The sequence below is a fragment of the Streptomyces sp. NPDC001156 genome, assembly GCF_053598275.1.
This window is the reverse complement of the sequence record NZ_JBSFJX010000001.1, coordinates 57,672-173,014: the sequence shown is the minus strand read 5'-3', so window position 1 is coordinate 173,014 and position 115,343 is coordinate 57,672. Positions and strand designations below refer to the sequence as shown.

Below are 115,343 nucleotides of genomic sequence, written 5' to 3'. Positions count from 1 at the left end.
CCCAAGCGCTCGGCACGCCCGGTACCATGGTCGATACGGCAGACGAGCCGGGCGGACGGCCGCGTGGAGTCCCCCTAGGGGGTTCCCCGAGGAACGTCCGGGCTCCACAGGGCAAGGTGGTGGCTAACGGCCACCCGGGGTGACCCGCGGGACAGTGCCACAGAAAGCAAACCGCCGGGGACCGTATGCGTACGGCCCCGGTAAGGGTGAAACGGTGGTGTAAGAGACCACCAGTGCCCAGGGTGACCTGGGCAGCTCGGTAAACCCCACCCGGAGCAAGGTCAAAAGGGGGCACCCCTCCGAAAGAAGGGGTGTTCCTGCGCGGACGTTCGAGGGCTGCCCGCCCGAGTCCGCGGGTAGACCGCACGAGGCCGGCGGCAACGCCGGTCCTAGATGGATGGCCGTCACCCTGAGGGCCGCGAGGACCTCGGGGGACAGAACCCGGCGTACAGCCCGACTCGTCTGCCATCTGGGCTTCGACCTGGGCTTACGGTCTGGTCGGGCCCTTCACCGTGTCCAGGCGGTGCCCGCTTCGACCTGCGAGTTCCCGGGCGTTCCCGCGCGAGTGTGCACGCGTTGTGCACTCGCCTACCTCTCCGGGGAGGCGTTCAGCGGTGAGCGCCGCGGCCGAAGGCCGTCGGCCTGAGCGTCGAGCGTGAGATCACGCTGTGCGTGGTGACTGAGCTCGTGGGCGCGGTGGTAAGGCTGACATTCCTGCCTCGCGCTGGCGGGAGAGGGTTATTCCGACCGCGCACAATGCCCCTCCCACCAGTAGTCCTCTCGTCAGGACTCGGCGACTTGTCAGGAGACCGCCACCGGGGTGTCCCGCAGGGTGACGTTGGCGTGGCTCTCCTGGAAGCTCTGGTCTGAAACGAGGGTCAGCCGGGCCGTGGACTGGAACTCCTGCAGGGCTTTGGAGCCGCAGGAGACCATCGTGGTCTTGAGCTTGGCAATGGTCAGGGCGAGCCCTTCGTTGAGGTCGCCTGCGTAGGGGACGTAGCCGTCCACGCCTTCCTCGAAGACCAGCTCCTGGCCTCCCTGGCCGTAGCGCTGCCAGTTGCGGGCCCGGTTCGAGCCCTCTCCCCAGTACTCCTTCACGAAGCCGTCGCGGGTGGGCAGCTTTGCGCCGGCCGCCTGGTCGAAGCGTGCGAAGTAACGCCCCATCATGACGAAGTCGGCTCCCATCGCCAGTGCCAGGGCCACGTGGTAGTCGTGCACCAGCCCACCATCGGAGCAGATCGGCACGTACTCGCCGGTGCGTTCGCGGAAGGCATCCCGGGCTGCCGCGACGTCCAGCACAGCGCTGGCCTGGCCGCGGCCGATGCCTTTCTGGTCCCGAGTGATGCAGATGGAGCCGCCTCCCACCCCGACCTTGACGAAGTCCGCCCCCGCCTCGGCGAGAAAGGTGAACGCCTCGCCGTCGACCACGTTGCCTGCACCGATCGGGATCTCTGGATAGTGCTTCTTCACCCAGGTCAGAGCTTGCGCCTGCCAGTCGCTGTAGCCGTCGGACGAATCGAAGCACAGCGCGTCCACGCCCGCCTCCAGCAGGGCCGGGACGCGTTCTTGATAGTCGTGGGTGTTGACACCCGCGCCCACGCGCAGACGCTTGGCAGCGTCCACAAGCTGGTTCGGGAAGCGCTTGTTGTCCGTGTAGTCGGAACGGAACACCAGATGCTGAAGGTGACCCTCGGTATCCAGTACCGGGAGGCAGTCCAGCCGTTCGTCCCACAGCCGCGCGTTGGCCTCGGAAAGCGTGATGTCGGGCCCGGCATGGGCCAGGTCGGCAATAGCGGTCATCCGGCCACTGACCGGTCCGTCCAGGTCGTGGCGCTGGGGGTGGAAGTCCCGGGAGGTCACCATGCCGAGCAGGCGGCCGGTGGCGGCCCCGTCGTGGGTGACCGCGGCGGTGCTGTGACCGGTGTGGCGCATGACGTCGACTAGGAGGCTCAGGCTGTCGTCGGGGCGGACGTTGGTGTCGCTGGTGACGAACCCGGCCTTGAAGTTCTTCACCTGGCGGACCGCTGCAGCCTGGTCCTGGATCGGCTGGTTGTGGTGCAGGAAGCTGAGACCGCCGTTGCGCGCGAGCGCGATCGCGAGATCGGGTGTGCTGACGGCCTGCATGATCGCGGACGTGAACGGGGACTGCAGCTCGATCGCTGACGCCTCGCCCGCGATGTGCCGCACCAGGGGCGTGCGCAGGTCAACGGTCGCAGCCGAGCAGTCGGTCCGAGTCCGGTTCGGCAAGAGCAGAAACTCGTTGAACGTCCGTGAGACCTCGGCGATGATCTGTACCACTCGTTCCTCCTGGCCCGTCGGCCGGGGCCCGACTGCCCCGCTGTGAGGATCGCCCCCGTATCCCAGGGCCTGGGCAGGCAGAGACCCGCGCAGCAGCCGTGGAGGTGCCACCAACTGCGGCAGAGCTCTGACCGGCCCGTGGATCGAACGGGGTGCGGTCGTGACCTGGCACCTTATCGATTAACCCAGCTACTGCACGAATCGTGACCCTCACCGCAGCCGCCACCCCTCTAGAAGGCGGCGCAATCTGAGAAGTTCAGATCGAGGCCCTTGAACCCCTAACCTCTGACGGTGCGGAAGGGATGCCCAGCCGGATCGGTGAGGATCCGCCACCTGTCCTCATGCGCCTGGTGATCCGGCTTGCTTTCCTGATACAGACCGGTCCCCCAGCCGACCCGACTTCGTCCCGAAGCAACTTGGGCGTGCGTTTGACCTTTGGCTTCTGTGCCTGCCACCTGCTGTGATGATCCGCAGACGTGCGCGGTTGTCCGTCGCTGTCCGTCGGCGTTGTCACGCAGTTAGACACTCGCGTCCCCCCTCGATGCGAACTGCGGGCGGGGCGGTTGTTGAGTACATCTGGCCCGTCTACACCGGCACGACGACCCCGATCGACGCCTGGCGGTCGCGGATGTGGCTCGATACCTGGGGCGGGCTGAGGCAACGCACCATTGGGGCACTGCGATCTGCTGCGCCCCCGTGGTCGTTGCTGGTCGTTCCTGGGCGTCGCGGGCCGCCCTCGGACGGCTCAGACGCAGCCCTTATTCGTGGCTGACGTCTTCGGCTCGGTGCCGCGCGAGGACCAGCGGGCCAAGAGCGGCTGCTACCTGCGGGGACTGATGCTGGACGGCCGCCGAAAGTCCATCCAGGCCATGGCCTTCCGTCGCCGGACGGCAACGAGCAGAACCTGCAGCAGTTCGTGAACCAGTCCACCTGGACACCGTTTTATGCACATGATCCGGTGCCGATCTGGCCGCACGCCGCCGCTGACTGATCTTGCTCATCAATCGGTCGATACATCAACGACCTTCCCCTCGACTTGCCTGCGCCGCCGATCGAGATGACGCTGGCTTTCCCGGGTGTTGGGGTGTTTCAGGACCCAATGCCCGCTCTTGGTGCGGTAGGGGCGCACGTGCACGACCTGCCCTGACCAGCACGCCGCGGCGGGTGCCGGGGACCGTATGGCCCTGGCACCCGCCGCGGTTCGGTCGGGATGGCCCCTTGTCAGCGTTGCCGGCGGCTCACTCGGTGCCGCGGTGCAGGTACGCGTGGTTCACGGTCTGCTGGACGCTGTTGCCGGCGGAGTCCGTCGCGGTCACCCGGAGCGTCACATACGCGTCGCCGTGCACATTCGACGGCCGCTCCACGATGGCGGTGAACCGTCCCTCGCCATCCTGCCGTTCGGTGCGCGTCGTGGTCCAGGTCTTCCCGTCGTCGTAGGACGCCTCGACCTTCAGCTTCACGCCGCGCGGGGCGGCCATGCCGTCCTGCATGCGGACGGTCATGCCGAGGGCGTGCGTGCGCGCTCGTCCCACCGCGTTCTGTGCGTCGACCGGCACGTCGTAGTCGAGCTGGAGCAACGGCAGCAGGGCCGTGTCGGCCGTGGTGCCCGAACGGAACGTCCAGGACGTGTGGGTGTCGGTGCCGAAGCGCCAGTCGTCCGAGGTGCGGCCGGTGGTCAGGTCCAGCCGGTACTCGGCGTCGCCCGCGGGCACCTCGAAGTTGCCCCACGCACCGTTGTCGGACGTGGCGATCTGCTCACCGTTGCGGTACAGCTCCGCCTTGGACGTGTCGTTTGCGGACGACACACCGGGGCCGCCGCCGGGGCCACCGAAGGGGTCGGCCTCTGCCAACGACCAGTGACCGGCGCCGGAGTCGTTGAACTCGGGAATGAACACCGACAGGGTGTTGCCGTTGCGCACCGCAGTCTGGTCCTTGCCTCGCGGGATCGATGGGCGGACCACTGCGCCGAACCACCGCTCCGCGGCCTGCTGGCCGGGCTGGTAGGTGTGCGCAGGGTCGTGCATGCCGACCGCCAGCGGGAAGTCGGGAACGGGAACGATGTTGTGGTGCACGATGTGCTGCCACAGTGTGTCGCCGGTGCTCACGTACTCGACGCGTTCGGCTCCCAGCGGGACGTAGCGGCTGTACTGGTTCCACGCGGTGTCTTGGAACGGCCGCCATCCGAACCGCTGCTCGCTCGCCCACTCCGAGGCCCCGGTGCGGGTGTACGTGCTGCGAACCTGCGCGGTGTTGCGGTCGGTAACGGTGTAGACCAGGTTCTTGGGGATGGAGCCCTTCGAGACCTCCATCAGGTCGTACAGGTACGGGCTGCGCACCGTGCCGGAGAACTCCACCGTCGTGGTGCCCTTCTTGATGCGCTCCAGCAGAGCCGACCCGTTCTCCCAGGAGGTCTGCATGGTGGGCAGCGCCATCCGGTCACCGTCCGGCTGCCACCGGGTCCAGTCGGAGAAACCCTCGGGCTGCGCCACCAACAGCGCCTTGGCCCCCGCGTTCGCGGCTGCCTGCGGGAGAGCCCGTCGGTCCCACGGTGCGGAGTTGTCGTCCTGCACGACGGCCAGCTTGCCGCGTACCGCGCTGAAGTCGGGCGCCGCCGCTGTGCCTGCGTCCACGGCGGTCAGCCGCGCACCCTGATCCCCGAAGACCGGGGAGGTCGGCTGGTAGTACGGGGCGAACCGCTGTGAGCTGCCCGAGACCTCCGCCCGCAGTTGCGGGGCCACCATCTGCTTGCGCAGGGAGAATTCAAAGGCGCCGTCGGTGACCGGAGCGGTGGCGTTGGTGTACAGCTTCCAGTCGTCGAAGTACAGGGCCCCCTGGGTCAGGCTGTGACCGTCGATCTGACGGTAGTAGTAGGTGCTGAAGACACCGCGCTGCTCGGCGGGGCGAGGGGTCCGGACCTTCACCTCCGTGAGCCTCGAGGCGTCCAGGGTCACCGTCATGTCCTTGGTTACCTTCACCTCGGGGTTGACGATCAGGCCCACGTTGGTGCCGCCGCTCTTGGTCCGCTCGTAAAAGTTCAAGCTGACGTAGTACGTGCCCTCTTCCACGACGGCGACTCCCGCGTCAGGGTCCGTGTAGTTCACGAACCCGTCGGAGCCCCAGATGTCCGGCAATATCCAACCGTGCACAATCTGGCCGTTGCGGTCGCGCTGGACCACGGTCAGCCGGTGCAGGGGGGTGTGCACCACGAGGGAGAGGGTGGTGTGGGCGAGCACGGTGCCGTCGGCGGACTTCGCGGTGACGTATCCGTAGAACTTGCCGCGGACGGCGTGGGTCGCGTCGGTGTGCAGCGGCACGTCGACGGTGGCACCGGGGGCCAGTTGCACGGTGCTGGAGTCGAGGCTGACCACCCCGTCGGGGAGCGCCTTGCCGTCCTCGGTGGCCAGGTCGGCGGCCAGGGAGAGGGTGAGCGCGTGATCGCCGGTGTTGGTGTAGTGCAAAGTGGCCGCCGACTGCTGCCCCGACGTACCGCCGATCGTCAGCGGGGCGAGGGTGACGGAGCCGGTGGCCATGACCGGGCCCATGGCCGCGGCCACGTCGATGCGGCCACCGCCCTGCTCGGTCACCTTGGTGCCGGACACCGTGTGGGCGGTGCTGATCAGGGCGTCCTTGAGCTGCTGTGCGTCCCAGTCCGGGTGCTGCTGGGCCAGCAGCGCGGCGGCACCCGCGACGTGCGGGGTGGCCATGGAGGTCCCGGACAGCGCCACGTAGTTGGCGTCGATCGGGTCGCCCAGGGTGGTGCCGGCCGCGCGGGCGGCCACGATGCCCACGCCGGGGGCGGTCACGTCGGGCTTGACCGCGTCGTCGCCGAAGCGCGGACCGCGGCTGGAGAAGGACGCCAGGGAGTCGTCACGGTCGACAGCACCCACGGTCAGCGCGGCATCGGCCGCTCCCGGCGCACCGACGGTGTACTGGCCCGGACCCGAGTTGCCCGCCGCGACGACGAAGAGCGTGCCGGTGGAAGCGGTCAGGTTGTCGACGGCCTGGCTGAGCGGGTCGGTGCCGTCGGTCGGCACATCCGCCCCGAGGCTCATGTTGACGACCTTGGCGTGCTCAGCGGTCGCCCACTCCATGCCTTCGATGATGCCCGACTCAGAACCGGAGCCGTTGTCGTCCAGCACCTTGCCGATCAGCAGATCGGCCTTGGGCGCGACACCGCGCCGGGTGCCGCCGGAGGCGGCGCCGGTCCCGCCGACGATGGAGGCGACATGCGTGCCGTGGCCGAAGTGGTCGACGGTGTTCCCGCTGCCGGAGAAGTCCTTGGCTTCCGCGATGCGGCCGGCCAGGTCGGGGTGGCTGGCGTCGACACCGGTGTCGAGCACGGCCACCTTGACGCCCTGGCCTTCGTAGCCGGCCTTCCAGGCGGTGGGGGCGTTGATCTGCGCCGTGCTGCGGTCCAGCAGGGCCTTGACCTTGCCGTCCAGCGAGATCCGCGGGGTGACCGCGGCCCGGGCGGCGGCCGATTTCTCACCGGGGTTCAGCGTCTTCCAGAACGTCCCCAGGTCCTTGTCAGAGACTCGCAGGGAGTGCGCGTCGATGCTCGCCAGGGTGTGGGAGTGCGTCGGCTCGAGTGCCACCAGACGGTCGGCGAGGGACCCGGCGGCCTTCGACGCCTGTGCGCTGACACGGGCCCCGACCCTCGACGGGGTCGGCTGCGAGGAGACGATCAGCGGCAGCGCTGAGGTGTGGGCCTCGTCGTAGCCCTGGGATATCAGCCCGGTCACGTTGAAGAGCCGACGGTCCAGCGTCCCGGCGGAGACCAGTCCCTGGGCGTCGAACGGCATCACGGTCAGCGATTTGTCGTCGCCCTCGAACGTGTTGAAGGGCATGTGCTCGCGTCCGGGGCCGGGCTGCACCGACGCGGTACGCCGTCCGCCGGCCAGCGTCGTCACGGTCACCCGGTCACCCGTCACCAGCTGTACGGTCGCGGAGTGGACCCCCGGTTCGCCGACGGGATGAGTGACGGGGCCGGTGGCCGGCGCCCCTGCTACGGCGACGGCCGGTGTGACACCAGCCACCACCAGCAATCCTGTCGTAATCGCCGCCATTCGGCGGATTCTTGCCATCAGGGGAACACCTTTCGTACAGCTGAACACCACAACTTGGCCGAAAGCATTCGTTGGTGCAGTCGGACATGTCACTGGGCGCAGGCGTCACAAGTGCGACATGGCCAAAAGCGACACACGCCGCCTGCATGCTGCCGCCCCGCGTGTCAGCGCAGTGACATACGGACCCGGTCCGCAGTCGGATGCCGAAGTGCGCCTGGCAAAAGGGGCGTTGGATGAGGCATCGGACAGACTCGCTCTGCGTCACGCCGACACACCTGGCGCCGGTTCGTGAATCAGCGCAGACCATCACAAAACGTGTCTTTGCGTTCTGACTTAACGTGATATTTCGACTGCAAATATTGATGTGTCCGACCAGGCGGGCGCATCAGGCACCTGCCGAGAAAGGAGCACGGAATGCGGGTTTCCCGTCTTGCCGCCGCGCTGGGCGTCGCGGCCGCCGTCCTGTGGGCTTCGCCCTGGGTCTTGCCGGGGATCTTGAGTAGCTGGGTATTTGCTGGTCAGGGGTGGTGGGCTCGTGCGCCTGGTGGTCGGCGACCGCTCCTGCTGTAGGGACAGCGTTACGCGATACTCGCCCTATGGAGTGGTTCGAGCAGGTCCGGGCGGCGGAGCAACTCCGGGATTGGGATACGGCCGTTGAGTTGGTAAGCGCCCATGCCCAGTGCTACTCCGCCGACGCTTCCATGCACGACAACCATCTGTGGCACATGGACTTGCTCGCTCGTGCGGGACGGCTCGCGGAACTCATGGAACGCGCTCTCGGGGATGTCCACGCACGGCGGAGACTCAACACGGCGCTTCGCGAGCGGGGGATGGAGGCGGAACTGCGCAACCGCGCCGAAGATGGCGACCGTGGGGCCCTGTACGCCCTTGTTCGGCTGCTGTGCGAGACGAGTCGGGCCCACGAGGCCCATCGAGCGATCCAAGACCTCAGTCCGGAGGATCAGCACGCATACCGGATCGTGGCCCGTTTCCGATCGCCATCGAGTGGTGCGCGGTAACGCACCTTCCTATCGGACCTGGCGACGGTTGCTCGGGCCAGGGGCGAACCGGCGACCTTTCGCTTTTCAGGCAATCTCTGGCCCCAGCAGAGTGGGGCGTTGAGCGAGGATGACGGCTGCGCACGTACGCGCTTGGATGCTGTCGTCTGCGGACGTTGATGTCAGCGTTGATGTCAGATCGCTACAGGCCGTAGACAGCGAGCGGCGTCCTGGCCAGAGGATGGCCAGGACGCCACTCACTGCAGACGTCAGCCCCGGGAGGCCCTACGACGCCGCAGCACCAGATAACCGCCTGCGGCCATCAGTGCTGCCGCGACGCCCGACAGCAGGCCCACCGGGGCGCTGCTGCCGGTCTCGGCCAGATCGCCGCTGCCGCCCTGCGCGGACGAGGACGCGGCGGCCGACGGGGTCGCCCCGCCCTCGCCGGACGACGCACTCGGCGAGGCCGTCGCACCGGCCGAGCCCGAAGGCGAGGGAGACGCCGACGACGAGGGAGACGCGGAGGCGGACGGCGTCGTACCACCACCACCGCCCTGCGAGTCCTCGCAATCGGTCCAGAACACCTTGTGCTTGGCGGCGCCCTTCTCGTCGTCGCAGAACAGCTTGTAGTGCCCGTCGGGCAGCGACAGGTCCTCTGTACGGCCATGGCCCACGGAATCCAGGGTGATGGCCCCGGACTTCACGGTCTCGCCCTTGGTGGCAGTCGGGGCCCAGGCCTCGATGTGCCAGTCGACCTGCTGGACCGCGTCGAAGCCGAAGGCGTCGAACTACCGGGGGACAGTCACCAAGGCCTGCTCCGCTCTGTGGCACTGGTGGCTGCCCACTCGGGATCCGCGTCGGCGGCTGCCGGTCGGCGTCAGTCACCGAAGATGAGCACGAGCCGGCCCCGCGTGCCGCCGAGCGCCAGCCGCCGGTGTGCCTCGGCAGCCTGGGCCGCCGGGTACGTCCCGGCCACGCGCAGCGTCAACTTGCCCTCCTCGACGAGCTCGCGCAGCTGGTCCAGCTTCGCGCGTTCGCGCACGTAGTGGCTCACCCGCACGGAGTGGTAGGTCACGCCTTTCACCGGCTCGCCCTCGTAGTGCCGCACGGACACCATTCGCCCGCCCGGGCGGATCGCGGCGATCACCTTCTCGTTCAGTACGGCCCCGTCGGCCAGGCCGTCCACTCCCCCGGGCACCGCCTCGAGGAAGCGGTCGGCGACGTCGTCACCGCGCGGCACCACCGTGTCCGCACCGAGTTCCTCGACCAACGCCCGGTCTTTCTCCGCGGCGTCGGCGATCACCTGCAGCCCCTCCGCCTTGGCCAGCTGGACGACATAACCGCCGTAGGTGCCGGCCGCTCCGGTGACACCGATCGTCTGCCCCGGTTTCAGCTCCAGCTTGTCTAGGGTCATGCGCGCGGTGAGGCCGTTCATCGGCAGGGTCGACGCGGCGACGTCGTCCACCCCGGCGGGCACCCGGACCACCGATTCGGCGGGCAGCGCGACCTGCTCGGAGTAGGCGCCGAGCGAGCCCCGCGGCGTCAGGATCCCCATGACGTGGTCACCCACCGACAGGTCGGTGGCGGTATCCGGACCGATCTCCTCCAGCACGCCTGCCAACTCCATGCCGGGGACGTAAGGCCGGTCCTCCGCACGCATCTGCTCGGCGAGGATACCGGCACGCCGCACCGTGTCGGTGGGGCTGACGGCGGCGGCACGTACGCGGATCCGCACCTCCCCCGGACCAGCCACCGGGTCGGGCAGCTCGACCTCGTGCAGCACTTCCGGGCCGCCGAACTCGGTGTGGCCGATCGCCTTCATGCTCTCTTCCGATCAGTGGCTCCTACGACACGCCTTCGCTGACTGATGCGGGTTCATCGGCGGACGAGCGAGCCGTTGAGCGCCCCGTGTGCGCACGGACGCCCAGCCCGCCGGCGCCGGCCCCTTGCGGATCGGCATGCCTCGGCAGGCAGCCGACACCGCACTGGACGCATTCCGCGATCCCTTGGCGATCTCGGAGTCCGAGGCGGGGTCCCGGAAGAAGGAGACTGCCAGCCGGCTCCGGATCTCCTCGGTGACCGCCAGGTACATCCGGCTGAAGACCACGGCACCGTCACCAGGCGGCCAGCCGACGCCCAACGCCCGCATCCGGTCGACCACCCCGTCCATCGTGGGCACCCCGACCGTCCCGCCGGCCTCCTCCACCACCATTGCGTGCCTCCCATGACCGGCTCTGCTCACCCCGCCGACCTGGGCTTCCACGATGCCGATCCCATGGCTCGGCCGCATCCCCCGAACGAGCGAATCTGGTGTTCGGGGGATGCGGCCGGCCGGTGGTCCGCCGATGTCAGCGCCCGGCTGACTGCGGCACTCGCTCCGCTGCGGTGGGCTGCCCTGCCACGCGGCGGGCCGGGACGAGCAGCGCGACGAGCGTGGCCGCCAGGCAGGCACCGGTCAGGAGGGCGAAACCGTGGGTGTAGCCGGAGCCGTACGGCAGGCCGGAGGGCTGCAGCCGACCGGTCACCAGGCTGCTCATCACCGCGGCTCCGATGGCACCGCCGATGGTGCGGATGTTGGCGTTCATGCCGGTGGCCGCACCGGTCTGCGCCGGGGGGACGCTTTGCACCACAAGGGTGGGCATCGCGGCCCAGGCCAGGCCGGTCCCGAGGCCGAAGATCCCCGCGGCCACCGAGGCCTGCCACGACTGGTCGTGCCACGCCGTGAGCACGGCGAGGCCCAGCGCGCCCAGCCCGGCGGCGATGACCAGCAGCACCTTGGCTCCCAGCAGCGGCTCCAGACGCGCGCTGATCAGACCGGAGAAGAACATGGCCACCAGCATGGGCAGCATCAGCAGTCCGGCGCCGGTCACGCTCGCCCCGAAGCCGTACCCGGCAGTGGACGGAGTCGTGGCGAACGCGGGAAGGAAGGACCACAACCCGTACATCCCCGCGCCGAAGAGCAGCGCCGCGGTGTTGGTCCTCCAGACCGCGGGCAGTCGCATGACGCGCAGATCGATCACGGGGCTGGCGGAGCGGCTCTCGACCAGGGTCCACAGGGCGAGCAGGACCACCGCCAGGGCCAGCAGACCCAGCACCCGGGCGGAGCCCCAGCCCCAGGAGGACGCCTGGCTCACCGGCAGCAGCAGCGCGACCAGCCAGCCCGCCAGCAGCAGCGCGGACGCCCAGTCGACGCGGCCGGAGGCGCGGTTGGGGGACTCGGGTATGTAGCGGTGGGCCAGCAGTGCGGTGAGCGCCACCACGCCCGCGGGCAGCCAGAACAGCCACTGGTACTGCAGCGCCCCCACGATCGGCCCGGCGAGCACGATGCCCAGGCCGCCGCTGGCCGCGATGACGGCGGAGAGGTTGCTGATGCTGGAACTGACCCGGTCGTCCGGGAACACATCGCGGATGATCCCGAACGACAGCGGGAGGATCCCGCCGCCGACGCCCTGGACGACCCGGGCCACGATCATCGTGTGGATGTCCGGGGCCACGGCCGCCAGCAGCAATCCCGCGGTCAGAACGAGCAGCACGGCGACCAGGGTGCGCTTCTTGCCGAACAGGTCGCCGATGCGCCCGAGGATGGGAGTGAAGATCGAGGCGGAGAGCAGATTGGCCGTCATCACCCAGACGGCGGTGGATTGGGAGGTGTGCAGGGAGTGCTGGATGGTGGGCAGCGCCGGAGCGACCAGCGACTGCATCATCAAGACCACGCCGGCGCCGGTTGCCAGCACTCCGAAGGTGAGGCGGTTCGAGTTCTGGTTCATGGGGTCTTTCTGCGAGACAAAACGAGGCAAGACGGGATAGGCGGGACAGGGGTGCGGGAGGGTCCGACAGCACGGCGGAGCCTGATGCTCGGGCGGACTGCGGGACCTGAAGGATGGGGAGAGGCTGGCACTGTGTGGCCGGTCACAAACGACAGCCCGACTGTTAAAGTGGAGGCATTCCTCCAGATAAAGTGGAGGCATTCCTCCGGAACAGTAACGGAGGCTTACCTCCAGTTCAACCCAGCGCCCCAGAAGGAGGCAGTGGTGACCGACCGAGCCACTCTGAGCGAGATCGTTGCAGTGCAGCGTCCCCGCCGTGCCGACGCGCGGCGCAACTTCGACGCCCTGCTCGCCGCCGCCCGCGACACCTTCGCGGGCAAGGGCGCCGACGCCTCCCTCGAGGACATCGCCCGGCAGGCGGGTGTGGGCATCGGCACGCTGTACCGCAACTTCCCCACCCGCCGGCACCTCTTCGAGACGGTCTACGCCGAGGAGGTCGACAGCCTGTGCCGACTGACCGAGGAGCTCTCCGACGTACCGGCCTGGGAGGCGCTCACCTTGTGGCTGCGCCGCGTCGTCGACTCCACGGTCACCATACGAGCCGTCCGGGAAGCCCTGAGCGACGAGTCGGAGGTCTTCGTCAACTGCCGCCGCTCCATGGTCGACGCGGGTGAACCGCTGCTCTGCTGCGCCCAGATCGCCGGTCAGGCCCGCCCCGACATCACCTTCGACGACCTGCTGCGCATGGTCTCCGGTATCGCCGGCGCCGCCTTCACCGACACCGCCCAGCGCGACCGGGTCCTGACCGTCGCCCTCGACGGTGTACGCACCGGTGGCGGGCAGTGACCGACGTGGAACAGCACTCGCACCAGTTCGAGCGGGGAACGGACGGGCCCAAGGTCATCGTCGTCGGGGTCGACGGCTCCGACTCCTCGCTCCGGGCGGGGTACTACGCCGGCGGTCTCGCCCGACGGCAGCGCGCGCTGCTCGCGATCGTGTACGTGCAGCCCGTGATGGCGACGAGGGTGGCGCTCGGGGTGCCGGTGGCCGAGACGACCAACGAGATCGCGGAGGACTTGGTCAAGTTCATCCGCGAGGCCGCTGAGCACGTCAAGGGGACATTCAAGATTCGCTGGGAGTTCCACACCTTCCGCGGCGACCCCTACAACGGTCTGGTCCAGGCGGCCGACGAGTTGAAGGCGGACGCGGTCGTGGTGGGCGCCTCGGCGCAGGCCGGCCACCGCATCATCGGGTCGGTCGCGATCCGGCTGGTGAAGGCAGGGCGCTGGCCGGTGACGGTCGTACCATAGGCGGTCGACCGCTCGCCGCACCGTTCGCCGACGAACAGCGACCGCCCACCGCGCGCCCTGCTCTTCCGCCTCCTGATCGACGTCTCCGATCCAGGGAGTGACTAATCCGCGCTCGTTTCCTTGGCGCTCAGGGGTGTCGCGAGGGCGGTGGAACGACTTTGGGCTGGAGTTTCAATGATCGAGTTAAGAGCGCATGGGCCACTCGATCAGTTCTTCTGGAAGTGAGGGGGCAAGTCTCTGGCGTGCGGCGGCTCATCGCGGCTGATCCTTTGACCTGCGCAGACGCCGGGACTAGTGGTCATCATCTGTCAACGCCGGTTCGCCTCGGACGGCCCAGAGACGGCCCGGGCGGCAGAAGCGATGCGCCCAGTGGACTCCTCAGCGTCCGTTGTCGCCAGCGGCGATCAGCTCTTGTGCCTCACGACGGATCTCTCGCTCATACTCCGCATGGTGCTCCGGGTCGTCCTCGCACGTGCTGGCAAGCCCCATGGATTCCGGCGACGACCCAACCTGCGGATCCGCCATCGCTGTAGGTCTTGATGGCGAGCGCCGGCAGCACTGTTCCGACCACTCCACCTGCCAGATCAAGGAGGATCTCAACTTGCGTTGGCTTTCGGGAGGTTGCTCACGGCGTCATCGTGAGAGGGGAAGGGCTGGCAGCCAAGGCCGCGTGCACTGCCGCGACTCGTACCTTGGGCCCGCGGTCGGCGTAGCGACTTTGGCCGGGAGCTTTGGACGAGTGATGTCAAAGGCCCCCGGACCGAGTGATCCCGGGGTCTTTGCGGTGGTGGGGCGAACAGGATTTGAACCTATGGGCTCATCCTTGTCAGGTCGATCACAGAGAGCTGCCGATGTCGGTCAACGGGTGCTGTACCGCGTGCTGGTCGGTCGCTGAGGTTCGGCCTCGGCCGCTGTCGTTCGCGACTGTTGGTGTCAGCTGCTGGTGTCAGGATTCGGAGCGGTCTTGACGCGGGCCCACCTTGCCGACTCACGCCCGTAGCGGACAGCTGCCATCGTGAGCCCTGAAGCCAGGAAGCATCGCGTGGTTGTGTCGTCTGCGGTGATCAGGAAGATCAGAAGTGGTATCACGACCGCCAGGTGCCAGAGCGGGTGATTCCACCGACTGTTCTTCCACATCATCGGTCCTGCCGCCGGCGTCTACGACGCAACCCCCGGGCGTTGGCGACGGCGACGAGGAGAGTGCCGCCGACTGTCATAGGGAGGTTAGAAGCGAAGGGCCTCAGAGGGGGGTGTTCAAGGAAGGCTCGAGCGAACGCAATTCCGATCAGGGCGGCTGTCAGTCCGATCGCCCACAAGAGCAATACCAGCAACCATGTGCTCCGGGTGCTCAGCCAAGAAGTCATTGGATCATCATGCACCCGACGTACCGCCGACCACAGCCCCCTCGCATCGGTGCAGTGGCCTGGGCGGGAGCTGCTCGGGCGTCAGCGATCCAGCAGCCCCCACGGCTGTCAGCGCTCAGGCGGGCGACGGGCGAGCAAGCCGGGCCCTTGGCACTCACCCCTCGTCCTCCATCTTGATCGACGTGCTGCTTTCTTCTGCGACGCGGACCGACAACGACCCCATAGCTGGTGGCATCGGATTTCTGATCACCGGTGCACTCGTGTTGATCTTCGCGGCCCTTGCCCGCTGGAGGGGATGGAAGGTGCTCCATGCGGAAGGTCCGTACTCCTTTCGTTCGGCCGTCGGCCAGGGTGCCGCTACTCTCGCTGTCGGTCTCGCCATGCTTCTCTACGGCCTGGCACGACAGAGATAGGGATCTGCCCCTCGGCTGCCTTGATCGGCTCCCAATCGGACGGAAACGTACCGACGAGGTCGGCGGAACGACTTTGACCGGCAGCTGCTTTGGCGCGAGTGATCATGGCCCCTTACGCTGGCTCGCGGATCGGGCAGTAGTTTCCGGACCACGAGCCCGGGCTCGGATCCCGACGGCAGTTGGACCGTCAGTTTCCACAACAGCTCGACCACCCAGGAATACCGCGTACAGGCCGTTGTCTATTGCGTGCCGTCGTGACGGGCGTGACGGGCGTGACGGTTTGCAACGCCTTTTCCGCGACAGCGAATTCAGTGCCGTTCAAGGCCCCCGGGACCACCGTCCCGGGGGCCTCGGTCCGACTCACAGCGAGCGGCGCGTCACCCGTTCCAGATGGGCCGTGAAAACCTCGCGGGCGTTCGGGGCCAGGGTGCGCAGGGCCACCAGGGCCGTGATCACCACGTCGCAGAGTTCCGCCTGGACGTCGTCCCAGTCGTGTGTGGTGCCCTTGCGCGGGTTCTGGCCCGTCGCCCCGATGACCGCCTGGGCGACCTCGCCGACCTCCTCCGACAGTTTCAGAATGCGCAGCAGCAGTCCCTCCGCGTCGTCGTGCGTCCGGTTCGCGTCCAGCCATGCGTGCAGCCGGTCGATCGACTTCCACAGGTCCGCGGAGGCGTGGTGCTCGCTCATGCACGCAGCCTGCCACGCGGCGGCTATTCCTCGAACAGCGCCTCCTGCTCGCCCTGCGCCTGCCGCAGCCGCTTGCTCCGCGCACACACCACCATCGCCGTGACCGCGGCCGTCACCGCGAACGCCGCCGGGACCATCCAGTCGCGGTTGACGGCGTTGCCGAGCAGTTCGTCCAAAGAGAACCGGCCGGGGCCGGCGACCGCCAGGCCGGCCGCCGTCAGTCCGATGGACAGGGGATATTCGTAGCCGCCGCTCTGGTTGAAGAACCCGTTCGGTGCGTGCACGGCCATCGCCCCCGCCATTCCGCCTGCTGCCGCGGCACCCGCCGCCGGGGTCGCGAGGCCCAGCGCCATCAGCGTGCCGCCGCCCGCCTCCGCGAGCCCCGAGGCCACCGCGCACACCTTGCCCGGCCGGTATCCCACGGATTCCATGAACTGGCCGGTGCCCTCGATCCCGCCGCCGCCGAACCAGCCGAGCAGCTTCTGTGAGCCGTGTGCCGCGAGCACCCCGCCGATGCCCAGCCTGAGCAGGAGAAGTCCCACATCGCGTCGGTCGGAACAGGCCACGATCACTCCCGGGGCAGGCAACAGGAAAGGGTTTCCTCCGCAGCCCCACCGTCCCACCGCCGCCACCGCCCGGCCCGTCCACGGTGCCGTTCGGGTGGTGTGCCCCGGGCGGCGAGGACGGGGCTCCGGTGGCGGGCGTCCGGAACCGGTGTGACCCTGGCAGCCATGACGATTCAGACAGCCAGACTCACCGACCCCGCGGTCCGGGCCTTCGTCTCCGCCGTCAACTCCCATGATCGCGACGGGTTCATGGCACTGCTCTCACCGGACGCCACCATGGCCGACGACGGCTCGGAGCGGGACCTCGCCGACTGGATCGACCGGGAGATCTTCTCCACCCACGGTCATATGGACATCGACAGCGAGTCCAACGGCGGTCGCTCCCTCCTCGCCCGCTACAGCAACGACACCTGGGGCGAGATGCGCACCCGGTGGACCTTCGACGTGGACGACGACGGCAGGATCTCCCACTTCGAGACCGGGCAGGCCTGATCGCGGCCGCAGGGCTCTTGCCTTGAAGTGCGCTCCAACTCCTAGCCTCACCGGACATGGAGACCATCGAGCACACCAGGACGCTGGGCCGCAGCGGTATCGAGGTCAGCGCACTCGGGTTCGGGTGCTGGGCCATCGGCGGCGAGTGGAGCACTCCGGACGGACAGCCCCTCGGCTGGGGCAAGGTCGACGACGAGGAGTCCGTACGGGCGGTACGGCGGGCCCTCGACCTCGGCGTCACCTTCTTCGACACGGCCGACGCCTACGGCGCCGGCCACAGCGAGCGCGTCCTCGCGCGTGCCCTCGGCAAGCGGCGCGACGACGTGGTCCTCGCCACCAAGTGGGGCAACGTCATCGACGAGGAGCGCCGGCTACTCATCGGCAGCGACGACTCCCCGGCATACGCCCGGCGCGCGCTGACCGCCTCCCTGCGCCGGCTCGGCACGGACCACGTCGACCTCTACCAACTGCACCTGTCCGACGCCGACCCGGCACGGGCCGCCGAACTCCGCGACACCTGCGAGGAGTTCGTCCGCGAGGGGCTTGTGCGTGCGTACGCCTGGAGCACCGACGACCCGGCGCGGGCCGCGGTCTTCGCCGAAGGCCCGCACTGCGCTGCCGTACAGCATCGTCTCAACATCCTTCAGGACGCACCCGAACTCCTGGCGCTGTGCGAGGAGTCCGGCCTCGCGAGCATCAACCGCAGCCCCCTCGCCATGGGGCTGCTCACCGGCAAGCACACCCCCGGACGCTCCCTCGCCCCCGGCGACATCCGCAACGCGCCGCCTGCCTGGCTGCCGGGCTTCTCCGAGGGCAAGGGTGCGGACGCCGAGTGGCTGCGCCGGGTGGAGGCCCTGCGAGACGTCCTCACCAGCGACGGCCGTACGCTCACCCAGGGCGCCCTCGCCTGGATCTGGGCCCGCAGCCCGCGTACCGTCCCCATCCCGGGCTTCCGTTCGGTCGCCCAAGCCGAGGAGAACGCGGGCGCGATCGCGAAAGGGCCGCTCACTGCCGGGCAACTGGCCGAGGTCGACCGGGTACTCGGGCGGTGAGCGGCCCTCGGGAGACCGCCGGGGATGCGGTTCAGTAGCCCTGGCCGTGGCCCGGGTGGTCGTACGGCTGCCCGTACTGCTGTCCGTATTGCGGCGCGCCCTGCTGCGCGTACTGCGGGGCGCTCCGCGCGGCACCCTGCTCGGTCAGCGTGAGCCGGCCGGCGTCGATGGTGGCCAGGCGCGGGGCGCGGCGGGCGATCGAGGAGTCGTGGGTGACCATGACGAAGGTCAGCCCGTACTCGTGCCACAGCCCCTCGAGCAGCGCCATGATGTCGTCGCGGGTGCCCTCGTCGAGGTTGCCGGTGGGCTCGTCGGCGAGCAGCACCTTGGGCCGCTTGACCAGGGCGCGGGCGATGGCGACACGCTGCTGCTGGCCGCCGGACATCTCCGAGGGGACATGGCCGAGGCGTTCGCCGAGGCCGACCGAGTGCAGCGCCTCGGCCGCCCGCTCCCGTCTGGCGGCGGGTTTCACGCCGAGCGGGACGAGCGCGGTCTCGACGTTCTCCTGAGCGGTCAGGGTCGGGATGAGGTTGAACGCCTGGAAGATGATGCCGATCTTCTCGGCGCGCAGCTGGGTGAGCCTGGCCTCGCTGATCGTGGCGAGGTCGACTCCGTCCAGCTCGACACCGCCTGTGGTGGGGCGGTCCAGGCCGCCGATCATCTGCAGCAGGGTCGACTTGCCGCCGCCGGTGGGGCCCTGGATGACGAGTTGGTCGCCGTCATCGATGGTGAGGTCGACGCCGCACAGCGCCTCCACCGTCTCCTTGCCCCGCGTGTAGCGCTTGGTGACGCCGGTGAGCTTGTACATGGGTTCTCCGTGACAGATGGGGGTGGGGCGCCGTGACCCGGGGGGAACGGACACGGCGCCCCGGTTCGGGGAGGGTTACTGGACGCTGCGCAGGGCGTCCGCCGGGCGCATCCGGGAGGCGCGCCAGCCGCCCATGGCGCCGGCGATCAGCCCACCGGTGACGGCCAGGGCGACCGCGAGCACGATGGTCGTCACCGAGACCGGCGCGGACAGCGCGATCTCGAGGGTGTTCGTGGCCGCCTGGCGGCCGGGGCCGCCCGGACCACCGCCGGGGCCGCCCGTGCCGCCGCCGGAGGAGCCGAGCTGGGCGGTCAGCTTCGGACTGATCGCGGTCACCGTGTACGCGGCCGCGAGACCCAGGGCGATGCCGAGCGCGCCGCCGAGCAGACCGTTCACGACGGACTCGCCGACGACCTGGCGGGTGACGTTGCGGCTCGGCCAGCCGAGCGCCTTCAGGGTGCCGAACTCGCGCACCCGGCGGGAGACCGCGGACGAGGTCAGCAGCGCGGCCACCAGGAAGGCGGCGGCCAGAACCGCGATCGACAACCACTTGCCGACGCTGGTCGCCAGGTCGGAGGCGGTGGACAGCGAACCGGAGACGGTGGAGGCGAGGTCGGAGGAGGTGGTGACCGTCGTGCCGGAGATGTTCTTCTGGATCGTCTTCTTGACCGCCGCGATCTGCTGGGAGCCGGTCGCCTTGACGTAGATCGTGGTGACCTTGCTCTTGGCGTCGCCGAGTGTCTGCGCCTGCTTCAGCGGCAGATAGACGTCGGTGGTGGACGGGCTGCTGTCGGGCGTCGCGATGCCGATCACCGTGTACGTGGTGCCGGAGATCTTGAAGGTCGAGCCGACCTTGTAGCTCTTCTCCTTGGCGTAGGACGTGCCGACCACGGCGACCTTCGCGTCGGTCTGCGAGGCCGTGAACGTCCTGCCCGAGGTGATCTTCATCGCGGCGAGCGGTCCGAGGCCCTGGTCGGTCACGTCGACGCCGGCCACGGAGTAGTTGTTCACGTCGAAGGAGGCGCCGCCGCCCTGGACCTGGGGCTGCCCGCCGGTACCGCCGCCGGGACCGTCCTGCGCACCGCCGGACGTGGACGACTTCGCCTTGCCCTGGGTGAAGGAGCCGTCGACCTTGACGACGTTCAGGCTCAGCGCGCCGACCGCGTTCGCCACGCCCTGCTGTGCCGCGACCTTCTCCACGAGTGAGGAGCTCAGGGCCTGACCGCCCTGCGTCATCACCCGGTCGGAACTCTGCTTGGTGCCGCTGTCCGACTTGGCGTCGAACCGGAAATTGGGTTTCTGCCCACTGCTCGCGGAGGGCGCCGACTGGGCCTTGGTGACCGTCATGTCGGTGCCCAGTCCGTACAGCGAGGTGAGGACCTTGTCCTGAGCCTGCTGCATACCGGCCGACACCGAGTTGACGGTGATGACCAGAGCGATACCGAGCGCCAGACCCATCGCGATGACCAGAGCGGCCTTCTTGCGGCGGCCCAGTTCGCGCCTGAGATAGATGCCAAACATCCCATTCCTCGAAAGGTTCTCGGCGCCCGCCGTGGGCGCGGCCACACGCTAGGGAGAAACCTTTGCGTGGCCCTGAGCAAGGGATGTGCGAGGGCTGAGAATGTGCCGTCCGGGATCAGTTTTCCATCAGACAGTCCATTCCTTGGCTACACAGGGTGCATTGCCAGGGAACCCCTGTTGAGTGACCCCGCGGTGAAGAGAGGCGGGCCCGCCCGGTGTGCTTCTCCCGGTGGGACGGTGGAGGGGCGCACGAGGGCGGCTCCGCGTAATGCGCGCGCCGCCCGCCGTTATCCTCACCCCTGTGCTGACCCCTTGATGACCGGGCCTTTGCCCCCCTTTTGTCACCCCGCAGTGTGCCGCCCCGGACTCTCTTTGTACGGTCCCCGAATGCGTGATTCCTCTTCGCCCGCCCCGCGTGCCGCACGGATGTCCCGTCGTGCCGTTCTCGGGCTCGCCGCCGCGGCGCCGCTGACCCTTGCCGGACCCGCGTCCGCGTCGTCCGTGCTCCCGGACCGGATCGAGGAGGCGAGCGCCTCGTTGGTCATCGGCGGTGGACGCCTGGCCCGCTCCGGTGTTCAGGTGCTCGGGGCGGCCGGCCTGCCGAAGAAGCTCACCGCACGCTCCTGGCTCGTCGCTGATCACCACAGTGGCGAGGTGCTCGCCGCGTACAACGCGCACCAGCGGCTCGCGCCGGCCTCCACGCTGAAGATGCTGTTCGCGGACACCGTGCTGGCGAAGTTCGAGCGCGACCGCAAGTACAAGGTGACCGACGCCGATCTCGCGGACGTCCCGGCGGGCTCCAGCATGGTCGGCGTCAAGCCTGGAATCACCTACACCGTGGAGCAGCTGTGGCTCGGGGTCTTCCTCCGCTCCGGCAACGACGCGGTCCATGTGCTCAGCCATATGAACGGCGGGGTCGCGAAGACCGTCGCCGAGATGCAGGCCAAGGCGCGCGATCTGCAGGCCCTCGACACCCATGTGATCAGTCCCGACGGGTTCGACCACAAGGGCCAGCTCTCCTCCGCGTACGACCTCACGCTGTTCGCCCGGCACGGTCTGAAGGACGCCGCATTCCGCGGCTACTGCTCGACCAGGACCGCCGACTTCCCGGCGGGCGGCAGGAAGTCGTTCCAGATCCAGAACACCGACCGCCTGCTGACCGGCGCGTGGGGCCTTGGCACCTACAAGGGGCTCATCGGCGTCAAGAACGGCTACACCAGTGACGCGGGCAACACCTTCACCGGTGCGGCCACCCGCGGCGGCCGCACCCTGCTCGTGACCGTCATGCATCCGGAGCCCGGCGGCAACGGTGTCTACGAGGAGACCGCCGCCCTGCTCGACTGGGGCTTCGCACACGCCGGTAGCGCCCGTGCCGTGGGCTCGCTGGTCGATCCGCTGAGCGAGGGCGGGGCGCCGGCGACGCCCTCCCCGGCGGGTACGGCGCAGGGGGAGTCGGGAGCGGAGGCCGCCGCCGCGCGCGGCGGCTCGTCATGGAGACTGCTCGGCGAAGCCGGGGGAGCGGTGGCACTGCTGGCCGGCGGGGCCTATGCGCTGCGGGGGCGCCGGCGGCGGGAGACGGCGGAGGCGGGCCGGCACCGGCGCTGAGTCGTCGGCAGCCGTCCCGTGATCCGGCGCGTACCTCGCGGTCCCACGCGAGGTCCACCCCCTGCCGGATCCGGGACGGCTGCCGTCCCCCCTCGGTGTGGTCCACGGAACCAGAGTGCTCCAAGTGTGAAGCTCTGGTGGAGGAGTCTTGAGCATAAGCCCGCCACGTGCCGAGACACTGCGGAGGATCCCACTCCGTTTGTATAGGTTGAACACGGAACAGCAGCGGGCCCGCTCAGCCGCGGCCCACGTACGGCATCGCCGTCGCCAACACCGTCGCGAACTGCATGTTCGCCTCCAGGGGCAGCTCGGCCATGTGCCGTACGGTGCGCGCCACATCGGCCACATCCATCACGGGTTCGACGGCGAGTTCCCCGTTCGCCTGCGGGACTCCGTGCTGCATGCGCTCGGTCATGGCGGTGGCCGCATTGCCGATGTCGATCTGTCCGACCGCGATGCGGTAGGGGCGTCCGTCCAGGGACAGCGACTTGGTCAGTCCGGTCAGCGCGTGCTTGGTGGCGGTGTACGCCGCCGAATGCGGACGGGGCGTGTGTGCCGAGATCGAGCCGTTGTTGATGATCCGGCCGCCCTGGGGATCCTGCTCCTTCATCTGCCGGTACGCCGCCTGCGCGCACAGGAACGCGCCGTTCAGATTGGTGTCCACGACGTGCCGCCAGGCCTCGTACGACAGGTCCTCGACCGGCACCCCGCCCGGGCCGAACGTGCCCGCGTTGTTGAAGAGCAGGTCCAGCCGTCCGAAGCGGTCGCGCGCGGCCTCGAACAGGGCTGTCACATCAGCGGGTTGCGAGACGTCGGTGCGTACGGCGAGACAGGCGCCCTCGGGCACGAGCGCCGCCGTCTCCTCCAGTGTCCCGGCGCGCCGTCCCGCGAGCGCCACCGACCAGCCCGCGCGCAGCAGTTCCACCGCGACCGCGCGGCCGATCCCCGAGCCCGCGCCGGTCACCACCGCGATCCTCGGCCGCTTGGCAGATTCCATGGCATCCATGGGGCCGCAGCGTACGAGGAGGATCCGTCATGCGGAATCCGTTGTCCGCCATACGGTTGTCGCCCCTGCCCGGCCGCTGGAGCCGGGCATCATGCCGGAGTCAGCTGCGGTGCGGCCTCCTCGCCGGGGTAGCGGACGCCGATCCGGTCCCGGATGGCGTCCAGCGTGCGCATGACCGCGAGGCTGCCCTCCAGTGGGACGAGCGGCGACTCGGTCTCGCCAGACCGCAGCGCGCGCATCACCTCGGCGGCCTCGTGCTTGAGGCTGGTGCGCGGGCCGTCGGCGGGGTCGGCGTGGACCTCCTCGGGATCGCGGCCGTCGCGGTGAAGCACGAAGCGGTCGGGGAAGAAGAAGCCGTGGGGGATGTCGATACGGCCCTGGGAGCCGGTCACCGAGGCGGCGACGGGGGTGCCGCCATGAATGGAGCAGTGCACCGAGGCGAGAGCGCCGCTCTCCCACGAAAGCAGTGCTCCGGTCTGGAGATCGACGCCCTCGTCCGAGAGCACCGCTCTCGCGATGATGTCCGACGGCTCCCCGAGCAGCAGGTGCGCGAACGACACGGGATACACGCCCAGGTCCAGCAGCGCCCCGCCGCCCAGCGCCGGGTCCCGCAGCCGGTGCGAAGGCGGAAAGGGGCCAGCCAGCCCGAAGTCGGCCTGGATACTGCGCACTTCGCCGATGGCCCCGTCGTCGACCAGGGCTTTCAGCCGCCTCACCAGCGGATGGCAGTACATCCACATGGCTTCCATCAGGAAGGCGTCACGCTCCTTCGCCAGCGCGACCAGCTCCTGCGCCTCACGCACGTTCAGCGTGAACGCCTTCTCGCACAGCACGTTCCGCCCGGCCTCGAGGCACAGCCCGGCCGCGGCCCGGTGCGCCGAGTGCGGGGTGGCGACGTACACCACGTCGACGTCCTCGTCCTCGGCGAGGGCGCTCCACTCCCCGTAGGCCCGGGGTATCCCGAAGCGTTCCGCGAAGCCCTTCGCCGACTCCTCGCTGCGCGAGGCCACCGCCACGATCTCCGCGTCCGGCAGGTCGACCAGATCCGCCGCGAACGCCGCGGCGATCCCGCCGGTCGCCAGGATCCCCCACCGCACTCGTCCGTCCGCCGTCCCCACCATGTCCGCCCCTCGGTACACCGCCCGGTCACCTCGTACGAGCTGAGAGCATAAGTGGCAGACAGAACGCAGAGGGAGGGGCACATGCCGGAGCGCGGGGGCAGCGCACACGACCGCACGGAACCGGGGGGCCAGATACCGGGCCCTACGGATCCGGAAGGCCGCATCGAGGACGCCCGCACGACCGGGACGCGGACCGCGGCGCCCGAGCCGCAGGACACCGTCCCGGCTTCCCCCGGCGTACCCCTCGCCGGGCGCACCGCCGCCCGCCGTACCGGTCTCCTCGTCACCTTCATCCTCGGCGGCCTCACCGCTACGCCCCCGCTGGCCATGGACATGTACCTCCCGTCCCTGCCGGAGGTCACCTCGTCCCTGCACGCGCCCGCCGCGACCGTGCAGCTCACCCTCACCGGCTGCCTCGCGGGCATGGCGCTCGGCCAGCTGCTGGTCGGCCCGATGAGCGACAAGTGGGGGCGCCGGCGTCCGCTGCTCGTCGGCCTCGTCGTCTACGTCGTCGCCACCGTGTTGTGCGCGCTCGCGCCCTCGGTGGAGTCGCTGGTCGTCTTCCGTCTGGTGCAGGGGCTCGCGGGCGCGGCCGGGATCGTGATCGCGCGTGCCGTCGTCCGCGATCTGTACGACGGCGTGGCCATGGCCCGGTTCTTCTCCACCCTCATGCTGATCTCCGGGGTCGCACCGATCGTCGCGCCGCTCATCGGAGGCCAGATCCTGCGCGTCACCGACTGGCGGGGCGTGTTCGTCGTCCTCACGGTCGTCGGCATCGCGCTCACCGCGCTCGTGGCCCTGAGACTGCCCGAGACGCTCCCGCTCGACGAGAGGCACGGCGGGGGAGTCCCCGCGGCCCTGCGCTCCATGCGGGCCCTGCTGGCCGACCGCGTGTTCACCGGCTACACGCTCACGGGCGGCTTCGCCTTCGCGGCCCTGTTCGCGTACATCAGTGCCTCCCCGTACGTGATCCAGGACATCTACGGTGCCTCCCCGCAGACGTTCAGCCTGCTGTTCGGCCTCAACTCGGTCGGCCTGGTGGTCGTCGGTCAGATCAACGGGAAGCTGCTCGTCGGCCGGGTCGGCCTGGACAAGGTGCTCGCGACCGGCCTCGCGGTCATCACGCTCGCCGCGACCGCGCTGCTGCTGATGTCGGCCGGTGTCCTCGGCGAGGTGGGCCTCGCACCGGTCGCCGCGGCCCTCTTCGTCCTCATGTCGGCGATGGGCCTCGCGATGCCCAACACCCAGGCGCTGGCCCTGATGCGGACCCGGCACAACGCCGGTGCCGCCTCCGCGCTCCTCGGGACCACCTCTTTCCTGATCGGGGCTGTCGCCTCGCCGCTCGTCGGGATCGCCGGTGAGCACACCGCCGTCCCGATGGCCGTCGTCCAACTGGGCGCGGCTCTGGTCGCCGTGGCCTGCTTCGTGGCACTGTGCCGTCCCTGGAGCGGGCGCCCGGGCGCCGAGAGCCTGCGGGAGGACAGCTGAGCACGCCGAGACTGCGCATCGACACCCCGGTCAGGGCCGGGCTCGACCCGGAGGAACTGAGCCTCCTGGTCCGTGAGGTCCGCGATGCCGTCGACCGGGAGAACCCCTGGGCGGCGGGTGCCGTCGTGGTCGCCGGGCGCGGCCCGGTGATCGCCGTCGAGGAGGCGGCGGGCTGGGCGGTCCGGTACGCCGCCTACGACGCGGAGGCGGACCGCGGTGTCGAACTGCCGCCCGAGGCCCGGGTGCCGATGACCGCGGCCACCCCCTTCGACCTCGCCTCGCTCACCAAGCTGTTCACCGCGGTCGCCGCGGTCCAGCAGCTGGAGCGCGGCAGGCTGGGCATCGACGCGAGGGTGGCGACGTACCTGCCGGACTTCCCCGCGGCCGCCGAACACGGCATCACCGTACGGCAGTTGCTGACCCACACCTCCGGGATGCGGCCGGAACTCCCGCTGTACGACTGCCCGTCGCACACCGCACTGCTCGAACTGCTGCGGGCGGAGGCACCGGTGGGCGCGCCCGGTACCTACTGCTACTCGGACCTGAACCTGCTGCTTCTGCAGTACGCCCTGGAGCGCGTCACCGGGCGCCCGCTGGACGTGGTCATCCGCGAGGGTATCACCGGGCCCCTCGGCATGACGGCGACGGGCTTCGGCCCGTGCCCGGACGCGGCGGCGACGGAGGACCAGCGGCGGCCGTGGGCCAAGGCGGATCGCGGGATGCTGCGGGGCGCGGTGCACGACGAGAACGCCTGGGCGCTCGGCGGGGTGGCCGGTCACGCGGGCCTCTTCTCGACGGGGCGCGACCTGGCCGTCTTCTGCCGCGCCCTGCTCGCGGGCGGCTCGTACGGCACCGCGCGCATCCTGGGCCCCGACTTCGTCGAGCTGATGCTCGCCCCGCCGGGACTCGGCTTCGCGGTCGACCAGCCGTGGTTCATGGGGGCGCTGGCGGGCCGTGGTGCGGCGGGGCACACCGGCTTCACCGGTACGTCGCTGGTCCTGGACCGGGCGACGGACACGTTCCTCGTCCTGCTGGCGAACACCGTCCATCCCCGCCGCCGGGGCCCGGACAACCGGGTGCGGGTGGCGGCGGCCGACCGGCTGGCACGGGCGGTGCGCGGGGGCTGAGAGAATCGGCGGGTGAACGCCCCCGTCTCCCCAGCCGACACCCTCCGCACCGCCCTCGCCGGGCTGCTGGACGGACTGCCGCCCAGGCAGGCCGCGCAGGCCGTGGACCGGCTGATCGCCAACTACCGGGGGCGGACCCCGACCCACGCGCCCGTGCTGCGGGACCGGTCGGACGTCGTCGCCTATGCCGCGTACCGGATGCCCGCGACGTTCGAGGCGGTGCGGGCGGCGCTGGAGGCGTTCGCGGACGCCGTGCCCGAGTGGGCGCCCGCGAGCCATGTGGACGTCGGAGGCGGGACGGGCGCGGCGACCTGGGCGGTGAGCGCCACCTGGGACGGACAGCGGCCGGTCACCGTGCTCGACTGGGCCGAGCCCGCGCTCGCGCTGGGCCGGGAGATCGCCGCCGCCAACCCGGCGCTGGGGGCTGTGGAGTGGCACCGCTCTCGTATCGGAGCAGCGCTCAGCATAGAGAGCACCGATCTCGTCACGGTGTCGTACGTCCTGGGTGAGCTGACCGAGGGCGACCGCGCCAGTGTCGTCGATGCCGCGGCCGCCGCCGCGCAGGCCGTCGTGATCGTGGAGCCCGGCACCCCGGACGGCTACGCCCGGGTGATCGAGGCCCGCGACCGGTTGATCGGCGCCGGTTTCCATGTCGCCGCGCCCTGCCCGCACAGCGCGGCCTGCCCCATCGTCCCCGGCGAGGACTGGTGCCATTTCTCGGCCCGGGTGAGCCGTTCCTCACTGCACCGGCAGGTCAAGGGCGGCTCGCTGGCGTACGAGGACGAGAAGTTCAGCTATGTCGCCGCGGCCCGTTTCCCGGTGACGCCCGCCGCCTCCCGGGTTGTGCGCAAGCCGCAGATCCGCAAGGGGCAGGTGCTCCTCGACCTGTGCGGCCCCGACGAGTCCCTGCACCGGGAGACGGTGACCAAACGGCACGGTCCGCTCTACCGGGCGGCCCGGGACACGGACTGGGGCGATGCCTGGCCGCCGCCTCACACGGACGAGTGATGCATGTGACACCCACGGACGTGCTGAAGTGCACGGTCCGGCGCTCCTGTGCGCAGTTCTCCATCGGACATGTCATGTGAAATCCTGCAATTACCTCTGATCGAGGTGCGCGGCTGGCATCGCCCCGCCCACCCCGGATGTGGGCTCAGGTCACCCGGGGCGCAGGATGGTGGGACCATGAGGCATGCAGTCCGCACCACAGTGAGGCGAGGGGATAGATGAGCGCAGAGTTCGGCCGCCGCACGAGCGGGCAGGGCAGGATCTCCCAGTGGCTGCGTGGACGACGTCCCGCCCGTCTCAAGGAGGACGCCGGCGACGGCGGCCGTGAGGCGATGCTGCTGGCTGCTGCCGCCGCCGGGCTGCCGCTCGCGCCCGCCGCCCACCCCGCCGGCTACCGGTGCTCCTGCGACCGCATCGGCTGCCCCACGCCCGCCCGTCACCCGGTCTCCTTCGCCTGGCAGACGCAGTCCACCACCGACCGGGCACAGATCGAGCGCTGGGCCCGGCACCAGCCGCAGGCGAACTTCATCACCGCGACCGGCATGGTGCACGACGTGCTGGACGTCCCCCGCGAGGCCGGTGAGCAGGCCCTCCAGCGGCTGCTCGGTTCCGGCGTCGAGGTGGGACCGGTCGCCACCACCGGCGACGGGCGCATGCTCTTCTTCACGCTGACGCGCGGTACGCCCGAGGACGAGGACGAGTGGTGGCCCTGCGAGCTGGACTGCCACCCGGAGACCATGGACGAGCACCCGGGACTGCGTTGGCACTGCCGGGGCTCGTACGTGCTCGTGCCGCCGGCCCAACTGCCCGGTGACCTCGCCGTCGAGTGGGTGCGGGGACCCGAGCACGCACTGCCGGATCCGCTGAGCCTGCTCGAGGCGCTGACCGACGCGTGCGCGCGGTACGTGGGGGAAGAGTCCGAGCTCGCGAGCTGGCCTCACCGGGGCTGAGCCCGGGCACCGCCTACTCGCCCTTCGCCCCCGTCAGTCCCTCCACCCGGCTCAGGAACTTCACCGGTCCCTTCGGCGGGTCCAGCACCGCCTGGTTGGAGACGAACTCCAGCGTCAGGGACTGCTTGACCTCCCCGGTCAGCAGGGCCTTGATGTTCGAGTCGGTGACGTTGATGTCCACGCCCGGTGCGGCGGTCTGCTTCTCGTAGTGGTGCGTGGCGAAGAACACCAGCGCGCCGCCGTCCGTGGTGCGCAGCCCCACCGGGGCGTAGGCGCCGTTCGTGAGCGGCTCGTCGATGTACTGACGGGCGAGACCGGGCCGGCTCGCGTTCTTCAACCGGGTGGCGCGCCACTGCGAGGTGTGCGCGCCGGGCGCGAACGTGTTCCCGCCGGACTTCAGGTACGTCGCGTACTGCGTGCCCAGCCGGCGCGGCTCCACGGCGAGCGCCGCGTCGCCGGCCGTGACGGGTTCGGCCCAGCCGTCCTTGTCCTTCTTGAACGCCGGTACGTCACCGTCGGCGAGGATCGTCAGATAGGACACCGCCCACACCTTGTCCGGGGCGGAACGAGTGAAGACGAGCAGCCAATGGGCGTCGGCGCTGCCCTTGTTGGCGTGGGCGTCGGCGACGAACCAGCGCGGCCAGCCCGCCTTCTCGGGAATGGTGAACCGGGCGTCGGTCAGCTTCAGCGGCGTGTGACCGGGATTGCCGCCGGGGTTGTTCTTGTGGCCGGCTGCCAGCTTGCCGCCGTCGATGTCGGCCAGCGCGCCGGTGACCCGGTCCGCGTCCAGGGAGCGGTCGAACGCCTTGTCCGCCTTGTTGTAGGCGGTGAGGAAGTCCCCGAGGGCGCGGGCGGCTTCGGCGCGTCTGACCGTCGGGACGACCTCGCGTTCGCCGTGGACCACGACGCAGCCACTCGCCGTCACGGCGACGGCCGCCGCCGTCACCGTCGCCAGGGCGATCCGGTTGAGACTACGACGCGTTCGAGGGCTGCGATCCGCGCGATCCCTGCTCATCAGTGACCTTCACCTTCCCCTTCCCGGAGGCGAACCCTACCGGGACGGGAAGCGGGACGGGCGCCGGGTTGCCCACTTGCGCCCGCCCCGCTATACCACTGACGTATCGTCAGGCCTTTCCCCCACCGGGGTCGAGGCGGCCTGCTGCTTCGCCTTCCTCGAGGTGAGGCCGGCCGGGACGAAGAAGAGCACGAGGGTCGGGACCAGGTACAGCAGCCACACCGTGACCTGGACGACCGTCGGGTCGGGCTGGAAGTTGAAGACGCCCTTCAGGAGCGTGCCGTACCAGCTGTCCGGCGGGATGGTGCCGCTGATGTCGAAGGCCAGGTTCGACAGGCCCGGGACCCAGTCGGCCTCCTGTAGATCGTGGAAGCCGTAGGCGAGCACGCCCGCGGCGACGACGACCAGCATGCCGCCGGTCCAGGTGAAGAACTTGGCGAGGTTGATCCTCAGGGCGCCGCGGTAGAACAGCCAGCCCAGGAGGCCCGCCGTGGCCAGGCCCAGGGCGACGCCGATCAGCGGGCGCGGGGTGCCGTCGCTGGCCGCGTGCACCGACGCCCACACGAACAGCGCGGTCTCCAGGCCCTCTCGGCCGACGGCCAGGAACGCGGTGGCGACCAGCGCGCCCGTGCCCATCGCCAGGGCCGCGTCCAGCTTGCCGTGCAGCTCGGACTTCAGATGCCGGGCGGTGCGCCGCATCCAGAAGACCATCCAGGTCACCAGGCCGACGGCGAGGACCGACAGGGAACCGCCGAGCGCCTCCTGTGCCTGGAACGTCAGTTCCTGGGAGCCGAATTCGAGGATGCAGCCGAAGCCCAGCGCGATGGCGATCGCGATGCCGATGCCGATCCAGATCGGCCTCAGGGCGTCCCTGCGGCCCGTCTTGACCAGATAGGCGATCAGGATGCAGACGACGAGACTGGCTTCCAGGCCCTCGCGCAGGCCGATCAGATAGTTGGAGAACACTGACTACGCCTCCTCGGTCAGCAGCGTCCGGCCCCACCAGTCGTCCTTGTCGCGGACGCCGGGCGGGATCGCGAAGACCGCCGAACCCACGTGCTGGATGTACTCGTTGAGCGCGTCGGACGCCGACAGCTTGCGCTGCAGAGGGATGAACCCGTTGCGCACGTCGCGCTGGTAGGCGAGGAAGAACAAGCCCGCGTCCAGGCGGCCGAGTCCGTCCGTGCCGTCGGTGAAGGAGTAGCCCCGGCGCAGGATCGTGATCCCGTTGTTGGCGTCGGGGTGGGCGAGCCGGACATGCGCGTCCGGCTTCATCGCCTTCAGGAACGGCGCGTCGTGCTCCTTCGCCTTGCCGACGGGGGCGCCCTCGCCCTTGTCGCGGCCGAAGACGTCCTCCTGCTCCTGCAGCGAGGTGCGGTCCCAGGTCTCGATGTTCATGCGGATGCGGCGGGCGACGAGATACGAGCCGCCGGCCATCCAGCCCGGACCGTCGCCCTCGCCGACCCACACGAACTTCTTCAGCCGGTCCGTCTCCGTGCCCGCGATGTTGCGGGTGCCGTCCTTGAACCCCATGAGATTGCGCGGGGTCTGGGCGTCCGGAGTGGTCGACGACGTCTTGCCGAAGCCGAGCTGGGACCAGCGGATGGCGACCTTGCCGAAGCCGATGCGGGCCAGGTTGCGGATCGCGTGCACGGCGACCTGCGGGTCGTCCGCGCAGGCCTGGATGCACAGATCGCCGCCGGTGCGCGACGTGTCGAGGTTGTCGCCGGGGAACTGGGGCAGGTCGACCAGCGCCTCGGGCCGCTTGCCCTTGAGCCCGAACTTCTCGAACAGCGACGGTCCGAAGCCGATCGTCAGCGTCAGCCGCGTCGGCTTGAGGCCCAGTGCCTCACCGGTGTCGTCCGGCGGGGCCTCGGCGAGCCCGTCGTAGGCGCCCTCACCGACCGTCTGGCCCGCGGTCAGCCGCCGCGCGGCCGCCGTCCAGTCCTTGAGCAGCTGGACGAACTCGGCGCGGTCGTCGGTCTTCACGTCGAATGCGGCGAAGTGCAGCCGGTCCTGCACCGGTGTCGAGATGCCCGCCTGGTGGGCGCCGTGGAACGAGACCGCCGCACCCGTCGAGGCACCGGCGGGCTGCACGTCGTCGCCCGTACGGGTCATGGCCACCGCACCGCCGGCCGCGGCGGCACCGAGCGCGAGCCCCGCGCCGCCCCAGCCGATCAGCGCGCGCCGCGAGGGCGCCGCGGGGGCCGCTTGCGAAGTGGTGGTGTCCGTGGTCGCGTCCGTCATGGTCCCGTCCCCCTACTTCACGACGGCGGCGGCGAGCTTGGACAGCGGCTCGGCGAGGGCGTTCACCGCGTCCGAGAGCTCTTTGCGGTCGTCCTTGCCGACCTTGTCGTACGAGACGAAGTCGTACGACGCCTTGTCCGACCGGTACTTGTCGAGCAGCGTGTCCAGTGCCCCGAACTGCTTGTCCAGCTCCTGGGTCAGCGCCGCGTCGTTCTGCTGCGCGGCCGGCTTCAGCAGCTCATACGCCTTCTGCGCGCCCTCGACGTTGGCCTTGAAGTCGACCAGGTCGGTGTGCGAGTAGCGGTCCTCCTCGCCGGTGACCTTGCCGGTGGCGACCTCGTCGAGCAGCTCCTTGGCGCCATTGGCCATGGACGTCGGGGTGATCTCGGCCTTGCCGACCCGGGTCTGCCAGTCCTTCAGGTCGGTGACGAGCCGGTCGGCGAGGGTCTTCTCCTCGGCGCCGATCTTCTTGTCCTGCCACAGGGCCTTCTCCAGCCGGTGCCAGCCGGTCCACTTCTGGCCCTGCTCCAGGCCGTCGGCGCGGGTGTCGACCTTCGGGTCGATGTCACCGAAGGACTCGGCGACCGGCTCGGTGCGCTCCCAGCCGATGCGGGAGGGGGCGTAGGCCTTCGTCGCGGCCTCCACGTCGCCGTCCTTGATCGCCTTGGCGAAGGTCTCGACCCGGGGCAGCGTCTCGTCGGCCTGGTCCTGCGCGTACGCGCGGTAGGCGGCGACCGCCGCGTCGAGCTTCGGGTTCCGCTTGGCGGCGGCGCCGCCGGTGGCCGTGAGGTCCTGGCGTATGCCCTTGCCCTTCATGCCCGGCTTGCACGCGACCCGGTAGTCGCCGGCCTTCACCTCGGCGGTGACGGTCTGCTTGGTGCCGGGGCCGATGTTCTCGCGCTCGGCGACGATCCGGTCGTCCGGGAAGAGCAGGTAGACCTCGGTCACCTTGGCGCCCTTGTTCTCGACCGCCAACTCGACGTGCCCGGCCGGGAACTCCTTCTTCGAGACCTCGCACTTGGAGTCGGTCGCGGTGACCTGGATCAGGTGATCGGAGTCCTGGGCCGCGCTCTTCTGGGTGCACCCGGTGACGACGCTGAGAGCCGCCGCGGCGGCGGCAGTGGCGACGGACAGTCGGACGGCTCGCATGCTTGCTCCAAGAGGCAGTGTGGTGAGGCTGGCCTAACTTACCTGAGGCTTACCTCACCTGTAACCACCGGGTCCGTGATTCGGCTCCCAAAGGAAGATCACCGGAACGGGATGTTTGAATGCCCGCGTGACCGACTACGACGTGCTGCGTGTCTTCTGCGGCCCGAGCGGCGGCTACGGCAACGAGCTCGGCGTCGTCCGTGAGGGTGCGGCGGTCCCCGAACGGGACCGGCGTCAGGAGTTCGCCCGCAAGCTCGGCTTCAGCGAGACGGTGTTCGTCGACGACCCCGAGCGCGGTGTCATCGACATCTACACGCCCACCCTGCGCCTGCCGTTCGCCGGGCATCCCTGCGTGGGCACGGCCTGGCTGCTGGACGTACCGGAACTCGTCACTCCGGCCGGAGTCGTGGGGGCCCGGCTGGACGGCGAGTTCAGCTGGATCGAGGCCCGCCCGGAGTGGGCGCCGCCCCGCACGCTGCGGCAGTACGCGACGGCCGCCGAGGTCGACGGTCTGGCGGTGCCGCCGCCGGGCGACTGGATCTATGCCTGGGCGTGGGAGGACGAGGCGGCGGGCCGCGTGCGCGCCCGGGCCTTCCCCGGCCGGGACGACGGCATCGACGAGGACGAGGCGACCGGCGCGGCCGCCCTGCTGCTCACGGACCGTCTCGGCCGCGCGCTCAACATACGCCAGGGTGCGGGCTCCCAGATCCTGACGGCTCCGCAGCCGGAGGGCTGGGTGGAGGTGGGCGGCCGGGTGTTCCTGGAGCGCTGACGGGTCAGGCGCTCAGCGGGAACTCCTCGCCCAGGGCCTGGAAGACCGCCGTGTTGAGCCGGTATGCACGCCTGCACTCGGCGACGATCCGCTGCCTCTCCAGCTCGTCCGCCCCGATCCCGTCCAGAAGCGTCCGGTACTCCTTCTTGAACGCCGCCGGGTTGGGGATCCCGTCGAACACATAGAACCGCACCCCATCGCCCTTCCGGGTGAACCCCCAGGTCTTCTCCGCCGTGTCGCGGATGATCTGACCGCCGGCGAGGTCCCCCAGATAGCGGGTGTAGTGGTGGGCCACGTACCCGCCGGGCCACTGCTCGGCGCACTCCCGCACCCGGGCCGCGTACTCCCGTGTCTCGGGCAGCGGCTCCAGGTGCGCCCGCCAGTCGGGGCCGCGCAGATGGGCCAGGTCCCGCCCCAGCGCGGGCAGCCGGAACAGCTCCGGACGGACGAAGGGGCCGGCCACCGGGTCGCCGGCCAGCCGTTCGGCTCCGGCCTCCAGAGCCTCGTACACGAACCACAGCTGCTCGGTGTACCGCGCGTACGCGTCGACGCCGAGCCCGCCGCCGAGCAGGTCCGTGATGAACGTCGAGGTGTTCGCCTCCTGATGCACATCGAGCGACGCACTGCGGATGAGCGTCGAGAACGCCGTACGGGACGGGTCCGGCGCGTTCATGAGGCCTCCACGGTCTTCCCGGTTTTCCCGACACTCTGTCGGCAAGAGCCTACCCGGGATCGCGCGGCGGCCCACATGAAAGAGCCCGCTCTGGGGACAGAGCGGGCTCTTGGGCCGTGGCGGGCGCGTTACGGCAGGGTCAGGATCTCCGCGCCCGTTTCCGTGACGACCAGCGTGTGCTCGAACTGCGCGGTGCGCTTCCGGTCCTTCGTCACCACCGTCCAGCCGTCGTCCCACATGTCGTACTCGTGTGTGCCGAGCGTGAGCATGGGCTCGATGGTGAAGGTCATCCCCGGCTGCATCACGGTGGTCGCGTGGGGGCTGTCGTAGTGCGGGATGATCAGCCCGGAGTGGAACGAGGAATTGATTCCGTGCCCGGTGAAGTCCCGTACCACGCCGTACCCGAAGCGCTTGGCGTACGACTCGATGACCCGCCCGATGACATTGACCTGGCGGCCCGGCCTGACGGCCTTGATCGCGCGGTTGAGGGACTCGCGGGTGCGCTCCACCAGCAGCCTGGACTCCTCGTCCACGTCCCCGACGAGGTACGTGGCGTTGTTGTCGCCGTGCACGCCGCCGATGTACGCCGTCACGTCCAGGTTGATGATGTCGCCGTCCCGCAGGACCGTGGAGTCCGGGATTCCGTGGCAGATCACCTCGTTGACCGAGGTGCACAGCGACTTGGGGAAGCCGCGGTAGCCCAGCGTCGACGGGTAGGCGCCGTGGTCGCACATGTACTCGTGCGCGACCCGGTCCAGTTCGTCCGTGGTGACCCCCGGCGCGATGAGCTTCGCGGCCTCCGCCATGGCCCGCGCCGCGATCCGCCCGGCGACGCGCATCGCCTCGACGGTCTCGGGCGTCTGCACCTCGGGGCCGGTGTACGCGGCCGGCGCGGGTTTGCCGACGTACTGGGGGCGCCGGATGTTTCCGGGTACGGAACGGGTGGGAGACAGCTCTCCTGGGACGAGCAGCGACTGGCCAGACATGCCAGCGAGTCTATCCAGCGCGCCTGGGGGAACATGGGCCCTGGTGAAAGGAGCTCCTGCGATGGCGCTGTTCAAGAAGCGGACGGTCGGGAAGCCGGGAGAGTGGTTCTACTGCCTGCAGCACCACAAGGTCGAGGAGGGGCCCGAGTGCCCCGCGAAGGACCGCCTCGGGCCGTACGCCTCGCCCGAGGAGGCGCAGCACGCGATGGAGATCGCACGCGAGCGGAACGAGGAGTGGGAGACGGATCCCCGGTGGCACGACGCGCCGGCAGGAGAGCGTGAGGACGACTAGCGGCCCGGGGCGGGGTGGGGCCGGCCGGGGTCCGTCCCGCCCGTCCGGCCCTCAGCCCGCCGTCCCCACCCGCTGTGCCCTCAGCCGTACCGCGTGCTCGTTCGTCCGCGCGTCGTAGCGCATCAGGCCGGGCAGACACAGGGCGAGTAGGGCCACCGCCCCCGTGCACAGCACTCCGCCCGACCAGACCGACGTACGGACTCCCCGCCAGGCCGCCATGCCGCCCGAGCGGACCTGCCCCAGCTGCGGGCCGACGGAGTACGACAGCAGCTCGATGCCGGCCAGGCGGCCGCGCAGCTCGTCGGGGATCGTCTGGTTCCACATCGCCGCCCGGAAGATCCCGCTGACCATGTCCAAACCGCCGCCCAGGGTCAGGAAGAGCAGCACCAGCCAGACGTTCCCCACGACACCCGCCGCCGCGACGGCCAGCCCCCAGCCCGCCGCCGCCAGGACCACCATCCGCCCGTGCCGGTGGATCCGTGACGTCCAGCCGCCGGTCAGTGACACCAGCAGCGCCCCGGCCGGGAACGCCGCGTACATCAGCCCCAGCGACCACTCGGCGCCCAGTTCGTCGGCGAGGAAGGGAAGCACCGCCAGCGGCATCGCGAAGAGCATCGCGGCGATGTCGACGACGTAGGTGCCGAGGAGTTCCTTGCGGTTCCAGGCGTAGCGCGCGCCCTCCGCGATCGACCGCAGCGACGGCTTGGCCGCCTCGTGGGAGGCAGGCGACGCCGCGAGCCCCAGGCCCAGCAGCACCGACACCACGAAGGTCACCAGGTCGGCGCCGTACGCGGCGCCCAGCCCGGCGTACGCCACCACCACACCCGCCAGCGCCGGGCCCGCCACCCCGCCCACCGTCCAGCGCAGCGAGTTGAGCGACGCGGCGGCGGGGAGGTCGTCGTGCGCGACGATGCGCGGCACGAGGGAGTCGAGGGCGGGACGCTGAAGGGCGCCGAAGGCCGAGGACAGAGCCGCGACGACGTACAGGGGCCAGACGGCCGGCTCCGGCAGCAGCGCGTTCAGCAGGAGCACGGCGGACAGCAGACCCTGCCCGGCCTCGGTGGCGAGGATCAGCTTCCGCTTGTCGTACGCGTCGGCGAGCGCGCCACCGTACAGACCGAAGACGATCAGCGGTACGAGTTCGACGGCACCGATCGCACCCACGGCCGCCGCCGAGCCGGTGAGCTCCTTCAGCTGGACCGGCACCGCGACGAAGCTGAGGAAGGTGCCGAAGTTGCTGATCAGCCCGGCCAGCCAGAGCCTGCGGAAGTCCGCCGAAGCGTGCCAGGGCGCGAGGTCGGGGAGCAGGGCGCGCAGCCCCGTGCCGTGAGCGGCGGAGGGGCTCGCGGCCTCGGATGCGAGCGCGTCCGCGGGGGCGGGGGCCGCTCCTGGTGCTGCTACGGGGCGGGCGGGGGCGTCGTCGGTCACGACGGGCCATGCTCAGCCGGCCCGGAATCCCTGGCAACCGGTTTTCCCGGCGTTCACCATCGCGGCGGAGGAGGTGACGTCAGATGGTCGGCCAGGCGAGCCAGCCGGTCCCGCAGGCGCCGCCGCCCGCGGGGGGCCGGCAGCGCGTTCTCCCCGGCGGCCGCGCTCACCAGGTGCTGGATGGTGTCCAGATCCAGATCCGTGGCCTGCGGGACCGTCAGCGACTCGTGCGCCATGGCCGCCAGGTCCCGGTCCCCGGCGTCCAACGCCAGCACCGTCGCCCCTGCCCGCCGCGCGTCATGGACCCGCTCGAGAAGCCGGGACCCCGGATCGGCGGGCGACACCACCAGCAGCGTCTCGCCCCGACGTGCCGCCGACAACCGTCCGAGCCCCACTGCCAGATGCGCCGGATCCGAGGCCCGTGCCCCGTGCCGCACCAGCGTCGGCGACAGCTCCGGCGTCCCCGACCAGGCCGCCTCGTCGACCAGATGCGCCGCCAGGTGCCACGGCTCGTACTCCTGGGTGCCCACGAGCAGCAGCCCGCCGCCGTACGACACCACGGACCCCCGCAGCGTCCCCGCGAACCGCCGTGTGGCCCCCAGCCACTCGGTCCCGGCGAGCACTTCCCGCAACAACGCGACCCGTACGGCGTCCATGCGGCAACATCCTGCCGCAACCGGAGACTCTTGACCGGGAGTTCAACCCGAATTCGCCCGACCCGGTGCATGAGCCGAACCATGGGGCACTGGTGTTGGTTGACGTACCACGGCCGATCGTCCCAGGAGCCCCCATGACCGAAGCCACCGTCCCCTTCCGCGCGGGCCGCGAGGGCTACGCCAGTCACCGGATCCCCGCGATCGTCGCCACCGGCGCCGGCACCCTCCTCGCCTTCTGCGAGGGGCGGGTGACCTCCGCCGCCGACCACGGGCACATCGACATCGTGCTCAAGCGGTCCACGGACGGCGGTCGCACCTGGGGCCCGCTCCAGACCGTCGCCCGCAACGGCTCCTCCCTCGCCGGCAACCCGGCCCCGGTGGTCCTGGACACCGGCCGGGTCCTGCTCGTCCACGTCCGCGCCGCGGCTGACGCGACCGAGCACGCCATCCTGCGCGGAGAGGTGAAGCCCGAGGACGGGCGCCGCGTCTGGGTGGAGCACAGCGACGACGACGGACTGACCTGGTCCGGGCCGCGCGAGATCACCCCGCAGGTGAAGAAGGAGGGCTGGCGCTGGTACGCCACCACGCCCGGCCACGCCCTCCAGCTGAGCGACGGCCGGGTCCTGGTTCCCGGCAACCACAGCCGCCCGCCCACCGGCACCGACACCGGCGCCGAGGCGAAGTACTACGACGGCCACTGCCTGCTCAGCGACGACCGCGGCGAGAACTGGTACCTCGGCTACGTCGAGGAGACCAGGGACAACTACGTCAACGCCAACGAGACGACGGCGGCCGAACTCCCCGACGGACGCGTCTACTTCAACACCCGCACCGACTCCCGCTCACCCGGCACCCGGGCCGACGCCCACTCGGAGGATGGCGGCCGCAGCCTCATGAAGCCCTTCCGCCCGCAGGCCGGGCTCGTCGCGCCCGTCTGCCAGGGCAGTGTCCTCCAGCTGCGCGACCCCGACCTGCTGCTCTTCGCCGGCCCCGCGGCCCCGGGCGCCCGCGCCATGATGGCCGTGCGCGTCTCCACCGACGCCGGCGCCACCTGGCGGTCCGCGTACACCGCCGACGGGCTGCCCGCCGCCTACTCCGACCTCGTCCGCGTCGACGCCGGCACGGTCGGCCTGCTCTACGAGACGGGGGACTTCGGCGCCTACGAGACGATCACCTTCCGCCGTATCCCTGTGACGGCTCTGCTCTGAGCGGCGGGCGGGGCCCGTGCGCACGTAGAGTCGGCCCATGACCTCTACCGACAGTGCAGCCAAGGCCCCCGCCAAGGACCCCTGGGACCTCCCCGACGTCTCCGGACTCGTCGTCGGCGTGCTCGGCGGCACCGGGCCGCAGGGCAAGGGCCTCGCCTACCGGCTCGCCCAGGCCGGCCAGAAGGTGATCATCGGCTCGCGTGCCGCGGAGCGCGCACAGGCCGCCGCCGAGGAGATCGGCCACGGCGTCGAGGGCGCCGACAACGCCGAGGCCTCCCGGCGCAGCGACATCGTGATCGTCGCCGTGCCGTGGGAGGGTCACGGGAAGACGCTGGAATCGCTGCGCGAGGTGCTGGCCGGCAAGCTCGTCGTCGACTGCGTCAACCCGCTCGGCTTCGACAAGAAGGGCGCGTACGCGATCAAGCCGGAGGAGGGCAGCGCCGCCGAGCAGGCCGCGGCTCTCCTCCCCGACTCACGGGTCACGGCCGCCTTCCACCACCTGTCCGCGGTGCTCCTCCAGGACCCGCAGGTGGAGCTGGTCGACACCGACGTCATGGTGCTCGGGGAGGAACGCGCCGACGTGGAGATCGTGCAGGCGCTGGCCGGTCGTGTCCCGGGCATGCGCGGCATCTTCGCGGGACGGCTGCGCAACGCCCACCAGGTCGAGGCCCTGGTGGCCAATCTGATCTCCGTCAACCGGCGGTACAAGGCGCACGCGGGCCTCCGGGTGACCGACGTGTAGCGGGCCCGCGGGCATGGGGGACACTGGACGTCGTACGACCACACCGTCCGTCCGTCAGGAGCCGACCCCCATGCCCCGCCTAGCCCTCTACGCCCTCATCGTGTGCATCCTCGCCGTCGTGGCGGCCGTCGTCTCCTTCGCCGAGGGCAGCTGGCTCGGGATCGTCTGGGTGCTGCTGGCGGGCCTGACGTCCAACATGACCTGGTACTACGTGCGGCGCAGCAGGGCCGACCGGGGCCGGTCGGTCACTGGCTGATCTGGCAGAACTCGTTGGTGCCCTGCCAGAAGCGGTAGAGCTCCTGGCCGCAGTACCGGTCGAACTCGCCGATCCCCAGAGCGCGCAGGATCGTGTCGATCACGTCGAAGAAGGCGGTGTTGATCGACGGCACCCACAGCAACGCGAACACGAAGAGCAGGCCGAACGGCGCGAACGGCTCCACCTGGCGCTTGATGTTGTAGGAGAGCCAGGGCTCGATCACGCCGTATCCGTCCAGGCCGGGCACCGGCAGGAAGTTCAGGATCGCGGCCGTCACCTGCAGCAGCGCGAGGAAGGCGAGGGCGAACCGGAAGTCCCGGGGCACCCCGTCCAGCGCGTGCAGCCAGAACGGGGCCGTGCACACGGCCGCGAACAGGACGTTCGTCAGCGGGCCGGCCGCGGAGATCAGGCTGTGCCGCCAGCGCCCCCGGATGCGGCTCCGCTCGATGAACACCGCGCCGCCCGGCAGACCGATCCCGCCCATGATCACGAAGATCACCGGCAGGACGATGCTCAGCAGCGCGTGCGTGTACTTCAGCGGGTTGAGCGTGAGATAGCCCTTGGCGCCGACCGTGATGTCGCCGCTGTGCAGGGCGGTGCGCGCGTGCGCGTACTCGTGCAGACACAGCGACACGACCCACGCGGCGGTCACGAACAGGAACACGGCCACGCCGGGCTGCTCGGCGAAGCCGCTCCAGGTGGCCCATCCCGTGACCGCCGTCACGGCCAGGATCCCGACGAAGACGGGACTGATCCGCCGGTCGTTACGGCGGGCGGCGGCGGTGGCCATGGGACTCCTGAGTACTGAGGGACGGGTGCGGTGCTGGGTCGACCGTATCGGTGATGAGTATCGGTGAGGTGACGAGTATCGGTGACATGGGAAGAACGTCCTGCGGCCAGTCCCAGGTTCCTGACGGGGAACGGCCTCACCTTGGCACCGGTCACCCCTGCGCTGGAGCACGTCAGTTCGGACATGGGTGAGGCCGGCGAAGAACCGCTGCCCTTCGTGGTCGAGGTGGTCTCGCCGGAGGGCAGGCACCATGCGGGTCCGAAACCCGGGAGCGGTGCCGGCGTTCGGCCGGGGACAATGGGCCCCGTGCGCTACCGGATTCTCGGCACCACCCAGGCACTCCGCGCCGACGGCACTCCCGTCCCGGTCGGCGGGGCCCGGCTGCGTGCCCTGCTGACCGTACTCGCCGTGCGGGCCGGACGGATCGTACCGGCCGCCTTCCTCGTGGACGAGGTGTGGGACGGGGACCCGCCCGCCGACGCCACCGGTGCCCTCCAGGCGCTGGTCGGGCGGTTGCGCCGGGCGCTCGGCGCGGACGCCGTCGAGTCGGTGGACGGCGGCTACCGGCTCGCCGCCGCACCGGACGAGGTCGACCTGCATCGCTTCGAGCGGCTCGCCGGAGAGGGGATACGCGCACTGGCCGACGGCGACCCCGCGAAGGCGGCGGTCGTCCTCGACGACGCCCTCGCCCTGTGGCACGGCCCCGCCCTGGCCGACCTGCCGGACCGCACAGCCGAGGCCGCCCGCTGGGAGACCCGCCGCCTCGACGCGCGCCGGGCCCGACTGACCGCGGCCGTCGCCCTCGGCCACGGCGAGCAGCACCTGCCCGAGCTGACCGCCCTGTGCGATCTGCACCCGCTGGACGAGCCCCTCCAGGCGCTGCGCCTGCGCGCCCTGCGCGAGGCGGGCCGCCCCGCCGAGGCGCTGGCCGCCTACGAGGACGTGCGGCAGATGCTGGCGGACCGCCTCGGCTCGGACCCCGGACCGGAGCTGCGGTCACTGCACGGGGACCTGCTCCAGGTCCCGGAAGCGGTTCCGTCCCGCGCCCCGGGCCGCCCCCGGCCACCCGCCGACGGGGGCGCCGCCGCGCCCGTACACCCCGGGAACCTCCGTGCCCGCCTCACCTCCTTCGTGGGACGGGGCGCCGACATCGACACCCTGCGCGCCGACCTCGCCGGCGCCCGGCTCGTCACCCTGCTCGGGCCCGGGGGCGCCGGGAAGACCCGGCTGTCGCAGGAGGCCGCCGAGTCCGTGGCGCACCTGGCCCCGGACGGGGTGTGGCTGGCCGAGCTGGCCCCGGTCGACGAGCCCGATGCGGTGCCGGAGGCCGTGCTGACCGCCGTGGGCGGCCGCGAGACCGTGCTGCGCGGTGCCGGAGCCGAGGAGATGCGCGCCGTCGCAGAACGGCACGACGACCCGCTCGTCCGGCTCGCCGAGCACTGCGCGCGGCGGCGCATGGTGCTCATCCTCGACAACTGCGAGCACCTCGTGGACGCCGCCGCCCACCTCGTCGAGCATCTCCTCCAGCACTGCCCGGGGCTGACGGTCCTCGCCACCAGCCGCGAACCCCTCGGTGTGCCGGGGGAGTTGCTGCGCCCGGTCGAGCCGCTGCCGCAGCCGTACGCGCTGAAGCTGCTCGCCGACCGAGGGGCCGCCGCACGGCCCGGCTTCCGCATCGAGGACGATCCCGGGGCCGCCGCCGAGATCTGCCGCCGCCTCGACGGGCTGCCGCTCGCCATCGAACTCGCGGCCGCACGGCTGCGGATGCTGTCGCCGCGGCAGATCGCCGACCGGCTCGACGACCGTTTCCGGCTGCTCACCTCCGGCAGCCGCACCGTACTGCCCCGCCAGCAGACCCTGCGGGCCGTCGTCGACTGGTCCTGGGACCTGCTGGACGCGGACGAACGCGCGGTGCTGCGCCGGCTGTCCGTCTTCTCCGGCGGCTGCGACCTCCACGCCGCCGAGGCCGTGTGCGGTCCCGCCGCGCTGGAGGCGGTCGGCTCGCTGGTCGACAAGTCCCTGGTGGTGGCCGCCCCTTCGGGCGACGGGGAGATGCGCTACCGGCTGCTCGAGACCGTCGCCGAGTATGCGTCCGAACGGCTCGACGAGTCCGGCGAGCGGCCCCGGGCCGAGCGCGCCCACCTCACGTACTACCGCGAAGTCGCCCGCACCACCGACCCGTTGCTGCGCTCCGGCGGGCAGCGTGCCGCCATCGAGCGGCTCCAGGTCGAGTACGAGAACCTGCGTGGCGCGCTGCGCCGTGCCGTCGCCGCCCGCGACGAGCAGGAAGCGCTCTGCCTTCTGCTCTCGCTGTGCTGGTACTGGCAGATGCGCGATCTGCGGAGCGACGCCCGTACCTGGTCGGCCGCGGTCATGACCCTCGGCCCCGATCCGTTCGCGGCGCCCGCCCGGCCGGTGCCGGACATCCCCGGGAGGTGCACCGACAACCCGCCGCCGATGTCGTCGGACATGCTGGACGAGGCCCGCCGGGGCGCCCATCTGGTTTACCTCGCCTGCATGGACATGGACATGCAGGCGTGGGAGACGCCGCAGGCCAAGGAGAAGCTGCGGGTCATCGCCGGGACCTACCGGCCCGGCCAGCCGCAGACCTGCCGCGTCCCCGGCTTCCTGTGGTTCTTCGCCGTCCTGCTCACCTCGGACCTCGAGGGCATCCGTGGGGTCATCGACGCGTCGGTCCGCACCTGCCGCGAGCTCGGTCACACCTGGGAGCTGGCCCAGGCCCTGCAGTTGCGCGCCAACATCCTCGCCAACCGCGGCGACTGGTCGCGGGATGCGACCCAGGACGCGGACGAGGCGCTGGACATCTTCCGCCGGATCGGCGACACCTGGGGCGCCGCCGAGGCCCTCTCCGCCCGCGGCGAGGCCCGCGAACGCGCGGGTGACTATCTGCTCGCAGCCGCCGACTACGAGGAGGCGCGGCAGTACGCCGAACAGCTCGGCGCCCGCTCCCAGATGAACGTGCTCGATGCCCGCCTCGGCAGCGTCCTGCTGGACGCGGGCGACACCGAGCGGGGTGAGCAACTGCTGCGCCGGGTCCTGGATGACGCTCACGGCACGGTGCACGACGCGTTGCCCGCGGCCCGGATCTTCCTGGCCATGTGGCTGAGCCGTACGGACCGCGTGGACGAGGCGCGCGAGCAGGTACGGCAGTTGCGCGAGGAGTTCGGGGCGGTCGGCTTCGTGGTCTTCGACGGCCTTGTGCTCGGTATGGAGGCCTGGCTGGACGTGGCCGATCAGCGGCATGAGGAGGCCCTGCCCAAGGTGCGCACGGCACTGGCGCGGGCCGCGGACCAGATGACCCGGGTGATCGCACCGCAGATGTCCTCCGTGCATCTGGTCACCGCCGCGAACGCCCTTGCCCGCGTGGACGGTGGGCGCCGCGCCCGGGACGCCGCCGTGTGCCTCGGTGCCGCCGACCGCGTGCTGCCGCCCGGCCACATCCGGACTCCGGCGGAGCGCGAGGCCCGCACCATGGCGGAGTCCGGGGCCCGGGCCGTACTGGACGACGCGGCCTACGAAGCCGCGTACGCCGAGGGCGACGGGCTCTCCCTTGAGGAGGCCGTCGCCCTCGTGTGACACGGACCGGGTCGTCGAGCCGGGCCGCCCTCGTCCGTCAGGTCTTGGTCGTGAACTTGCGGATGGCGACCGGTGCCATGATCGCCGTGATCGCGACCGACCAGACCAGGGTGATCGTCACGTCGTGGGCGATCGGCTGGCCGCCGTTGATCAGTCCGCGCGCGGCGTCCGCGAGCGTCGACAGCGGGTTGTAGTCGGTGAAGGCCTGGAGCCAGCCCGGCATGGTGGACGGCGGAGAGAAGATCGACGATCCGAACTGCAGGGGCATCAGCACGAGGAACCCCATTCCCTGGATGGCCTGGGCGCTCTTCATCACCACACCCATGGTCAAGAAGATCCACATGATGGCGGAGCCGAAGACCATCGACAGACCGATGGCCGCGAACAGCCCCGGCACGCTGGTGACGGACAGACCCAGCATGAAACCGACGGCGAGCAGGATCGCGGTGGCGACGAGCATCCGCCCGATCTCCACCGTGATCTTGGCGATCAGCACCGAGGAGCGGGCGATGGGCAGGGACCGGAAGCGGTCCATCACACCCGTCTGGAAGTCCTGGTTGAAGCCGGTGCCCACGCCCATGGCGATGTTCATGCCCATCATCGCCATCAGGCCGGGCACCAGGTAGTTGACGTACTGGTCCTGGTGACCCTTGCCCGCGATCGCACCGCCGAAGACGAACACGAACAGCAGGCAGAACACGATCGGGAAGAGGATCGCGTCGAACATGGACTCCGGGTCCTGGCGGATCCACAGGAGGTTGCGGCGGACCAGGGCGCCGATGTGGCGCAGCTGGGCCCTGGGACCGAGGCGGCCTTCACCGTCGGCGAGGGGATCGGTGAGAGTCTTCGAAGGGGCGGGGCGGAGCGCCTCGTCCAGGGTGGCGGTGGGCGACGGGCGGGAGCTCATACGGCGACCTCTTCACGGGCGGCGGACGCGTCCTGAGGGGCACCGGCCTTGTGGCCGGTGAGGGACAGGAACACCTCGTCCAGGCTGGGCAGTTCGGTGGCGATGCCGGCGAGCGTGATGCCGCGGGCGGTGACCGCGCCGACGACGGCGGTCAGCTGTTCGTCGCTGAGGATCGGCACGAGCACGGTGCCGGTCTCGGCGTCCACGGTCGCGTTGCCGAGGCCGGTGAGACCGAACTCGTCGAGCGCGGCGGCGGTCGGGTGGAGCTCCCGCGGGTCGGCCGGGCGGATGCGCAGCGTACGGCCGCCGACCTTCGCCTTCAGTTCGTCGATGCGGCCGCCCGCGATGACCTTGCCGCGGTCGATGACGGTCAGCTCGGAGGCCAGCTGCTCGGCCTCCTCCATGTACTGGGTGGTGAGCAGCACGGTCGCCCCCTCGGCGACCATCCGCTTGACCTCGGTCCACACCTCGTTGCGGGTGCGCGGGTCGAGCCCGGTGGTGGGCTCGTCGAGGTAGAGGACGGCGGGGTGGCCGATCATCGAGGCGGCGAGGTCCAGTCGGCGCCGCATACCTCCGGAGTACGTGGACGCCGGGCGCCGCGCGGCCTCCGTGAGCGAGAACCGCTCCAGAAGTCCCTCGGCCCGAGCCCGGGCCTCCTTGCGGGGCAGGTCGAGGAGCCGGCCGATCATGTACAGGTTCTCGAATCCGGAGAGCTTCTCGTCGACCGAGGCGTACTGGCCGGTGAGGCCGATCACGCGCCGCGTCTGGCGCGGCTGCCGGACGACGTCGTAGCCGGCGACGGTCGCGTGACCGGTGTCCGGGGTGATGAGGGTGGACAGGCAGCGGACCAGGGTGGTCTTGCCGGCGCCGTTCGGGCCGAGCACGCCGAGGACGGTGCCCTCGCGCACATCGAGGTCGACACCGTCCAGTGCCCTGGTCTCGCCGTAGTGCTTGACCAGCCCCCGTACGGTGACGGCCGCGTCCGGGGCGGCGTCGATGGGGTCGTTGTCGATTCGCGTCATGCCGACCAAGGTGCCAGCCCCCACCGACAAACCACCGACAGCCCGCCTACACCCTGCCGACCGACCGCCGACACCTGCCGACGGATCGCCTACAGCTGGGGATGCGCTGGTGACAGTCGGGAGGGGACACCTAAGGCTGGGGATGGGTTGGTGACGGTCGCCATGGGACGCCTACGGCCGGCGGGGGCTGGTGACAGTCCGGACGGGTCGCGTACGGCTGGGGCGCGGTCGCCGACAGCCCCGGCCCGGTCGCCCGCGGCGGGGAGGGACCGGCGACAGTCCTGATGGGGGCCGCCTTCGGTCGGGGAGGGGCCGCCTACACCGGCCGATGGGTCACCTTCACCTGCCGAAGGGATGGTGACAGTCCTGACACGGAGTGCCTGCGGTCGGCAGGGGCCGGTAACAGCCTGGATGGATGGGCTGGGGCAGCGAACAGCCTTGACGGGGGGTCGCCTGCTGCCGCCGAGGGACCGCCGACAATTGCCGACGGGTCGCCTGCGGCCGGCGAGGAACCGGCGACAGCCCAGAACGGGGGCGTCTACGGCCGCCGAAGGACCGCCCGCAGTCCCGACGGACCCCACGTCCAGCGGCGCACCAGAACCAGCCCGGCGGATCGCCTACGGCCCGCGAGGGATACCGCCGCCGACGGACCGCCGGCAGACGGGCCCCCGTCGCAACAGCCGGCAGCCCGCCGACGGACCGCCGGCAGACGGGCCCCCGCCGCAACAGCCGGCAGCCCGCCGACGGGGGAAGATCGGCGGGCTGCCGCTGCGCCCTCCTTGGGGGCGCGGGGAACTGCGCGACCGGCCAGGCACGGCCCGCAGTGTGCCGGTTACCGCACCCGGGCTCAGTGCACCGAGTGCTCTTCGAGCGGGAACGTCCCGCCCACGACGTCCTCGGCGAAGGCCTTCGCCGCATCGCCCATCACCTGGCGCAGGTCCGCGTACTTCTTCACGAACTTCGGCACCCGGCCGCCGGTCAGCCCCATCATGTCGGTCCACACGAGGACCTGCGCGTCCGTGTCCGGGCCCGCGCCGATGCCGACCGTCGGGATGTGCAGCGCGCGGGTGACCTCCGCGGCCAGCTCCGCCGGGACCAGTTCGAGCACGACCGCGAACGCGCCCGCGTCCTGCACCGCCTTGGCGTCCCGCATCAGCTGCGCGGCGGCCTCCTCACCGCGGCCCTGCACCCGGTAGCCCATCGCGTTGACGGACTGCGGGGTGAGCCCGATGTGCGCCATGACCGGGATGCCGGACTCCACCAGCAGTTCGATCTGGCCGTGCGAGCGTTCGCCGCCCTCCAGTTTCACCGCGCCGACCCCGGCCTCCTTGACCAGGCGGGTGGCCGAGCGCAGGGCCTGCACCGGGCCTTCCTGGTAGGACCCGAAGGGCAGGTCGCCGACGATCAGGGCGCGCTGTGTGCCCCGGACGACCGCCGCCGAGAGCATCGTCATCTCGTCGAGGGTGACGGGTACCGTCGTCTCGTACCCGAGGTGGCAGTTGCCCGCGGAGTCGCCGACGAGCATGACCGGGATACCGGCCTCGTCGAACACCGACGCGGTCATCGCGTCATAGGCGGTGAGCATGGGCCACTTCTCGCCGCGTTCCTTGGCGGCGGTGATGTCCCGAATCGTGATGCGGCGGGTGCTCGTTCCCCCGTACAGCGCCTTGCTGCTGTCGGACGGCTTGAGCACACTCTGAGCGGACTGCCCCTGGGCAGCGGGAAGCTGCGTCATCGCAACGCTCCTTCTGTCATCTCGAGGCGCCCTGACGGCGTCCCCGGACCACCCTCATGGTGGCACTTCGTGCCACGCGCGGCTAGTGCGGGGTGAGAAGGGGGGCCTGCGTCCCAGGACCTAGGCCGGTTTTCGCGGCGACCTAGGTCTTTCCTTAAGGTCTCCGTAAAGTATTCCGATACGAGACCGTTCCGTATCGAAAGTTGCCTAGGCTCGTTGCCATGACTACCCAAGCTGTCCCCGTCGAGCGGGGGGTGCCCGAGGCGGTGCACAAGCGCCGTTGGGCCATCCTCGGCGTGCTCATGCTCAGCCTGCTGATCGTGGTGCTCGACAACTCCATCCTGAACGTCGCGATCAAGACGATCTCCACGCCGGCGCCGACCGGCCTGGGTGCCACCCAGAGCGAGCTGGAGTGGGCCATCAACGCCTACACGCTCGTCTTCGCCGGACTGCTGTTCACCGCGGGTCTGCTGGGCGACCGCCTGGGCCGCAAGAAAATGCTGCTGGCCGGCCTCGTGGTGTTCGGCGGCGGGTCGGCGCTCGCCGCCGAGTCCGGTTCTCCGGGGCAGCTCATCGCCTTCCGCGCGCTCATGGGCCTCGGTGCGGCCTTCGTGATGCCCGCGACGCTCGCGGTCCTCATGAACGTCTTCGAGCGTGACGAGCAGCCCAAGGCCATCGGCATCTGGGCCGGCGGTGTGGGCCTCGCCATCGCCATCGGCCCGATAACCGGCGGCGTGCTGCTCGACCACTTCTGGTGGGGCTCCGTCTTCCTGATCAACGTGCCGATCGTGGTCGTCGCCCTGGCCCTGATGATCTGGCTGGTCCCTGACTCCCGCGACCCGAACCCCGGCCGCATCGACCCCATCGGTGTGGTCCTCTCGGTCGTCGGCCTGGTCCTGCTCGTCTACGGCATCATCAAGGGCGGCCAGCTCGCGGACTTCACCGACGCCACGGTCCTCGCGACCATCGCCGCGGGTCTCGCCGTGCTCGTGCTGTTCGTCGTGTTCGAGAAGCGCAGCGACCACCCGTCCATCGACGTCACGTACTTCAAGAACAAGGTCTTCTCCGCCGCCATCGCCGCGATCGCACTGGTCTTCTTCGCGCTGATGGGCGTGACCTTCTTCTCCGTCTTCTACACCCAGAGCGTGCGGGGCTACTCGCCGCTGCAGACCGGTCTGCTGATGCTGCCGCTGGCCGTCGCGCAGATGATCTTCGCGCCGCGCGCCAGGCTGCTGGTCGACCGGTTCGGCAACAAGGCCACGACCACCGCCGGCATGGTGGTCATCGCGGCGATGCTCGGCGCGTTCGCCGCCCTGCAGGCCGACACGCCGATCTGGATCCTCGAGGTCATCTTCTTCCTGATGGGCACCGGAATGGCGCATATCATGACCCCGACCAGCGTCGTCATCATGCAGGCGCTGCCCCGGGAGAAGGCGGGCTCGGCGTCCGCGCTCAGCAACACCTTCCGCCAGGTCGGCGGTGCTCTCGGCATCGCGGTCCTCGGCTCGGTCCTGTCGACGTCCTACCGCAACGGCATCCAGGACAAGCTGTCCCTGCTCCCACCGGGCGTCCGCCACACGGCGGGCGAGTCGATCGAGGCGACGCTCGGCGTGGCCGCGAAGCTCGGCCCGAACGGCAAGGCCCTCGTCTCCCCGGCCAACGACGCGTTCCTGCACGCGATGCACACCACGGCGCTGTGGGGCGCGGGCGTCGCGGTGATCGGCGCGGTCGTCGTGGCGCTGTTCCTGCCGGGGAAGGCGCCGGCCACGCAGAGGGGCAAGGAGGAGCAGGAGTTGGTGGGGGCCGATCACTGACGGCACGTCATGGCCGGGCACTCGGGGCGCCGGGTGCCCGTTCAGGCGTACACGGGGGAGAATCATCCCAGCGCAGCAAGGACGGAGTCGAACGTGAGCCTCGCGCAGAGCCGGCCTCAGCAGGACTGCCCCGTACGGGGACGCCCCCGTAGCGAGGCCGTGGAACGGGCCATCCTGGAAGGGGTGATGAAGCTCATCGAGGAGGGCGTCCCGCTCGCGGACCTGTCGATAGAGCGGATCGCCCGTACGGCCGGCGTCGGCAAGGCCACCATCTACCGCCGGTGGAGCAACAAGGAGGACCTCTTCGTCGACGTCCTGCGGGCGGGCGAGCCGGAGGACCCCGAACTGCCCGGGACCTCGATGCGTGACGACCTGGTCGTGCTCCTGGAGTCGCTGCGGCAGCGCGGACTGGCCAACCGCTCCTCGGCCATCCTGCGCAATGTGCACGCCCAGATGAAGAGCAGCCCCAAGATCTGGGCCGCCTACCACACGACCGTCGTCGCCCCGAGGCGCCGGCTCGGGCTGGAAGTCCTGCGCCGCGGCCAGGAGAACGGCGAACTGCGCAAGGACGTGGACGTCGACCTGATGAACGATCTCCTCGTCGGCCCCATGCTCGTACGCTCCTTGCTGCGCCCCGACGCCCGGCTCGAGAAGGGACTCGCCGAGGAGATCGTCGACACGGTCCTCGAAGGACTACGGCCCGTCAGTTCGCCGGAGTAATGTGCTGGTTTCGTCACAGACGGCACCTCTCGTGCCGTTGTTCGGAACTCCGGGCTCCGCGTTCGCCGTCCTCGTGTTCGTACGGCCGCCATGGGGCGGCAGAGACGGAGCCGATCATCCCCTAGGGTCGTAACGGCGGGGGCGACGGTGTGCACGGCAAGTGGTGAGGCGACGGTATGGCGCAGGCGTACAAGACGGAGGCGGGCGGCGGCGGCACGGGTCCGTACCGCAGAGGATCCCGGCTCCGGCACCTGCGCGGCGGCGGCATCTGGCGCCGCGGGATCGTGCTGGCCGCTCTCGCGGTCGTCCTCGCCCTGGTGATGGTGCTGCACGCGAAGATCCCCAACGCCATAGGCAATCTCGGCAGCCTCTCCGAGACGTTTCTGCCGTGGCTCGGAGTGGTGTTCATCCCGCTGCTGCTGATCCTCGCGCTGGTGCGCAGGTCGGCCACCGCGCTGATCGCTCTGCTGGCGCCGCTGGTCGTGTGGCTGAACCTGTTCGGCGGTCTGCTCGGCGACAAGACCGGGAGCGGCGGCGATCTGACGGTGGCCACGCACAACGTCAACGCCGACAACCCCGACCCGTCCGGCACCGCCCGCGACGTGGCGAACTCCGGCGCGGACGTGCTGGCCCTGGAGGAGCTGAAGGCGTCCGCGGTCCCGGTGTACGAGCGGGCGCTGGCGTCGACGTACAAGTACCACTCGGTGCAGGGCACGGTCGGGCTGTGGAGCAAGTACCCGCTGCGCGGGGTGAAGGCGGTGGACATCAAGCTGGGCTGGACGCGGGCGATGCGGGCCACCGTCGACGCGCCTGAGGGGCAGGTCGCCGTCTACGTCGCCCATATGCCCTCGGTGCGGGTGAAGCTGGCCGCCGGGTTCACCGCACGGCAGCGCGACACCAGCGCGGACGCGCTCGGCGAGGCCATCGCGGGCGAGAGGCTGAGCCAGGTGATCCTGCTGGGCGACCTCAACGGCACGATGAACGACCGCGCGCTCAGGGCCGTCACCTCCCAGATGCGCTCCACCCAGGGTGCGGCGGGCAGCGGCTTCGGGTTCAGCTGGCCGGCGTCGTTCCCGATGGCGCGGATCGACCAGATCATGGTCAAAGGCGTCCAGCCGGTGAGCTCGTGGACCCTCCCGCGGACGGGGAGCGACCACCTGCCGATCGCGGCGCGTGTGAAGGTGGACACGGGCTCGTAACCGGCTGGAATAGTCGGCGTGAGAGACTTTGTTCCGTACGCGAACATATCAATCGCTCCCGTACGGAACTCCTTTCTGAAAGGCCCCTCATGCCCCTGGCCCTGCTCGCCCTCGCCGTAGGCGCCTTCGGTATCGGCACCACCGAGTTCGTGATGATGGGCCTGCTGCCCGAGGTCGCGGACGATCTGTACATATCCATCCCCGCCGCCGGGCATCTGGTCTCGGCGTATGCACTGGGCGTGGTGATCGGCGCGCCGCTGCTCGCCGCGGTCACCGCCCGGCTGTCCCGCCGCAAGGTCCTCATCGGCCTGATGGGACTGTTCGTGGTGGGCAACGCGCTCTCGGGCCTCGCGCCCGGCTACCACTGGCTGCTGGCCGCCCGCTTCCTGAGCGGACTGCCGCACGGTGCCTTCTTCGGCGTCGGCGCCGTCGTCGCGACCGGTCTGGTCGCCCCCGAGCGCAAGGCGCGCTCGGTCTCGCTGATGTTCCTGGGGCTCACGGTCGCCAACATCGCCGGCGTACCCGTCGCCACCTTGACGGGCCAGCACCTGGGATGGCGGGCGACGTTCCTCGGCGTCAGCGTGATCGGGGTGGCGGCGATCGTGTCGCTCTTCCTCCTGATCCCGCATGACCACACCCACGCCCCGGCCGGCGGACTGCGGGGCGAACTCGTGGCCCTGCGCTCGCTGCCGGTCTGGCTGGCGCTGGGCACCACGGTGGCGGGCTTCGGCGCCCTGTTCTCGGCCTACAGCTACATCACGCCGATGCTGACGGACGCTGCGGGCTACGCGGACGCCAGCGTGACCCTGCTCCTGGCCCTGTTCGGCGTGGGCGCGACGATCGGCAACCTGGTGGGCGGCCGTCTGGCGGACCACTCGCTGCGGGGCACGCTGTTCGGCGGCCTGACCGCGCTGGCGGCGGTGCTGGCGCTGTTCCCGCTGCTCATGAGCGCGCAGTGGAGCGCGGCCCTGGCGGTGGCCCTGCTGGGCACGGCCGCGTTCATCACCGGTTCCCCGCTCCAGCTGATGGTGATGGAGAAGGCCTCCGCGGCCCCCTCCCTCGCCTCCTCGGCCAACCAGGCGGCCTTCAACCTGGCGAACGCGGGCGGTGCCTGGATCGGCGGCCTCGCCCTGGCCGCGGGCTTCGGCGCCACCTCCCCGGCGGTCGCGGGCGCGGCTCTCGCCGTGCTGGGCCTCGCGGTGGCGGGTGTCGCGTACGCGGTGGACCGCCGGCATGGCACTCCGCAGACCGGGCGGGAGCGTGTGGTGGCGGCGCATCTGCCGGACCACGCGGAGAGCGTGCGCGGCTGACAAGGGTGTTGAGGGGCCGGGCCGGTGGCTCGGCCCCTTTTCGCACGATGGGGCCTAGCGCTGCCGGCCCGTCATGGGCGTCCCCTCCTCGAGCCGAGCCGAGAAGCCCGCGCTCCTGGACCGAGGCCGTTCAGGCCGAAGCGGGCGACCGGGGGCGGCGGCCCCCCGGGACAGGGGCGCGACCGGGGGCACCGTCCGGACGGCGCCCCCGCGGAGCCTTACGCGTGCTCGCGCCAGCGGTTCGTGATCGGCAGCCGGCGGTCCTTGCCGAAGCCCTTCGCCGAGATCTTCGTGCCCGGCGGGTACTGCCGGCGCTTGTACTCGGCCGTGTCGACCATCCGCAGGGTCCTCACCACCAGGTCGCGGTCGAAGCCCGCCGCCACGATGGCGTCGGCGCCCTGGTCCCGGTCGACGTACAGGTCGAGGATCGCGTCCAGGACCGGGTAGTCGGGCAGCGAGTCCGTGTCGACCTGCCCGGGTCGCAGCTCCGCGCTCGGCGGCTTCGTGATCGAGTTCTCCGGGATGGGCGGCGTCTGGCCCCGCTCCTCAGCTGCTCGGTTGCGCCACCGCGCCAGCTGGAAGACCGATGTCTTGTACACGTCCTTGATCGGGCCGTACGCGCCCACCGAGTCGCCGTACAGCGTCGAGTAGCCCACCGCCAGCTCCGACTTGTTGCCGGGCGCCAGCACGATGTGGCCCTCCTGGTTGGAGATCGCCATCAGCAGCGTGCCGCGGAGCCGGGACTGGAGGTTCTCCTCCGCCAGACCGGTTAGCCCGAGGGCGTCCATGTAGGCGGTGAACATCGTCTCGATGGAGACGGTGCGGAAGTTCAGACCGGTGCGCCGCGCCAGCTCCGCCGCGTCTCCCTTGGAGTGTTCGGAGGAGTACTTGGACGGCATGGAGACCCCGTACACGTTCTCCGCGCCCAGCGCGTCGCACGCGATCGACGCGACCAGCGCGGAGTCGATGCCGCCCGAGAGGCCGATGAGCACCGACCTGAAGCCGTTCTTCTTCACATACGCCCGCAGGCCCACGACCAGCGCCGAGTAGACCTCCTCGTCGTCCTCCAGGCGCTCCGCGTAGCCGCCCGTCAGCTCGGGCTCGTATTCCGGGAGCGGCTCCTCGGACAGCACCAGCCGGTCGATGCGCAGTCCGTCGTCGACGACGCCCTCCGGCGCGTCGGGCTGCGCCGCGGGCAGGTCGAGGTCCAGGACCACACAGCCCTCGGTGAACTGCGGTGCCCGCGCGATCACTTCGCCGTCCGGGCCGACGACGATCGAGTCCCCGTCGTAGACCAGCTCGTCCTGGCCGCCCATCATGGCGACGTAGGCGGTGGTGCAGCCGGCCTCCTGTGCCCGCTTGCGCACCAGCTCCAGGCGCGTGTCGTCCTTCTCGCGCTCGTACGGGGAGGCGTTGATCGAGACCAGCAGCCCGGCCTTCGCGGTCCGCGCGGCCGGCACCCGGCCGCCCTCCTGCCACAGGTCCTCGCAGATGGCGAGCGCCACGTCGATCCCGTGCAGACGCACGACCGGCATGGTGTCGCCCGGCACGAAGTAGCGGAACTCGTCGAAGACGCCGTAGTTGGGCAGGTGGTGCTTGGCGAAGGTGAGGACGACCTCGCCGCGGTGCAGCACCGCCGCGGCGTCCTGCGGGGCGCCGGCCGGCTGGCCGTACTTCGGCTGGGCGGTCTCGCAGCGGTCCAGATAGCCGACGATCACCGGCAGCTCCCCGAGTCCCTCGCCGGCGAGGCGCGCGGCGAGGTCCCGCAGGGCCGCGCGAGAGGCCTCGACGAAGGACGACCGCAGGGCCAGGTCCTCGACGGGGTACCCGGTCAGCGCCATCTCCGGGAACGCCACCAGGTGCGCTCCCTGCTCGGCGGAGTGACGGGTCCAGCGGAGGATCGCCTCGGCGTTTCCGGCGAGATCACCGACGGTCGAGTCGATCTGATTCAGGGCGAGGCGTAGTTGAGGCACGGCCCCAGTCTAGACGCCAGTAATCGTCAGAGCGACACAATGGGGCTGTGGGCCGCCCCACGCCCGGCGCGCCCCTCCGGCAGCGGGCCGCGGCGGCGGGCGGGGGCCTTGCGATCACCGTGGGATGCCGAAGAGGCACCGGGGCATCACGGACGAGGCGCCGGCGCAGCGACCGGCCCGGCACACGGATGCGCCCGCTCCCCCTTCAGGACGAGGAGCGGGCGCACGGTCGTCGAACCGCCGAGTCGTGTCAGTGGCGACGGTAGGACTCGACGTAGCCGGGAGCGGGCGAGCCCACACCGGTCACGTCGTCGTAGCCCTTCACGGCCGACAGCGAGCTGTCCTTGCCGAGGCTGCGCACGGAGACGGCCAGACCGTCCGCCGCGTCGAACCCGTTGATGAAGTCGACACGCGCGACCGCGAGGTCCTTGCCGGTCGGCTTGTCCACCACGTCGTGGTACAGCTTCGAGCCGTACTTGGCGTAGATCGTCGGGTTGGCGAAGCCGATCGCCTTGCCACCCCGGGCCTCCTGGGCCAGGGCCTGGACGGCCGCGATGACCGGCGCGGCCAGCGAGGTGCCGCCGATGCGGTACTCGCTGTACTGCTGCGACCCGTCCGGGAAGGTCTGCGTCTGGCCGACCTTGAAGCCGGTGTTCGGGTCGGCGATCGCCGCGATGTCCGGGACGACGCGGTTGCCGTCGGCGCTGTTGGCCTTGGCGAGCGCGTCCGGGACGACACCCTTCTGGTAGAAGGGCTCGGCCACAGTCTTGCTGGTGCCGCCGCCCGCGCCCGAGGTGAACGCGCCGGGGAAGTTCGTCCAGCTCTTGCCGTCGGCCGACAGGGTCGCCTTCTCGGTGCCCCAGCCGGTCTCCCACAGGTACTGGTTGTCCCGGCCCACAGCCAGCGAGGTGCCGCCGACCGCCGTCACCCACGCCGAGTTGGCCGGGGTGTCGACCTGCTTCGTCCCGGTGTTGGCGACCTGGTCGCCGTCGTCACCGGAGGAGAAGTAGAAGCCGATGCCCTCGACCGCGCCCAGCTGGAAGACCTGGTCATAGGCCGCCGCGAGGTCCGGCGTCTGGTTCGCCTCGATGTCGCCCCAGGAGTTGGAGACGATGTCGGCCAGGTGGTTGTCGACGATCTTGCCGAGCGAGTCGAGGAGATCGTCGTCGAAGCAGGACGCGGCGCCCACGTACGTGACATTGGCGTTCGGCGCGACCGCGTGCACAGCCTCGACGTCGAGGGACTCCTCGCCGTACCAGCCGGCCGCGTCACAGTCCTTGGTCTTCTTGTAGCTCTTCGGGAGCACCTGGTTCAGCTGACCCGTCGACCAGGCCGCGTCACCGTGCTTGTTCGCGTAGGTGGCCGCGTCGAAGGCGATGGTCGGCGAGGCGTAGGCGTCGGTGATGGCGACGCGGACGCCCTTGCCTGTGCGCGTGCCGGCGCCGTACGCGGCCCGCAGCTGCTTGCCGGTGTAGCCCTTGACGGCGTACGGGATCTTCGTTCCGTACGCGTCCGGCAGCGTGGTCGCGATGTTCGAGCCGTAGTACGAGGAGAACGGCCCGGAGTTCTTGAACACGGCGCTCGGCGGCGGCAGTTGGTCGTCGTGGCGCGCCACGTGCGGCGCGTTGTCCAGACCGGTCACGGTCAGGACGGCACCGTTCAGGCTCTCCGGCGCGGTGGCCGCCTTGGACGGCGCGCGGTAGGTCTTCGAGCCCTTGGCGTAGTTGTGCAGCTGGGTCCCGAACGCCCGCTCGGCGGCGGCCACGTCACCGGTGACGGCGACGTAGTGCTGCGTGACGGCGGTGACCTGCAGACCCGCGGCCTTCAGCCACGACGTCACGGCGGCCACCTGGGCCTTGGTCGCACCGAAGCGCTGCTGCGTCTGCTTGGCGCTGAGGTACTTGCCGTACAAGGGCGAAGCCGGGTCGGAGACGGCCTTGGCGTAGGCCGCCAGGCCGGCGGCGTTGCGGCCGGCCAGGTAGACGCGGGCCGAGACCTGGGCGCTGTTCGAGGTCGCGCCCTTGTCCGCCTTGGCCGTCGCCCACGCGGGCTTGGTGCCCGCGAGCGCATCCCGGCCGGGGTTGTTCGCGGCGTGCGCCGCCGGTATGCCGAGCGCCAGTGCACCGGCGAGCAGCGGCAGTGTCGCTGCCATGCTCACTCCGGCGCGCGCCGTGGCGCGGTTGGATCTCATATAGCCCCCTGCAATGCGGTTCGTCGCATGTGGTGGTTAGTCGGCGATCCGCGTAGAACCGCCGCGCCGAAGCGCGGCGAATGGATCACACGATGGGGGCCACTCTTTCGATGAACGGTTCATGCCAGGGGAATGAAATGGCCAAGAAGAACTCAAGTGACCGTGAGTATGTGGCATTTGAGGCGGTTTCGGCGAACCCCCGTCTGTTGCGGGTTGATTGCGATCGCCCGGAGATCCTTGCGGCGGCCGCAGCGCGCGGCGGGGGCGCCTGGGTGTGCGAGGGGTCAGTCCTGTGGCGTGGCGCCGCGTTCCTTGAGCATGGTCGCCATCAGTTCGATTTCCGACTGCTGCGCGTCGACCATGCCCTGCGCGAGCTTCTTCTCCACGCCCACCGTGCACTTGGCGACGCAGCCCTCGGCCATGTGGATGCCGCCCTTGTGGTGTTCGGTCATCAGCTGCAGATAGAGGATCTCGGCCTGCTTGCCGTGAAGCGTGTCCAGCTTCTTCAGGTCGGTGTTGGTCGCCATGCCCGGCATCAGCGCGCCGTCCTGGCCGGGGGGCATGTCACCCATGCCCATCCATGTCATCGGCGGATCGGCGGACACCTTCGGCAGTCCCCACAGGTCGAGCCAGCCCAGCAGCATGCCGCGCTGGTTGGCCTGCGTCTGTGCGATGTCGTAGGCGAGCCGGCGCACTTCCTCGTTCTGCGTGCGGTCGCGCACGATGTACGACATCTCGACGGCCTGCTGGTGATGGACCGCCATGTCTCGGGCGAAACCCGCGTCCGCCGACTCGGCGGTGGGCACCTTGGCCGTGGCCCCGGCGTCCTCGGCGACCGCGTAGGTGACCGCTCCGGCCGCGACGAGCACCGCCGCGGCCGATCCCGCGATCCAGCCGATGTGCCTCATTGGCCCAGCCCGCCGGTGCAGGCGGCGCCCGGCTCGGGCGTCTGGGCGCCCTGGACGAACTGGGCGAAGAACTTGTCGACGTCCGGGTCGCTCGCGCTCTCCACCGTGCGCTGGTGCGCCCAGGCGCTGAGCATGATCGGGTCCTTCTGGTCCTCGACCGGGCTCATCAGCGTGTACGGCGTCTTCTGCACCTTGGCCGCGAGCGCGTCGACATCGGCCTTGGACGCCTTGGAGTTGTACGTCACCCAGACCGCCCCGTGCTCCAGCGAGTGCACTGCGTTCATGTTGTTGAGGGGCTTGGTGTAGACGTCGCCGTTGCAGTTCTGCCAGACCGGGTTGTGGTCACCGCCGACCGGGGGCTCCATCGGGTAGTTCACGGTCTTGGTGGTGTGGGTGCGGCCCAGCGTGCCCTTCCAGGTGTTCACCCCGTCGGCGCCGGCGACGAAGTGGCCCGGCCCCTTGGAGTCGTCGGCCGCGGAGGCCTTGTCACCGGACTGCGACTGGATGAGGACGACACCGCCGACGACGAGACCGGCGACGACGACCACGCTCGCGGCGATGGTGAGGATCCGGTTGCGACGCTCACGGGCGCGCTCGGCGCGACGCATCTCCTCTATTCGCGCCTTGCGCTCGTTGGAGCCGGTCTTGTTGGCGGAACCCATGGCGAGTCCTTTGGGGAAAGAGACGGGCGGGACCGCTGATCGTAGTGGGAACGGGGCCACCCGCATGTAGGGAGGTCATGGGAATGGCAGAACAAGTGATTTTCCTGCCAGTAATTTGAATCTTGGATGCGCATTATTTACGCTGGCGGCATGCGGCTGTTGCGCTCCACCGACCTGGCGCTGCGCGTCCTGATGAGGCTCGCCGTCGCGGGCGAGGCCCACCCCACGACCCGAGAGGTCGCGGCGGCCATGGACGTGCCCTACACGCACGCCGCGAAGGTCGTCGCCGAACTCCAGCACATGGGGCTGCTCGAGGCGCGGCGCGGCCGGGGTGGCGGGCTCACGCTCACTGAGGCCGGGCGCAAGGCGTCGGTCGGCGGTATCGTGCGCGCCTTCGAGGGGGACGACGACGTCGTCGAGTGTGAGGGTGCCACGCCCTGCCCGCTGCACACCGGGTGCCGGCTGCGCGGCGCGCTCCGGCGGGCCCAGGAGGCGTTCTTCGCCTCGCTGGACCCGCTGACGATAGAGGACATGGTCGCGGCACCGACGGGACCGCTGCTGCTGGGCATCTCCCGGATGCCCTCCTCCTGACCGGTTCGCGGACCGGCCGGAGGTTCCGTCAGCCCTGGGCCAGCCAGAGGTCGGGTCCGAACACCTCGTAGTGGATGTCGGCGGGTGCCACGCCCTTCTCGAGAAGCTGGGTCCGGACGGCCCGCATGAAGGGCAGCGGCCCGCACAGGTACGCGCGCGTGCCCGAGGCGACCGCAACCCGGGAGAGGTCGACACGGCCGGTCTGCGCGGAGTGCGGCGCGTCCTGCTCGTACCAGAAGTGCACGGCGGCGTCTTCCAGCTTGTCCGCGAAGCCTTCGTGGTCGGCGCGCAGGGCGTGCACGGCGGGGGAGCGGTCCGCGTGCACGACCGTGACCGGGGAGCCGTGGCCGGTGCGGGCCAGCTCCTCCAGCATGGCGATCATCGGGGTCACGCCGATGCCGGCGGAGGCGAGCAGCAGGGGTGCCTCGTCCGCGTCCAGGACGAGGTCGCCGTACGGAGCGGACAGCTCGACGGTGTCGCCCTCCTCCACGCGTGCGTGCAGGTGGCTGGAGACCTCCCCGTCGGGGCCCGCGTCGCCCTGTACGCGCTTGACGCTGATCTGCCGCAGCGGTGAGCCGGGCGCGGAGGAGAGGCTGTACTGGCGGATCTGCCGGGCGCCGTCCGGCAGTTCGACGCGGACGGAGACGTACTGGCCGGGGCGGAAGTCCGGGACGGGGCCGTCATCGGCAGGGCGCAGCTGGAAGGTGGCGACGTCCGCGGCCTCCTCGACGCGCCCCATGACCCGCCAGGTCCGCCAGCCGGTCTGCCCGCTCGCCTCGTACAGCCGCTTCTCGATCGCGATCAGTGCGTTCGCCATCAGCCAGTAGACCTCGTCCCAGGCGGCCGCCACCTCGGGGGTGACCGCGTCGCCGAGCACCTCCACGATGGCCGCGAAGAGGTGCCCGTGGACGACCTTGTACTGCTCGGGCGCCACCCCCAGCGAGGCGTGCTTGTGGGCGATGCGGCTCAGCATCACGTCGGGCCGCTCGTCGGGGTGGTCCACCAGATACGCGGCGAAGGCGGCGATCGAGCCCGCGAGGGCCTGCCGCTGGGTGCCGGCCGCCTGGTTGCCGCGGTTGAAGAGGTTCCGCAGCAGATCCGGGTGGGCGGTGAACAGCCCGTCGTAGAAGCGCTCGGTGATCTCCGGGAGTGCGGCGCCGACCGCGGGGAGGGTGGCACGGACGGTGGCGGCGGACTGCTCGGACAGCATCGGGACTCCTTTGCGAAGGGAAGGGTGGTTGCGGCCCCTCGGCCTCTCCAGCACGGTAATAAAAGTTGCATCTAAGATGCAAATTAAGAACGAGGTCGAGCGCACGGGCACGCCATTACGCAAGGGCCGACGAGCAGGCAAGATGGGCGGCAGAGCGAGGCATCCGCTCAGGCGAGGCGTTCAGTTCGAGGCCGGCCGGTCGATCAAGGTCCGCAACGCGCACGAAACGGTGTTGTGGTGGGATGCTCAGGTGCCCAACCGCCCCCGCGGAACCGGCGACAGGCGGCCTGACCAGCAAGGATGGGGAAGCTGAAGATGGACAAGCAGCAGGAGTTCGTGCTCCGTACGCTGGAGGAGCGCGACATCCGGTTCGTACGCCTGTGGTTCACGGACGTGCTGGGCTTCCTCAAGTCCGTGGCCGTGGCGCCCGCCGAACTCGAGCAGGCCTTCGACGAGGGCATCGGCTTCGACGGCTCCGCCATCGAAGGCTTCGCCCGGGTGTACGAGTCCGACATGATCGCCAAGCCGGACCCGTCGACCTTCCAGGTCCTGCCGTGGCGCGCCGAGGCCCCGGGCACCGCACGGATGTTCTGCGACATCCTCATGCCCGACGGATCCCCGTCCTTCGCCGACCCGAGGTACGTGCTCAAGCGCGCCCTCGCTCGCGCCTCCGACCTGGGCTTCACCTTCTACACCCACCCGGAGATCGAGTTCTTCCTGCTGAAGGACCGGCCCCTCGACGGCACCCGCCCGACCCCGGCCGACAACTCCGGTTACTTCGACCACACCCCGCAGAACGTGGGCATGGACTTCCGCCGCCAGGCGATCACCATGCTGGAGTCCATGGGCATCTCGGTCGAGTTCTCCCACCACGAGGGCGCGCCGGGCCAGCAGGAGATCGACCTGCGCTACGCGGACGCGCTGTCCACCGCCGACAACGTCATGACCTTCCGCCTGATCATGAAGCAGGTGGCGCTGGAGCAGGGCGTGCAGGCCACCTTCATGCCGAAGCCCTTCTCGGAGCACCCGGGCTCCGGCATGCACACGCACCTGTCCCTCTTCGAGGGCGACCGCAACGCGTTCTACGAGTCGGGTGCCGAGTACCAGCTCTCCAAGGTCGGCCGCTCCTTCATCGCGGGCCTGCTCCGGCACGCGGCGGAGGCCTCGGCGGTCACCAACCAGTGGGTGAACTCCTACAAGCGCATCTGGGGCGGCTCCGAGCGCACCGCGGGCGCGGGCGGCGAGGCGCCGTCGTACATCTGCTGGGGTCACAACAACCGCTCGGCCCTCGTCCGCGTCCCGATGTACAAGCCGGGCAAGACCGGTTCGGCGCGGGTCGAGGTCCGCTCGCTCGACTCCGGCGCCAACCCCTACCTGGCCTACGCCGTCCTGCTGGCCGCCGGCCTCAAGGGGATCGAGGAGGGCTACGAGCTCCCGCCGGGCGCCGAGGACGACGTGTGGGCCCTGACGGACGCCGAGCGCCGTGCGATGGGCATCGAGCCGCTGCCGCAGAACCTCGGCGAAGCGCTCGCCCTGATGCAGCGCAGCGACCTGGTCGCCGAGACCCTCGGTGAACACGTCTTCGACTTCTTCCTGCGCAACAAGCAGCACGAGTGGCACGAGTACCGCAGCGAGGTCACGGCCTTCGAGCTGCGGAAGAACCTGCCGGTGCTGTAAGCGCAGGTCAAAGGCCATAGGCCAACAAAGAGCCGTGGGGCCTACGACCAGTTGTCGTAGGCCCCACGGGCTCTCTTCCGGCCCTGGGCCGTCTACGGGCCCTCTGGCGCGGAGGCGGCGTCGTACATGTCCACGGCTTTCCGGGTCCGTCCCTCGCTGCTCGGCATGAGGTGCGTGTAGAGCCCCAGTGTGAACCCTGGGTCACTGTGCCCGAAGTACGTGCTCAGCGCCTTGATGTTCTCGCCGGCGCTCAGGAGCACGGACGCGTAGAAGTGACGCAGCGCGTGCATACCGTGTTCACGGGCTGCACGTGACGCTGTCCGGGTGTTCGGGCGGGGATCACGCCAGCCGTGACGAGCGCGGGCTTCCAGACCCGCGTATTGAAGTCGGTCCGGCCCCACGGCGCCGACGCCATCGGACCGGGTGAACAGGAGCCGCTTGGTGACGAGCGGGCCGTCAGGACGGAGCCACGGCAGGGTCACGGGGACGGGCGGGAACTCCTCCACGTGCCGCTTCAACGCTCATGTCTCGGCACCGCCGGCCGCCCGCTCCCGCCCAAGAGGCAGGCACACAGTGCGCGAGCCTCGACGAGCACGGCCCGCGCATCGGGCACCAACGGGCAGGTCCACAAGTCTGCCCGATCCGCGGGCCAGCGTAAGGGGCCATGATCACTCGCGCCGAAGCAGCTCCCGGCCAGTCGCTACGCCGACCTCGGGGGCCAGGGCGCAAGTACGCCAGGGGCGCCCGCTCGGAACAGGGCCGAGCCTCCATCAGACCCGGATGGCTACACGGAGCGGCACCGCTACATATGAGACAGAATGCGGCAATATATGCAGGACTGTCAGAATTGAACGGAGTGGCCGATGGGGCGTCCCTGGCTGCACGTGCTGGCACAGGTGGTCCCCGTTCCGCTCGGGTTGCTGCTCAGCGGTGCTCTGGTCTGGGGTGCCACCAACGCCGACTGGAGTGGGACCACCAGCAACAGCGGCAACACGTGGGAGTCTGGCTCGCTGGGGCTGGCCAACGACAGCAAGGTGCCCATGTTCCGCGTCGACAACATGCGACCCGGCGACACAGGCTCAAACTGCATCAGGATCGAGTCGAACGCTGACTTCCCCACCGCGCTCAAGCTGTACAGCAACTCACCGAACTGGCCAAGCAACTTCCAATCCTTCATCAACCTCAAAATTGAGGTAGGCAGTGGCGGCACCTTCGGCGACTGCAAGGGCTTCACTCCGCACAAGACTGCGTTCGACGGCACCCTGGACCAGTTCGTCGCCCTGCACACCGACTTCCGCACCGGCGTGGGTCCCTGGACCTTGCCCGGCAAGCCACCCAACTCGCTGAGCTTCCGCTTCGCGTGGAAGTTCAGCCGGAGCGCACCCAACAGCGCGCAAAGCGTGGTCACCAACGAGGTGACCTTCACCTGGGAAGCGCGGGAACACAAGTGACTCTCCCAAGTGACCCAGCCGCCAGCACGCCCTGCCAACCCACGGCCAGGGGTGCCCGGCACCCGATCCGCGTGGTCACCTCGGTCACCTCACGTACCGTGCTCGGCTCACTGATTGGGCTGCTCGTGTGGGCCCAATTGCCCGTGGCGGCGCTGGGCTGGACAGCGTGCGTGGTGCAGTCCGGCTCCATGCGTCCCGCCCTCGTGCCGGGCGACGTCGTTCTCTACCAGCCACCACCGCGCGACCGCACACCGGCGGTGGGCCAAATCGTGCTGGCCCGGGACCCCACCCGACCCGGCCATCTGCTCACCCATCGGGTCTACCAGGTACTGCCCAACAACGACCTGATCACCAAAGGTGACGCCAACTCCACACCGGACTCCACCCCGATCCGGCCCACGGCACTCGAAGGCGTAGCACGGTTGCGCGTGCCCTCGATCGGGCTGCCAGTCCAGCTCTGGCGCGCCAAGCGGCCCGTGCCCGAGGCGATCCTGCTGCTTGGACTTGCCACTCTGCTTGCGCTTGCCGCTCTGCCACTGCACAACCGCAACCGACACAATTAGCCCCGGTACTTGCTGAACAGAACCCAATGGATGGCAGTCTTCCCCCGGCCGGCCCGATCCGCCGGCACGCGGGCCGAGGACCCGGCAAGACGACGACTCCGCGCCTCTCGCCGCACCCGGACCCGATGCGGTAATCCGGTTCCCCGGGACACACCGGGCCGTGCCCCACACCACCCCTGGCCGACCCCCCTGACGGCAGTCTGACGGCAACGACAACGAACGTCGGCGTACGCAGCGGTATGTCACGGGGTGTCAACGTTTGTCGTTGCCGGAACGGATCATGATCCTCGCCGCACGATCAACCCGCGTGAAAAGCAGAAGGTCGGCTGCGTCCTGCGTGCCCGTTGCGTGCCCGATCCGGCGGGACGCAGCGGGGACTCACGGGGAACAGCGGGGCCGATCGCGTTCCGACCCAGGTCAGTGCCTTGCCAGGTCAGCCGCGATCCGCAGGCGTCTTCCAGGGCCCAAGGATCCGAGCGCGGCGGCGCTTGAAGGTCAGCCCCGCTAAAGCGCCGATCCCAAGGGTCCCCACCGCCATGGTTGGAAGCGTCTTGGTGTAGATCATCTTGGCATCAGGGTGGATCGTGTGACGCCGCAGATCCGGATGGCGGGGCTGGCGTAGTGGCACGAGTACCGCAGCGAGGTCACGGCCTTCGAGCTGCGCAAGAACCTGCCGGGGGTGCTGTAAGTACAGGTCAGGGCGGGTTTCAGCGCTTGCACACACGGACTCCACGAAATGCCGTCCGACGGTGACGGACTCCCGGGAATCCAGGTGGACCATCGCGGTGCGAGGAAGAATTCGCCAACTCGGCGCCGCCCTCACCCTCGCTCCGCCGGCGCAAATGTGGGCGTGCGGGGGATGGAACCAGCTCACCCTGATCGGCCTGGCGTCTCCGGCTCGGTGCCCATGTCGCAAAGGCGGGGTCTGAGTATCCGTCAGGAGACATACGCGGGCGACACCGCCGCGCTGTCCATGCGCCGCGGCTTGCCCGTGCCGTCGGCCGGTAGCTCGTAGAGGTCCGCCCCGTAGTCGCCGGGCAGGGCGTACACGATCGTGTGCGTGTCCCGCCAGACCGCCTGGTCGTCCACGCTGCGCGGTTCCGCGAGCGGGGTCTCGCGCAGCGTGCGCAGGTCGAGGACGTACAGGTGCCAGGGCGCGTCCTTGGGGAGGCCCTTCACCCGTTTCTTGAAGGCGATGCGGGTGCCGTCGGGGGACAGGGAGGGGCACTCCACGTTGCTGTGGAGCGTGGTGACCGTGCGGGCCCGCAGGTCGCCGCGGACCAGGTAGGTCGTGCCCTTCGTCGCCAGCGTCGCGTAGAACGTGCGGTCGTCGGCCGCGAAGGTCACCCCCCAGAAGTTCACGTCCGCCGCCTGGTAGGTCCTGCCGTCCTTGAGGACGCGGTACGCCTCCAGGGAGGGGGTCAGCGCTCCGGTCCGGGTGTTCACGATCGCCGTGCGGGTCGAGAAGTTCGTACCGGCGTACGAGTCCCCGCCCACGAAGGCGGTCCAGGCCGCGTAATGGCCGCTGGGGGAGACCCGGGCGCGGGAGGGGATGCCGGGGACGTCGTAGCGCGCCCGTTCGCGCAGGGCCGCGTCGAGGATCAGCGCGCGGTAGGTGTCCGAGACCGCGCCGTGGACGGCCTGGAGGCACACTCCGGTGCCCGAAGCGGCGTAGAAGCGCAGGCACTTGACGCCCGACGCCGTGCGCGGGCCGGCCGGGTCGGTGGCCGGGACCGACGCGAGCTCGTCGCGGTGCGGGCCCCACGCCAAGTTGCGGAACACCAGGCGGCCGGGCTCAGTCAGCGTGACCGCGCCGGAGGCGACCCGGGGGCCGCCCGCCTGGGGCTGGTTTCTGCGCTCGGCACGCGCCGAGGCGTGCAGCACCGAGGCCGTGGCGACCCCCGCCAGCAGCACCAGAGCCGTGAGCAGGACCAGGATGCGGGTGCGTGCCGTCATACCGTGCCTTCCGTGCGTACAGGAGCCCTGCCGTGGGGGCGCAGGGACAGAGCGAACGCCGCGCAGACGGCCAGCGCCGCCGTCGACGCCATGAGCGCCGTACGGTCGCCCCACAGGGTCCAGGCCGCTCCGAACGCCAGCGAGCAGGAGAAGCGGGCCAGTGCCTGGCCCGTCTGCACAAGAGCGAGACCGGACGAGCGAAGGGCTTCGGGGACGCTGTCGGACGCCGCCGCCACCAGCACACCGTCGGTTGCCGCGTAGAAGCCTCCGTGCAGGGCGAGCACGAGATACGGCAGCGCGGTCGAGTGCCAGGAGGTGAGCAGCAGGGCGTACGCCAGAAGCAGCGCGCCGTGGCCCGCGAGGAAGATCCGCCAGCGGCCCACCCGGTCGGCGAGTCGTCCCAGCGGCACCGCCAGCAGCAGGAAAGTCGCCGCCGTGCCCAGCGGCAGCAGAGCGAACCAGCGGTCGGGCACGCCGAGGCGCCGTTGCAGCAGCAGGTAGACGAAGGAGTCGCTGACCGTCGCGAGCCCCAGCACCAGCGCGCAGACCGTGATCCGGCGCAGATCGCGGCGGCGCAGGAGGGCCAGGGCGGCGCGAAGGGTCGGCCGGATTGCGTCGCCGGGTTCCGTGCCGCGGCCGCCGCCCGGTACGAACAGCACCAGCACCAGCACGCCCACGACGGCCACGCAGAAGCTCACCGTGAACACCGCGTCGTACCCGTCCACCGTGGCCCGCAGGATCAGGAAGGCGGCGAGCGGGCCGAGCAGCGCGCCGGCCGTGTCCATCGCGCGGTGCACTCCGAAGGCGCGACCACGGGTCTCCGGCGTGCTGGACAGGGAGATCAGCGCGTCCCGGGGCGCCGTGCGCAGGCCCTTGCCGGTGCGGTCGGTGGCCAGGACCAGGCCGATGGGGGTCAGGGAGTGCGCCAGCAGCAGGAGCGGTTTGCACAGCGCCGAGATGCCGTAGCCGAACCCCGCCACCCACTTGTGCCGGCCGTTGCCCCGGTCGGCGAGATGGCCTCCGGCCAGCCGTACGAGCGCGGAGAAGCCGTTGTAGATCCCGTCCAGGAGCCCGAAGCCCAGCGGGGAGAGGCCGAGGCCCGTCACCAGGTACAGCGGGAGTACCGCCGTGACCATCTCGGACGAGACGTCGGTGATCAGGCTGACCGTGCCGAGCGCGAGCACCGTCGGTGCGACCGCGGACAGGCGCCGCCCGGTGGAGGACCGGACGGCGCCGTCCGCGGACACCGGCGCCGGGTTTCCGGCGCGGCTGTCCGCGACGTACATCTCAGGACGTCCAGATGCCGGTGATGTCCTTGGCGGAGGCCGCGTTGCCCGCGTGCGTCGTCAGGCCCTGCGTGTCCTCCAGGGTGCGCAGCAGGTCGTAGTGGTTGTACGTGGTGGAGCTGCTGGATCCCGCCGCCACCTGCTGGCCGTACAGGACGGTCGGGATGCGGTTGCCGCTGAGCCGGTTGTCCTCGTCGAAAGTGACGACGAGCAGGCTGTTGTGGGTCTTGGCCCACGTGGCGTACGCGCCCAGGTTGTTCTTCAGCCAGGTGTCACCGGTCGACACCGAGCAGTCGTGCATGTCGCTGCACAGGTTGGGGACCACGAAGGACAGCTGCGGCAGCGTGGAGTAGTCGGTGGGGAACTGCGCGAAGGTCTTCGCGCTCGACGTGGGCACGTTGCTGAAACCGAACCAGGGGTTGTGCTTGCGCGCGTAGTTGCCGCTGCTGCACGTGGTCGAGCCCTGGCTGGGCAGCGTCTCGTTGTAGCTCCCCCAGGTCCGGCCCGCGGCGATGAGCTCCGAGGCCAGGTTCCGGGCGGAGGAGAAGCCGGGCGTGTAGCAGCTGTCGTCCGTGATGCCCTGGGTGGAACCGGAGAACAGCGCGAAGTAGTTGGGCTGGCTGGGGTGGGTGATGGCGTACGACTGGGTGAGGTTGGCGCCGCCGCTCTTGAGCGAGTTGATGTACGGGGCGCTGGACGAGCCGATCACCTGGCTGTACGCGTGGTTCTCGAAGACCACGACGACCACGTGGTCCGGGCTGGGGACGGCGCCCGCGGCGTGCGCGGGGGACTCGCCGCCGAGCCCGGTCCACAACCCGATCGCCGCCGCGGTGAACGCCGCCGCGGACGCCACGACGGCACGGCCGCGGCGGTGCAGGGAACTGCCGGACACTTGGACCTCCGGTGGGGGGAGGGTACGGGGTGGCGGTGCGCATAGAGCATGCACACGCCAAAATGCCCGTGGTCCACGGTGCCCGCCCCGGCGGGTGAAGAGCGGGTGAATTGCTCTTCACCCGCCGGGCTGGGGCGCACCGGTCGGGCCCTCCGCCCGCGCCTACGGCTCCGTCGGCCCCGTCCGGGTCGGACGCATGTACGGTTCCGCTCTCCGCCACCCCGGAGGCGCCGCCGCGGCCGGGGCGCGGCACCAGTCCCGTATCGTCCGACACCGCACGGCGCCCCCTGCCCGTACTGCGGTTACGCTCAAAGTCTCAGGACCTTGATCCAGGGCGGGAGGCCGAGGGATGACCGTGCCGCAGGGGCGCAGGAGCAGTACCTTCACCCGGCTGCTGAGGCACGGCTTCACCGATCCATCCGCCGCCGAGCGGCTCCTGGAGAGCGTCGAGCTGGCGCCCATAAGGTCCGATCCCGTCCTGCTGGAGGCGCTCGGCGCGACCGCCGACCCCGATCTGGCGCTGCACGGTCTCGTCCGGCTGCTGGAGGCGCAGCCCGCCCCCACCGCCCGGCGCGAACTGCTCGACACCCTGATCTCGGCCAAGCCCCTGCGCGACCGGCTGCTCGGTGTCCTCGGCGCCTCCGCCGCGCTCGCCGACCACCTCGCCCGCCATCCCGGCGACTGGCACGTGCTGGTCACCTACGAGCCGCAGGACCTCCACCCCGGTGTGGCGGAGTTCGAACGTCAGCTCGCCGGGGTCGCCGACCCGGTCCTGCTGCGCGTCGCCTACCGCCGCTGTCTGCTGTCGATCGCGGCACGCGACGTGTGCGGCACCACGGACGTGGCCCAGACCGCCGCCGAACTGGCGGACCTCGCCATCGCCACCCTGCGCGCCGCCCTCACCATGGCCCGGGCGGAGGCTCCCGACGACGCGGCGAGCTGCCGGCTCGCGGTGATCGCCATGGGCAAGTGCGGCGGCCACGAGCTGAACTACGTCTCCGACGTGGACGTCATCTTCGTCGGCGAGCCCGGCAACGGCGCCGACGAGCGCAAGGCGCTGCAGGCTGCGACCCGGCTCGCCTCGCACATGATGCGGATCTGCTCCGAGACGACCGTGGAGGGCAGCATCTGGCCCGTCGACGCCAATCTGCGGCCCGAGGGCAGGAACGGCCCGCTCGTGCGCACCCTCAGCAGCCACCTCGCGTACTACCAGCGCTGGGCCAAGACCTGGGAGTTCCAGGCCCTGCTCAAGGCGCGCCCCGTGGCCGGCGACACCGGACTGGGCGAGGAGTACGTCGCCACCCTCGCCCCGCTCGTGTGGCAGGCCGCCGAGCGCGAGAACTTCGTCGCCGATGTGCAGAAGATGCGCCGCCGGGTGGTCGCCAACATCCCCGTCAGGGAGGTCGAGCGCGAACTCAAGCTCGGCCCGGGGGGCCTCAGGGACGTCGAGTTCGCCGTCCAGCTGCTGCAGTTGGTGCACGGCCGGTCCGACACCTCGCTGCGCAGCGGAAGCACCCTGGACGCGCTGAAGGCACTCGCGGCCGGCGGCTACGTCGGGCGCGCCGACGCCGTGCAACTTGACGAGGCATACCGCTTCCTGCGTTCTCTCGAGCACCGCATCCAGCTGTACCGGCTGCGCCGCACCCATCTCGTCCCCGAGGACGTGGCAGATCTGCGGCGCCTCGGCCGCTCCCTCGGCCTGCGCACCGACCCCGTCGACGCACTGCGGCGCGAGTGGAAGCGACACACCAGCGTCGTACGCCGGCTGCACGAGAAGCTCTTCTACCGGCCGCTGCTCGACGCCGTCGCCCAACTGGCCCCCGGCGAGGCCCGGCTGAGCCCCGACGCGGCCCGGGAACGGCTCGTGGCGCTCGGCTACGCGGACCCGGCGGCCGCGCTGCGCCACCTGGAGGCGCTGGCGTCCGGGGTCACCCGCAAGTCCGCCATCCAGCGCACCCTGCTGCCCGTGCTGCTCGGCTGGTTCGCCGACTCCGCCGACCCGGACGCCGGTCTGCTCAATTTCCGCAAGGTGTCGGACGCGCTCGGCAAGACGCCGTGGTACCTGCGGCTGCTGCGGGACGAGGGCGCGGCCGCCGAGAACCTCGCCCGGGTCCTGTCCGCCGGCCGGCTCGCCCCCGACCTGCTGATGCGCGCCCCCGAGGCGGTGGCCCTCCTGGGCGACGGTGAGGGTGGCGGGCTCGAGCCCCGCCCGCGCGCCCAGCTGGAACAGGAGATCCTCGCCGCGGTGAGCCGCGCGGAGAACGCCGAGCAGGCGGTCGCCTTCGCGCGCGGAGTGCGACGGCGCGAGCTGTTCCGTACGGCCGCCGCGGACATCGTCGGCTCGTACGGCAGCGAGGAGGTCCCGGCCCCGTCCGACCAGGGCGCGCTGATCGACATGGTCGGCGGCGCGGTCTCGGACCTGACGGCGGCCACCCTCGCGGGCACGCTCCGCGCGGTGGTCCGCGGGGGCTGGGGAGACACCCTGCCCACCCGGTTCGCCGTCATCGGCATGGGCCGCTTCGGCGGACACGAGCTGGGCTACGGATCCGACGCGGACGTTCTGTTCGTGCACGAGCCACGGGATGGCGTGGACGAGCGGGAGGCGGGGGAGGCGGCGAACAAGGTGGTCGCCGAGATGCGGCGGCTGCTCCAGCTGCCCAGCACCGACCCGCCGCTGCTGGTCGACGCCGATCTGCGGCCCGAGGGCAAGTCCGGACCGCTCGTGCGCACCCTTACGTCGTACGAGGCGTACTACAGGCGCTGGTCGCTCACCTGGGAGTCGCACGCGCTGCTGCGGGCCGAGCCCGTCGCTGGGGACGAGGACCTCGGTCGTCGATTCATCGAGCTGGTCGACCCGCTGCGGTACCCGGCGGGGGGACTCGACGACGAGGCCGTACGGGAGATCAGGCGCCTGAAGGCCCGCATGGAGTCGGAGCGGCTGCCGAGGGGCGCCGACAAGACGCTCCACACCAAGCTGGGCCGGGGCGGTCTGTCGGACGTGGAATGGACGGTCCAGCTGCTGCAGCTACGGCACGGCCGGGAGGAACCGGGCCTGCGCACCACCCGCACCCGCGCCGCGCTCGCCGCGGCCCACGCCGCGGGACTGATCCCCGACGTGGAGGTGGCGATACTGGACGAGGCCTGGGTCCTCGCCTCGCGGGTGCGCAACGCCGTGATGCTGGTGCGGGGCCGGGCGGGCGACACCTTCCCGTCCCAGAGCCGGGAGCTCGCCGCGGTGGGCCGCTATCTCGGGTACGGGCCGGGGCACGTGGGCGACATGCTCGACGACTACCGGCGCACGACCCGCAGGGCCAGGACCGTCGTGGAGGAGCTGTTCTACGGAACGTAGCCGCCGCCACCGACGGTGACGGGTGTCAGGCTCCGGTGCCAGGTGCGCGGCAGTGCGTAGGGCATGGCTCCGTACCACAGCGACGCCACCGCGAAACCGACCGTCAGACAGACCGTTCCGCCCACGGCGTCCAGCCAGAAATGGTTCGCCGTGGCAACGATCACCAGGAGGGTCCCCGCCGGATACAGCAGCCCCAGGACCCGCACCCAGGGCACCGTCGCCAGCGCGAAGACGGTCAGACCGCACCACAGCGACCAGCCGATGTGCATCGACGGCATCGCCGCGTACTGGTTCGACATGTGTTTCAGGTCGCCCGACGCCATCGAGCCCCAGGTGTGGTGGACCATCACCGTGTCCACGAAGTCCCCGCCGTCCATCAGCCGCGGTGGGGCGAGCGGGAAGAAGTAGTAGCCGAGCAACGCCACGGCCGTGGTGGCGAACAGAGCGAGCCGCGTCGCCGCGTACCGGCCCGGATGGCTGCGGTACAGCCATACGAGGACACCCAGCGTCACCACGAAGTGCAGTGTGGCGTAGTAGTAGTTCATCCCCACGATCAGCCACGTCGCGGAATTGGCGGCGTGGTTGACCGAGTCCTCCACGGCGATTCCCATGTGCTGCTCGACTCGCCACAGCCAGTCGGCGTTGTTCAGCGCCGCGGCCTTCTGCTCCGGCACGGCGTTGCGGATCAGCGAGTACGTCCAGTAACTCACCGCGATGAGGAGGATTTCGAACCAGAATCGAGGGCGCCGGGGAGTACGGATCCGTCGCAGCAGGCCCTGCCTCGCGCGGTCCTCGGTCTCCTCCGTGACAGTGCCGGCGGTCTGCCTCCGGCCGTCCACCGCAGTCACGGTCTCGTCACCCATAGGCACAGAGTCTGCCAGATAAGCGTTCCCCCACCGATCATCCCCTGGAAGGGTTCCGGCCGCATGTTCTCCACCTCGCGGACCCCAAGGGCCCGGGGGACTACTGCCTAGGGACGACTTCGGTCACCAGGAGCAGAAGCCGTCGACCCTCGCACCACCAGCTCCGGCATGAACACGAATTCACTGTGCGGCGCGGGCGTCCCACCGATCTCCTCCAGCAACGTCCGCACGGCCGCCTGACCCATGGCCGGGACCGGCTTGCGGATCGTCGTCAGCGGCGGGTCCGTGAAGGCGATCAGCGGGGAGTCGTCGAAACCCACCACCGAGATGTCCGTGGGCACTTCCAGCCCCCGCTGGCGTGCCGCGCGTATCGCGCCGAGCGCCATCATGTCGCTCGCGCACACCACCGCCGTGCACTCCCGGTCGATGAGCGCGGACGCCGCCGCCTGCCCGCCCTCCAGTGTGTACAGCGAGTGCTGGATCAGCCGTGACTCGATGTCGTCGGTGGACAGCCCGAGCTGCTCCTGCACGGTGCGGACGAAACCCTCTATCTTCCGCTGCACCGGCACGAACCGCTTGGGCCCGAGGGCCAGCCCGATCCGCGTGTGCCCCAGCGACACCAGGTGCGTGACCGCGAGGGACATCGCGGCGCGGTCGTCGGGGGAGATGAACGGCGCCTCGACCTTGGGCGAGAAGCCGTCCACGAGCACATAGGGCACGCCCTGGGCGCGCAGCCGCTCATAGCGCTGGACATCGGCGGTGGTGTCGGCGTGCAGCCCCGAGACATAGATGATGCCCGCGACACCGCGGTCCACGAGCATCTCGGTCAGCTCGTCCTCCGTGGAGCCGCCCGGTGTCTGGGTCGCCAGCACCGGCGTGTACCCCTGCCGGGTCAGCGCCTGGCCGATGACCTGCGCCAGGGCCGGGAATATCGGGTTCTCCAGCTCCGGAGTGATCAGGCCCACCAGGCCCTCGCTGCGCTGCCGCAGCCGCACGGGGCGCTCGTAGCCGAGTACGTCCAGGGCGGCGAGGACGGATTGGCGGGTGGTCGCGGCGACGCCCGGCTTGCCGTTCAGGACACGGCTGACCGTCGCCTCGCTGACGCCCGCCTGGGCCGCGATGTCGGCAAGGCGTGTGGTCACGGGATGGGACTGTACCGGCCGTATGTCCGGTTGCCCACCAAAGGGACGCCGGCTCCGGGCGGTAGAACGGCCCGCTGCGGGCTGCTGCGTCATCGCGCTCCCTCGTGTTCGTCTCGGCGTCCGGTCCGCAACGGGATCGTCCCCCGTGGCGGTGACGTATGGCAAGAGCTTGCAGAGTCTTGCACAAGTGACCGGCTCCCCGCCGATCAGGCACAAGGCAAGACACCAGGCCCTCACGACCAGATCACGGCCCGGTAACCATCGTCGGCCCTTTCACTTTTTTGCAGCAAGGTCTTTCGCAGGGCTTACATCGCTGTTACGTTCACGTCGCCCGGCGGCCGCAACGGCGCAGTCGGCAAGTCGACAGGGGCGGCGGACGGGACCGCCACCTGTAGCACACGGGCTTTCACCCTCAAGGAGAACTCATGCGGCGTGGCATAGCGGCCAGCGCGCTGGTGGCGTCCCTCGCCCTCGCGGCGACGGCGTGCGGCGGGAGCGACAGCGGCAGCGACAAGTCGGACGGCCCGGTGACCATCACGTGGTGGGACACCTCCAACGCCACCAATGAGGCGCCGACGTACAAGGCACTGGTCGCGGACTTCGAGAAGGCCAATCCGAAGATCAAGGTCAAGTACGTCGACGTCCCCTTCGACCAGGCGCAGAACAAGTTCGACACCGCCGCCGGCTCCAAGGGCGCCCCCGACGTGCTGCGCTCCGAGGTCGGCTGGACCCCCGCCTTCGCGAAGAAGGGCTACTTCCTGCCGCTGGACGGCACCGAGGCCCTCGCGGACAAGGACAAGTTCCAGGCCAGCCTGATCCAGCAGGCCCAGTACGAGGGCAAGACCTACGGTGTGCCCATCGTCACCGACACCCTGGCGCTCGTCTACAACAAGGCCCTCTTCCAGAAGGCCGGCATCACCGAGGCCCCCAAGACCTGGGACGAGCTGAAGTCCGACGCCGCCAAGGTCAAGGACAAGGCCGGCGTCGACGGCTACTGGGGCTCCACCCAGGCCTACTACGCGCAGTCCTTCCTCTACGGCGAGGGCACCGACACGGTCGACGCCTCCGCCAAGAAGATCACCGTCAACTCGGATGCCGCGAAGAAGGCCTACGGCACCTGGCTGAGCCTGTTCTCCGGCAAGGGCCTGCACAAGGCCGACACCACCGCCGACGCCTACGCCCACATCCAGGACGCGTTCGTCAACGGCAAGGTCGCCGCGATCATCCAGGGCCCCTGGGAGATCACGAACTTCTACAAGGGCTCGGCCTTCACGGACAAGTCCAACCTCGGCATCGCCACCGTCCCGGCCGGCTCGGCCGGCAAGGCGGGCGCCCCGACCGGCGGCCACAACCTCTCCGTGTACGCCGGCTCGGACAAGGCCCACCAGGAGGCGGCCCTGAAGTTCGTCAACTTCATGACCTCGGCCAAGTCCCAGGAGACCATCGCCCTGAAGAACTCCACGCTGCCCACGCGTGACGACGCCTACAGCGCGCAGGTCAAGGCCGACCCCGGCATCGCCGGCTACCAGGGCGTGCTCGCCGCCGCGCAGCCGCGCCCGGCGCTGCCCGAGTACAGCTCGCTGTGGGGCCCGCTCGACACCGAGCTGCCCAAGATCGCCGGTGGCAAGGAGCCCCTGGACAAGGGCCTGAGCAACGCCGAGCTCGCGATCGCCAAGCTGGTTCCGGACTTCAGCAAGTAAGCCCGTGTGGCCGCCGGATCCTCCTCGCAGAAGGGGGAAGGATCCGGCGGCCGCCGGCCTGTGCCCAGGCCCCTCCCTTGACCCGCAGACCTTCGAGAAGGTTGTCGAACCATGACAGTCGTCATCGACCGCGCCACCGGCAAGCGCCGCGGTGACCGCGCCCCGCGGCCCGGCCTGGGCCGGCGCCTGAAGAACGGGTACCAGAAGTACTGGTACGCGTACGCCATGATCACCCCGGTGGCCGTCGTCCTCGGGGTGCTGGTGCTGTATCCCCTGGTGTACGGCCTCTATCTCACGCTCACCGACGCCAACAGCCTCAACACCGCCCGCACGATCGGCGTCAACCACATCGACGCCACCTACAAGTTCATCGGGCTCGACAACTACAAGGACATCCTGTTCGGGCCGACGTCGTACGACCGCTTCTGGTCGCACTTCGTATGGACGATCGTGTGGACCGTCTCCTGTGTCGTCCTGCACTACAGCATCGGCCTCGGCCTCGCTCTGCTGCTCAACCAGAAGTTCCGCGGCCTGACGTTCTACCGCCTCATCCTGGTCCTGCCCTGGGCCGTGCCCACCTTCGTCACCGTCTTCGGCTGGCGGTTCATGCTCGCCGACGGCGGCATCATCAACGCCGCCCTCCACGCCCTCCATCTGCCGACACCCCTGTGGCTGGAGGACACCTTCTGGCAGCGGGCCGCCGCGATCCTGGTGAACACCTGGTGCGGTGTGCCGTTCATGATGCTCTCGCTGCTCGGCGGTCTGCAGGCCATCGACACCTCGCTGTACGAGGCAGCAGAGATGGACGGCGCGAGCGCCTGGCAGCGCTTCCGGTACGTCACCCTGCCGGGCCTGCGAGCCGTCAGCTCCACCGTCGTGCTCCTCGGCATCATCTGGACGTTCAACCAGTTCGCCATCATCTTCCTGCTGTTCGGCAACACCGCGCCGGACGCCCAGATCCTTGTCACCTGGGCGTACCAGTTGGGCTTCGGTCAGCAGCCGCGTGACTTCGCGCAGTCCGCGGCCTACGGCATCCTGCTGCTGGCCATCCTGATCGTCTTCACCTCCTTCTACCGCCGCTGGCTGAACCGCAATGACCAGCAGCTCGCGATCTGAGGCAGGAGTCCCCATGAGCACGACCACCGTCGAGACCTCCGCCGCGGTGACCAAGCAGTCCGGCGCGGACGCCCCGCGGCGCAGAGCGCGCAGACGTGGCCAGCGCGGTCCCGTCGCGACGCTCGGCACCCACGCCACGCTGATCGTGGCGAGCCTGATCGCCTTCTTCCCGGTCGGCTGGCTGATCTTCCTGTCGCTGGGCCCGGACAAGGACGACTACCTGCACCCCGGGCACATCTGGCACACGATGACGCTGGACAACTACTCGTTCGTCCTGCAGCACACGAGCTTCTTCGACTGGCTGAAGAGCACGCTCATCGTCGTGTCCGGCACCACGGTCATCGGCGTGATGATCGCCGCCACCACCGGCTACGCGGTGTCCCGGATGCGCTTCCCCGGCTACAAGAAGTTCATGTGGGTGCTGCTGCTCACCCAGATGTTCCCGATCGCCGTCCTGATCGTGCCGATGTACCAGATCATGTCGGACCTGGGACTCATCGACACCTACCTCGGGCTCATCCTGATCAACAGCACGACGATCGTGCCGTACTGCGCGTGGCTGCTGAAGGGCTACTTCGACACGATCCCCTTCGAGATCGACGAGGCCGGCCGGGTCGACGGACTCACGCCCTTCGGAACCTTCGTCCGGCTGATCCTGCCGCTCGCCAGGCCCGGTCTCGCGGTCGCCGCCTTCTACGCCTTCCTCACCGCGTTCGGCGAGGTCGCCTTCGCCTCGACGTTCATGCTGAGCGACGACAAGTACACCTTCGCCGTCGGCCTGCAGAGCTTCATCAGCGAACACGACGCCCAGCGGAATCTGATGGCGGCCACCGCGGTGCTGATCGCGATACCCGTCTCCATCTTCTTCTACCTCGTGCAGAAGAACCTGGTGACCGGCCTCACCGCGGGCGGCACCAAGGGCTGACCCGCCCCCCGGGCTCCCGCGCGCCTGACCCGCGCGGGTGGCGGCCGCGGTGCCCATCCGACCCCGCTGTCACCGCGGCCGCCGCATCACCCTCGCCCCTCCACAAAGACCTACTCCTCCTTCCGCCCGGCTCCGCCCGGGCGGAAGGACCCCCACCGCATCAAGGACGCCATGAGCCAGCACCCCGCCGACCAGGCCCCGAACACCGCCCTCGCCACCGTCGCCACCACCCATCGCGACTGGTGGCGCGACGCGGTGATCTACCAGGTCTATCCGCGCAGCTTCGCCGACAGCAACGGCGACGGCATGGGAGACCTGGAGGGCGTACGTTCCCGACTCCCGTATCTGCGCGACCTCGGCGTGGACGCCGTGTGGCTCAGTCCCTTCTATGCCTCGCCGCAGGCCGACGCCGGCTACGACGTCGCCGACTACCGTGCCGTCGACCCCATGTTCGGCAGCCTCCTGGACGCCGACGCGCTGATCCGCGACGCCCACGGTCTGGGGCTGCGCATCATCGTCGACCTGGTCCCGAACCACTCCTCCGACCAGCACGAGTGGTTCAAGCGGGCGCTCGCTGAGGGGCCCGGCTCGCCGCTCCGGGAGCGCTACCACTTCCGCCCCGGCAAGGGTGAGGACGGCGAACTGCCGCCCAACGACTGGGAGTCCATCTTCGGCGGCCCGGCGTGGACCCGGGTGCCGGACGGCGAGTGGTACCTCCACCTCTTCGCGCCCGAGCAGCCGGACTTCAACTGGAACCACCCCGCCGTCGGCGACGAGTTCCGCTCCATCCTGCGCTTCTGGCTCGACATGGGCGTCGACGGCTTCCGTATCGACGTCGCCCACGGCCTGGTGAAGGCCGAGGGCCTGCCCGACCTCGGCAGCCATGACCAGCTCAAGCTGCTGGGCAACGATGTCATGCCGTTCTTCGACCAGGACGGCGTCCACGACATCTACCGCCAGTGGCGCACGATCCTGGACGAGTACGCGGGCGAGCGCATCTTCGTCGCCGAGGCCTGGACCCCCACCGTGGAGCGCACCGCCCACTACGTCCGCCCCGACGAACTGCACCAGGCCTTCAACTTCCAGTACCTGAGCACCGCCTGGGACGCGGCCGACCTCCGCGGCGTCATCGACCGCACTCTCGAGGCCATGCGCCCGGTCGGCGCCCCGGCCACCTGGGTGCTCTCGAACCACGACGTGACCCGGCACGCCACCCGCTTCGCCAACCCGCCCGGCCTCGGCACGCAGATCCGCACGGCCGGCGACCGTGAGCTGGGGCTCCGGCGCGCGAGGGCCGCCACTTTGCTCATGCTGGCGCTGCCCGGATCGGCCTATGTCTACCAGGGCGAGGAACTCGGTCTGCCGGACGTGGTCGACCTTCCCGACGAGGTGCGCCAGGACCCGGCGTACTTCCGGGGTGCGGGACAGGACGGCTTCCGCGACGGCTGCCGTGTCCCGATCCCGTGGACCCGCACCGGTTCGTCGTACGGCTTCGGCACCGGAGGCAGTTGGCTGCCCCAGCCGGCCGGCTGGGGCGAACTGAGCGTCGAGGCGCAGCAGGGCGTGGCCGGCTCCACCCTGGAGCTGTACCGTTCGGCGCTCGCCGTGCGGCGCGAGCAGCCCGCCCTCGGCGCGGGCGACTCGGTCCAGTGGCTGCGGGCGCCCGAGGGCGTGCTGGCCTTCCGGCGCGGGGACTTCGTCTGTGTCGCCAACACCACCGGTGAGTCGGTCGCGGTGCCGGAGTACGGCCGCGTGCTGCTCTCCAGCGGCGAGGTGACCGAGGCGGACGGCGAGGCGAAGGTGCCCGCCGACACCACGGTGTGGTGGACCACCGTCTGACGCACCGCAAGTTCTTTCGTCCGGCTTTCCGGGGCCCGTCGTCCTTGTGTGGACGGCGGGCCCCGTTGTCTTCCCATGTGGGTTCGTGCAGCTCCAACAGGTCGTAATCCGGCCCTATTTCGCGTATGTGACAGGAACATGTCCCGGGGGTTGACCACCGCGGTCGGGCCTCGTACGGTCTGCTCCACTGCAAGTAGTTGAAAACTTGCAGCAATTCCCCTCAGGTGATCTCAGGGTCTCCGACGGGCTCCCCAGCAGATCCTTCGACGGAGAAGGAACCCCCACACATGGCCAGCAGAACGCTCTCCGGCACCCTCGCCCTGGTGGCGGCCGCGTCGGTCGCACTCGCCGTCCCCGCGGGGACAGCCCAGGCCTCCCCGCCGGGCACCAAGGACGTCACCGCGGTCCTGTTCGAGTGGAACTTCGCCTCGGTCGCCAAGGAGTGCACCAGCACCCTCGGCCCGGCCGGCTACGGCTATGTCCAGGTCTCCCCGCCCGCCGAGCACATCCAGGGCGCGCAGTGGTGGACGTCCTACCAGCCGGTGAGCTACCGGATCGCCGGCCGTCTCGGTGACCGCACGGCCTTCCAGAACATGGTCAACACCTGCCACGCGGCGGGCGTGAAGGTCGTCGTCGACACCGTCGTCAACCACATGTCGGCCGGCAGCGGCATTGGCACGGGAGGCTCGTCGTACACGAAGTACAACTATCCCGGCCTGTACTCGTCCGCCGACTTCGACGACTGCACCGCCCAGGTCACCAACTATCAGGACCGGTGGAACGTTCAGCACTGCGAGCTGGTGGGCCTCGCCGACCTGGACACCGGTGAGGAGTACGTCCGCAAGACGATCGCCGGGTACATGAACGACCTGCTCGGCCTGGGCGTGGACGGCTTCCGCATCGACGCGGCCAAGCACATACCGGCGGACGACCTGGCCAACATCAAGTCCCGGCTGACCAACCCCTCCGCCTACTGGAAGCAGGAGGTCATCTACGGCGCGGGCGAGGCGGTCCAGCCGACCGAGTACACCGGCAACGGCGACGTCCAGGAGTTCCGCTACGCCTACGACCTCAAGCGCGTCTTCACCAGCGAGAAGCTCGCCTACCTGAGCAACTACGGCGAGGGCTGGGGCTACTTGAGCAGCTCGGTCGCCGGTGTCTTCGTGGACAACCACGACACCGAGCGCAACGGCTCGACCCTGAACTACAAGAGCGGCGCCGACTACACGCTGGCCAACGTTTTCATGTTGGCCTGGCCTTACGGCGCCCCCGACGTCAACTCCGGCTACGAGTGGTCCGACGCGGACGCCGGCCCGCCGAACGGCGGTCAGGTGAACGCCTGCTGGCAGAACGGCTGGAAGTGCCAGCACGCTTGGCCCGAGATCAAGTCGATGGTCGCCTTCCGCAACGCCACGCGTGGCCAGGCGGTCACCAAGTGGTGGGACAACGGGAACAACCTGATCGCGTTCGGTCGTGGCACCAAGGGCTATGTGGTGGTCAACCACGAGAGCACCACGGCCGACCGGTGGTTCGAGACCTCGCTGCCCGCCGGCACCTACTGCGATGTGCAGGGCAACAGGACCGTGACGGTGAACAGCACTGGCTGGTTCGAGGCGTCGGTCGCCCCGAACGCCGCGCTTGCCATCTACGCGGGCAAGTCGAGCTGCTGACCGGCTGACAGGCCCACCCGGGCTCCGCGCCCTCCGGCTTGCGCCAGAGGGCGCTTCGTCGCGCTCGCCGCGCAACGACCGGGCGTGCGGGGCCGATTGGGCCGCGCCGAAAATTGGCTCTGAAAGTCCTTGCCGTGAGTTTCACAACTCTTGCTGTAAGTGTTTCGGTGGCGATACGGTCGCGCGGGCGCCCGGCGACGGAGCCGTGCCGCGGCGCAGGGGTCGGACCCGATCGAGCCGCAAGCGCAAGGAGTTCAGCCTGTGATACCGAGATGGCCGGCGCCCCGGAGGCGCCGTTTCCCGAGCCGGAGAAGGGTCACGGCCCTCACCGTCGTCGCGCTCGCCGCGGCGCTCCTGCCGCCCCTCGCCGCCCGGGCGGCCACCCCGCCCGCGCCTCCGTCCGACGCGCGGCTCGCGGCCGAGCCCGCGCGGCACGACGACACCCGCGAGCAGTTCTACTTCGTCATGCCGGACCGTTTCGCCAACGGGGACACCTCCAACGACCGCGGGGGTCTGACCGGTTCCCGCCTGGCCACCGGCTACGACCCCACCGACAAGGGCTTCTACCAGGGCGGCGACCTCAAGGGCCTCACCAAGCGGCTCGACTACATCAAGGGGCTCGGCACCACCGCCATCTGGATGGCGCCGATCTTCAAGAACCAGCCGGTCCAGGGCGCCGGTTCCGACGCGTCGGCCGGCTACCACGGCTACTGGATCACCGACTTCACCCGGGTCGACCCGCACTTCGGCACCAACGAGGACCTGCGGACCCTCATCTCCACGGCGCATGCCAAGGGCATGAAGGTCTTCTTCGACGTCATCACGAACCACACCGCCGACGTCGTCGACTATCAGGAGAAGTCCTACGACTACCTCTCCAAGGGCGCTTTCCCGTATCTGACCAAGGACGGGCGGCCCTTCGACGACGCCGACTACGCCGACGGTACGAAGGGCTTCCCGGCCACGGACGCCGGCTCCTTCCCGCGCACGCCCGTCGTCCCCGCCGCGAAGAAGGACGTCAAGGTCCCCTCGTGGCTCAACGACCCGACGATGTACCACAACCGCGGCGACTCCACGTACGCAGGCGAGTCCACCACGTACGGCGACTTCTCCGGTCTCGACGACCTGTGGACCGAACGTCCCGAGGTCGTCAGGGGCATGGAGAAGATCTACGAGCGCTGGGTGCGCGACTTCGGCGTCGACGGCTTCCGGATCGACACCGTGAAGCACGTGGACATGGAGTTCTGGACCCAATGGGCGACGGCGCTCGACACGTACGCCGCCGCGCACGGACGGAAGAACTTCTTCATGTTCGGCGAGGTCTACTCCGCCGACCCGTCGATCACCTCGCCGTACGTCACCCAGGGTCGACTCGACGCCACGCTCGACTTCCCGTTCCAGGAGGCGGCCCGCGAGTACGCCTCCCAGGGCGCGAGCGCGCAGAAGCTCGCCGGTGTCTTCGGGGACGACTACAAGTACACGAGCGGCAAGGCCAACGCGTACGAGCAGGTCACCTTCCTCGGCAACCACGACATGGGCCGTATCGGGTACTTCCTGAAGCAGGACGACCCCAAGGCCACCGACGCCCGGCTGCTCGCCAAGGACAAGCTGGCCAACGAGCTGATGTTCCTCAGCCGCGGCAACCCGGTCGTCTACTACGGCGACGAGCAGGGCTTCACCGGGTCGGGCGGCGACAAGGACGCCCGCCAGACGATGTTCGCCTCCAAGGTCGCGGACTACCTGGACGACGACGAGATCGGCACCGACCGTACGCACGCCGACGACGCCTATGACACGAGCGCGCCGCTCTACCGGCAGATCAGCGCTCTCTCCAAGCTGCGCAAGGACAACCCCGCACTCGCCGACGGAGTCCAGACCGAGCGGTACGCGGCCGACGGAGCCGGCATCTACGCCTTCTCCCGCACGGGCGGCGACGGCACGGAGTACATCGTCGCCTTCAACAACGCCGGCGAGCAGAGGACGACCACCTTCGCCACCGGGTCCGCCGGCACGGCCTTCCGCGGCATCTACGGGACGGACGGGTCGGTCACGAGCGACGCCGACAAGAAGGTCACCGTCACCGTCCCGGCCGGGTCCGCCGTCGTCCTGAAGGCCGCCCACCCGCTCGCCCCGCCCGCCTCGAAGCCCGCGATCACCCTCAAGGCCCCGGACGGGGGCGCCACCGGCACGGTGGAACTCTCCGCCGACGTCCAGGGCGGGCAGCTCAACCGCGTCGTCTTCGCCGCCCAGGTGGGCAACGGCGGCTGGCAGACCCTGGGTTCGGCCGACCACGCGCCGTACAAGGTCACCCAGACCATCGCCAAGACCGTCCCCGCCGGAACCGCCCTGCGCTACAAGGCGGTCGTCGTCGACTCGGCGGGCCGCACCGCGAGCGCGACGGCCATGAGCACCACCGGCACCCCGCCCGCCCCCGAGATTCCCACCGCCTCCTCCCGCGACTATGTGATCGTCCACTACAAGCGCGCCGACGGCGACTACGGCAACTGGGGCCTGTACGCCTGGGGCGACCTCGCCGACGGCGAGGCGACCAACTGGCCCGACAGCCACCCCTTCACCGGCCGCGACGCCTACGGCGCCTTCGCCTACGTCAAGCTGAAGCCGGGCGCGTCGAGCGTCGGGTTCCTCGTCATCGACAAGAACGGCACCAAGGACGTCTCCGCCGACCGCACCATCGACGTCACCAGGACCGGCGAGGTCTGGGTCGAGCAGGGCAAGGAGGCCGTGCTCACCGAACGGCCGGCCGCCGACTACCCCGCGCAGGACAAGACGAAGGCGGTCATCCACTACCACCGTGCCGACGGCGACTACGACGGCTGGGGGCTGCACGTCTGGACGGGCGCCGCGAACCCCACCGACTGGGCCGCGCCCCTGAAGCCGGTGCGTACCGACTCCTACGGCGCGGTGTTCGAGGTGCCGCTCGCCGACGGCGCCACCAGCCTCAGCTACATCGTCCACAAGGGCGACGGGAAGGACCTTCCGTCCGACCAGTCACTCGACCTCAAGGCGAACGGGTACGAGGTGTGGCTGCTGAACGGGCAGGAGAAGTACCTGCTGCCGCAGCCCGCGGGCAGTGCGGCGGCTCTGGACCCGGCCACCTCCAAGGCGATCTGGATCGACCGGAACACGGTCGCCTGGAACGGCGTCGAGGGTGCGGCCTCCACCCAGCTCCTCTCCTCCCACGACGGTTCGATCGCCGTGAAGGATGGCACGCTGACCAGCGACGACGAGCGCTGGCTGCGGCTGACGAGGACCACGCTCACCGACGCGCAGAAGGCGAAGTTCCCCCATCTGAAGGACTACACGGCCTGGTCCGTCGACCCGCGCGACCGCGACCGGGTGCGTGAGGCGCTCGGCGGGCAGATCGTGGCCTCTCAGCGGGCCGCGAACGGCGCCGTGCTGGCGGCGACGGGCGTCCAGATCGCCGGCGTACTGGACGACGTGTACGACGCGACGCGGGCCGATCTCGGCCCGACGTTCCACCAGGGCCGTCCCACCCTGGCCGTGTGGGCGCCGACGGCGCAGTCGGTGAAGCTCGAACTCGACGGTTCCACCGTCGCCATGCACCGTGACGCCGCCACCGGCGTCTGGTCCGTCACGGGCCCGGCGTCCTGGAAGAACAAGCCCTACCGGTATGTCGTCAAGGTGTGGGCGCCGAGCGTCCGGAAGATCGTCACCAACAAGGTCACCGATCCCTACTCCCTCGCCCTCACCGCCGACTCCGAGCGCAGCCTCGTGGTCGACCTGAACGACAGGTCCCTCGCCCCCAGCGGCTGGTCGGGCCTGAAGAAGCCCAAGGCGGTGCCGTTGAGCAGCGCCCAGATCCAGGAGCTGCACATCCGGGACTTCTCCGTCGCGGACAAGACCGTGCCGGCCCGGGACCAGGGCACCTACCTCGCCTTCACCGACAAGAACAGCGACGGCTCCCGGCATCTGCGCGAGCTGGCCGAGGCGGGCACTTCCTATGTGCACCTGCTGCCCGCCTTCGACATCGCGACCGTCCCCGAGAAGAAGTCCGAGCAGTCGGCGCCCGGCTGCGACCTCGCCTCCTACGCCGCCGACTCCGATCGGCAGCAGGCCTGCGTCGCCGCGACCGCCGCTAAGGACGCCTACAACTGGGGCTACGACCCGTACCATTTCACGGTTCCCGAGGGCTCGTACGCCACGGACCCCGACGGCACCGAGCGCACGGTCGAGTTCCGCAAGATGGTCAAGTCGCTGAACGAGGACGGCCTCAGGGTCGTCATGGACGTCGTCTACAACCACACCGCCGCGAGCGGCGAGGCCGACACGTCCGTGCTCGACCAGATCGTGCCGGGCTACTACCAGCGGCTGCTCGCCGACGGTTCGGTGGCGAACAGCACCTGCTGTGCGAACACCGCGCCCGAGAACGCCATGATGGGCAAGCTGGTCGTGGACTCGATCGTCACCTGGGCCAAGGAGTACAAGGTCGACGGATTCCGCTTCGACCTCATGGGCCACCATCCGAAGGCCAACATCCTCGCCGTGCGCAAGGCCCTCGACGCGCTGACCTCCGCCAAGGACGGGGTCGACGGCAAGAAGATCATCCTCTACGGCGAGGGCTGGAACTTCGGCGAGGTCGCGAACGACGCGCGCTTTGTGCAGGCCACCCAGAAGAACATGGCGGGCACCGGCATCGCGACCTTCTCCGACCGCGCCCGTGACGCCGTGCGCGGCGGCGGCCCCTTCGACTCCGACCCCGGTGTCCAGGGCTTCGCCTCAGGGCTGTACACCGACCCCAACTCCTCGACGGCCAACGGGACGACGGCGGAGCAGAAGGCCCGCCTGCTGCACTACCAGGACCTCATCAAGGTCGGACTGAGCGGCAACCTCGCCAAGTACCGCTTCACCGGCGACGACGGCAAGGAGGTCACCGGCGCCGAGGTCGACTACAACGGTTCGCCGGCCGGCTACGCGGACGCCCCCGGCGATGCCCTCGCCTACGCCGACGCGCACGACAACGAGTCGCTGTTCGATGCACTCACGTACAAGCTGCCCCAGGACACCTCCGCGTCCGACCGGGCCCGTATGCAGGTCCTGGCCATGGCCACGGCCGCCCTCTCACAGGGCCCGTCCCTGTCCCAGGCCGGCTCCGACCTGCTGCGCTCCAAGTCCCTCGACCGCAACTCGTTCGACAGCGGCGACTGGTTCAACGCGATCCACTGGGACTGCCGGGACGGCAACGGCTTCGGGCGCGGGCTGCCGCCGGCGGCCGACAACCAGTCCAAGTGGCCGTACGCGAAGCCCCTGCTGACCTCGGTCAAGGTGGGGTGCGACCAGATCGACGGCGCCTCCGGCGCCTACCGCGACCTGCTGAGGATCCGGACGAGCGAGCCCGGCTTCTCCCTCGCCACCGCCGACCAGGTGCAGTCCAAGCTGTCCTTCCCGCTCTCCGGGAAGGACGAGACGCCCGGGGTGATCACGATGGAGCTCGGCGACTTGGTCGTCGTCTTCAACGCGACGCCGAAGCAGCAGGAGCAGACCGTCGCGGGCCTCGCGGGCAAGGCCTACGCGCTGCACCCGGTGCAGGCCGCGGGCGCGGATCCTATCGTCAAGTCCTCCTCCTACGCCGAGGAATCGGGCACGTTCGCCGTTCCGGGTCGCACGGTGGCGGTCTTCTCACGGGTCACGCGCTAGCGCACTAGCGTGGTGGGGCGGGCTGGGAACTCCTGGTTCGCCCCACCTTTTCCGTGCGCCGAGGAGCGGCTCACATGGACGGCAACGGCAAGCAGACCGAGCCCACCGTGCTGGTGGTCGAGGGCGCGGCCGACGGCCGCGACGCGCTGGGTGCCGTTCTCCGCCGGGCAGGACACCGTGTCGTGCCCGTGGCCAGCGGCCGCGAGGCCCTGACCGAACTCGGCATACGGCAGCGCAGGGGCGTCCTACCCGACGTCGCCCTCGTCGATGTGGGCCTGCCGGACATGAGCGGCTTCGAACTGTGCCGCAGGCTTAAGTCCTCGCCCACCACCGCCGCCCTGCCGGTGGTGCACTTCTCCGCCGTGTCCGCCGGCCCCGGCCAGCGCTGCCGGGGGCTGGACTCCGGCGGTGACGCCTATCTGTCCGTGCCGGCCGAGCCCGAGGAGATCCAGGCCGTCGTACGGGCCGCCGTGCGCAGCGCCAGGATGCGCACCGGGGCCGAGGCGCTGGCGCGCCGGCTCACCCTGCTGTCCGAGACGATCGTCTCCGTGCAGTCGGGCCGGTGCATGGCGGAACTGGTCCGGGCCGCCGCCCAGGGGGCAGCGAGGCTCACCGCGTCGCCCGCGGTGGTCTTCGTGCTCGGCGAGGACGGCGAACTGCACCGGGGTGTGTCCGGCTCCCGGGCGCGGGCCACGCTCCCGGACGCCGCGGCGCACGAGTCGGTGGCCCGGCTGATCCGCGGTCTGGTCTCCGGGCACACCGGGGCGCGTACGACGATGGTGCCGCACCCGCTGTGGCCCGCGGGGTTCCTGCGTCCCGGCAAACCCGACGACGCGCGCCTGGTGGTGGCGCGCACCCAGGAGGGCAAGCCGGCCGTCTGCGTCGCCGTTCCCGCGCGGGGAACGGCCGCCGAGGGGGACGCGCTCGTCTCCCGGCTCGCCCAGGCCACCGCCCTCGCCGCCGAAGCCCTGCTCATGTACCAGGTGGAGCGGCATGTGGCACTCACCCTGCAGCACAGTTTCCTGCCCCAGGAGCCGCCTGTGATGCAGGGCGTCGAGGTGGTCGTCCGCTATGTGCCGGCCTCCCGGCAGACCGAGATCGGCGGCGACTTCTACGCGGCGCTGACGACCTCGCGCGGCGTGCTCACCGCGGTGGGCGACGTCGCCGGGCATTCGCTGGACGCGGCCACTGTCATGGTGGAGATCCGGCACGCGCTGCGCGCCTACTGCGTGGAGAACCCGGACCCGCTGAGCCTGGCCCGGCGGCTCGACCGGCTGCTGCAGCACCTGCACCCCGACGTCACCGCCACCGTCTGCCTGGTTTTCGTCGACCCGGAGAGCGGGCACGTGCGCATCGCCAACGCCGGGCACATCCCGCCGCTGCTCGTGCACGACGACGGCACCGCCGACTACGTACGCGCCAACGGCCCGTTGCTCGGTCTCGGCCTGGACCGGCCGGCGCCCACCGAGACGGTGCTGAGGCCCGCGGACCGGCTGCTCATGGTCACCGACGGGCTCATCGAGAACCGCGGAACGGACCTCGCCGTGTCCATGGAACACCTGCGCACGGCCGCCGCCGACGCCCCGCCGGGCGTCGGCACGCTGTGCGACACGCTGCTCGGGCGTTTCGGCCGCGACCGGGAGGACGACATCGCGCTGCTGGCGCTGCGGCTGGGAGGACAGGGCCTAAGGTGAGGGCATCCGCCGTAGAACAGGAGCGCCCATGCCGCAGATCACCGTCGACTACTCCGCTCCGCTGGAGGGCTCCTTCGACCGGCGCGGATTCGCGTCGGCGCTGCACGCCGAGGTGGTCGAGATCGCGGGCGCCCGGATCGAGGCGTGCAAGACGCAGTTCCGCCGCACGGAGGACACCACGGTCGGCGCCGACCTGGACGGGCACGCCGTCGTGCACATCACCCTGGCGCTGCTGGCCGGACGGACCGAAGAGACCAAGGTGAGGCTCAGCGAGACGACGCTGGAGCTCCTGCGGCAGTATCTGAAGCCCGCCGCGGGGCTCGCGCTGCATGTGTCCGCCGAGGTGCGTGACCTCGAGCCGTCGTATCGGAAGTCCGAGAGCTGACGGCCGTCAGCTCGCCAGATGGACCAGCCGGGCGACCAGATCGCTGAAGGGCCCGTCTCCCGGCTCGTCCTTCAGGACGCGGCGCAGCAGCGCGGCCATCTCGTCGTCGTGGGAGGCGCTCACCGCCGCCAGCGCCGCGAAGTCGTGCACGAGCTGTGTCTCCAGCTCGCGGCGCGGGATCCGGCGGCCGTCCAGCCAGATCAGTGCCGTCGACTCGACGAGCGAGATCCACGACCGGATCACCAATTCGAGCCGGGCGGGCGGATCCTCGACCCCCAGGTGCGCAAGGATCTGGACATAGCCGGCCTGGCGTACGGAGTCGACGAGTGCGTTGGTCCGTGAGGAGCCGACCGCGGGGCCGCCGCGCATCAAGGCCGAGAAACCGGGCCCGTGCTCGTCGACGAAGTCGAAGAACCGGTGCATGATCCGCAACAGCCGTGCCCCCAGCGGCCCTTCGCGCGGCTCTGCGAAGCGGTCCGCCAGATCCACGGACGCGCGCTTCAACGCCGCCTCGTACAGGCTGAGTTTGCCGGGGAAGTAGTGATAGACCAACGGCCGCGAGATGCCCGCGGCCGAGGCTATCTCGTCGATGGAGACCTCGTCCGGGGAGCGCCGGCTGAACAGTTCGAGGGCTACGCCGATCAACTGCTGCCGCCGCTCCTCGACTCCCAATCTCCGGCGTATCCCTGTCGTCATACGAACACCTTACCGATCGGACCCGGCCCCGAACGGGCCACACCGGCGCCGGTGTTTCACATGTTCAGCACATGTCTCTCACCGAACCCCCGCGACACACCGATCAGCAGCGGCTCTCCCCGTATCGGCCGCGGGCGCGCGAAGGGCGTCGGTGTCGCGCTCAGCGAAGACCGCCGATCGTCCGTCCGTCCCCCAACGTCCCTTGCAGCCCGGCCTGGACCCCCTGCTCCGTCCGCACCGCCAGCAGACTGCCCTTGGCCGAACCCGACACTGCGCCGGTCGTACGGATCGAGGCGGTGTCCTCGCTTCCCGCGGCGAGCAGGTACCAGACTCCCTCCGCCGACTTCCACAACACCCCCGCGAGCACATGTGGATCCTTTGTGCCGCAGGCGGCCACGCCCTCCGCTTTCGCCGCGACCGCGCCGTACCGCCCGCCCGGGGTGTGAAACTGCGCGAGGACCCGCGGGCCGCCGCCCCGCCAGGTGTCGGCCCGGGTGCACACCCATGTGGCGGCTCCGGACGCGTCCGGCAGCGGCTGGCGTGCGTACTCCCAGGCGTTCACGGTACGCACGCCCTGCGAGCGCACCGCCGCCAGCGAGCAGGCGAACGGCGACCAGGTGCGCAGCTCCGCCGCCCCGGACGCCTCCCGCGTCGCGCCCGGCCGACCTACCGTCAGGTGAGCCGGTGTCAGCTCGCCGAGATCGGTCAGCAGCCGTGTGCCGGAACCGTCGGTCAGCTGCAGCACGTTCCAGGACGTGCACGAACCGGTGCGCTCCGCGGGTCCGGCCAGCGGCGCGGTGACCCCGTCGGCCGGGCGCAGGTCCGTCGCCCGGGCCGACGGATCGAGCAGGTCCCGCTCGGCCGCCCCGGTCACCCAAGGAGCCGTCAGATAGCGGACGTTGCCGTCGGCCCGGGCCAGGACCACGGCGTCCGCCTCGGCCCCGGTCGCCGCGTCGACCCGCGCGAAGTCGAGCGCGGCCCCGTTCGTGTTGTTCGCGGGTTCGGCGTAGCGTGCGATGCGCAGTCCGTCGTAGAAGATCACCACGCGTGCGGCGTCGACCCGGCCGGCGTACAGCAGTTGCGGCGGTCCGGCCGGGGCGCCCGAGGGAGTGCCCGGCGTCGCCGAGACCTGGACGGAGCCCCCGGGGCGCGCCCAGACGGCGAGCGCGCGGCGCAGCAGAGCCCTGTCGCCGGTGAGGTTGCCGCGCGCCGGCCACACGGAGAAGTCGGTGCGTGCGGACGTCCGCCAGGCGGTGGGGGTCACCTTCGTCACCTTGGCCGGGTCGAGCGCGGCCTGGTCGGCCGGGTTCTGCGCGTACGGCGGTGCGGCCGCGCCGTCCTGACCCCAGCCCCCGCTCGGCAGCGCGAGCAGCGCCCCGCACACCGCGGCGGCGGCCGCGGCGGCCAGTGCGGCCTTGGCGTGCTGCCGGCGCCGCATCAGATCGGTCGGCCGCGCCTGCAGCAAACACGGGTCGAACTCGGGGGAGTCCAGCAGCCTGTCCTGGGGCGGAACGCGGGCGGCCTCGCGGACCGCCGCCGCCGGATCCGTCACGCCCACCGACTTGAGCAGTCTGCGCACCGCGTCCTCGGGGAGCCGCTCGAGGCCGCGCAGTACATAGGCGGCGCGGGCCGGACCGGAGAGCGCCGACAGCCGCTGGTCCAAGGCGAGTTCGTCGGCCCCGCCGGAACGCGGGAAGAGCTTGAGGCCCCAGACCTGGGGAAGCAGCGGCGGCAGTTGCGACCGCTTCGGCCACGCCGTCCACTTCAGCGGCCGCCCGGCTTCCAGCGCGGTCCGCACCACCTTCAGCCGCAGCAGGGAGTACCCGGGGTCGCCGCCGCGGCCCTCGGCCCGGCGCGCATGGGAAGGACCTGTCGCCTGGGCCGGAATCAGGGACGAGGAGCGCCGGCGGGGCAGCGCCCGCTGGGCGAGGGCATGCGCCGTCAGCACCCGCCGGTTGCGGCCGAGACCCGGTGGCAGCACGAGATAGGCGAGCCGGACGAGCCGGGGATAGTGCTCGGCGAGCGCGGCCTCGGCCTGCTCGACATCGACGACCGGTGCTGAGGTCCGGGCCCGGCGCGGGGCGACATGCTGTGGCTGCACGTCCGGCAAAACGAGTGAGACGGTGGTTGGTTACCTGCGCGAGGGGCAGCCCCGTCACGGCAGCGGCGCCACCGTCCCGAGCGGGAGGACTCCGGCCGCCGCGATCGCGGCCATTGCGCCGGTCGGCGCGCCCCACAGCACGGGTGGTGAGGGCCACGGCCCTGGTACCCCGGTGGGCCGGGCGGTTCGGTCAGGCGTCCGGCTCGACCAGCAGGCGCGCGTAGTTCGCCATCGACCGCTGGTAGCGCGGCAGATGCGGCGCGAGTGCGCCGAGGACCAGGGACAGGCCCTCACGGTCCCGGCCCAGGCTGGACAGGCACAGGGCCAGGCAGGCGCGCACGGCGTCGTCCAGTTCGTCGGACGGAGCGTCGAGTTCGGGGGTGAGTAGATCGACGCCCTCCTTGGCCTGCCCGACGTTGCGCAGCGAGCTGGACAGCTGGATCTTCGCCCGGCGGCCGCGGTAGCCGTCGAGGCCGCGGGCCAGCGCCTCCCGGTACAGCGGCACCGCCGTGTCGGAGTGTCCCGTGGAGTCCCAGGCACAGGCGCGCTCGAAGGGGCCCAGCGGGCTGTCGTCGGGCAACTCGGCGACCAGGGCGTCGATCACCGCGCGGAAGTCCGCGGCATCCTCCTCCGCGTAGTCGTCGAAGCCCGCCCAGGCGGCGGCCACACGCGACTCCCAGTCCTGTGTGCTCACGCGTCCCCCTCGTCCCGAGTGCTCAGACCGCTCACCCTCGCACACCTGTGCTGTCCGGGACACCGGATTTGCGTGGTCTCGGAGGGAGAGGTGTGGCGTCATTGAGCACGGGGCGCGCCGCAGCCGTACGGAAGGGCAGGGCTCTCGCGAGGGCTCCTGGCGGCATGGGCCCGGAACGACCGGAGGAACACATGAGGTGCACGCGCGAGAAGCTGGCGGCCGGCGCGGCCGTCGCCCTGCTGGTGCTGACCGGCTGCGCCGGGACGGGCGGTTCGGGCGACGCCCAGGACCAGGTGCCGGCGACCGCGACCGGCAGTCTGGAGGACTTGGCGGCGGACGTGAACTGCAAGCCGAACGTCCAGACGGACGCCGACGAGATCCGCCAGGCCATCTGCACCAACTCCGATGGCAAGTTCGTGCTCGCCACCTTCGCCACCGACCGGGGGCAGCGCGAGTGGATCAACGACGCCAAGGACTACGGCGGTTACTACCTCGTGGGCCGCAAGTGGGTCGCCGTCGGCGACGACGGAGTGGTCAAGGCGCTGCGGGGCACGCTCGGCGGCGAGGTCGAGATCGGTACCGATCACCACGCCCACGCGGGCCACAGCGGCTGAGCCCGCGCCGGACGCCCGCCCGGGACGCACACACCGAAGGCCGGTGGCGGGATCTTCCGCCACCGGCCTTCTTCAGTGGGTCACCGGCTCAGTGCGTCACTGGCACCGCTGGCCTCGGTTGACGCAGTTGGCGATCTTGTTCGCCAGGCCGCCGGTCGTGACGCTGATGAAGTCGTCGTGGTCGGTGGCCGGTTTGTGGAGCTGCTCCGGGAAGCCGTCCACCGCGTATGCGTTCTTCACCACACCGTTCTGGAGGGTCGGCGGGGTGATCTTGTACACCAGCCGCATGGTCAGCTGCGGGATCGCCTTGAACCCGTTCTGGCAGTTGCCGTTGGCGTCGGCGAAGGCCACATGTGTGCGGTGGTTGGCGCTGTCGATGTTCTGGCCGTCCCAGCAGCTTTGGAAGGCGAACGTCCGGACCACGTTGCTGCCCTGCGGGCAGATCGGGTACTGCGTCGTCAGCTGGACCTTGTTCTCGAAGCCGGTGCAGCTCCAGTGCGCGTTGGCGTTCGCCAGACCGTTGGTCGTGGTCTTGGCGTCACCGGTGATGATGCGCAGGAACTGCGGCATCGCGACGACCTTGCTGGTCGGGCTGCCGACGTACTTGATCTGGGCCTGCACCGGCGTCAGGATCTTGCCGACGTTGCCTTCCTTGCCGCCGCCGTCGTTGTTCTGGTCGAAGTCCTGGGTGCCGTCCTGGACACGGACCACCGGCCAGTAGTACGACGACAGGTCGTTCCTGTTCTGGCAGCTGGTACCGCCCTGCAGGAACGTGTCGTTGCTCGCGAAGGCGTTGACCTTCTGGTTGCCGACGTAGTCGTGCAGGTGGTGCGCGCCGTTGGTCACACCGGGCGCCACGATGACGTTGTCGGTGTTGTGGTTCTTGTTCGCGTTCACACCGCACCGGGTGGTGAACGTGCCGTTCGAGGCGCTGCGGGTCTTCCGCGGCTTGGCGGCGACGTTCGGCTGGACCTTCGTGATGTCGACGAAGTCGGCCGCGGCGGGGCCGTTGCCGGCCTGGCCGCCGTTGCCCTGCTGCTGGCCGGTGTTCTGGCCGCCGGTCGGCTGCTGGCCTCCGGCCGGCTGCGGACTGCCGGTCTGCTGCGGTTGCTGGCCGCCGGTGTTCGGCTGGCCCGTGTTGTTCTGGCCGGCGGCGTTGTTCGCCTGGGCCGCGGTGGTGCCGGTGCAGGCGGCCAGACCGTCCAGGCTGTCGGGCGCACTGCCGCCGACCCGGTTGATCTCCAGCTGAATGCGATCGATGATCACCGCCCGCCGTTCCTTCAGCGGCTGGAGGATCGAGTTCTGGACGAAACTCGCGTCCCCCGCCTGTGCGTCCCGTGTGGTCGCCAGACGCTGGTAGGCGTCCGTGATCTGGCGGTCGAGGTTGGCCAGTTCCCCGTCGACCTCGCTACGGGCCTGGTTCGGCACATTGGTCAGCTGCTGACCGACGTCCGGGCAGGTGATGGTGGCCACCTGAGCGGCGGCGGCCTTGGTGCTGTTCTGCGAGCTCGTCTCGTGCGCCGAGGCGTAGTAGTTCGCCCAGATCAACCCGCCCCCACCGAGCGCTAGGGCAGCCGAGGCGGCTATGGCCTTGGTGGCCAGCGGCGTACGGCGTTTTCGTGTGTTGCGTCCCATGGAACTCCTCTGACTTCCTTTCGGGGCGGAGGCGCCCGACAGGGGTGAAGCGGCGCCATCCCATACGCAGGAGGTCCATGGGGTGTTCAGAATCCTCATGAAAAACTTGGGGCCTCGTGAGGTCATTTCGGGCGCAAGAGGCACAGAAGCCCCTGTTTCAGCGGTAGTTGAGAGGGGTAGGCCGCTCCTTTTTGAATCAAATTCAGTGCGTCGTTTCCGGCCTTGTTCGACGATCGTGTTCCAAATGGACGAGTACGGTGAGAAACCCGCGGATTGCCGCCGCCGAAATCCGCAAGACCCCGTTCGGCGAACAATTCGGAGGTATGTTCCAGGGCCGGAACGGTGACGATCACAGGCCCAGCACCTTCGCCTCCACGGCGGGATCCAGCCCGACCCGGGGCCGGTCCGCGCGCTGCGGAGCCTCGCCCGGGGCACCGCCGTCGCCGAGGGCCTTCAGCCAGCTCCAGGTGTCGGCGACCGTCTCGGTCACGGGGCGGCAGCGCAGTCCCGCCGCGACGGCATGCGATACATCCGCGGCGTGCAGGGCGCCGTGTCCCTCGCTGCCCGGGGGCATCCACACGGGCAGCTGGGTCCACGGCTCGATGCCCGCGCCGAGGACCACGTCGGGGTCCGTCCAGCACAGCTCGGCCTGAGCGCCGGTGACCTGTACGCAGGCGTCCAGGAGTCCGCCCATGGTGGCGTGCCCCTGCGGGCTCATCAGGTTGTACGGCCCGCTCAGCTCCCGCTCCACCGCGCCGAGGAGCCACTCGGCGAGGTCGCGGACGTCGACGTACTGCAGCGGCAGCTCCCGCGGACCGGGCGCCAGCACGGGGCCGCCCCGCGCGATACGGGTGAGCCACCAGGGCAGGCGGCCGATGTTCTCGTACGGCCCGAGGATCAGCCCGGACCGCACCAGCAGGGAGCCGTCCGCGCCGAAGGCCTCGACCGCCGCCAGCTCGCCGCCCCGTTTGTCACGCGCGTAGTCGGTGCGGTCCGCACCGGACTCCGCGCCCTCGACGAGGAGCGCGTCCTCGGCGTACCCGGCAGGCGGTGCCCATGCGTAGACCGAGCAGCTCGACACATAGACGTACCGCCGTGCCCGGCCCCGCAGCAGCCGGGCCGCGTCCCGCACGGCGCGCGGCGCCGCCGACCAGGTGTCCACGACGGCGTCCCACTCGCCGCCCTCGGCCAGGGCGGCGAGCCCGCCGGGCGCGGTGCGGTCGCCGCGCAGCGACCGCACCCCGGGGACCGGCGTGTGCAGCCCCCGGTTCAGGACCGTCACATCCCAGCCGCGCCCGGCCGCCGCCTCGACGACCGCCCGGCCCGCGAACTCCGTACCACCCAGCACCAGAAGTCTCATGCCCGTGACTGTGCCCGCTCGGAGCGCGGGACGGAACGGGAGTCTGCCGACAGCAGACGGTCCGCCACCTGCGGGCGGCCGGCCCGGCGGGAGTCAGTGCCCCGTCGGCGGCCCGTACTTGTAGCCCACGCGCCGCACCGTCTGGATCGCCCTGCGGTGCTTGGCGCCGAGCTTGCGGCGCAGCCGGGCGATATGGACGTCGACGGTGCGCCCGTCGCCCACATGGCCGTAGCCCCACACCGTGGTCACCAACTGGTCCCGGGTGTGCACCCGGTGGGGATGGGCGACCAGATGGGCGAGCAGTTCGAACTCCAGATAGGTGAGGTCGAGGGGCCGCCCGTCCACTTCGGCGGTGCGCTGCTCGGTGTCGACGCGGACGAGTCCGTCGCCGCCGCCGTCGCGCTCGTCGGCCGGGGTGGCCTCCGGGTGACCGGGCACCGCGTACGGCAGGACGGGCTGCGGCCGGTCGGCCGGGACCAGCACCAGGTAACCGATCATCGGCGGCTGCCCCGGCAGGGTCGGCAGGAAGTGTTGGGGCGCCGGCAGCCACGTGGCGCCCGGCGGCAGCAAGGCCGCGACGTCGTTCCCCAGGCTCTCGGCCGGGTTCGTGCGGGGGAGGATCCAGTCCTCGTCCTGGTCGACGGCGCGCAGCCGGTGCCGCGCGGAGCCGGGCGAGGGGGCGGTCGGGGTGTCGAGGGCGGCGGACGGCAGAGAACGAGGAGTCGCCATGAGAGGTCAGCTCTTTCGCGCGAGAAATCGTCGGGGAGGCCGACGACCGCGAGTTCGTGGTCGGGGTCGTCGAGGACGTACGTCGTGCGCGCTGGCCGAAGGCCGGGGTGTACGGCTTTAGAGGGCCCGCGCGTTCCGCGCGCGACAACACACCCGGTCGAAATCGTGGTGCTGACGGGAAGGCCAGAAGGGCTCGAGGTCGGGGCGACCTGTCGCGGTGGACTTCTGGATGCCGGTCATGGGCCCATTGAAGCAGACCGGGGCGCTCCGCAGGAGGCTTCTCTCACGCATCGGACAGTCCCCTGATGTGAGCTCGACGCGGCCCACCCCCTCCGACCAGGAGTTTGCCGCGGCTGCGGGAACGGCCCGGAGCGATGTGCCCCGGAGGCCGTCCCAATCTGCGGACGGCCGCCACAGCGCGAGGGGGCGCCCGCCGAACGGCGGGCGCCCCCTCGGGAGCCGTGCGGTGCGCCGGTCAGACCTGGCCGGCCTTCTCCAGCGCCGAGCAGCAGGTGTCGACGAGCAGGCGGGTCACCACGTACGGGTCGACGTTGGCGTTCGGGCGGCGGTCCTCGATGTAGCCCTTGCCGTCCTTCTCCACCTGCCAGGGGATGCGGACCGAGGCGCCGCGGTTGGAGACGCCGTACGAGTACTCGTTCCACGGGGCGGTCTCATGCAGGCCGGTCAGGCGGTCGTCGATACCGGCGCCGTAGTTCTTGACGTGCTCCATCGGCTTGGAACCCTCGCCGAGCGCCTCGCACGCGGTGATGATCGCGTCGTAGCCCTCGCGCATCGCCTTGGTCGAGAAGTTGGTGTGCGCGCCGGCGCCGTTCCAGTCGCCCTTGACCGGCTTCGGGTCGAGGGTGGCGGAGACGCCGAAGTCCTCGGCGGTGCGGTACAGCAGCCAGCGGGCGACCCACAGCTGGTCCGCGACCTCGAGCGGGGCGAGCGGGCCGACCTGGAACTCCCACTGGCCCGGCATGACCTCGGCGTTGATGCCGGACAGGCCCAAGCCCGCCTTGAGGCAGTTCTCCAGGTGCGCCTCGACGATCTCACGGCCGAAGATCTCGTCGGCGCCGACACCGCAGTAGTAGCCGCCCTGCGGGGCCGGGAAGCCGCCCTCGGGGAAGCCGAGCGGGCGTGTGCCGTCGAAGAAGGTGTACTCCTGCTCGATGCCGAAGATCGGCTCCTGCGCGGCGAACTTCGTGGCGACCCCGGCCAGCGCCGCACGCGTGTTGGACGGGTGCGGGGTGAAGTCCGTGTCGAGCACTTCGCACAGCACCAGCACGTCGTCGCCGCCGCGGATCGGGTCGGGACAGGAGAAGACCGGCTTGAGCACGCAGTCCGAGGCGTGGCCCTCGGCCTGGTTCGTGGAGGACCCGTCGAAGCCCCAGATCGGCAGCTCCGCAGCCTTGGCGTCGTCGCCCAGGATCTTCGTCTTGGAACGGAGCTTGGCCGTCGGCTCGGTGCCGTCGATCCAGATGTACTCAGCCTTGAAGGTCACGGGCCTCATCCTTCGGGGTGGGTCTTGGCGCACTTGCGGGTGCCGCGGCACCGGGGCGCCGCGCTTGCTGCCCGGCAGCTTGTCAACAGGCGATTTCCCGGCCGTTGCCCATGTGTGAACCCCGTGTTACCCGGGGCGTGTGCACCCGAACGGCCGGGTGGCCGGTTCATCCCTTCCCGGGGCGGCGCGAGGGGGCTCGCGTCAGCCGGCGGCGGTGGGGCGGCCCTGGTCCGCGGCGGCCTTCCGGACGCCGTCCAGGAAGCCCCGCACGGCCGCCAGTTCCCGCTCGTCGTATCCCTGCAGCAACTCCACCGCCTGCCCGATCAGCGGCCCGAAGAACTCCTGGCCGAGCTCCACCGCCCGCTCGTCGACCTCGACGAGCACGCGCCGCCGGTCGCGACCGTCGCGTACCCGCCGTACATGCCCGAGCCGTTCCAGCCGGTCGACCACGGCCGTGGTGCCGGCGGAGTTGAGCCCGAGGAGCGCACCGAGGCGGCCCGCCGTCATGTCCTGGCCCGCGCGGGACGCGTCCATGAGGGCGATCAGGGCGCGTACGTCGGTCGGGTGCATGCCGTTGAGGTTGGCGAACCGGGCGCTGTGCAGGCCGAGTTCGACGGCGACCGCGCGCAGGAGATGGACGATCTCCATCCCGGGTCCCTGGTGTGCACGGTCCGCCATGTCCGCTCCCGAAGTGGTCCTGTTATCTCGCTGGCCAAGTATCTCGCTCAGCGAGAGAATAGGTGCCCATGGACTCCTCTGTGTACGAGACCCTTGGCCCGGCGGACTTCCACGCGGCCTACGACGAGGTGCTCGCCGAGTGGCCCGCCGGCACTCGGCAGAGCAGCGTCGCCACTCCCTACGGCCGTACACGGGTGACCAGTTGCGGCCCCGCCGGCGCGCCGCCGCTCGTCCTGCTGCCGGGTGGCCGCGCGACCGCCGTGTCCTGGTACGCCAACGCGGCTGCCCTCTCCCGTAGTTGCCGTGTCCACGCGGTCGACCTGATCGGCGATCCCGGCCGCAGCGTCCCGGACCCGCGCCGGCCGGTGCGCACCGTCGCCGATCTGACCGCCTGGCTCGACGCGGTCCTCGACGGGCTGGGCATCGGCTCCACCGCCGTGGCCGGGCACTCGTACGGCGGCTGGATCGCCCTCCACTACGCGCTGCACGCACCGGACCGCGTCACCCGGCTCCCCCTGCTGGACCCGACCGGGTGCTTCGCCGGGTTCCGGGCCGGGTACCTGCTGCACGCCCTGCCCATGTTGCTGCGTCCCTCCCCGCGCCGGATCCGGGCCTTCCTCGAGTGGGAGACGGGCGGGGTGCCGCACGCCGCCGCGTGGCTGCGGCTCCAGGAGACGACGGCCGGTTTCCCGGCGGCCAGGCCGGTGACGGGACCGCGCCCGAGCGCCGCCGCGCTGCGCTCGCTGCACACAAGGGTCCTGCTGCTCGTGGCGGCGAGCAGCAGGACCCATGATCCCCGCCAGGTGGCCGCCCGTGCCGCCGAGTTGCTGCCGGACGTGGAGACCGCGGTCCTGCCGGACGTCTCTCACCACGCCTTGCCGTACACCAACCCGGCGGCCACGAACCGCCGCCTCCTGGAGTTCCTGGGCGGCTGACGTCACCCCACCTTCTCGATCACGGCCCGGCGGATCAGGAACTTGCCGGGCTCGCGGACCTGTTCGAAGGCCGCGTTGTTGAGCAGCACGCAGCTGCCGGAAACCGAAGTGACCGTCACCGTCGTGGACTTGTTGTTGTCCAGGTTGGTGACCTTCAGCTTCGTGCCGGCCGGGAACTGGTTGCTGGACGCGGCGGGGGCGCCGGCCTCGCCGGAGAGCGTCACGGTCGAGCCCTTGCAGACCTGCTGGCCGGATGCGTTGCCGGCGTTGCCCCCGTTGCCGGCGGGTGCCGTGGTCGCGGGTGCGGCGCCGGCGCCCTGCGAGGCCTGGGGGTCCTGAGCCGACCCCCCGGCCTGTGCGGCACCGCCGGGCTGAGCCGCCCCGCCCGCCTGAACGGACTCGCCGACCTGGCAGCCCGACGCCTGCTGCTGGACCTTGATCTGGGCGATGACCGCCTCGCGGTTGGCGATGCGCGCCGCCGACTGGGCGTCCGGGCCGGCCTTCTGCCCGGCGATGAACGACTCGTTGTTGCCGAGCGCGGTGGCCAGCCCCTTGCAGACCGTCGAGTTGGACGCGTTCTGCACGTTCGCCGCGTTCGAGGTGGCCGCGAGGGCGAAGGCCCCGCTGCCGGCCACGGCGACGGCGGTGACCGCCAGTGCGATCTTCTTCTTGGGACTGAGAGTCCTCCTACGCGACATGCGCGCCTCCTGTCCCCGGCCGCCTGCACGGCGGCCGGATGCGATAGGTACGCCGCTAGGTACGGGATACCGAACGCTGTTACTCAGCAGTCACAGGAGTCATGGAAGTAACGTAGGTCACACGGGAGTTGGGCTCAGCGCGACAGAGCGTCCCGCACCGCCTCCTCCGTGCGGCCCACGACGGCCGTGCCGTCGTCGGCGGTGATGATCGGACGCTGGATGAGCCGGGGGTGCTCGGCGAGGGCACGCACCCAGCGGTCGCGCTGTGCCGCGTCCCTCGCCCATTCCTTCATGCCGAGCTCCTTGGCCTCCGCCTCCTGGGTGCGGGTGATGTCCCAGGGTTCGAGGCCGAGGCGCTCGAGTACGGCGCGGATCTCGTCCTCGGTGGGGACGTCCTCCAGATAGCGGCGCACGGTGTAGTCGGCGCCCTCGGCGTCGAGCAGGCTGATGGCGCTGCGGCACTTCGAACAGGCCGGGTTGATCCAGATCTCCATGGCACGCACGGTAGCCGAAACCCCTCTGGTCACCCATGCCGCACCCTGCCCAGAGCCCTTGTGGCCAGCGGCTTTTGTCAGTGGGCAGCAGTAGAATAGAAGCAGTGTTCGAGGGAGTCGGTGGAGTTCACCACGACTCCCAGACCGCGACAGGAGGATGCCCGTGCCCGCTGCCGCAACCAAGCCGAAGCCGACCCAGTCCACCGCACGCAGGCCGGTCCCGCTGGACCTGCCCTACGCACCGTTGGACAAGCGCCCGCTCCCTCCGGGACGGCCGCGCGAGTGGTACGTCACGCACAACCGGCGCCTCAAGGCGATGCGCCTCGCGATCGCCCTGCTCGACTCCGGGGTGTACATGCCGAACCAGGCGCGCAACGAGACGATACGGAGCACCGCGGAACGGATCGGGGTGCATCCGCCGTCGGAGACCACCTGCCACATGGTGCGGGCGCTGATGCGGTACAGCCGCTGAGCCGTGACTTCGGGCGCCCGCTCGTCGTGGGCGCCCGAAGTCGCCGCACTCAGGTCGCTCGGGTCGCCGTGCGGGAAGCCCGTGCCGTGCCGAGAAGTGCCGCTAGGCGGACAGCTCTTTCTCCAGGGGCGTCCGGAAGCGCGGTGTCACCCGGGTGTCCCCGAGCCAGGCGGACAGCCGGGCCGCCTCCTCCTCGACGGCCGCCCGGGCCTCCTGTCCGACCTCCTCCGTCTCCAAGAGGCGCCACACCACCTCGCCGCCTGGTCGCTGCGCCCAGCCGCCGACCACGCGGCCGTTCCACCACACCGTCGGTCCCACATTGCCGCTGCCGTCGAACAGCGCGGGGCGCAGACCGGGGGACAGGTACCAGTCGCGCTCCTGCCATCCCATCGTCGTGGGGTCGAGACCGGGGAGCAGGGCTGCCCAGGGTTCCTCCGGGGCCGCCCCCGACTCCTCGTCGCCGGCCGTCACATACGCCGTCGCCCCGCCGTCGATGGTCACCGCAACCGCGCCGATCGCGCTCAGTGCCCGGCGCAGATCCGTGACCCGCCACCCGGCCCACCACTTGAGGTCCGCCTCGGTGGCCGGGCCGCAGGCGGCCAGCCAGTGGCGCAGCAGCTCGCTCTGGGCCTCGGCGGGCGGCAGTTCGGGGTGCGGCGGGGCGACCGCCCAGCGGAACTGCGACGACGTCCACGCACCCAGCGGACGCCCGCGCACCACCCGGCCCTCGACACCGAGCACCCGCATCAGCCGGGACGACACCGTGTGCAGGCTCTCGTAGCTCTTGCCCGCGGCGTAGGTGAACCGCTCCTTCAACCGCGGCTCGTCCCGGGTGAGTTCGCCGACCGTCGCCTGCCCGCGGCGGGCCAGTGCGGCCAGCGCCGACGCCTCGACCTCCGTGAGCCACTGTGCGCTCAGCCGGCCGTCGCTGCCGGTGACCATGTCCTTGACCAGCCCGGCTCGCGCCTTCGCCGCGATCGCCAGTCCCGTCGACGCGTGCACCACGGCGGCCAGTCCGGTCGGGAACACGAACACGGTGTGCCGCATACCGTGCATCCGCACCAGCGTCCGTTCCTCGTACAGCGCCCGTTCGACCTCCGGCACGGTCCCGCCCGCGTCGGCGAGCCGCGCCCCGATCGCCAGGTACACCGTGGCGGGGTCGGTGCCGTGCAGCGCGACCAGCGATCCGGCGACCTCCTCGGGGGTCTTGGCCCGCGCCTGGGCGGCCAGCCGGTGCCGGAGCGCGAGCCGGGCCCGCCGCTCCTCCACTCCGATGTGCCGTTGCCGACCGCCCACTCCGCCTCCCACCGACCCGCCCCGTACGGATTCCGCCCATCCTTCCGGAAGCCGGCCCGTCGCGGCGACCCGTCACCCGAAGTGCCGCGCCCCGCATGCGGTGGTGCACCGACCGGCCTTGACTGAAGGCATCATGCGAAGACGGGAGCAGCGATGGCACGACACGGAGTACGGGACGCGGTGCGGGGCTTCGCGGTGGTCCTGGCGGCTGCCGCCGTGCTCTGCGGATGCTCGGGCGGCGGCGTCGCCTCGGGCACCGCGTCGCAGGCCTCGTCGAAGGCCTCCGCAGCCGCCTCCGCGGCCTCCTCACTGTCGTCGCAGGCCTCGTCCGTGCTGGCGTCCGCGAGCGCCGAGGCGAGCCGCAAATTGGACCAGATCAAGGGCGGTGTGCACGCCAAGGGCGACGTCAGGCTCGGCGCGGTCTCCGCCGGGTCCGACGGACGGAAGGCGGCGCCGGTCTCCGTCACCAACTCGACCTCCGATGCCCGCACCTACGCGGTGCAGGTCAACTTCAAGGACAGCCACGGCAACCTGCTCGACACGGTGGTCGTGACGGTCGACGACGTGCCCGCACAGGGCTCGAAGAACGCCACCGCGCTCAGCAACCGCCAACTCCCTGGCGAGGTCACCACCTCGGTCGCCCGCGCGGTGCGGTACTGATGCCGGTGACCGGCCCCCGCGCACCACGCCTCGGCACGCGTCCCCCGGGCCCGCGCGCCCCACGCTCGGGCCCCCGGCCCACGCGTCCGCGCCCGGGCCCCCGCCCCGCGCGGCCCCGGCCCCTCGCCTAGACCGCGCCGGCCAGCACGGCGTCCACGAACCGTCCGCGATCCCCGGCGTGCTCGCGGAACCACAGCCCCAGCCGGTGGTTCGCGCCGGGCAGCTCGAGCCGGGTGAACGCGGAGTTCACGGCGAGCGCCGCCGCCACCGCCTCGGTCACCTCCACCGGGATCACGTCGTCGGTGCCCGGCACCGCCAGCACCGCCCGTCCGGTGCACGCCCCCAGCATCGGGAGCGCGGGAGCCTCGCGCCAACTCCCCGGGGTGCGGAGGATCTCGGTGAAGCGTCCGGTCCCATCACCGAACGGAAGCGGCCAGGCCTGCGGGGCGTATACGGCGGGCGCGCACAGGCCCATCGCCACCACCCGCCGCCCGTAGTGCCGCGCGAGGTCCGCGACCGTCTGCCCGCTCATGCTGAACCCGACCAGGACCAGCGGGCCGTCCGCCGGTGTCCGGGCGTCGATCACGGCGACCGCCTGCTCGAAGCGCCGGCGCAGACTCGACTCGGCCAGCCGGCCCGTGCTCTCGCCGTGCCCGGAGAAGTCGAAGGCCAGACCGCGGCAGCCGCGTGCCACGAACTCCTCCAGCAGCGGCAACAGCCGTTGTGAGCTGCCGTTGCCCGCTCCGTGCAGCAGCACGGCGGTGGCCGCGTCCGGGTGGCCGCCGTTGTCGGCGCACACACCGCTGAGTCGTTCGTCGTCGTGCCGGTGGTCGAAGGAGGAGAGCTCGATCATGGGCCCATTCATGCACGGCCGGGGCGCCACGTTGCGTGTTTCGCCAAACTCGGGCCGCAGGAAAAGGAGATGCACTCGGGGTGACCGCGTCCGTACGCTGGACATGCGTTCCGGAGCCGCCCACCACCGCTTTCCGCCGGACCGGCGTCACCCGGTGGACCCGGGGCTACTCTCTACGCACCGACGGCGGCCGCCCTCCCCCAGCGCCCCGCCGTATCCCCCGCACGACCTCTCACCACCCACGCTCACGGAGGCCCGTCATGGGCACCATCGTCATCGCCGGAATCGTCGTCCTCGTCATCCTGGGGTTCGGGAACCACGCCTGGTGGCTCGCGGCCGCCGTTCTGCTCTTCCTGTACGCGCAGTACGGGCGCGGCTCCTCGGCGTCCTCGCCGGGCGGCCCTCCGGGAGCAGCGGCCAGCTACCAGGAGTACCGCGAGCGCCGTGACCTGCACGCCAAGTGGGAGCGCCGCTACCGTCGCGAGCGTCCCTTCGAGCACCGCCGTCAGGAACGCGACAAGTCCAAGTGACCGATTCGGCGCGCCCGTTCACAGACCGGGCGCGCCCCAGATGGGGAACCAGCGGCCGAGGTCCTGCTCGATCTGCAGATCGTCGGCGAGCGTCGCCTTGACCTGCAGTTCCAGCGCGTTGTCGCGCCGCTCGCGCTGCCCGGCGAGCGGCGCGAACGGGTAGAAGGTGCCGCGCTTGTACAGATAGACGAGGCCCAGCTGCCGCCCCCGCTCGTCCTGGAAGCCGGCCACCGAGCAGAGCAGCTGCGGCCCGAATCCGTTGACCTCCATCGCGCTGTTGACCGCGTGCAGATCGTTGACCAGGGCGGGCAGCTGCTCCGGGTCGCGACGCGACACCAGCCAGGAGTACCCGTATTCGTCCCGCTGGAGCTCCACGGGCGGCCCGCTGCGGTCGGTGTCCGAGTCCAGAAGCGCCTGGACCTCCCGGTTGGTCTCGGCGAAGGCGCCACCCTCCACGGTGGCGAAGCAGACCGCTCCGGTTCCGGTCGGGGTGAACTCGGCCGCCGCCTGGAGCGTGATCGCCGCCGACGGCAGGGCGAAGAGCCGGTCGAGGTCGGGCGCCACCGGTTTGGTGCGGCCGAGCAGGATGTCCAGGAGCCCCATGTGCGCTCAGCCCGCCTTTCCCGGCGTCGCCGCCTCGCCCAGCTCCGCCGAGATACGGCCGAGCTGCTCCAGCCGCTGCTCGAGGGTCGGGTGGGTGGAGAAGAGACGGGAGAGACCCGGCTCGGCACCGAAGGCAGGCGTGAAGTAGAAGGCGTTGAAGGCCTGCGCCGTCCGCAGATCCCTCGTCGGGATACGGGCGATGTCCCCGGTGACCTTGGTCAGCGCGGAGGCCAGCGCCGAAGGGCGGCCGGTCAGGAAGGCGGCCGCGCGGTCGGCGGCCAGCTCGCGGTACCGGGACAGGGCCCGGATCAGCAGGAAGCTGATCGCGTACACCAGTACCGAGATCCCCATGATGGCGCCGAAGACGACGATGGTGTTCTGGTCCTTGCGTCCGCGCCCGCCGAAGAGCTCGGAGTAGAAGGCGAACCGGGCCACGAGCCCGGCGATCACTCCCAGGAACGACGCCACCGTGATCACGGCGACGTCCTTGTGCGCCACGTGCGACAACTCGTGCGCGAGCACGCCCTCCAGCTCGTCGGGTTCCAGGCGCCGCAACAGCCCGGTGGTCACGCACAGCACGGCGTGGTCGGGGTTGCGCCCGGTCGCGAAGGCGTTGGGCATATCCATGCCGGACACCGCCACGAGTGGCTTGGGCATGTCGGCCACGGCGCACAGCCGGTCGACCACACCGTGCAGCTGTGGATACTCCTCACGCTCCACGATCCGCCCGTGCATGGCGTACAGCGCGATCCGGTCCGAGAACCAGTACTGTGCGCCGAGCACCAGCGCCGCGATCACGACGACCAGCACCCAGGACTTGAGCAGCACGATCAACGCGGCGACGAACGCCACGTACAGCAATCCGAGCAGGAACAGCGTGACCGTCATCCGCACGGTCAGCCGCCGATCGCTCCGGAACCGGCTCTGCATTCTGCATCACCCCGCAGTACCCGTCGGTAAGGCACTCGTCCCACCACCCATTGTGCGCTCCGTTCCGCCCATGAACCGGTCCCGAACGACCCCATGGCAGGCAAAGAGTCCCCGTGAAGGGTGAAGAGCCACCGGCCGGCGGCCGTGGGGGTACATCGGGCCCGGCGACATGGACGAGGACGCCGTTGTCCTCTGTCGTCGCTGGTCGTCCTTGGTCTCCCTGGAACGGCCCACAGACGGACCCGCTTGGCGGTCGGGGTGTCCCCCGCAGCGGAGCAGCGCCGGGTTTTCAAGCCGGCAAGGCGAAGCCGGCAGATTTACAGTGGGCTGGCCCCGTTCGGCCTGAGCAGGCCCTTTTCCTGTTCCTGGCCCCATCGGGGGACACCTGGGGGGTCTGAGATGTCCCGCCCCAAGCTATTGAGTTGCGGGCTGTCCCAGGTTGTGTGCCATCTATGCGCTCGCTTGCACTTCATGCCGGCCCCGAAAGCCGGCCCCGGAAGCCGGAGCCGAAAAGCCGAAGGCCGGCTCTCCCGTGCTGGGAGAGCCGGCCGACGGCCCACAGACGGCCCAGGGGAGCGGTTACCCGCTCTGACCTGGGGCGATATCACACGTCGAAGTAGAGCTCGAACTCGTGCGGGTGCGGGCGCAGCTGCAGCGGGGCGATCTCGTTCGTGCGCTTGAAGTCGATCCACGTCTCGATCAGGTCGGCGGTGAAGACGTCGCCCTGGAGGAGGAACTCGTGGTCGGCCTCGAGGGAGTCGAGGACGGCCGGGAGCGAGGTCGGGACCTGCGGGACGCCCGCGTGCTCCTCGGGGGCCAGCTCGTACAGGTCCTTGTCGATCGGCTCGGCCGGCTCGATCTTGTTCTTGATGCCGTCCAGACCCGCCAGCAGCAGGGCGGAGAAGGCCAGGTACGGGTTGCCTGAGGAGTCCGGGGCACGGAACTCGACGCGCTTGGCCTTGGGGTTCGAGCCCGTGATCGGGATACGCATCGCCGCGGAGCGGTTGCGCTGCGAGTACACCAGGTTGACCGGCGCCTCGAAGCCCGGGACCAGGCGGTGGTACGAGTTCACCGTCGGGTTGGTGAAGGCCAGCAGCGACGGAGCGTGCCTGAGGATGCCGCCGATGTAGTAGCGGGCGGTGTCCGAGAGGCCCGCGTAGCCGGCCTCGTCGTAGAACAGCGGGTCGCCGTTGTTCCACAGCGACTGGTGGACGTGCATGCCCGAGCCGTTGTCGCCGAAGATCGGCTTCGGCATGAAGGTCGCGGTCTTGCCGTTGCGCCAGGCGACGTTCTTCACGATGTACTTGAAGAGCTGGAGGTCGTCGGCGGCGGCGAGCAGCGTGTTGAACTTGTAGTTGATCTCGGCCTGCCCGGCGGTGCCCACCTCGTGGTGCTGGCGCTCGACCTTCAGGCCGGCCTTGTCCAGCTCCAGGCTGATCTCGGCGCGCAGGTCGGCGAAGTGGTCGACCGGCGGGACCGGGAAGTAGCCGCCCTTGTAGCGGACCTTGTAACCGCGGTTGTCCTCGAGCGCACCCGTGTTCCAGGCGCCGGCCTCGGAGTCGATGTGGTAGAAGGACTCGTTCGCGCTGGTGGCGAAGCGGACGCTGTCGAAGACGTAGAACTCGGCCTCGGGGCCGAAGTACGCCGTGTCCGCGATCCCGGTGGAGGCCAGGTAGGCCTCGGCCTTCTTGGCCACGTTGCGCGGGTCACGGGAGTACTGCTCGCCCGTGATCGGGTCGTGGATGAAGAAGTTGATGTTCAGCGTCTTGTCGCGGCGGAAGGGGTCGATCCGGGAGGTCGACAGGTCCGCGCGCAGCGCCATGTCGGACTCGTGGATGGCCTGGAAACCACGGATCGAGGATCCGTCGAAGGCGAGCTCGTCGTCCGGGTCGAACGCCTCGACGGGCACAGTGAAGTGCTGCATGACGCCCGGCAGGTCGCAGAAGCGGACGTCGATGAACTTGACGTCCTCGTCCGCGATGAACTTCTTGGCCTCGTCGGCGTTCTGGAACATCCAGCTCCTCCTACTCCCGACCGTCCTCGCCGGGGTGGTAGTTCGTTCGTGCGGCCAGTGCGGTGGCACACGCTGGTGCCGACCATAGGGACGGGGCATTTCTCGGGCGTGACCCAATTGTTTCTCCCAGGTTAACCAGCCCGAGGCTCTCGGACCCCACCTCACTGCTCGCCGAAACGCGGGCAGTACCGTGGACGGGTGGACAACAGGCAAGCAATCGGATCCTGGCTCTCCGGTCCCCGCGCGGCCATGGAAGACGCCGGAGCGGACTTCGGGTACCGGGGTGAGCAGCTCGGTCTGCCGCAGGAGGGGCCGGGCTCGATCGCCCGCCCGGGCCGGCGCCTGGGTGCCCTCGCCGTGGACTGGGGCCTGTGCCTCTTGATCGCATACGGTCTGATCACGGACAGCTATCACCGAGCGGCCCAGGTGTGGGCCCCGCTCATTCTCTTCGCGCTGATCGTCGTCACCGTGGGCACCCTCGGGTTCACCCCCGGCAAGCGGCTCTTCGGGCTGCGGGTCGTCGCCCTGAGCACCGGCCGCGTCCACCCGCTGCGCGCGCTGCTGCGCACGGTCCTGCTGTTCCTCGCCATCCCGCCGCTGGTCTGGGACCGCGACGGCCGGGGTCTGCACGACCGGCTGGCCGGAACGGTCGAGGTACGGCTCTGAGCCTGGGCCCCCGGCGGGGCCGTAGGTGATGACCGCCTGATGACCGCTCTTGGCGGGACCCGCGGGTCTGTGACCTCCCGCTAGCCCGGCCGCTCCGTTTCGACCGAAGACGCTTCGCTCCGCTCCGATCGCCGATTGGCCGTCCCTGAGAACGCCGATGGGCCGTCTCCCGAGAACCCCAGGTTCTCGGGAGACGGCCCATCGTGTGTCAGTGGAGGTCAGCGGCCCTTCGGTCCACCCCGCGGCATCCGCATGCCCTTCGGCAGCGGTCCCTTCGGCAGCGGCATGTTGCTCATCAGGTCGCCCAGCGCCCGCAGCCGGTCGTTGGTCGCCGTCACCTGCGGACCGGTCAACACCCGCGGATACTTCAGCATCGTCGTACGGAGCTTCTTCAGCTCGACCTGGCCTTCGCCCGTGCCGACGACCACGTCGTGCACCGGAACGTCCGCGACGATGCGCGCCATCTTCTTCTTTTCCGCCGCCAGCAGACTCCGGACGCGGTTCGGGTTGCCCTCGGCGACCAGGACGATCCCGGCCTTGCCGACCGCGCGGTGCACCACGTCCTGGCTGCGGTTCATCGCGACCGCCGGAGTGGTGGTCCAGCCGCGACCGATGTTGTCCAGGACCGCCGCCGCGGCGCCGGGCTGGCCCTCCATCTGGCCGAAGGCGGCTCGCTCGGCCCGGCGTCCGAAGACGATCGCCGACGCGAGGAAGGCGAGCAGGAGGCCAAGAATTCCGAGATAGACAGGGTGCCCGATCAAGAATCCGATCGCGAGGAAGACACCGAAGGTGACGATTCCGACAGCCGCGAGTACAAGACCGATCTTGGGGTCGGCCTTGCGGGTCATCTTGTAGGTCAGGGCGATCTGCTTCAGTCGCCCGGCATTCGCAGCGTCCGCTGCAGTTTCCTTCCTCGCCATGCCACGAAGTCTACGTGGCCGGGGAAGCCGCGACGACGGCAGTGCCGTGCCGGAGCGGTGGGGACGCTCCGCGCGGGCGAGCGGTGATCAGGAGCCGTGCACCACGGAGTCGAGGACGCGCTGCGCCTCGACCCGGTCCTTGGCCCGGCGCCGGTCCTCCAGCACGGAGGTCCAGGCGTTCTGGCGGGCGGTCCGCTGACCGCTGCTCATGAGAAGCGATTCGATGGCACGCAGTGCAGTGCTGAACGACGGGATGGCGTTGGCGCGAACGGGCGCGGCCTGCATGGCTGGGGTCCCTCCTTGGATCGGCGGCTTGGGGTACGGGGCTGTACGTGGCGTAAGGCCAGCGTCACTGATTGGTGTTACCAGGGCGTGACCGACCGGTCAAACACCAATGAAACCTTGATACAGAGGCCCAAAACCCTGACGCGGCCCTGACGTGCCCGCTAGCTGCGGGGACGGTGGGGGCCGCGTCGATCGGCCGCTACCCGGGGGTAGTTGCTTGTGTGCGGATTCACACGCGGGAAGTGGCACGCAGTGCCATGTACATGCAGGAGCCGGATCAGACGGCCTGCGAGGCGACGTAGCTGCCGCGCTTCTCCACCGCCATCTGGTACAGCCGCCCGGCGCGGTACGAGGAACGCACCAGCGGGCCGGACATGACGCCCGAGAAGCCGATCTGCTCGGCCTCCTCCTTGAGCTCCACGAACTCCTGCGGCTTCACCCAGCGCTCCACGGGGTGGTGGCGGACGCTGGGGCGCAGGTACTGCGTGATGGTGACCAGCTCGCAGCCGGCGTCGTGCAGCTGCTTGAGCGCCTCGCTGACCTCCTCACGGGTCTCTCCCATGCCGAGGATCAGGTTCGACTTCGTGACCAGGCCGTAGTCGCGGGCCGCGGTGATGACCTTGAGGGAGCGCTCGTAGCGGAAGCCGGGGCGGATGCGCTTGAAGATCCGCGGGACGGTCTCGACATTGTGCGCGAAGACCTCGGGCCGGGCGGAGAAGACCTCTTCGAGCTGCTCGGGGACCGCGTTGAAGTCGGGGGCGAGGAGCTCGACCTTGGTGTGCCCGCTCTCGCGGCCGGCGGTCTGCAGGTGGATCTGGCGCACGGTCTCGGCGTACAGCCAGGCACCGCCGTCCTCGAGGTCGTCGCGGGCGACCCCGGTGATGGTGGCGTAGTTCAGGTCCATCGTGACCACGGACTCGCCGACCCGGCGGGGCTCGTCGCGGTCGAGCGCCTCGGGCTTGCCGGTGTCGATCTGGCAGAAGTCGCAGCGCCGGGTGCACTGGTCCCCGCCGATGAGGAAGGTCGCCTCGCGGTCCTCCCAGCACTCGTAGATGTTCGGGCAGCCGGCTTCCTGGCAGACCGTGTGCAGGCCCTCGCTCTTCACGAGGCTCTGCATCTTGGTGTACTCGGGACCCATTTTCGCCCGGGTCTTGATCCACTCGGGCTTGCGCTCGATGGGGGTCTGGCTGTTGCGGACCTCCAGGCGCAGCATCTTGCGTCCGTCGGGTGCGACTGCGGACACATCGGCTCCCTGTAGCTTCGATTCTTCGGCGTACACCAGGGTACGCCCGTGTTTGTTGAGCCCTACCCATGAGGCCAACCCCGCGGCTTCGGGGTCCATTCCCGCGTCAGGCGGACGCCTTCTCGATCTCCCGCGGCTTCAGATCCGCGTTCTCCAGAACGTCCTTGAGGTGCCGTTCCACCACTGGAAGCACGTCCGCGATCGTCACGTCGCGCCCCAACTCGCTCGCCAGGGACGTCACGCCGGCGTCCCTGATTCCGCAGGGAATGATGCGGTCGAACCAGGTGGTGTCCGGGTTCACGTTCATCGAGAAGCCGTGCATCGTGACGCCCTTGGCGACGCGGATGCCGATCTGGGCGAGCTTGCGGTCCTCCCGGCGCTGGCCGGCGTTGGAGGGCGCGTACTCGGGGCCGTTCAGCCGGGGGTCGAACTCCTCGTCCTGCAGCCGGGGGTCGAAGTCCAGGGAGAGGCCGCCGAGCGAGGGGCGCTGTTCCACCGGGTCCCCGAGGACCCACACACCGCTGCGGCCCTCGATCCGGGTGGTCTGCAGGCCGAACTCCGCACAGGTGCGGATCAGGGCCTCCTCCAGGCGGCGTACGTGGGCCACGACGTCGACCGGGCGGGGCAGCTTCTGGATCGGGTAGCCCACCAGTTGACCCGGACCGTGCCAGGTGATCTTGCCGCCGCGGTCCACGTCGATCACCGGCGTGCCGTCCAAGGGCCGCTCGTTGTCCGCCGTGCGCCGGCCCGCCGTGTAGACCGGGGGGTGTTCGAGCAGCAGGCAGGTGTCGGGGATCTCGTCGGCGAAGCGGGCGGCGTGCACCCGGCGCTGCTCGTCCCAGGCCTCCTGGTACTCGACGGCCTCGGCCCCGAACCCCATACGGACGAACCGCAACTCACTCACGGCAAGCGCCTCCCTAGAAGCTTCGTAAGGCACGAAACGCGCCCACGCCACTGTACGTCCAGCCGGCTGCGCCGTGTCCGGCCGGTGTGCTGACGCCGTTCGGTCGTCCCGTCAGCTCGACTCGCCAATCCTCACACGATCGGATGAATGGGCCCTGAACGCTGCAATCGCCCGCTCACTCTCCGCTACATTCGCGCCGTTCACGAGGCCATATGGGCTGCTCACAGGCGATCCGGGCACAGCGGCAACGCGGGGGACGGCACCATGCCCTTTCCGCAGTGCCGTCGAGGTCCGAAAGGCAGGAGACCGCACCGCAGATGACGGAACGACCCGCGCAGCGCACCCCCAATCGACAGCTCGCCGCGCTCATCGCAGAAGCGGGGTTCTCCAACGCGGGGCTCGCCCGTCGCGTCGACCAGCTAGGCCTCGAACACGGACTCGATCTCAGATACGACAAGACATCCGTGACGCGCTGGCTGCGCGGCCAGCAGCCGCGCGGCACGACGCCCGCGCTCATCGCCGAGGTGTTCACCCGGCGGCTCGGACGCCGGCTCACGGCGCAAGACCTCGGACTCGACGCCTGCGCCCCGGTGTACGCGGGCCTGGAGTTCGCCGCCACCCCTGAGGAGGCCATCGACATCGTCAGTGGTCTGTGGCGCAAGGACTCGGGAAGCCATGCCGAGCTGCGCAAGATCGCGTTCACCCCGGCCGGACTCGTCGTACCGAGCCGGGACTGGCTGATCGGCCGGGCCGACGACAAGGTGGGCCGCGGCGAGGCGGCCCCCCGCATCCCGGCCCAGGGCCGCCCCGCGGTACCCCGGCAGCGCAGCCAGTCCGAGCGCGGACCCGGCCAGAAGGTCAGCGGCGGCGACATCGCCGCGCTGCGGTCGGTGGGCGAGCTGTTCCGCGCCCTCGACCACGCCTACGGCGGCGGCCACGCCCGCCAGGCGCTCGTGCGCTACCTGGAGCACGAGGCCGAGCCGATGCTCCGCGGCGTCTACGGCGAGCAGACGGGCCGCCGCCTCTTCGCGGCGGCCGCCGATCTGACCCGGCTCGCGGGCTGGACGTCGTACGACATCGGTGCGCACGGTCTCGCCCAGCGCTACTTCGTGCAGGCGCTGCGGCTCGCGCAGGCGGCCGGCGACCGGCTCTACGGGGCGTATGTGCTGATCACGATGAGCAGGCAGGCCGTCTACCTCGGCCATGGACGCGAGGCCGTGCAGCTCGCCAGGGTGGCCCAGCAGGGCGTCGGGACGACCGCGCCGCCGGCGGTCCAGGCGCTGCTGCACGCCGTCGAGGCGCGTGGCCACGGGGTGCTCGGCGAGGTGCGCGCGTGCACAGCGTCGCTGGTCCGGGCCGAGCGGGCGCTGGAGGCCGCGCGCCCGGGCGACGAAGCCCCGCACTGGGCGCGGTTCTTCGACGAGGCGCAGCTCGCCGACGAGTTCGGGCACTGCCACCGGGACCTGCAGCAGTACCGGGCCGCCGTCCAGCACGCCGAGCGATCGCTGCAGCTGCGGGCGCCCGGCTACGCCCGCAGCCGCCTGTTCTGCCGGGTCGTGCTCGCCTCGGCGCGGCTCGGCCTCGGCGAGCTGGACCAGGCCTGCCTGCTGGGGGCCGAGGCGGCCGCGCAGGCCTCGGAGATGCGGTCGGTACGGGCCACCGAGTACGTGCGGGACTTCGAGCGGCGGCTGGAGCCGTACAAGGACGCGACGCCGGTGCGCGGCTACCGTGACCGGGTTGCCGCGCTCCAGTGAGCGTCAGGCCGCTTTGGGCAGTGGTTCGGCGGCGTGCATCGGTCCGGCGCCCAGGTCGGCCAGGACGGCGGACGCGGCCCGGTGACCGGAGTGGAGTGCGCCCTGCACCGTGCTGGTGTCCCGGTGGTCGCCGCACACGTACAGGCCGGCCAGCAGCCGTACCTGCCGGTGCACGTCGTGCGGCGGCCGCATCGCCGGGACGGCCCGCGCCGTGTGATGGACGGCGAGCGTCTCCCAGCGGGTCGTCGAGGTGCCGTACAGGCGGGCCAGATGCGCCCGTACGGCGCTGTCGACGCCGTCCGGTGGTGGGCCCAGCACCGTGGAGGAGACCAGGGCGCGCCCCGCGGGCGCCCGGGACGGGTCCACCGTGCTGACCACCGCCGTGTGCGCCACGGGTCCCTCGCGGTCCGCGTCCAGCAGCAGCGACGCGCCCGTCTGCGGCGGCTCGTCCATCGTGTGGTGGACGACGGTGACCGGGTGGAAGTCCGGGACCCGCAGGCCGGGCAGCAGACCGGCCGCGGCGTGCGCGTCGGTCGCCACCAGGACCGCGCGGCAGCGGAATTCACCGTGATCGGCGGTGGTCACCGAGGTCGTGGAGACGGAGGTGGCATGGACCCCGGTGTGCACCGTGCCCGGCGGCAGCGCCCGTGCCAGCAGTTCGGGCAGGACCTCCGCCCCGCCCTCCGGCAGACACAGCCGGCCGCTCGCGAAGGCGCGCAGCGCGAGATCGGCGCAGCGGCTCGACGTGGTCAGTTCGGGGTCGCACAACAAGGCGGCCAGCAGCGGCCGGAGGAATCCGTCGACCGTGCGAGCGGGGAGCCCACGGCTCGTCAGCGCTCGGCGGGTGGGCAACTCGGGCCGGGCCAGCAGCCGTTCCACGGGCGTGGCGGCGAGGCGCGCGAGTGCCGCGCCGAGCCGGGCCTGGTCCATGGCGCTGCCGAGCGGAGCGGCCGGCCGGGGCACCGGTGAACGCGACCCCGCCGCCCTGGAGCGGACGACGCGTCCCCCGGTCGCGCCAACCCCCGTACGGGGCGCGTAAGTCGCGCGAGGAGCAGAGGCGAGCGCACGCACAGCGCTGAGTGCGCCCCTTGCGCCCCCTCCCGCCAGGGGAGAGCCCGCACGGTGGTGACGCCCCTCGCTGTGCACAAGGACACCCGGTGCGAAGGGACGCAGCACGAGTGCGTCGAACCC

The 115,343-nt window shown here is 70.5% G+C and carries 94 protein-coding genes, 1 other RNA gene and 2 pseudogenes (1 of these 97 only partly in view); 41 read left to right on the top strand and 56 right to left on the bottom strand.

All coding sequences use genetic code 11. From position 1 onward, the window contains the following. The first annotated feature begins 43 nt into the window (after positions 1-43). Positions 44-465, top strand: an RNA gene (gene rnpB / locus ACWDA7_RS00735) — RNase P RNA component class A. Between the two features lie 336 nt (positions 466-801). On the opposite strand, the gene ACWDA7_RS00730 is transcribed toward rnpB, so the two are convergent. Then, the gene (locus tag ACWDA7_RS00730) at positions 802-2,298 is read right to left on the bottom strand and encodes an IMP dehydrogenase (RefSeq protein ID WP_450602044.1); all 1,497 of its coding nucleotides are present in this window, start codon (positions 2,296-2,298) and stop codon (positions 802-804) included. A gap of 716 nt (positions 2,299-3,014) precedes the next feature. Between ACWDA7_RS00730 and ACWDA7_RS00725 the strand changes: the two are divergent. Then, a pseudogene (locus ACWDA7_RS00725) lies at positions 3,015-3,265 on the top strand (transposase); the annotation flags it as partial. Positions 3,266-3,536: 271 nt separating this feature from the next. On the opposite strand, the gene ACWDA7_RS00720 reads toward ACWDA7_RS00725, so the two are convergent. The 5 genes from ACWDA7_RS00720 to ACWDA7_RS00700 all read right to left on the bottom strand — a co-directional run bounded on the left by ACWDA7_RS00720 (position 3,537) and on the right by ACWDA7_RS00700 (position 12,129). After that, positions 3,537-7,382: a S8 family serine peptidase gene (locus ACWDA7_RS00720; protein WP_450602043.1), complete on the bottom strand. Its 3,846-nt coding sequence runs from the start codon at positions 7,380-7,382 to the stop codon at positions 3,537-3,539. A 1,249-nt stretch (positions 7,383-8,631) separates the two neighbouring features. Next, complete coding sequence (locus ACWDA7_RS00715; RefSeq protein ID WP_450602042.1) at positions 8,632-9,066, bottom strand: LPXTG cell wall anchor domain-containing protein; 435 nt, start codon at positions 9,064-9,066, stop codon at positions 8,632-8,634. Between the two features lie 173 nt (positions 9,067-9,239). Continuing rightward, positions 9,240-10,184 carry an NADP-dependent oxidoreductase gene (locus ACWDA7_RS00710; RefSeq protein ID WP_450602041.1) on the bottom strand — a complete coding sequence of 315 codons (945 nt, stop codon included), beginning with the start codon at positions 10,182-10,184 and terminating at the stop codon, positions 9,240-9,242. A 12-nt stretch (positions 10,185-10,196) separates the two neighbouring features. After that, entirely contained in the window at positions 10,197-10,574 is a 378-nt protein-coding gene (locus tag ACWDA7_RS00705) for a DUF5995 family protein (protein ID WP_450602040.1), read from the bottom strand. A 136-nt stretch (positions 10,575-10,710) separates the two neighbouring features. Beyond that, positions 10,711-12,129: an MFS transporter gene (locus ACWDA7_RS00700; RefSeq protein ID WP_450602039.1), complete on the bottom strand. Its 1,419-nt coding sequence runs from the start codon at positions 12,127-12,129 to the stop codon at positions 10,711-10,713. A 264-nt stretch (positions 12,130-12,393) separates the two neighbouring features. On the opposite strand from ACWDA7_RS00700, the gene ACWDA7_RS00695 reads away from it, so the two are divergent. Both ACWDA7_RS00695 and ACWDA7_RS00690 read left to right on the top strand, forming a co-directional pair. Continuing rightward, a complete protein-coding gene (locus ACWDA7_RS00695) occupies positions 12,394-12,975 on the top strand; it encodes a TetR/AcrR family transcriptional regulator (protein ID WP_450602038.1) in 582 nt (193 codons plus the stop codon). Then, entirely contained in the window at positions 12,972-13,439 is a 468-nt protein-coding gene (locus ACWDA7_RS00690) for a universal stress protein (protein ID WP_450602037.1), read from the top strand. The genes ACWDA7_RS00695 and ACWDA7_RS00690 overlap by 4 nt, the downstream gene beginning before the upstream one ends. Before the next feature lie 2,137 nt (positions 13,440-15,576). Here ACWDA7_RS00690 and ACWDA7_RS00685 read toward each other — a convergent pair. Then, positions 15,577-15,903: a MazG-like family protein gene (locus ACWDA7_RS00685; protein ID WP_450602036.1), complete on the bottom strand. Its 327-nt coding sequence runs from the start codon at positions 15,901-15,903 to the stop codon at positions 15,577-15,579. A gap of 23 nt (positions 15,904-15,926) precedes the next feature. After that, on the bottom strand, positions 15,927-16,469 hold the full coding sequence (locus tag ACWDA7_RS00680) for a DoxX family protein (protein ID WP_450602035.1): 543 nt from the start codon (positions 16,467-16,469) through the stop codon (positions 15,927-15,929). Positions 16,470-16,634: 165 nt separating this feature from the next. Here ACWDA7_RS00680 and ACWDA7_RS00675 point away from each other — a divergent pair, with 165 nt between their 5' ends. Further along, positions 16,635-16,961 carry a nuclear transport factor 2 family protein gene (locus ACWDA7_RS00675; RefSeq protein WP_450602034.1) on the top strand — a complete coding sequence of 109 codons (327 nt, stop codon included), beginning with the start codon at positions 16,635-16,637 and terminating at the stop codon, positions 16,959-16,961. Positions 16,962-17,017: 56 nt separating this feature from the next. Next, positions 17,018-18,013, top strand: a complete 996-nt coding sequence (locus ACWDA7_RS00670) for an aldo/keto reductase (protein WP_450602033.1) — start codon at positions 17,018-17,020, stop codon at positions 18,011-18,013. 31 nt (positions 18,014-18,044) lie between these two features. Here the strand turns inward: ACWDA7_RS00670 and ACWDA7_RS00665 are convergent, their stop codons facing one another. Beyond that, on the bottom strand, positions 18,045-18,821 hold the full coding sequence (locus ACWDA7_RS00665) for an ABC transporter ATP-binding protein (protein WP_450602032.1): 777 nt from the start codon (positions 18,819-18,821) through the stop codon (positions 18,045-18,047). 75 nt (positions 18,822-18,896) lie between these two features. Then, entirely contained in the window at positions 18,897-20,342 is a 1,446-nt protein-coding gene (locus ACWDA7_RS00660) for an ABC transporter permease (protein ID WP_450602030.1), read from the bottom strand. Between the two features lie 387 nt (positions 20,343-20,729). Here ACWDA7_RS00660 and ACWDA7_RS00655 point away from each other — a divergent pair, with 387 nt between their 5' ends. Next, a complete protein-coding gene (locus ACWDA7_RS00655; protein ID WP_450602029.1) occupies positions 20,730-21,947 on the top strand; it encodes a D-alanyl-D-alanine carboxypeptidase family protein in 1,218 nt (405 codons plus the stop codon). Positions 21,948-22,182: 235 nt separating this feature from the next. On the opposite strand, the gene ACWDA7_RS00650 is transcribed toward ACWDA7_RS00655, so the two are convergent. Together ACWDA7_RS00650 and ACWDA7_RS00645 are read right to left on the bottom strand one after the other, a co-directional pair. Next, positions 22,183-22,944 carry an SDR family oxidoreductase gene (locus ACWDA7_RS00650; protein ID WP_450602028.1) on the bottom strand — a complete coding sequence of 254 codons (762 nt, stop codon included), beginning with the start codon at positions 22,942-22,944 and terminating at the stop codon, positions 22,183-22,185. Positions 22,945-23,042: 98 nt separating this feature from the next. Continuing rightward, positions 23,043-24,074 (bottom strand): Gfo/Idh/MocA family protein, encoded by a 1,032-nt coding sequence (locus ACWDA7_RS00645; RefSeq protein WP_450602152.1) that lies wholly within the window; start codon positions 24,072-24,074, stop codon positions 23,043-23,045. A gap of 81 nt (positions 24,075-24,155) precedes the next feature. Here ACWDA7_RS00645 and ACWDA7_RS00640 point away from each other — a divergent pair, with 81 nt between their 5' ends. The 4 genes from ACWDA7_RS00640 (at position 24,156) to ACWDA7_RS00625 (ending at position 28,647) form a co-directional block, all read left to right on the top strand. Beyond that, a complete protein-coding gene (locus tag ACWDA7_RS00640; protein ID WP_450602026.1) occupies positions 24,156-25,562 on the top strand; it encodes a multidrug effflux MFS transporter in 1,407 nt (468 codons plus the stop codon). Next, on the top strand, positions 25,508-26,689 hold the full coding sequence (locus tag ACWDA7_RS00635; RefSeq protein WP_450602025.1) for a serine hydrolase domain-containing protein: 1,182 nt from the start codon (positions 25,508-25,510) through the stop codon (positions 26,687-26,689). Before ACWDA7_RS00640 ends, ACWDA7_RS00635 begins: the two co-directional genes overlap by 55 nt. Positions 26,690-26,701: 12 nt before the next feature. Further along, positions 26,702-27,697, top strand: a complete 996-nt coding sequence (locus ACWDA7_RS00630) for a small ribosomal subunit Rsm22 family protein (RefSeq protein ID WP_450602024.1) — start codon at positions 26,702-26,704, stop codon at positions 27,695-27,697. 218 nt (positions 27,698-27,915) lie between these two features. After that, entirely contained in the window at positions 27,916-28,647 is a 732-nt protein-coding gene (locus tag ACWDA7_RS00625; RefSeq protein WP_450602023.1) for a bifunctional DNA primase/polymerase, read from the top strand. Between the two features lie 13 nt (positions 28,648-28,660). Here the strand turns inward: ACWDA7_RS00625 and ACWDA7_RS00620 are convergent, their stop codons facing one another. The 4 genes from ACWDA7_RS00620 to efeO all read right to left on the bottom strand — a co-directional run bounded on the left by ACWDA7_RS00620 (position 28,661) and on the right by efeO (position 33,058). After that, entirely contained in the window at positions 28,661-29,662 is a 1,002-nt protein-coding gene (locus tag ACWDA7_RS00620; protein WP_450602022.1) for a hypothetical protein, read from the bottom strand. Between the two features lie 90 nt (positions 29,663-29,752). Continuing rightward, the gene (gene efeU, locus ACWDA7_RS00615) at positions 29,753-30,628 is read right to left on the bottom strand and encodes an iron uptake transporter permease EfeU (RefSeq protein ID WP_450602021.1); all 876 of its coding nucleotides are present in this window, start codon (positions 30,626-30,628) and stop codon (positions 29,753-29,755) included. A gap of 3 nt (positions 30,629-30,631) precedes the next feature. Continuing rightward, positions 30,632-31,909 (bottom strand): iron uptake transporter deferrochelatase/peroxidase subunit, encoded by a 1,278-nt coding sequence (gene efeB, locus ACWDA7_RS00610; RefSeq protein WP_450602020.1) that lies wholly within the window; start codon positions 31,907-31,909, stop codon positions 30,632-30,634. Between the two features lie 12 nt (positions 31,910-31,921). Then, on the bottom strand, positions 31,922-33,058 hold the full coding sequence (gene efeO, locus ACWDA7_RS00605; RefSeq protein WP_450602019.1) for an iron uptake system protein EfeO: 1,137 nt from the start codon (positions 33,056-33,058) through the stop codon (positions 31,922-31,924). Positions 33,059-33,185: 127 nt separating this feature from the next. Between efeO and ACWDA7_RS00600 the strand changes: the two genes are divergently transcribed. Continuing rightward, a complete protein-coding gene (locus tag ACWDA7_RS00600) occupies positions 33,186-33,830 on the top strand; it encodes a PhzF family phenazine biosynthesis protein (RefSeq protein ID WP_450602018.1) in 645 nt (214 codons plus the stop codon). A gap of 4 nt (positions 33,831-33,834) precedes the next feature. Here ACWDA7_RS00600 and ACWDA7_RS00595 read toward each other — a convergent pair whose 3' ends face one another. Both ACWDA7_RS00595 and map read right to left on the bottom strand, forming a co-directional pair. Next, positions 33,835-34,503: a biliverdin-producing heme oxygenase gene (locus ACWDA7_RS00595; RefSeq protein WP_450602017.1), complete on the bottom strand. Its 669-nt coding sequence runs from the start codon at positions 34,501-34,503 to the stop codon at positions 33,835-33,837. 128 nt (positions 34,504-34,631) lie between these two features. Further along, positions 34,632-35,489: a type I methionyl aminopeptidase gene (map, locus tag ACWDA7_RS00590; protein WP_359393371.1), complete on the bottom strand. Its 858-nt coding sequence runs from the start codon at positions 35,487-35,489 to the stop codon at positions 34,632-34,634. 61 nt (positions 35,490-35,550) lie between these two features. Between map and ACWDA7_RS00585 the strand changes: the two genes are divergently transcribed. Continuing rightward, a complete protein-coding gene (locus tag ACWDA7_RS00585; protein WP_450602016.1) occupies positions 35,551-35,781 on the top strand; it encodes a hypothetical protein in 231 nt (76 codons plus the stop codon). Positions 35,782-35,832: 51 nt separating this feature from the next. Here ACWDA7_RS00585 and ACWDA7_RS00580 read toward each other — a convergent pair whose 3' ends face one another. Together ACWDA7_RS00580 and ACWDA7_RS00575 are read right to left on the bottom strand one after the other, a co-directional pair. Beyond that, positions 35,833-37,098, bottom strand: coding sequence for an MFS transporter (locus ACWDA7_RS00580; RefSeq protein ID WP_450602150.1), 1,266 nt, complete (start codon positions 37,096-37,098; stop codon positions 35,833-35,835). A gap of 164 nt (positions 37,099-37,262) precedes the next feature. Further along, on the bottom strand, positions 37,263-37,865 hold the full coding sequence (locus ACWDA7_RS00575) for a hypothetical protein (protein ID WP_450602015.1): 603 nt from the start codon (positions 37,863-37,865) through the stop codon (positions 37,263-37,265). A 134-nt stretch (positions 37,866-37,999) separates the two neighbouring features. Here ACWDA7_RS00575 and ACWDA7_RS00570 point away from each other — a divergent pair, with 134 nt between their 5' ends. The 3 genes from ACWDA7_RS00570 to ACWDA7_RS00560 are packed head-to-tail and all read left to right on the top strand — an operon-like array spanning position 38,000 to position 40,071. Further along, a complete protein-coding gene (locus tag ACWDA7_RS00570; RefSeq protein ID WP_450602014.1) occupies positions 38,000-39,073 on the top strand; it encodes a sialidase family protein in 1,074 nt (357 codons plus the stop codon). Between the two features lie 37 nt (positions 39,074-39,110). After that, complete coding sequence (gene npdG, locus ACWDA7_RS00565) at positions 39,111-39,815, top strand: NADPH-dependent F420 reductase (RefSeq protein WP_450602013.1); 705 nt, start codon at positions 39,111-39,113, stop codon at positions 39,813-39,815. A 13-nt stretch (positions 39,816-39,828) separates the two neighbouring features. After that, the gene (locus ACWDA7_RS00560) at positions 39,829-40,071 is read left to right on the top strand and encodes a hypothetical protein (RefSeq protein WP_450602012.1); all 243 of its coding nucleotides are present in this window, start codon (positions 39,829-39,831) and stop codon (positions 40,069-40,071) included. On the opposite strand, the gene ACWDA7_RS00555 is transcribed toward ACWDA7_RS00560, so the two are convergent. Then, complete coding sequence (locus tag ACWDA7_RS00555) at positions 40,061-40,861, bottom strand: site-2 protease family protein (RefSeq protein ID WP_450602011.1); 801 nt, start codon at positions 40,859-40,861, stop codon at positions 40,061-40,063. The two genes, ACWDA7_RS00560 and ACWDA7_RS00555, sit on opposite strands and share 11 nt — an antisense overlap. 297 nt (positions 40,862-41,158) lie before the next feature. Between ACWDA7_RS00555 and ACWDA7_RS00550 the strand changes: the two genes are divergently transcribed. Then, positions 41,159-44,458, top strand: coding sequence for a BTAD domain-containing putative transcriptional regulator (locus ACWDA7_RS00550; protein WP_450602149.1), 3,300 nt, complete (start codon positions 41,159-41,161; stop codon positions 44,456-44,458). A gap of 37 nt (positions 44,459-44,495) precedes the next feature. Here ACWDA7_RS00550 and ACWDA7_RS00545 read toward each other — a convergent pair whose 3' ends face one another. The 3 genes from ACWDA7_RS00545 to panB form a co-directional block, all read right to left on the bottom strand. Beyond that, positions 44,496-45,365: an ABC transporter permease gene (locus ACWDA7_RS00545; protein WP_450602010.1), complete on the bottom strand. Its 870-nt coding sequence runs from the start codon at positions 45,363-45,365 to the stop codon at positions 44,496-44,498. Continuing rightward, positions 45,362-46,387 carry an ATP-binding cassette domain-containing protein gene (locus ACWDA7_RS00540; RefSeq protein WP_450602009.1) on the bottom strand — a complete coding sequence of 342 codons (1,026 nt, stop codon included), beginning with the start codon at positions 46,385-46,387 and terminating at the stop codon, positions 45,362-45,364. Before ACWDA7_RS00540 ends, ACWDA7_RS00545 begins: the two co-directional genes overlap by 4 nt. 847 nt (positions 46,388-47,234) lie before the next feature. Beyond that, a complete protein-coding gene (gene panB, locus ACWDA7_RS00535; RefSeq protein ID WP_359393390.1) occupies positions 47,235-48,122 on the bottom strand; it encodes a 3-methyl-2-oxobutanoate hydroxymethyltransferase in 888 nt (295 codons plus the stop codon). Positions 48,123-48,343: 221 nt separating this feature from the next. Between panB and ACWDA7_RS00530 the strand changes: the two genes are divergently transcribed. From ACWDA7_RS00530 to ACWDA7_RS00515, 4 genes are all read left to right on the top strand, one after another. Next, positions 48,344-49,936 carry an MFS transporter gene (locus ACWDA7_RS00530; RefSeq protein ID WP_450602008.1) on the top strand — a complete coding sequence of 531 codons (1,593 nt, stop codon included), beginning with the start codon at positions 48,344-48,346 and terminating at the stop codon, positions 49,934-49,936. A 93-nt stretch (positions 49,937-50,029) separates the two neighbouring features. Continuing rightward, the gene (locus ACWDA7_RS00525; protein WP_359393394.1) at positions 50,030-50,656 is read left to right on the top strand and encodes a TetR/AcrR family transcriptional regulator; all 627 of its coding nucleotides are present in this window, start codon (positions 50,030-50,032) and stop codon (positions 50,654-50,656) included. Between the two features lie 176 nt (positions 50,657-50,832). After that, on the top strand, positions 50,833-51,855 hold the full coding sequence (locus ACWDA7_RS00520; RefSeq protein ID WP_360988918.1) for an endonuclease/exonuclease/phosphatase family protein: 1,023 nt from the start codon (positions 50,833-50,835) through the stop codon (positions 51,853-51,855). Positions 51,856-51,944: 89 nt separating this feature from the next. Beyond that, positions 51,945-53,165, top strand: a complete 1,221-nt coding sequence (locus tag ACWDA7_RS00515; RefSeq protein ID WP_450602007.1) for an MFS transporter — start codon at positions 51,945-51,947, stop codon at positions 53,163-53,165. A gap of 218 nt (positions 53,166-53,383) precedes the next feature. Here ACWDA7_RS00515 and ACWDA7_RS00510 read toward each other — a convergent pair whose 3' ends face one another. The 4 genes from ACWDA7_RS00510 to ACWDA7_RS00495 all read right to left on the bottom strand — a co-directional run bounded on the left by ACWDA7_RS00510 (position 53,384) and on the right by ACWDA7_RS00495 (position 58,899). Continuing rightward, positions 53,384-55,138 (bottom strand): NAD+ synthase, encoded by a 1,755-nt coding sequence (locus ACWDA7_RS00510; RefSeq protein ID WP_450602006.1) that lies wholly within the window; start codon positions 55,136-55,138, stop codon positions 53,384-53,386. Between the two features lie 250 nt (positions 55,139-55,388). Further along, on the bottom strand, positions 55,389-57,290 hold the full coding sequence (locus ACWDA7_RS00505; RefSeq protein ID WP_450602005.1) for a S53 family peptidase: 1,902 nt from the start codon (positions 57,288-57,290) through the stop codon (positions 55,389-55,391). A 323-nt stretch (positions 57,291-57,613) separates the two neighbouring features. Next, entirely contained in the window at positions 57,614-58,237 is a 624-nt protein-coding gene (locus tag ACWDA7_RS00500) for a DUF305 domain-containing protein (protein ID WP_450602004.1), read from the bottom strand. Continuing rightward, positions 58,234-58,899, bottom strand: coding sequence for a DUF3105 domain-containing protein (locus ACWDA7_RS00495; protein WP_450602003.1), 666 nt, complete (start codon positions 58,897-58,899; stop codon positions 58,234-58,236). Before ACWDA7_RS00495 ends, ACWDA7_RS00500 begins: the two co-directional genes overlap by 4 nt. Before the next feature lie 150 nt (positions 58,900-59,049). Here ACWDA7_RS00495 and ACWDA7_RS00490 point away from each other — a divergent pair, with 150 nt between their 5' ends. After that, entirely contained in the window at positions 59,050-59,490 is a 441-nt protein-coding gene (locus ACWDA7_RS00490) for an RrF2 family transcriptional regulator (protein ID WP_450602002.1), read from the top strand. A gap of 28 nt (positions 59,491-59,518) precedes the next feature. On the opposite strand, the gene ACWDA7_RS00485 is transcribed toward ACWDA7_RS00490, so the two are convergent. Next, positions 59,519-60,700: a globin domain-containing protein gene (locus ACWDA7_RS00485; protein WP_450602001.1), complete on the bottom strand. Its 1,182-nt coding sequence runs from the start codon at positions 60,698-60,700 to the stop codon at positions 59,519-59,521. Between the two features lie 315 nt (positions 60,701-61,015). Here ACWDA7_RS00485 and ACWDA7_RS00480 point away from each other — a divergent pair, with 315 nt between their 5' ends. Beyond that, a complete protein-coding gene (locus tag ACWDA7_RS00480) occupies positions 61,016-62,377 on the top strand; it encodes a glutamine synthetase family protein (RefSeq protein ID WP_359393438.1) in 1,362 nt (453 codons plus the stop codon). Positions 62,378-62,469: 92 nt separating this feature from the next. On the opposite strand, the pseudogene ACWDA7_RS00475 reads toward ACWDA7_RS00480, so the two are convergent. Further along, positions 62,470-62,898 (bottom strand): annotated as a pseudogene (locus ACWDA7_RS00475) (site-specific integrase); the annotation flags it as partial. A 342-nt stretch (positions 62,899-63,240) separates the two neighbouring features. Here ACWDA7_RS00475 and ACWDA7_RS00470 point away from each other — a divergent pair. Beyond that, entirely contained in the window at positions 63,241-63,828 is a 588-nt protein-coding gene (locus ACWDA7_RS00470) for a hypothetical protein (RefSeq protein WP_450602000.1), read from the top strand. 71 nt (positions 63,829-63,899) lie between these two features. Continuing rightward, entirely contained in the window at positions 63,900-64,391 is a 492-nt protein-coding gene (locus tag ACWDA7_RS00465) for a signal peptidase I (RefSeq protein WP_450601999.1), read from the top strand. Positions 64,392-65,327: 936 nt separating this feature from the next. Here ACWDA7_RS00465 and ACWDA7_RS00460 read toward each other — a convergent pair. From ACWDA7_RS00460 to ACWDA7_RS00450, 3 genes are read right to left on the bottom strand one after another with little or no spacing between them, the layout of a single operon-like run. Beyond that, entirely contained in the window at positions 65,328-66,347 is a 1,020-nt protein-coding gene (locus ACWDA7_RS00460) for a TolB family protein (protein ID WP_450601998.1), read from the bottom strand. Continuing rightward, positions 66,344-67,633 (bottom strand): MFS transporter, encoded by a 1,290-nt coding sequence (locus tag ACWDA7_RS00455; protein ID WP_450601997.1) that lies wholly within the window; start codon positions 67,631-67,633, stop codon positions 66,344-66,346. The genes ACWDA7_RS00460 and ACWDA7_RS00455 overlap by 4 nt, the downstream gene beginning before the upstream one ends. A gap of 1 nt (position 67,634) precedes the next feature. Further along, positions 67,635-68,525, bottom strand: a complete 891-nt coding sequence (locus ACWDA7_RS00450) for an alkaline phosphatase family protein (RefSeq protein ID WP_450601996.1) — start codon at positions 68,523-68,525, stop codon at positions 67,635-67,637. A 349-nt stretch (positions 68,526-68,874) separates the two neighbouring features. On the opposite strand from ACWDA7_RS00450, the gene ACWDA7_RS00445 reads away from it, so the two are divergent. Continuing rightward, positions 68,875-71,874: a bifunctional [glutamine synthetase] adenylyltransferase/[glutamine synthetase]-adenylyl-L-tyrosine phosphorylase gene (locus ACWDA7_RS00445; protein WP_450601995.1), complete on the top strand. Its 3,000-nt coding sequence runs from the start codon at positions 68,875-68,877 to the stop codon at positions 71,872-71,874. Here ACWDA7_RS00445 and ACWDA7_RS00440 read toward each other — a convergent pair. Together ACWDA7_RS00440 and ACWDA7_RS00435 are read right to left on the bottom strand one after the other, a co-directional pair. Further along, positions 71,862-72,737, bottom strand: coding sequence for a phosphatase PAP2 family protein (locus tag ACWDA7_RS00440; RefSeq protein WP_450601994.1), 876 nt, complete (start codon positions 72,735-72,737; stop codon positions 71,862-71,864). The two genes, ACWDA7_RS00445 and ACWDA7_RS00440, sit on opposite strands and share 13 nt — an antisense overlap. Before the next feature lie 107 nt (positions 72,738-72,844). Beyond that, a complete protein-coding gene (locus ACWDA7_RS00435; protein WP_359406470.1) occupies positions 72,845-73,879 on the bottom strand; it encodes a LacI family DNA-binding transcriptional regulator in 1,035 nt (344 codons plus the stop codon). A gap of 425 nt (positions 73,880-74,304) precedes the next feature. Here ACWDA7_RS00435 and ACWDA7_RS00430 point away from each other — a divergent pair, with 425 nt between their 5' ends. The 8 genes from ACWDA7_RS00430 to ACWDA7_RS00395 all read left to right on the top strand — a co-directional run bounded on the left by ACWDA7_RS00430 (position 74,305) and on the right by ACWDA7_RS00395 (position 88,884). Then, entirely contained in the window at positions 74,305-75,579 is a 1,275-nt protein-coding gene (locus tag ACWDA7_RS00430) for an extracellular solute-binding protein (protein ID WP_360988986.1), read from the top strand. Positions 75,580-75,690: 111 nt separating this feature from the next. Beyond that, on the top strand, positions 75,691-76,695 hold the full coding sequence (locus ACWDA7_RS00425) for a carbohydrate ABC transporter permease (protein WP_450601993.1): 1,005 nt from the start codon (positions 75,691-75,693) through the stop codon (positions 76,693-76,695). Positions 76,696-76,708: 13 nt separating this feature from the next. Beyond that, positions 76,709-77,620, top strand: coding sequence for a sugar ABC transporter permease (locus tag ACWDA7_RS00420; protein WP_450601992.1), 912 nt, complete (start codon positions 76,709-76,711; stop codon positions 77,618-77,620). Positions 77,621-77,791: 171 nt separating this feature from the next. Beyond that, positions 77,792-79,459, top strand: a complete 1,668-nt coding sequence (locus ACWDA7_RS00415) for a glycoside hydrolase family 13 protein (protein WP_450601991.1) — start codon at positions 77,792-77,794, stop codon at positions 79,457-79,459. Positions 79,460-79,746: 287 nt separating this feature from the next. Then, positions 79,747-81,129 (top strand): alpha-amylase, encoded by a 1,383-nt coding sequence (locus ACWDA7_RS00410; protein ID WP_450601989.1) that lies wholly within the window; start codon positions 79,747-79,749, stop codon positions 81,127-81,129. Between the two features lie 261 nt (positions 81,130-81,390). Further along, a complete protein-coding gene (gene pulA, locus ACWDA7_RS00405; RefSeq protein ID WP_450601988.1) occupies positions 81,391-86,805 on the top strand; it encodes a pullulanase-type alpha-1,6-glucosidase in 5,415 nt (1,804 codons plus the stop codon). 74 nt (positions 86,806-86,879) lie between these two features. Further along, entirely contained in the window at positions 86,880-88,499 is a 1,620-nt protein-coding gene (locus tag ACWDA7_RS00400; RefSeq protein WP_450601986.1) for a SpoIIE family protein phosphatase, read from the top strand. Between the two features lie 28 nt (positions 88,500-88,527). Next, positions 88,528-88,884 (top strand): 5-carboxymethyl-2-hydroxymuconate Delta-isomerase, encoded by a 357-nt coding sequence (locus tag ACWDA7_RS00395; protein ID WP_450601985.1) that lies wholly within the window; start codon positions 88,528-88,530, stop codon positions 88,882-88,884. Between the two features lie 6 nt (positions 88,885-88,890). Here ACWDA7_RS00395 and ACWDA7_RS00390 read toward each other — a convergent pair whose 3' ends face one another. From ACWDA7_RS00390 to ACWDA7_RS00380, 3 genes are all read right to left on the bottom strand, one after another. Continuing rightward, positions 88,891-89,580 carry a TetR/AcrR family transcriptional regulator gene (locus tag ACWDA7_RS00390; RefSeq protein WP_450601984.1) on the bottom strand — a complete coding sequence of 230 codons (690 nt, stop codon included), beginning with the start codon at positions 89,578-89,580 and terminating at the stop codon, positions 88,891-88,893. Positions 89,581-89,740: 160 nt separating this feature from the next. Continuing rightward, positions 89,741-91,681: a hypothetical protein gene (locus ACWDA7_RS00385; protein WP_450601983.1), complete on the bottom strand. Its 1,941-nt coding sequence runs from the start codon at positions 91,679-91,681 to the stop codon at positions 89,741-89,743. 190 nt (positions 91,682-91,871) lie between these two features. Further along, positions 91,872-92,375 (bottom strand): tetratricopeptide repeat protein, encoded by a 504-nt coding sequence (locus ACWDA7_RS00380; RefSeq protein WP_450601982.1) that lies wholly within the window; start codon positions 92,373-92,375, stop codon positions 91,872-91,874. A 191-nt stretch (positions 92,376-92,566) separates the two neighbouring features. Between ACWDA7_RS00380 and ACWDA7_RS00375 the strand changes: the two genes are divergently transcribed. Beyond that, entirely contained in the window at positions 92,567-92,989 is a 423-nt protein-coding gene (locus ACWDA7_RS00375; RefSeq protein ID WP_450601981.1) for a hypothetical protein, read from the top strand. A gap of 96 nt (positions 92,990-93,085) precedes the next feature. On the opposite strand, the gene ACWDA7_RS00370 is transcribed toward ACWDA7_RS00375, so the two are convergent. The 6 genes from ACWDA7_RS00370 to ACWDA7_RS00345 all read right to left on the bottom strand — a co-directional run bounded on the left by ACWDA7_RS00370 (position 93,086) and on the right by ACWDA7_RS00345 (position 98,895). Then, a complete protein-coding gene (locus ACWDA7_RS00370) occupies positions 93,086-94,624 on the bottom strand; it encodes a DUF1996 domain-containing protein (protein ID WP_450601980.1) in 1,539 nt (512 codons plus the stop codon). A gap of 122 nt (positions 94,625-94,746) precedes the next feature. Continuing rightward, the gene (locus tag ACWDA7_RS00365) at positions 94,747-94,977 is read right to left on the bottom strand and encodes a hypothetical protein (protein WP_450601979.1); all 231 of its coding nucleotides are present in this window, start codon (positions 94,975-94,977) and stop codon (positions 94,747-94,749) included. Next, positions 94,974-95,984 carry an NAD-dependent epimerase/dehydratase family protein gene (locus tag ACWDA7_RS00360; RefSeq protein ID WP_450601978.1) on the bottom strand — a complete coding sequence of 337 codons (1,011 nt, stop codon included), beginning with the start codon at positions 95,982-95,984 and terminating at the stop codon, positions 94,974-94,976. Before ACWDA7_RS00360 ends, ACWDA7_RS00365 begins: the two co-directional genes overlap by 4 nt. Positions 95,985-96,077: 93 nt before the next feature. Further along, positions 96,078-96,713 carry a winged helix-turn-helix domain-containing protein gene (locus ACWDA7_RS00355; RefSeq protein WP_450601976.1) on the bottom strand — a complete coding sequence of 212 codons (636 nt, stop codon included), beginning with the start codon at positions 96,711-96,713 and terminating at the stop codon, positions 96,078-96,080. A 475-nt stretch (positions 96,714-97,188) separates the two neighbouring features. Beyond that, positions 97,189-98,217, bottom strand: a complete 1,029-nt coding sequence (glnII, locus tag ACWDA7_RS00350) for a glutamine synthetase (protein ID WP_450601975.1) — start codon at positions 98,215-98,217, stop codon at positions 97,189-97,191. Positions 98,218-98,418: 201 nt separating this feature from the next. Continuing rightward, positions 98,419-98,895: a MarR family transcriptional regulator gene (locus ACWDA7_RS00345; protein WP_450601974.1), complete on the bottom strand. Its 477-nt coding sequence runs from the start codon at positions 98,893-98,895 to the stop codon at positions 98,419-98,421. Between the two features lie 68 nt (positions 98,896-98,963). On the opposite strand from ACWDA7_RS00345, the gene ACWDA7_RS00340 reads away from it, so the two are divergent. Beyond that, a complete protein-coding gene (locus ACWDA7_RS00340) occupies positions 98,964-99,830 on the top strand; it encodes an alpha/beta fold hydrolase (RefSeq protein WP_450601973.1) in 867 nt (288 codons plus the stop codon). A 2-nt stretch (positions 99,831-99,832) separates the two neighbouring features. On the opposite strand, the gene ACWDA7_RS00335 is transcribed toward ACWDA7_RS00340, so the two are convergent. Further along, a complete protein-coding gene (locus tag ACWDA7_RS00335; RefSeq protein WP_450601972.1) occupies positions 99,833-100,528 on the bottom strand; it encodes a hypothetical protein in 696 nt (231 codons plus the stop codon). A 134-nt stretch (positions 100,529-100,662) separates the two neighbouring features. After that, entirely contained in the window at positions 100,663-101,022 is a 360-nt protein-coding gene (locus ACWDA7_RS00330) for an arsenate reductase family protein (protein ID WP_359410574.1), read from the bottom strand. Between the two features lie 163 nt (positions 101,023-101,185). Between ACWDA7_RS00330 and ACWDA7_RS00325 the strand changes: the two genes are divergently transcribed. Further along, positions 101,186-101,494: a hypothetical protein gene (locus tag ACWDA7_RS00325; RefSeq protein ID WP_359388832.1), complete on the top strand. Its 309-nt coding sequence runs from the start codon at positions 101,186-101,188 to the stop codon at positions 101,492-101,494. Between the two features lie 102 nt (positions 101,495-101,596). On the opposite strand, the gene ACWDA7_RS00320 is transcribed toward ACWDA7_RS00325, so the two are convergent. After that, a complete protein-coding gene (locus ACWDA7_RS00320; RefSeq protein WP_450601970.1) occupies positions 101,597-102,790 on the bottom strand; it encodes a winged helix DNA-binding domain-containing protein in 1,194 nt (397 codons plus the stop codon). Between the two features lie 153 nt (positions 102,791-102,943). Between ACWDA7_RS00320 and ACWDA7_RS00315 the strand changes: the two genes are divergently transcribed. Then, positions 102,944-103,450 (top strand): hypothetical protein, encoded by a 507-nt coding sequence (locus ACWDA7_RS00315; RefSeq protein ID WP_450601969.1) that lies wholly within the window; start codon positions 102,944-102,946, stop codon positions 103,448-103,450. A gap of 127 nt (positions 103,451-103,577) precedes the next feature. Here ACWDA7_RS00315 and ACWDA7_RS00310 read toward each other — a convergent pair whose 3' ends face one another. After that, on the bottom strand, positions 103,578-104,303 hold the full coding sequence (locus ACWDA7_RS00310) for an alpha/beta hydrolase (RefSeq protein ID WP_450601968.1): 726 nt from the start codon (positions 104,301-104,303) through the stop codon (positions 103,578-103,580). A gap of 260 nt (positions 104,304-104,563) precedes the next feature. On the opposite strand from ACWDA7_RS00310, the gene ACWDA7_RS00305 reads away from it, so the two are divergent. After that, positions 104,564-104,833: an SND2/TMEM208 family protein gene (locus ACWDA7_RS00305; protein WP_359388843.1), complete on the top strand. Its 270-nt coding sequence runs from the start codon at positions 104,564-104,566 to the stop codon at positions 104,831-104,833. Between the two features lie 18 nt (positions 104,834-104,851). Here ACWDA7_RS00305 and pspAB read toward each other — a convergent pair whose 3' ends face one another. The 3 genes from pspAB to glnA form a co-directional block, all read right to left on the bottom strand. Then, complete coding sequence (gene pspAB / locus ACWDA7_RS00300; protein ID WP_450601966.1) at positions 104,852-105,436, bottom strand: PspA-associated protein PspAB; 585 nt, start codon at positions 105,434-105,436, stop codon at positions 104,852-104,854. A 6-nt stretch (positions 105,437-105,442) separates the two neighbouring features. Then, positions 105,443-106,366 (bottom strand): zinc metalloprotease HtpX, encoded by a 924-nt coding sequence (gene htpX / locus ACWDA7_RS00295; protein WP_432926860.1) that lies wholly within the window; start codon positions 106,364-106,366, stop codon positions 105,443-105,445. A 604-nt stretch (positions 106,367-106,970) separates the two neighbouring features. After that, positions 106,971-108,380 carry a type I glutamate--ammonia ligase gene (glnA, locus tag ACWDA7_RS00290; protein ID WP_432926852.1) on the bottom strand — a complete coding sequence of 470 codons (1,410 nt, stop codon included), beginning with the start codon at positions 108,378-108,380 and terminating at the stop codon, positions 106,971-106,973. A gap of 198 nt (positions 108,381-108,578) precedes the next feature. Between glnA and ACWDA7_RS00285 the strand changes: the two genes are divergently transcribed. Beyond that, entirely contained in the window at positions 108,579-109,046 is a 468-nt protein-coding gene (locus ACWDA7_RS00285; RefSeq protein WP_450601964.1) for an RDD family protein, read from the top strand. A gap of 218 nt (positions 109,047-109,264) precedes the next feature. Here ACWDA7_RS00285 and ACWDA7_RS00280 read toward each other — a convergent pair whose 3' ends face one another. From ACWDA7_RS00280 to lipB, 4 genes are all read right to left on the bottom strand, one after another. Further along, positions 109,265-109,966, bottom strand: coding sequence for a DUF4191 domain-containing protein (locus ACWDA7_RS00280; RefSeq protein WP_432926848.1), 702 nt, complete (start codon positions 109,964-109,966; stop codon positions 109,265-109,267). 87 nt (positions 109,967-110,053) lie between these two features. Next, positions 110,054-110,251, bottom strand: coding sequence for an SCO2195 family GlnR-regulated protein (locus ACWDA7_RS00275; RefSeq protein WP_359388861.1), 198 nt, complete (start codon positions 110,249-110,251; stop codon positions 110,054-110,056). 277 nt (positions 110,252-110,528) lie between these two features. Next, a complete protein-coding gene (lipA, locus tag ACWDA7_RS00270; RefSeq protein ID WP_450601962.1) occupies positions 110,529-111,494 on the bottom strand; it encodes a lipoyl synthase in 966 nt (321 codons plus the stop codon). Positions 111,495-111,600: 106 nt separating this feature from the next. Beyond that, positions 111,601-112,398 (bottom strand): lipoyl(octanoyl) transferase LipB, encoded by a 798-nt coding sequence (gene lipB, locus ACWDA7_RS00265; RefSeq protein WP_359388866.1) that lies wholly within the window; start codon positions 112,396-112,398, stop codon positions 111,601-111,603. 317 nt (positions 112,399-112,715) lie between these two features. Between lipB and ACWDA7_RS00260 the strand changes: the two genes are divergently transcribed. After that, positions 112,716-114,152, top strand: a complete 1,437-nt coding sequence (locus ACWDA7_RS00260) for a regulator (protein ID WP_450601961.1) — start codon at positions 112,716-112,718, stop codon at positions 114,150-114,152. 3 nt (positions 114,153-114,155) lie between these two features. Here the strand turns inward: ACWDA7_RS00260 and ACWDA7_RS00255 are convergent, their stop codons facing one another. Next, positions 114,156-115,343 carry the 3' portion of an NAD(P)/FAD-dependent oxidoreductase gene (locus ACWDA7_RS00255; RefSeq protein ID WP_450601960.1) on the bottom strand. It continues 222 nt past the right edge of the window, so 1,188 of the gene's 1,410 nt are visible here — the last part of the coding sequence; its start codon lies beyond the right edge, outside the window — the gene reads right to left on this strand; its stop codon occupies positions 114,156-114,158.

Coding starts and splice junctions, on each gene's coding strand:
- ACWDA7_RS00460 (WP_450601998.1), bottom strand. CDS start 66,347: ATGACGGCACGCACCCGCATCCTGGTCCTGCTCACGGCTCTGGTGCTG.
- ACWDA7_RS00555 (WP_450602011.1), bottom strand. CDS start 40,861: ATGGCCACCGCCGCCGCCCGCCGTAACGACCGGCGGATCAGTCCCGTC.
- ACWDA7_RS00655 (WP_450602029.1), top strand. CDS start 20,730: ATGCGTGATTCCTCTTCGCCCGCCCCGCGTGCCGCACGGATGTCCCGT.
- ACWDA7_RS00260 (WP_450601961.1), top strand. CDS start 112,716: ATGACGGAACGACCCGCGCAGCGCACCCCCAATCGACAGCTCGCCGCG.
- map (WP_359393371.1), bottom strand. CDS start 35,489: ATGTCTGGCCAGTCGCTGCTCGTCCCAGGAGAGCTGTCTCCCACCCGT.
- ACWDA7_RS00410 (WP_450601989.1), top strand. CDS start 79,747: ATGGCCAGCAGAACGCTCTCCGGCACCCTCGCCCTGGTGGCGGCCGCG.
- ACWDA7_RS00420 (WP_450601992.1), top strand. CDS start 76,709: ATGAGCACGACCACCGTCGAGACCTCCGCCGCGGTGACCAAGCAGTCC.
- ACWDA7_RS00540 (WP_450602009.1), bottom strand. CDS start 46,387: ATGACGCGAATCGACAACGACCCCATCGACGCCGCCCCGGACGCGGCC.
- ACWDA7_RS00390 (WP_450601984.1), bottom strand. CDS start 89,580: ATGACGACAGGGATACGCCGGAGATTGGGAGTCGAGGAGCGGCGGCAG.
- ACWDA7_RS00345 (WP_450601974.1), bottom strand. CDS start 98,895: ATGGCGGACCGTGCACACCAGGGACCCGGGATGGAGATCGTCCATCTC.
- ACWDA7_RS00485 (WP_450602001.1), bottom strand. CDS start 60,700: ATGCTGTCCGAGCAGTCCGCCGCCACCGTCCGTGCCACCCTCCCCGCG.
- ACWDA7_RS00575 (WP_450602015.1), bottom strand. CDS start 37,865: ATGGACGCCGTACGGGTCGCGTTGTTGCGGGAAGTGCTCGCCGGGACC.
- ACWDA7_RS00495 (WP_450602003.1), bottom strand. CDS start 58,899: ATGGGTTCCGCCAACAAGACCGGCTCCAACGAGCGCAAGGCGCGAATA.
- ACWDA7_RS00705 (WP_450602040.1), bottom strand. CDS start 10,574: ATGGTGGTGGAGGAGGCCGGCGGGACGGTCGGGGTGCCCACGATGGAC.
- ACWDA7_RS00675 (WP_450602034.1), top strand. CDS start 16,635: ATGACGATTCAGACAGCCAGACTCACCGACCCCGCGGTCCGGGCCTTC.
- ACWDA7_RS00685 (WP_450602036.1), bottom strand. CDS start 15,903: ATGAGCGAGCACCACGCCTCCGCGGACCTGTGGAAGTCGATCGACCGG.
- ACWDA7_RS00455 (WP_450601997.1), bottom strand. CDS start 67,633: ATGTACGTCGCGGACAGCCGCGCCGGAAACCCGGCGCCGGTGTCCGCG.
- ACWDA7_RS00585 (WP_450602016.1), top strand. CDS start 35,551: ATGGCGCTGTTCAAGAAGCGGACGGTCGGGAAGCCGGGAGAGTGGTTC.
- ACWDA7_RS00470 (WP_450602000.1), top strand. CDS start 63,241: ATGGGGCGTCCCTGGCTGCACGTGCTGGCACAGGTGGTCCCCGTTCCG.
- ACWDA7_RS00305 (WP_359388843.1), top strand. CDS start 104,564: ATGGGCACCATCGTCATCGCCGGAATCGTCGTCCTCGTCATCCTGGGG.
- ACWDA7_RS00335 (WP_450601972.1), bottom strand. CDS start 100,528: ATGTCGCGTAGGAGGACTCTCAGTCCCAAGAAGAAGATCGCACTGGCG.
- ACWDA7_RS00430 (WP_360988986.1), top strand. CDS start 74,305: ATGCGGCGTGGCATAGCGGCCAGCGCGCTGGTGGCGTCCCTCGCCCTC.
- ACWDA7_RS00520 (WP_360988918.1), top strand. CDS start 50,833: ATGGCGCAGGCGTACAAGACGGAGGCGGGCGGCGGCGGCACGGGTCCG.
- ACWDA7_RS00445 (WP_450601995.1), top strand. CDS start 68,875: ATGACCGTGCCGCAGGGGCGCAGGAGCAGTACCTTCACCCGGCTGCTG.
- ACWDA7_RS00280 (WP_432926848.1), bottom strand. CDS start 109,966: ATGGCGAGGAAGGAAACTGCAGCGGACGCTGCGAATGCCGGGCGACTG.
- ACWDA7_RS00545 (WP_450602010.1), bottom strand. CDS start 45,365: ATGAGCTCCCGCCCGTCGCCCACCGCCACCCTGGACGAGGCGCTCCGC.
- ACWDA7_RS00415 (WP_450601991.1), top strand. CDS start 77,792: ATGAGCCAGCACCCCGCCGACCAGGCCCCGAACACCGCCCTCGCCACC.
- ACWDA7_RS00315 (WP_450601969.1), top strand. CDS start 102,944: ATGGCACGACACGGAGTACGGGACGCGGTGCGGGGCTTCGCGGTGGTC.
- htpX (WP_432926860.1), bottom strand. CDS start 106,366: ATGCAGAGCCGGTTCCGGAGCGATCGGCGGCTGACCGTGCGGATGACG.
- ACWDA7_RS00515 (WP_450602007.1), top strand. CDS start 51,945: ATGCCCCTGGCCCTGCTCGCCCTCGCCGTAGGCGCCTTCGGTATCGGC.
- ACWDA7_RS00700 (WP_450602039.1), bottom strand. CDS start 12,129: ATGAACCAGAACTCGAACCGCCTCACCTTCGGAGTGCTGGCAACCGGC.
- ACWDA7_RS00505 (WP_450602005.1), bottom strand. CDS start 57,290: ATGGCAGCGACACTGCCGCTGCTCGCCGGTGCACTGGCGCTCGGCATA.
- ACWDA7_RS00440 (WP_450601994.1), bottom strand. CDS start 72,737: ATGGGTGACGAGACCGTGACTGCGGTGGACGGCCGGAGGCAGACCGCC.
- glnA (WP_432926852.1), bottom strand. CDS start 108,380: ATGTTCCAGAACGCCGACGAGGCCAAGAAGTTCATCGCGGACGAGGAC.
- ACWDA7_RS00355 (WP_450601976.1), bottom strand. CDS start 96,713: ATGGCGACTCCTCGTTCTCTGCCGTCCGCCGCCCTCGACACCCCGACC.
- ACWDA7_RS00665 (WP_450602032.1), bottom strand. CDS start 18,821: ATGTACAAGCTCACCGGCGTCACCAAGCGCTACACGCGGGGCAAGGAG.
- ACWDA7_RS00425 (WP_450601993.1), top strand. CDS start 75,691: ATGACAGTCGTCATCGACCGCGCCACCGGCAAGCGCCGCGGTGACCGC.
- ACWDA7_RS00360 (WP_450601978.1), bottom strand. CDS start 95,984: ATGAGACTTCTGGTGCTGGGTGGTACGGAGTTCGCGGGCCGGGCGGTC.
- ACWDA7_RS00645 (WP_450602152.1), bottom strand. CDS start 24,074: ATGGTGGGGACGGCGGACGGACGAGTGCGGTGGGGGATCCTGGCGACC.
- ACWDA7_RS00330 (WP_359410574.1), bottom strand. CDS start 101,022: ATGGAGATCTGGATCAACCCGGCCTGTTCGAAGTGCCGCAGCGCCATC.
- npdG (WP_450602013.1), top strand. CDS start 39,111: ATGACCTCTACCGACAGTGCAGCCAAGGCCCCCGCCAAGGACCCCTGG.
- ACWDA7_RS00670 (WP_450602033.1), top strand. CDS start 17,018: ATGGAGACCATCGAGCACACCAGGACGCTGGGCCGCAGCGGTATCGAG.
- ACWDA7_RS00570 (WP_450602014.1), top strand. CDS start 38,000: ATGACCGAAGCCACCGTCCCCTTCCGCGCGGGCCGCGAGGGCTACGCC.
- ACWDA7_RS00375 (WP_450601981.1), top strand. CDS start 92,567: ATGAGGTGCACGCGCGAGAAGCTGGCGGCCGGCGCGGCCGTCGCCCTG.
- pspAB (WP_450601966.1), bottom strand. CDS start 105,436: ATGGGGCTCCTGGACATCCTGCTCGGCCGCACCAAACCGGTGGCGCCC.
- ACWDA7_RS00660 (WP_450602030.1), bottom strand. CDS start 20,342: ATGTTTGGCATCTATCTCAGGCGCGAACTGGGCCGCCGCAAGAAGGCC.
- efeO (WP_450602019.1), bottom strand. CDS start 33,058: ATGCGAGCCGTCCGACTGTCCGTCGCCACTGCCGCCGCCGCGGCGGCT.
- ACWDA7_RS00620 (WP_450602022.1), bottom strand. CDS start 29,662: ATGAGCAGGGATCGCGCGGATCGCAGCCCTCGAACGCGTCGTAGTCTC.
- ACWDA7_RS00560 (WP_450602012.1), top strand. CDS start 39,829: ATGGGGGACACTGGACGTCGTACGACCACACCGTCCGTCCGTCAGGAG.
- ACWDA7_RS00530 (WP_450602008.1), top strand. CDS start 48,344: ATGACTACCCAAGCTGTCCCCGTCGAGCGGGGGGTGCCCGAGGCGGTG.
- ACWDA7_RS00640 (WP_450602026.1), top strand. CDS start 24,156: ATGCCGGAGCGCGGGGGCAGCGCACACGACCGCACGGAACCGGGGGGC.
- ACWDA7_RS00400 (WP_450601986.1), top strand. CDS start 86,880: ATGGACGGCAACGGCAAGCAGACCGAGCCCACCGTGCTGGTGGTCGAG.
- ACWDA7_RS00340 (WP_450601973.1), top strand. CDS start 98,964: ATGGACTCCTCTGTGTACGAGACCCTTGGCCCGGCGGACTTCCACGCG.
- ACWDA7_RS00490 (WP_450602002.1), top strand. CDS start 59,050: ATGCGGCTGTTGCGCTCCACCGACCTGGCGCTGCGCGTCCTGATGAGG.
- efeB (WP_450602020.1), bottom strand. CDS start 31,909: ATGACGGACGCGACCACGGACACCACCACTTCGCAAGCGGCCCCCGCG.
- ACWDA7_RS00480 (WP_359393438.1), top strand. CDS start 61,016: ATGGACAAGCAGCAGGAGTTCGTGCTCCGTACGCTGGAGGAGCGCGAC.
- ACWDA7_RS00650 (WP_450602028.1), bottom strand. CDS start 22,944: ATGGAATCTGCCAAGCGGCCGAGGATCGCGGTGGTGACCGGCGCGGGC.
- ACWDA7_RS00710 (WP_450602041.1), bottom strand. CDS start 10,184: ATGAAGGCGATCGGCCACACCGAGTTCGGCGGCCCGGAAGTGCTGCAC.
- ACWDA7_RS00370 (WP_450601980.1), bottom strand. CDS start 94,624: ATGGGACGCAACACACGAAAACGCCGTACGCCGCTGGCCACCAAGGCC.
- panB (WP_359393390.1), bottom strand. CDS start 48,122: ATGACGCAGCTTCCCGCTGCCCAGGGGCAGTCCGCTCAGAGTGTGCTC.
- ACWDA7_RS00550 (WP_450602149.1), top strand. CDS start 41,159: ATGGGCCCCGTGCGCTACCGGATTCTCGGCACCACCCAGGCACTCCGC.
- ACWDA7_RS00720 (WP_450602043.1), bottom strand. CDS start 7,382: ATGGCAAGAATCCGCCGAATGGCGGCGATTACGACAGGATTGCTGGTG.
- ACWDA7_RS00310 (WP_450601968.1), bottom strand. CDS start 104,303: ATGATCGAGCTCTCCTCCTTCGACCACCGGCACGACGACGAACGACTC.
- ACWDA7_RS00395 (WP_450601985.1), top strand. CDS start 88,528: ATGCCGCAGATCACCGTCGACTACTCCGCTCCGCTGGAGGGCTCCTTC.
- ACWDA7_RS00595 (WP_450602017.1), bottom strand. CDS start 34,503: ATGAACGCGCCGGACCCGTCCCGTACGGCGTTCTCGACGCTCATCCGC.
- ACWDA7_RS00625 (WP_450602023.1), top strand. CDS start 27,916: ATGAGCGCAGAGTTCGGCCGCCGCACGAGCGGGCAGGGCAGGATCTCC.
- ACWDA7_RS00500 (WP_450602004.1), bottom strand. CDS start 58,237: ATGAGGCACATCGGCTGGATCGCGGGATCGGCCGCGGCGGTGCTCGTC.
- ACWDA7_RS00275 (WP_359388861.1), bottom strand. CDS start 110,251: ATGCAGGCCGCGCCCGTTCGCGCCAACGCCATCCCGTCGTTCAGCACT.